This is a genomic window from Streptomyces cyaneofuscatus (assembly GCF_033109485.1).
In the GTDB taxonomy this organism is placed as follows: Bacteria; Actinomycetota; Actinomycetes; order Streptomycetales; family Streptomycetaceae; genus Streptomyces; species Streptomyces cyaneofuscatus.
In genome coordinates, this window is record NZ_CP137002.1 from 1,201,360 (window position 1) to 1,315,538 (window position 114,179).

General features: G+C 71.9%; 97 protein-coding genes (2 of these 97 only partly in view). 37 read left to right on the plus strand and 60 right to left on the minus strand.

Features of this window, described 5'->3' with window-relative positions:
* Window positions 1-637, minus strand: partial view of a hypothetical protein gene (locus R2B67_RS04995; RefSeq protein WP_317816615.1) — the 5' portion only. The gene continues 131 nt to the left of window position 1, outside the view; only the first 637 of its 768 coding nucleotides appear in the window; its start codon is at window positions 635-637; its stop codon lies off the left edge, out of view.
* Between the two features lie 194 nt (window positions 638-831).
* Here R2B67_RS04995 and R2B67_RS05000 point away from each other — a divergent pair, with 194 nt between their 5' ends.
* Both R2B67_RS05000 and R2B67_RS05005 read left to right on the plus strand, forming a co-directional pair.
* The gene (locus tag R2B67_RS05000; protein WP_317816616.1) at window positions 832-1,599 is read left to right on the plus strand and encodes an SDR family NAD(P)-dependent oxidoreductase; all 768 of its coding nucleotides are present in this window, start codon (window positions 832-834) and stop codon (window positions 1,597-1,599) included.
* Window positions 1,600-1,734: 135 nt separating this feature from the next.
* Window positions 1,735-2,565, plus strand: a complete 831-nt coding sequence (locus R2B67_RS05005; protein ID WP_109980191.1) for an aldo/keto reductase — start codon at window positions 1,735-1,737, stop codon at window positions 2,563-2,565.
* A gap of 133 nt (window positions 2,566-2,698) precedes the next feature.
* Here R2B67_RS05005 and alc read toward each other — a convergent pair whose 3' ends face one another.
* On the minus strand, window positions 2,699-3,820 hold the full coding sequence (gene alc, locus R2B67_RS05010; protein WP_317816618.1) for an allantoicase: 1,122 nt from the start codon (window positions 3,818-3,820) through the stop codon (window positions 2,699-2,701).
* Window positions 3,821-4,006: 186 nt separating this feature from the next.
* Complete coding sequence (allB, locus tag R2B67_RS05015) at window positions 4,007-5,350, minus strand: allantoinase AllB (RefSeq protein WP_109980189.1); 1,344 nt, start codon at window positions 5,348-5,350, stop codon at window positions 4,007-4,009.
* Between the two features lie 372 nt (window positions 5,351-5,722).
* On the opposite strand from allB, the gene R2B67_RS05020 reads away from it, so the two are divergent.
* Window positions 5,723-6,523: an IclR family transcriptional regulator gene (locus tag R2B67_RS05020; RefSeq protein WP_317816619.1), complete on the plus strand. Its 801-nt coding sequence runs from the start codon at window positions 5,723-5,725 to the stop codon at window positions 6,521-6,523.
* Window positions 6,524-6,548: 25 nt separating this feature from the next.
* On the opposite strand, the gene R2B67_RS05025 is transcribed toward R2B67_RS05020, so the two are convergent.
* Both R2B67_RS05025 and R2B67_RS05030 read right to left on the minus strand, forming a co-directional pair.
* Window positions 6,549-7,229, minus strand: a complete 681-nt coding sequence (locus R2B67_RS05025; protein WP_317816620.1) for an ABC transporter ATP-binding protein — start codon at window positions 7,227-7,229, stop codon at window positions 6,549-6,551.
* Window positions 7,226-8,317 (minus strand): ABC transporter permease, encoded by a 1,092-nt coding sequence (locus tag R2B67_RS05030; RefSeq protein WP_317816621.1) that lies wholly within the window; start codon window positions 8,315-8,317, stop codon window positions 7,226-7,228. The genes R2B67_RS05025 and R2B67_RS05030 overlap by 4 nt, the downstream gene beginning before the upstream one ends.
* A gap of 110 nt (window positions 8,318-8,427) precedes the next feature.
* Between R2B67_RS05030 and R2B67_RS05035 the strand changes: the two genes are divergently transcribed.
* Both R2B67_RS05035 and R2B67_RS05040 read left to right on the plus strand, forming a co-directional pair.
* Window positions 8,428-9,735: a sensor histidine kinase gene (locus tag R2B67_RS05035; protein ID WP_317816622.1), complete on the plus strand. Its 1,308-nt coding sequence runs from the start codon at window positions 8,428-8,430 to the stop codon at window positions 9,733-9,735.
* Window positions 9,732-10,376, plus strand: coding sequence for a response regulator (locus R2B67_RS05040; protein WP_317816623.1), 645 nt, complete (start codon window positions 9,732-9,734; stop codon window positions 10,374-10,376). Before R2B67_RS05035 ends, R2B67_RS05040 begins: the two co-directional genes overlap by 4 nt.
* Before the next feature lie 33 nt (window positions 10,377-10,409).
* Here the strand turns inward: R2B67_RS05040 and R2B67_RS05045 are convergent, their stop codons facing one another.
* The gene (locus tag R2B67_RS05045; protein WP_030562541.1) at window positions 10,410-10,724 is read right to left on the minus strand and encodes a DUF5955 family protein; all 315 of its coding nucleotides are present in this window, start codon (window positions 10,722-10,724) and stop codon (window positions 10,410-10,412) included.
* A gap of 191 nt (window positions 10,725-10,915) precedes the next feature.
* Here R2B67_RS05045 and R2B67_RS05050 point away from each other — a divergent pair, with 191 nt between their 5' ends.
* Together R2B67_RS05050 and aceB are read left to right on the plus strand one after the other, a co-directional pair.
* A complete protein-coding gene (locus R2B67_RS05050; protein ID WP_317816624.1) occupies window positions 10,916-11,521 on the plus strand; it encodes a nucleotidyltransferase family protein in 606 nt (201 codons plus the stop codon).
* 249 nt (window positions 11,522-11,770) lie between these two features.
* Entirely contained in the window at window positions 11,771-13,390 is a 1,620-nt protein-coding gene (gene aceB, locus R2B67_RS05055; RefSeq protein ID WP_317816625.1) for a malate synthase A, read from the plus strand.
* A 151-nt stretch (window positions 13,391-13,541) separates the two neighbouring features.
* Here aceB and R2B67_RS05060 read toward each other — a convergent pair whose 3' ends face one another.
* The 6 genes from R2B67_RS05060 to R2B67_RS05085 form a co-directional block, all read right to left on the minus strand.
* Window positions 13,542-13,922 (minus strand): hypothetical protein, encoded by a 381-nt coding sequence (locus tag R2B67_RS05060; RefSeq protein WP_317816626.1) that lies wholly within the window; start codon window positions 13,920-13,922, stop codon window positions 13,542-13,544.
* 80 nt (window positions 13,923-14,002) lie between these two features.
* Complete coding sequence (locus tag R2B67_RS05065) at window positions 14,003-14,302, minus strand: sigma factor-like helix-turn-helix DNA-binding protein (RefSeq protein ID WP_317816627.1); 300 nt, start codon at window positions 14,300-14,302, stop codon at window positions 14,003-14,005.
* Between the two features lie 203 nt (window positions 14,303-14,505).
* A complete protein-coding gene (locus R2B67_RS05070) occupies window positions 14,506-15,111 on the minus strand; it encodes an SMI1/KNR4 family protein (RefSeq protein ID WP_317816628.1) in 606 nt (201 codons plus the stop codon).
* Window positions 15,112-16,214: 1,103 nt separating this feature from the next.
* Window positions 16,215-21,203, minus strand: a complete 4,989-nt coding sequence (locus R2B67_RS05075; RefSeq protein WP_317816629.1) for a DUF3320 domain-containing protein — start codon at window positions 21,201-21,203, stop codon at window positions 16,215-16,217.
* A gap of 226 nt (window positions 21,204-21,429) precedes the next feature.
* Window positions 21,430-22,968 carry a YfcC family protein gene (locus R2B67_RS05080; protein ID WP_317816630.1) on the minus strand — a complete coding sequence of 513 codons (1,539 nt, stop codon included), beginning with the start codon at window positions 22,966-22,968 and terminating at the stop codon, window positions 21,430-21,432.
* Between the two features lie 111 nt (window positions 22,969-23,079).
* Window positions 23,080-24,072, minus strand: a complete 993-nt coding sequence (locus tag R2B67_RS05085) for a fibronectin type III domain-containing protein (RefSeq protein WP_317816631.1) — start codon at window positions 24,070-24,072, stop codon at window positions 23,080-23,082.
* A 164-nt stretch (window positions 24,073-24,236) separates the two neighbouring features.
* On the opposite strand from R2B67_RS05085, the gene R2B67_RS05090 reads away from it, so the two are divergent.
* Both R2B67_RS05090 and R2B67_RS05095 read left to right on the plus strand, forming a co-directional pair.
* Window positions 24,237-24,839 carry a TIGR03086 family metal-binding protein gene (locus R2B67_RS05090; protein ID WP_317816632.1) on the plus strand — a complete coding sequence of 201 codons (603 nt, stop codon included), beginning with the start codon at window positions 24,237-24,239 and terminating at the stop codon, window positions 24,837-24,839.
* Window positions 24,840-24,964: 125 nt separating this feature from the next.
* The gene (locus R2B67_RS05095) at window positions 24,965-25,342 is read left to right on the plus strand and encodes a VOC family protein (RefSeq protein WP_018514701.1); all 378 of its coding nucleotides are present in this window, start codon (window positions 24,965-24,967) and stop codon (window positions 25,340-25,342) included.
* A gap of 25 nt (window positions 25,343-25,367) precedes the next feature.
* On the opposite strand, the gene R2B67_RS05100 is transcribed toward R2B67_RS05095, so the two are convergent.
* The 11 genes from R2B67_RS05100 to R2B67_RS05150 all read right to left on the minus strand — a co-directional run bounded on the left by R2B67_RS05100 (window position 25,368) and on the right by R2B67_RS05150 (window position 35,809).
* Window positions 25,368-26,051, minus strand: coding sequence for an alpha/beta fold hydrolase (locus R2B67_RS05100; protein ID WP_109980178.1), 684 nt, complete (start codon window positions 26,049-26,051; stop codon window positions 25,368-25,370).
* Between the two features lie 138 nt (window positions 26,052-26,189).
* Window positions 26,190-27,608, minus strand: coding sequence for a nucleobase:cation symporter-2 family protein (locus R2B67_RS05105; RefSeq protein ID WP_317816633.1), 1,419 nt, complete (start codon window positions 27,606-27,608; stop codon window positions 26,190-26,192).
* A 365-nt stretch (window positions 27,609-27,973) separates the two neighbouring features.
* Window positions 27,974-29,362 (minus strand): 8-oxoguanine deaminase, encoded by a 1,389-nt coding sequence (locus R2B67_RS05110; RefSeq protein ID WP_317816634.1) that lies wholly within the window; start codon window positions 29,360-29,362, stop codon window positions 27,974-27,976.
* A 45-nt stretch (window positions 29,363-29,407) separates the two neighbouring features.
* The gene (locus tag R2B67_RS05115; RefSeq protein ID WP_317816635.1) at window positions 29,408-30,796 is read right to left on the minus strand and encodes a nucleobase:cation symporter-2 family protein; all 1,389 of its coding nucleotides are present in this window, start codon (window positions 30,794-30,796) and stop codon (window positions 29,408-29,410) included.
* 68 nt (window positions 30,797-30,864) lie between these two features.
* On the minus strand, window positions 30,865-31,788 hold the full coding sequence (pucL, locus tag R2B67_RS05120; protein ID WP_317816636.1) for a factor-independent urate hydroxylase: 924 nt from the start codon (window positions 31,786-31,788) through the stop codon (window positions 30,865-30,867).
* Window positions 31,789-31,795: 7 nt separating this feature from the next.
* Complete coding sequence (uraH, locus tag R2B67_RS05125) at window positions 31,796-32,185, minus strand: hydroxyisourate hydrolase (protein ID WP_109980177.1); 390 nt, start codon at window positions 32,183-32,185, stop codon at window positions 31,796-31,798.
* Window positions 32,186-32,205: 20 nt separating this feature from the next.
* Entirely contained in the window at window positions 32,206-32,742 is a 537-nt protein-coding gene (gene uraD, locus R2B67_RS05130; protein WP_317816637.1) for a 2-oxo-4-hydroxy-4-carboxy-5-ureidoimidazoline decarboxylase, read from the minus strand.
* A 164-nt stretch (window positions 32,743-32,906) separates the two neighbouring features.
* Window positions 32,907-33,305 carry a helix-turn-helix domain-containing protein gene (locus tag R2B67_RS05135; RefSeq protein WP_317816638.1) on the minus strand — a complete coding sequence of 133 codons (399 nt, stop codon included), beginning with the start codon at window positions 33,303-33,305 and terminating at the stop codon, window positions 32,907-32,909.
* Window positions 33,302-33,553 (minus strand): YkoF family thiamine-binding protein, encoded by a 252-nt coding sequence (locus R2B67_RS05140; protein WP_078533243.1) that lies wholly within the window; start codon window positions 33,551-33,553, stop codon window positions 33,302-33,304. Before R2B67_RS05140 ends, R2B67_RS05135 begins: the two co-directional genes overlap by 4 nt.
* A gap of 130 nt (window positions 33,554-33,683) precedes the next feature.
* Window positions 33,684-34,844 (minus strand): lactonase family protein, encoded by a 1,161-nt coding sequence (locus R2B67_RS05145; RefSeq protein ID WP_317816639.1) that lies wholly within the window; start codon window positions 34,842-34,844, stop codon window positions 33,684-33,686.
* Window positions 34,845-34,969: 125 nt separating this feature from the next.
* Window positions 34,970-35,809, minus strand: a complete 840-nt coding sequence (locus tag R2B67_RS05150; RefSeq protein WP_317816640.1) for a GntR family transcriptional regulator — start codon at window positions 35,807-35,809, stop codon at window positions 34,970-34,972.
* 288 nt (window positions 35,810-36,097) lie between these two features.
* Between R2B67_RS05150 and R2B67_RS05155 the strand changes: the two genes are divergently transcribed.
* From R2B67_RS05155 to R2B67_RS05190, 8 genes are all read left to right on the plus strand, one after another.
* A complete protein-coding gene (locus R2B67_RS05155; protein WP_317816641.1) occupies window positions 36,098-37,360 on the plus strand; it encodes an extracellular solute-binding protein in 1,263 nt (420 codons plus the stop codon).
* Between the two features lie 42 nt (window positions 37,361-37,402).
* Window positions 37,403-38,383 (plus strand): carbohydrate ABC transporter permease, encoded by a 981-nt coding sequence (locus R2B67_RS05160; protein ID WP_317816642.1) that lies wholly within the window; start codon window positions 37,403-37,405, stop codon window positions 38,381-38,383.
* Window positions 38,380-39,225, plus strand: coding sequence for a carbohydrate ABC transporter permease (locus tag R2B67_RS05165; protein ID WP_317816643.1), 846 nt, complete (start codon window positions 38,380-38,382; stop codon window positions 39,223-39,225). Before R2B67_RS05160 ends, R2B67_RS05165 begins: the two co-directional genes overlap by 4 nt.
* Window positions 39,226-39,283: 58 nt before the next feature.
* Window positions 39,284-40,933, plus strand: coding sequence for a beta-N-acetylhexosaminidase (locus R2B67_RS05170; protein WP_317816644.1), 1,650 nt, complete (start codon window positions 39,284-39,286; stop codon window positions 40,931-40,933).
* Window positions 40,930-42,378, plus strand: coding sequence for a cellulose binding domain-containing protein (locus R2B67_RS05175; protein ID WP_317816645.1), 1,449 nt, complete (start codon window positions 40,930-40,932; stop codon window positions 42,376-42,378). The genes R2B67_RS05170 and R2B67_RS05175 overlap by 4 nt, the downstream gene beginning before the upstream one ends.
* A 239-nt stretch (window positions 42,379-42,617) precedes the next feature.
* On the plus strand, window positions 42,618-43,457 hold the full coding sequence (locus tag R2B67_RS05180; protein WP_317816646.1) for a TIM barrel protein: 840 nt from the start codon (window positions 42,618-42,620) through the stop codon (window positions 43,455-43,457).
* Window positions 43,458-43,525: 68 nt separating this feature from the next.
* Complete coding sequence (locus R2B67_RS05185; protein WP_317816647.1) at window positions 43,526-44,419, plus strand: 2-hydroxy-3-oxopropionate reductase; 894 nt, start codon at window positions 43,526-43,528, stop codon at window positions 44,417-44,419.
* Between the two features lie 207 nt (window positions 44,420-44,626).
* A complete protein-coding gene (locus R2B67_RS05190) occupies window positions 44,627-46,084 on the plus strand; it encodes a catalase (protein WP_317816649.1) in 1,458 nt (485 codons plus the stop codon).
* Between the two features lie 302 nt (window positions 46,085-46,386).
* Here the strand turns inward: R2B67_RS05190 and R2B67_RS05195 are convergent, their stop codons facing one another.
* Together R2B67_RS05195 and gcl are read right to left on the minus strand one after the other, a co-directional pair.
* Entirely contained in the window at window positions 46,387-47,304 is a 918-nt protein-coding gene (locus R2B67_RS05195; protein WP_317816650.1) for a pyridoxamine 5'-phosphate oxidase family protein, read from the minus strand.
* Between the two features lie 149 nt (window positions 47,305-47,453).
* Complete coding sequence (gene gcl, locus R2B67_RS05200) at window positions 47,454-49,238, minus strand: glyoxylate carboligase (RefSeq protein WP_026241960.1); 1,785 nt, start codon at window positions 49,236-49,238, stop codon at window positions 47,454-47,456.
* 283 nt (window positions 49,239-49,521) lie between these two features.
* On the opposite strand from gcl, the gene R2B67_RS05205 reads away from it, so the two are divergent.
* The 3 genes from R2B67_RS05205 to R2B67_RS05215 all read left to right on the plus strand — a co-directional run bounded on the left by R2B67_RS05205 (window position 49,522) and on the right by R2B67_RS05215 (window position 51,158).
* Window positions 49,522-50,244, plus strand: coding sequence for a hypothetical protein (locus R2B67_RS05205; RefSeq protein WP_317816651.1), 723 nt, complete (start codon window positions 49,522-49,524; stop codon window positions 50,242-50,244).
* Between the two features lie 77 nt (window positions 50,245-50,321).
* Window positions 50,322-50,951, plus strand: coding sequence for a GNAT family N-acetyltransferase (locus R2B67_RS05210; RefSeq protein ID WP_317816652.1), 630 nt, complete (start codon window positions 50,322-50,324; stop codon window positions 50,949-50,951).
* Between the two features lie 9 nt (window positions 50,952-50,960).
* A complete protein-coding gene (locus tag R2B67_RS05215) occupies window positions 50,961-51,158 on the plus strand; it encodes a hypothetical protein (RefSeq protein ID WP_317816653.1) in 198 nt (65 codons plus the stop codon).
* Between the two features lie 34 nt (window positions 51,159-51,192).
* On the opposite strand, the gene R2B67_RS05220 is transcribed toward R2B67_RS05215, so the two are convergent.
* Together R2B67_RS05220 and R2B67_RS05225 are read right to left on the minus strand one after the other, a co-directional pair.
* Window positions 51,193-52,836, minus strand: a complete 1,644-nt coding sequence (locus tag R2B67_RS05220) for an AMP-binding protein (protein ID WP_317816654.1) — start codon at window positions 52,834-52,836, stop codon at window positions 51,193-51,195.
* The gene (locus R2B67_RS05225) at window positions 52,833-54,509 is read right to left on the minus strand and encodes an AMP-binding protein (protein ID WP_317816655.1); all 1,677 of its coding nucleotides are present in this window, start codon (window positions 54,507-54,509) and stop codon (window positions 52,833-52,835) included. The genes R2B67_RS05220 and R2B67_RS05225 overlap by 4 nt, the downstream gene beginning before the upstream one ends.
* 135 nt (window positions 54,510-54,644) lie before the next feature.
* Here R2B67_RS05225 and R2B67_RS05230 point away from each other — a divergent pair, with 135 nt between their 5' ends.
* Window positions 54,645-55,496 carry a response regulator transcription factor gene (locus tag R2B67_RS05230; RefSeq protein WP_317816656.1) on the plus strand — a complete coding sequence of 284 codons (852 nt, stop codon included), beginning with the start codon at window positions 54,645-54,647 and terminating at the stop codon, window positions 55,494-55,496.
* 64 nt (window positions 55,497-55,560) lie between these two features.
* On the opposite strand, the gene R2B67_RS05235 is transcribed toward R2B67_RS05230, so the two are convergent.
* Window positions 55,561-56,712 (minus strand): winged helix DNA-binding domain-containing protein, encoded by a 1,152-nt coding sequence (locus tag R2B67_RS05235; protein ID WP_317816657.1) that lies wholly within the window; start codon window positions 56,710-56,712, stop codon window positions 55,561-55,563.
* Window positions 56,713-56,837: 125 nt separating this feature from the next.
* On the opposite strand from R2B67_RS05235, the gene R2B67_RS05240 reads away from it, so the two are divergent.
* Window positions 56,838-57,719, plus strand: coding sequence for a DMT family transporter (locus tag R2B67_RS05240; protein WP_317816658.1), 882 nt, complete (start codon window positions 56,838-56,840; stop codon window positions 57,717-57,719).
* A 7-nt stretch (window positions 57,720-57,726) separates the two neighbouring features.
* Here R2B67_RS05240 and R2B67_RS05245 read toward each other — a convergent pair whose 3' ends face one another.
* Together R2B67_RS05245 and R2B67_RS05250 are read right to left on the minus strand one after the other, a co-directional pair.
* Window positions 57,727-58,746 carry a glutathione S-transferase family protein gene (locus R2B67_RS05245; protein ID WP_317816659.1) on the minus strand — a complete coding sequence of 340 codons (1,020 nt, stop codon included), beginning with the start codon at window positions 58,744-58,746 and terminating at the stop codon, window positions 57,727-57,729.
* Window positions 58,743-60,239, minus strand: coding sequence for an MFS transporter (locus R2B67_RS05250; RefSeq protein WP_317816660.1), 1,497 nt, complete (start codon window positions 60,237-60,239; stop codon window positions 58,743-58,745). The genes R2B67_RS05245 and R2B67_RS05250 overlap by 4 nt, the downstream gene beginning before the upstream one ends.
* Before the next feature lie 89 nt (window positions 60,240-60,328).
* On the opposite strand from R2B67_RS05250, the gene R2B67_RS05255 reads away from it, so the two are divergent.
* Window positions 60,329-60,724 (plus strand): VOC family protein, encoded by a 396-nt coding sequence (locus tag R2B67_RS05255; RefSeq protein ID WP_317816661.1) that lies wholly within the window; start codon window positions 60,329-60,331, stop codon window positions 60,722-60,724.
* A 159-nt stretch (window positions 60,725-60,883) separates the two neighbouring features.
* The gene (locus R2B67_RS05260; protein ID WP_018514667.1) at window positions 60,884-61,963 is read left to right on the plus strand and encodes a glycoside hydrolase family 5 protein; all 1,080 of its coding nucleotides are present in this window, start codon (window positions 60,884-60,886) and stop codon (window positions 61,961-61,963) included.
* Window positions 61,964-61,985: 22 nt separating this feature from the next.
* On the opposite strand, the gene R2B67_RS05265 is transcribed toward R2B67_RS05260, so the two are convergent.
* From R2B67_RS05265 to R2B67_RS05300, 8 genes are all read right to left on the minus strand, one after another.
* Window positions 61,986-63,020: an aldo/keto reductase gene (locus R2B67_RS05265; RefSeq protein WP_317816663.1), complete on the minus strand. Its 1,035-nt coding sequence runs from the start codon at window positions 63,018-63,020 to the stop codon at window positions 61,986-61,988.
* Window positions 63,017-66,865 carry an ABC transporter ATP-binding protein gene (locus R2B67_RS05270; RefSeq protein WP_317816664.1) on the minus strand — a complete coding sequence of 1,283 codons (3,849 nt, stop codon included), beginning with the start codon at window positions 66,863-66,865 and terminating at the stop codon, window positions 63,017-63,019. Before R2B67_RS05270 ends, R2B67_RS05265 begins: the two co-directional genes overlap by 4 nt.
* A complete protein-coding gene (locus R2B67_RS05275; protein WP_317816665.1) occupies window positions 66,862-68,238 on the minus strand; it encodes an LLM class flavin-dependent oxidoreductase in 1,377 nt (458 codons plus the stop codon). The genes R2B67_RS05270 and R2B67_RS05275 overlap by 4 nt, the downstream gene beginning before the upstream one ends.
* Window positions 68,239-68,286: 48 nt before the next feature.
* Window positions 68,287-69,042, minus strand: coding sequence for an ABC transporter ATP-binding protein (locus R2B67_RS05280; protein ID WP_317816666.1), 756 nt, complete (start codon window positions 69,040-69,042; stop codon window positions 68,287-68,289).
* On the minus strand, window positions 69,018-69,908 hold the full coding sequence (locus R2B67_RS05285; RefSeq protein WP_164235254.1) for an ABC transporter permease: 891 nt from the start codon (window positions 69,906-69,908) through the stop codon (window positions 69,018-69,020). The genes R2B67_RS05280 and R2B67_RS05285 overlap by 25 nt, the downstream gene beginning before the upstream one ends.
* Entirely contained in the window at window positions 69,905-70,987 is a 1,083-nt protein-coding gene (locus R2B67_RS05290) for an ABC transporter substrate-binding protein (RefSeq protein WP_317816667.1), read from the minus strand. The genes R2B67_RS05285 and R2B67_RS05290 overlap by 4 nt, the downstream gene beginning before the upstream one ends.
* A 17-nt stretch (window positions 70,988-71,004) precedes the next feature.
* Window positions 71,005-71,508 (minus strand): flavin reductase family protein, encoded by a 504-nt coding sequence (locus R2B67_RS05295; protein ID WP_018514660.1) that lies wholly within the window; start codon window positions 71,506-71,508, stop codon window positions 71,005-71,007.
* A gap of 353 nt (window positions 71,509-71,861) precedes the next feature.
* Entirely contained in the window at window positions 71,862-73,166 is a 1,305-nt protein-coding gene (locus R2B67_RS05300) for an ROK family transcriptional regulator (protein WP_317816668.1), read from the minus strand.
* A gap of 535 nt (window positions 73,167-73,701) precedes the next feature.
* On the opposite strand from R2B67_RS05300, the gene R2B67_RS05305 reads away from it, so the two are divergent.
* Window positions 73,702-76,110 carry a DUF8508 domain-containing protein gene (locus R2B67_RS05305; RefSeq protein WP_317816669.1) on the plus strand — a complete coding sequence of 803 codons (2,409 nt, stop codon included), beginning with the start codon at window positions 73,702-73,704 and terminating at the stop codon, window positions 76,108-76,110.
* Window positions 76,111-76,138: 28 nt separating this feature from the next.
* Here R2B67_RS05305 and R2B67_RS05310 read toward each other — a convergent pair whose 3' ends face one another.
* From R2B67_RS05310 to R2B67_RS05320, 3 genes are read right to left on the minus strand one after another with little or no spacing between them, the layout of a single operon-like run.
* The gene (locus tag R2B67_RS05310) at window positions 76,139-77,056 is read right to left on the minus strand and encodes an alpha/beta fold hydrolase (protein ID WP_317816670.1); all 918 of its coding nucleotides are present in this window, start codon (window positions 77,054-77,056) and stop codon (window positions 76,139-76,141) included.
* 23 nt (window positions 77,057-77,079) lie between these two features.
* Entirely contained in the window at window positions 77,080-78,348 is a 1,269-nt protein-coding gene (locus R2B67_RS05315; protein ID WP_317816671.1) for a beta-ketoacyl-[acyl-carrier-protein] synthase family protein, read from the minus strand.
* Window positions 78,345-78,578: an acyl carrier protein gene (locus tag R2B67_RS05320; protein WP_018514655.1), complete on the minus strand. Its 234-nt coding sequence runs from the start codon at window positions 78,576-78,578 to the stop codon at window positions 78,345-78,347. The genes R2B67_RS05315 and R2B67_RS05320 overlap by 4 nt, the downstream gene beginning before the upstream one ends.
* 240 nt (window positions 78,579-78,818) lie before the next feature.
* Between R2B67_RS05320 and R2B67_RS05325 the strand changes: the two genes are divergently transcribed.
* From R2B67_RS05325 to R2B67_RS05340, 4 genes are all read left to right on the plus strand, one after another.
* The gene (locus tag R2B67_RS05325; protein WP_317816672.1) at window positions 78,819-79,265 is read left to right on the plus strand and encodes a nitroreductase family deazaflavin-dependent oxidoreductase; all 447 of its coding nucleotides are present in this window, start codon (window positions 78,819-78,821) and stop codon (window positions 79,263-79,265) included.
* Window positions 79,266-79,375: 110 nt separating this feature from the next.
* Window positions 79,376-80,023 (plus strand): GOLPH3/VPS74 family protein, encoded by a 648-nt coding sequence (locus R2B67_RS05330; RefSeq protein WP_317816673.1) that lies wholly within the window; start codon window positions 79,376-79,378, stop codon window positions 80,021-80,023.
* A 109-nt stretch (window positions 80,024-80,132) separates the two neighbouring features.
* Window positions 80,133-80,864 (plus strand): nitroreductase family protein, encoded by a 732-nt coding sequence (locus tag R2B67_RS05335; protein ID WP_317816674.1) that lies wholly within the window; start codon window positions 80,133-80,135, stop codon window positions 80,862-80,864.
* A gap of 261 nt (window positions 80,865-81,125) precedes the next feature.
* Window positions 81,126-82,682: a peptidoglycan-binding protein gene (locus R2B67_RS05340; protein WP_317816675.1), complete on the plus strand. Its 1,557-nt coding sequence runs from the start codon at window positions 81,126-81,128 to the stop codon at window positions 82,680-82,682.
* A 76-nt stretch (window positions 82,683-82,758) separates the two neighbouring features.
* Here R2B67_RS05340 and R2B67_RS05345 read toward each other — a convergent pair whose 3' ends face one another.
* From R2B67_RS05345 to R2B67_RS05375, 7 genes are all read right to left on the minus strand, one after another.
* Window positions 82,759-83,433, minus strand: coding sequence for a hypothetical protein (locus R2B67_RS05345; protein WP_317816676.1), 675 nt, complete (start codon window positions 83,431-83,433; stop codon window positions 82,759-82,761).
* 85 nt (window positions 83,434-83,518) lie between these two features.
* Complete coding sequence (locus R2B67_RS05350) at window positions 83,519-87,298, minus strand: S8 family serine peptidase (RefSeq protein WP_317816677.1); 3,780 nt, start codon at window positions 87,296-87,298, stop codon at window positions 83,519-83,521.
* A 95-nt stretch (window positions 87,299-87,393) separates the two neighbouring features.
* Window positions 87,394-88,536 (minus strand): XdhC family protein, encoded by a 1,143-nt coding sequence (locus R2B67_RS05355; RefSeq protein WP_317816678.1) that lies wholly within the window; start codon window positions 88,534-88,536, stop codon window positions 87,394-87,396.
* 41 nt (window positions 88,537-88,577) lie between these two features.
* A complete protein-coding gene (locus R2B67_RS05360) occupies window positions 88,578-90,035 on the minus strand; it encodes an NCS2 family permease (RefSeq protein ID WP_026241954.1) in 1,458 nt (485 codons plus the stop codon).
* Window positions 90,036-90,370: 335 nt separating this feature from the next.
* Window positions 90,371-92,821, minus strand: a complete 2,451-nt coding sequence (locus R2B67_RS05365) for a xanthine dehydrogenase family protein molybdopterin-binding subunit (protein WP_317816679.1) — start codon at window positions 92,819-92,821, stop codon at window positions 90,371-90,373.
* Entirely contained in the window at window positions 92,818-93,417 is a 600-nt protein-coding gene (locus R2B67_RS05370; RefSeq protein WP_030562428.1) for a (2Fe-2S)-binding protein, read from the minus strand. Before R2B67_RS05370 ends, R2B67_RS05365 begins: the two co-directional genes overlap by 4 nt.
* 2 nt (window positions 93,418-93,419) lie before the next feature.
* The gene (locus tag R2B67_RS05375) at window positions 93,420-94,310 is read right to left on the minus strand and encodes an FAD binding domain-containing protein (RefSeq protein ID WP_317816680.1); all 891 of its coding nucleotides are present in this window, start codon (window positions 94,308-94,310) and stop codon (window positions 93,420-93,422) included.
* A 316-nt stretch (window positions 94,311-94,626) separates the two neighbouring features.
* Between R2B67_RS05375 and R2B67_RS05380 the strand changes: the two genes are divergently transcribed.
* Window positions 94,627-96,384: a PucR family transcriptional regulator ligand-binding domain-containing protein gene (locus R2B67_RS05380; protein ID WP_317816681.1), complete on the plus strand. Its 1,758-nt coding sequence runs from the start codon at window positions 94,627-94,629 to the stop codon at window positions 96,382-96,384.
* A 162-nt stretch (window positions 96,385-96,546) separates the two neighbouring features.
* On the plus strand, window positions 96,547-97,329 hold the full coding sequence (locus R2B67_RS05385) for a hypothetical protein (protein WP_317816682.1): 783 nt from the start codon (window positions 96,547-96,549) through the stop codon (window positions 97,327-97,329).
* A 54-nt stretch (window positions 97,330-97,383) separates the two neighbouring features.
* Here the strand turns inward: R2B67_RS05385 and R2B67_RS05390 are convergent, their stop codons facing one another.
* Window positions 97,384-98,190: a GntR family transcriptional regulator gene (locus tag R2B67_RS05390; RefSeq protein ID WP_317816683.1), complete on the minus strand. Its 807-nt coding sequence runs from the start codon at window positions 98,188-98,190 to the stop codon at window positions 97,384-97,386.
* Window positions 98,191-98,346: 156 nt separating this feature from the next.
* On the opposite strand from R2B67_RS05390, the gene R2B67_RS05395 reads away from it, so the two are divergent.
* Together R2B67_RS05395 and R2B67_RS05400 are read left to right on the plus strand one after the other, a co-directional pair.
* The gene (locus R2B67_RS05395; RefSeq protein WP_317816684.1) at window positions 98,347-99,195 is read left to right on the plus strand and encodes a (2Fe-2S)-binding protein; all 849 of its coding nucleotides are present in this window, start codon (window positions 98,347-98,349) and stop codon (window positions 99,193-99,195) included.
* A 203-nt stretch (window positions 99,196-99,398) separates the two neighbouring features.
* Window positions 99,399-100,505, plus strand: a complete 1,107-nt coding sequence (locus R2B67_RS05400; protein ID WP_317816685.1) for a DUF2637 domain-containing protein — start codon at window positions 99,399-99,401, stop codon at window positions 100,503-100,505.
* A 53-nt stretch (window positions 100,506-100,558) separates the two neighbouring features.
* Here the strand turns inward: R2B67_RS05400 and R2B67_RS05405 are convergent, their stop codons facing one another.
* The 3 genes from R2B67_RS05405 to R2B67_RS05415 form a co-directional block, all read right to left on the minus strand.
* Window positions 100,559-100,933 (minus strand): ATP-binding protein, encoded by a 375-nt coding sequence (locus R2B67_RS05405; RefSeq protein ID WP_030562419.1) that lies wholly within the window; start codon window positions 100,931-100,933, stop codon window positions 100,559-100,561.
* A 309-nt stretch (window positions 100,934-101,242) separates the two neighbouring features.
* On the minus strand, window positions 101,243-102,985 hold the full coding sequence (locus tag R2B67_RS05410) for a pyruvate dehydrogenase (RefSeq protein ID WP_317816686.1): 1,743 nt from the start codon (window positions 102,983-102,985) through the stop codon (window positions 101,243-101,245).
* Window positions 102,986-103,103: 118 nt separating this feature from the next.
* Window positions 103,104-104,621: a protein phosphatase 2C domain-containing protein gene (locus R2B67_RS05415; protein ID WP_317816687.1), complete on the minus strand. Its 1,518-nt coding sequence runs from the start codon at window positions 104,619-104,621 to the stop codon at window positions 103,104-103,106.
* Between the two features lie 320 nt (window positions 104,622-104,941).
* Here R2B67_RS05415 and R2B67_RS05420 point away from each other — a divergent pair, with 320 nt between their 5' ends.
* A complete protein-coding gene (locus R2B67_RS05420; protein WP_317816688.1) occupies window positions 104,942-105,970 on the plus strand; it encodes a helix-turn-helix domain-containing protein in 1,029 nt (342 codons plus the stop codon).
* A 36-nt stretch (window positions 105,971-106,006) separates the two neighbouring features.
* Entirely contained in the window at window positions 106,007-106,489 is a 483-nt protein-coding gene (locus tag R2B67_RS05425; RefSeq protein ID WP_317816689.1) for a DUF456 domain-containing protein, read from the plus strand.
* Here R2B67_RS05425 and R2B67_RS05430 read toward each other — a convergent pair.
* Window positions 106,414-107,844 (minus strand): DNA-3-methyladenine glycosylase 2 family protein, encoded by a 1,431-nt coding sequence (locus R2B67_RS05430; protein ID WP_317824783.1) that lies wholly within the window; start codon window positions 107,842-107,844, stop codon window positions 106,414-106,416. The two genes, R2B67_RS05425 and R2B67_RS05430, sit on opposite strands and share 76 nt — an antisense overlap.
* A gap of 74 nt (window positions 107,845-107,918) precedes the next feature.
* Window positions 107,919-109,076 carry a ribosome small subunit-dependent GTPase A gene (gene rsgA / locus R2B67_RS05435; RefSeq protein ID WP_317816690.1) on the minus strand — a complete coding sequence of 386 codons (1,158 nt, stop codon included), beginning with the start codon at window positions 109,074-109,076 and terminating at the stop codon, window positions 107,919-107,921.
* Between the two features lie 340 nt (window positions 109,077-109,416).
* On the opposite strand from rsgA, the gene R2B67_RS05440 reads away from it, so the two are divergent.
* Entirely contained in the window at window positions 109,417-109,917 is a 501-nt protein-coding gene (locus R2B67_RS05440) for a DUF5949 family protein (RefSeq protein ID WP_018514631.1), read from the plus strand.
* Window positions 109,918-110,039: 122 nt separating this feature from the next.
* Here the strand turns inward: R2B67_RS05440 and R2B67_RS05445 are convergent, their stop codons facing one another.
* From R2B67_RS05445 to R2B67_RS05470, 6 genes are all read right to left on the minus strand, one after another.
* Entirely contained in the window at window positions 110,040-110,447 is a 408-nt protein-coding gene (locus R2B67_RS05445) for a rodlin (protein WP_018514630.1), read from the minus strand.
* 134 nt (window positions 110,448-110,581) lie between these two features.
* Entirely contained in the window at window positions 110,582-110,788 is a 207-nt protein-coding gene (locus tag R2B67_RS05450) for a hypothetical protein (RefSeq protein ID WP_317816691.1), read from the minus strand.
* A 188-nt stretch (window positions 110,789-110,976) separates the two neighbouring features.
* Window positions 110,977-111,387 (minus strand): rodlin, encoded by a 411-nt coding sequence (locus R2B67_RS05455; RefSeq protein ID WP_018514628.1) that lies wholly within the window; start codon window positions 111,385-111,387, stop codon window positions 110,977-110,979.
* A 68-nt stretch (window positions 111,388-111,455) separates the two neighbouring features.
* The gene (locus R2B67_RS05460) at window positions 111,456-111,746 is read right to left on the minus strand and encodes a hypothetical protein (RefSeq protein ID WP_018514627.1); all 291 of its coding nucleotides are present in this window, start codon (window positions 111,744-111,746) and stop codon (window positions 111,456-111,458) included.
* Window positions 111,747-111,965: 219 nt separating this feature from the next.
* Window positions 111,966-112,199, minus strand: a complete 234-nt coding sequence (locus R2B67_RS05465; RefSeq protein ID WP_018514626.1) for a chaplin — start codon at window positions 112,197-112,199, stop codon at window positions 111,966-111,968.
* Window positions 112,200-112,500: 301 nt separating this feature from the next.
* Window positions 112,501-112,902 (minus strand): rodlin, encoded by a 402-nt coding sequence (locus tag R2B67_RS05470; RefSeq protein ID WP_018514625.1) that lies wholly within the window; start codon window positions 112,900-112,902, stop codon window positions 112,501-112,503.
* 581 nt (window positions 112,903-113,483) lie between these two features.
* On the opposite strand from R2B67_RS05470, the gene R2B67_RS05475 reads away from it, so the two are divergent.
* Window positions 113,484-114,179, plus strand: the 5' portion of a protein-coding gene (locus tag R2B67_RS05475) for a chaplin (RefSeq protein WP_109980138.1). The gene runs 234 nt beyond the window's last position; only the first 696 of its 930 coding nucleotides appear in the window; it begins with the start codon at window positions 113,484-113,486; its stop codon lies beyond the right edge, outside the window.

Consider the following 114,179-nt stretch of genomic DNA (forward strand, 5'->3'; position numbering starts at 1 on the left):
GGCCCCAGGCGAGCCGTTCTTGGCCATCCCGTACGGCCGACTCGTACAACATCCTCCCGGTGCCGATCAGCTCGTGGGGGACGGCCGGCCGGAGCTCAACCTGGTGGACATCCCCAAGATTCCAGTCGCGTATCGAGGAGTAGCAACCGTAGTCGCCCACCGCGATCGTCACCGGTGCGTCGCAGTGCGGGCAGACGACAGGGACGAAGGAATCGGTGAAGTCGTCCAGGGCCTCGAACCACAAGATCTGGCCATCGAACGCGAGCATGGCCCGCAGCCGGCTCAGGTAGGTCTTTCCGTCCAGGCCGGACCGCAGCCGGGCGGCGGCCATGGCGCGAAGCTCGGCCAAGGTCGCCGCACAGCGGGCGACTTCTTCGTCGGCGCCGTGATGCTGAAGGAGGCCACTCGCTATGACTCCGGCCAGATCGAGCGCCCGGTCCCCGACGTCCTCGGTCTTCGCTATGTCTGCCAGCTGCGGCAGTGCGGCGATACTCGCCGGGGTGATCGTTCCCTGGTGGCACAAGCGCCCCCAAAGCCGGTCGACGGCCTCCTGGTCACCACCGATGGCCCGGTCCAGCAGCCCGGGGATCGCGTGTGCCGGACCGTAGGCGTCGTGGAGTGTGGACCAGTCGATCATCCGGTGATTCAAGCACGCAGCTGAGCGATCTCCAGGGGCGGTGAGTCGTGAGCGGGTTACCGAGTGCTGACGGCGGCTGGGGCGGGCCGTGGGCACACCCCGTCCGATTCCCGCCGGTCTCCGGGCCGCCGGGGGACTTTGCTGGTTGTTGTCGCCGGATCGGCGGCGCTCCCCCGAAGGCAAGGAATCTCGCCATGTCCAGCTCCAGCACCACCTCCACCATCACCGCCTCCGCGCCCCGGGCCGCCCTGGTGAGCGGAGGCAGCCGTGGGATCGGGGCGGCCATCGCCCTGCGGCTTGCCGAGGCGGGGGCGGACGTCGCCATCACCTACGTACGGGACGAGGAGGCGGCCCGGGCGGTCGTGGCGAAGATCGAGGGAGTGGGGCGGCGTGCGGTCGCCCTGCGGTGTGACGCGGCCGACGCCGGGGCTGCCGCCGAGGCCGTGCACCGTGCGGCGGACGCGCTCGGGCGGCTCGACGTGCTGGTCAACAACGCGGGCATCGGGGTCCTCGGGCCGATAGCGGAGCTGCCCGATGCAGAGGTCGACCGGGTCCTGGCCGTGAACGTGCGGGCGGTCTTCCTCGCCTGCCGGGCGGCGGCGGACCGGCTGGCCGACGGCGGGCGCGTCATCTCGGTCGGCACCGCGCTGAGCCGGTATGTGGGCGGGCCCGGATCGACGCTGTACGGGATGAGCAAGTCCGCCCTGATCGGGCTGACCAAGCCGCTCGCCCGGGAGCTGGGGCCGCGTGGGATCACGGTGAACCTGGTCCAGCCCGGGCCGGTGGACACCGATCTCAACCCGGCCGGCGGGCCGCTCGCCGAGGGGCAGCGAGCGGCCACGGCGCTGGGCCGGTTCGGTACGGCTGACGAGGTGGCGTCCCTGGTGGCGTACCTCGCGAGCGCGGACGCGGGCTTCATCACCGGTACGGAGATCGTCGTGGACGGCGGTCACGCGGCCTGAGGCACGGACCCGACTGCCGGAGGCCCGGGTTCCGTCGAGCTGCCCAGCCCCCGCCGCCCGCCTACGCTGGCCGGAGCGGGGCAGGACGTGACATGACGTGACGCGACAAGGGCTACGGAAAGGTCAGGACCGGCCATGGGCGACGTACCCGTTCATACGCTCAACGACTCCACCACCCTCCCGGCGGTGGGCCTCGGCACCTATCCGCTGGACGACGCGGAGGCGGAGGAGGCCGTCGCGGGGGCCCTGGGACTCGGCTACCGGCTCATCGACACGGCCCTGAACTACGGCAACGAGACCGGCACCGGCCGGGGCATCGCCCGCAGCGGCGTCCCGCGCGAGGAGATCAGGCTGACGACGAAGGTGCCGGGGAGGCATCAGGGGTACGAGCAGACGCTGGCCTCGTTCGAGGAGTCGCGGGCCCGGCTGGGCGTCGAGTACGTCGATCTGTATCTGATCCACTGGCCGCTGCCTCATGTCGACAAGTACGTCGAGACGTGGAAGGCGATGATCCGGCTCCGTGAGGACGGTCTCGTCCGCTCCATCGGCGTCTCCAACTTCACCGCCGCCCATCTGGAGCGGCTGGAGCGCGAGACGGGCGTGCTGCCGTCGGTGAACCAGATCGAGATGCACCCGCTGCTTCCCCAGGAGGAGTTGCGGGCCGTGCATGCGGCGAAGGGCATCGTGACAGAGAGCTGGAGTCCGCTGGCCCGGGGCCGTGAGGTGCTGGAGGACCCCTCCACGGTGGCGATCGCCGAGGATCACGGGGTGACCCCGGGGCAGGTGGTGCTGCGGTGGCACACGCAGGTCGGCGCGGTGCCGATCCCGAAGTCGGCGGATCCGGGGCGGCAGCGGGAGAACCTGGACCTGTTCGGGTTCGAACTGACCGCGCGGGAGCTGACCACGATCGCGTCGGGGCGGCAGCGGCGGTTCGGCGGGGACCCGGACACGCACGAGGAGTTCTGAGGGGAGGAGTTCCGAGGGGCGGTGAGCAGAGGGGCGGTGAGCAGAGGGGCGGTGAGCAGAGGGGCGGTGAGCAGAGCCGTGCGTCACCGCGATCCCCCTGCGATCGCGGTGACGCCGGCCCGTTCGCGTACGGTCAGCCGCCCAGCTCGCGGTGGCGCGCGGCCAGCCCTGCGGCGCCCTCGTCGGTGAGGGATCCGTACAGCCTCAGCCGGGAGATTCCGCCGTCCGGGAAGATGTCGATCCGTACGTGGGTGGCGCGCGCCGGGCCGTCCAGGACGAAGCGGTGGTTGGTGTCGGGCTGGAGCCGGGTCCGGGGCAGGACCTCCGACCAGTCGCCGTCCTCGCCGTCCCGGACCGAAAGGGCGGCCCAGCCCGCCGAGTTGCCCTTGAGGTAGGCGGTATCGATCTCGACGGCCCGGATCTCGGACTGCGCAGCGAGGCGGTAGCGGATCCAGTCGTTGCCCCGGTCGCGCCGGCGGCGGGTCTCCCAGCCGTCGTCCATCTTGCGCGAGCGGCCGGGCTGGATGGTGTTGGTGGCCGGGGAGTAGAAGCGGTCGGAGGCGTCCTCGACCTGGCCGCCGTTCTCCAGGGCGGCGAGGTCGAAGGTGCCGAGGGCGGTGAGCCAGGCGGGGTCGGGGGCGACCTCTCCGTACACGCGCAGCCGGGCGATCCCGCCGTCCGGGTGCTGGTTGATCCGCAGGTGGGTGAAGCGCTGTTCGGCGTCGACGGCGAAGCCGTTGGCCGCGTGGCCGCCGACCGGGGTGCGCGGGACGAGCGTCGTCCACTTCACGTCGGGGGCGAGGAGGTCCTCGGGCGACGGGGAGCCGGGGAGGGACGCGCCCTCGACGGAGACGGCCTGGGGGTAGTTGCCCCGGAAGTGGGCGGTGTCCAGGACGATGCCCCGGATGACACCGGGGGCGCCGAGGCGGACGAGGGCCCAGTCGTGGTCGTCGGGGGTGGGGTGCGGTTCGGCGGCGCTCACCCCGCGTCGGCGGCGGGTCTCCCAGCCGTCCATGATCTTGCCCTTGTGGCCGAAGTGCTCCGGGTCGAAGACGGCGGGCCCGGGCTTCAGCAGGTTCTCGCGCTCGGCGAAGAACTCGTCGTTGGCGGCGATGACCCCGGCGCCGAGGCGGCGGTCGGCCAGGTCGACGAGGTGGGTGAAGGGGAAGTCGGCGGTGCGGTGGTCGGCGTACGGGTCGCCGCCCGCGTACGGGCTGGCGTCGCCGGTGAAGCGCGGTATCGCGGCGTCCGTCATGGTCGGGGGTCCTTTCGGGCACGGGGCACGGGGCGCGGGGCATGGTCGGTGGTCGCGTACCGGTGGAGACGGCCGGTGGTCGCGAACGAGAGCGCTGCTCGCAGGTGCGGTCAGTGATCGGGTACGAGAGTGCTGCTCACAGGTGCGGTCAGCGATCTGGTACGAGAGCGCTGCTCGGAGGTGCCGTCAGTGGTCGCGTTCGAGGAGGCGGCCGGTGGGCTCGGCGAGGACGCCGTCTGCGGCGATCCGGACCCCGCGCAGCCAGCTGGAGCGGACCACGCCGTGCAGGGTCTTTCCCGCGTAGGCGGTGACCTGGTTGCGGTGGAAGAGCTCGGCCGGGTCGACGGTGAAGGTCGCCTCAGGGGCGAGGACCGCGAAGTCGGCGTCGCGACCCGCCTCGATGGCGCCCTTGCGGCTCAGCCCTGCCAGCTCGGCCGGGGCGGCGGACATCCAGCGCACGACGTCGTCCAGGGAGTGGCCGCGCCGCCGGGCCTCGGTCCAGATGGCGGGCAGGCCGAGCTGGAGGGAGGAGATGCCGCCCCAGGCGGAGGCGAAGTCCGGGGTCTTCAGGTCCGTGGTGCACGGGGAGTGGTCACTGACGATGCAGTCGATCGTGCCGTCGGCGAGCCCGGCCCACAGGGCGTCCTGGTTGGCGGCCTCGCGGATCGGCGGGCAGCACTTGAACTCGGTGGCCCCGTCCGGGACTTCCTCGGCGGTGAGGGTGAGGAAGTGCGGACAGGACTCGACGGTGACCCGGACGCCCTCCCGCTTGGCCGCGGCGATCAGCGGCAGGGCGTCGCTGGAGGAGAGGTGCAGCACGTGGACCCGGGCGTTCAGCCGCTTGGCGTGGGCGATGAGCCCCTCGATCGCGGTGTTCTCGGCGTCGCGCGGGCGGGAGGCGAGGAAGTCGGCGTAGGCGGGGCCGGGGCGCTGGGGAGCCTCGGCCAGGTGGTGCGGGTCCTCGGCGTGGACGATGAGCAGCCCGCCGAATCCGGCGATCTCCGCCAGGGAGCGGGCCAGCTGCTCCTGGTCCAGCTCGGGGAACTCCTCCACCCCGGAGGGCGACAGGAAGCACTTGAAGCCGAAGACCCCGGCCTCGTACAGCGGGCGCAGGTCCTTCACGTTGGAGGGGAGCGCGCCGCCCCAGAAGCCGGTGTCCACGTGTGCCTTGGGGGCCGCGACCTGCTGCTTGATCCGCAGGTTCTCCACGGTGGTGGTCGGCGGGAGGGAATTGAGCGGCATGTCCAGGAGCGTGGTGATGCCGCCGGCCGCCGCGGCGCGGGTGGCGGTCCAGAAGCCCTCCCACTCGGTGCGGCCGGGGTCGTTCACATGGACGTGGGTGTCGACCAGGCCGGGGAGCAGGACGTCGTCGCCGAAGTCCTCCAGGCGGGCGCCCGCGGGCACCTCGGTGTCGTACGGCAGGACCGCGTCGATGGTGCCGCCCGCGACGGCGACCGTCGCCGGGCGGGTGCCCTCGGGGGTGACGACGCGCGTCGAGCGCAGTACCAGGTTCACGTCCGGACCGGACACCCGTGCTCCTTCACTCCAGGAATGATCACGACAGGAATTCAACGAACTGTTGAAGCTCCGATGGAGTCTTCACTCGGGAATCGCCCTCGTCAAGACCCCACCTTCCGCCACCGGGACCCGGCGGGCCAGCCCTGCCGCCCGACTGGAGATTTCCACAAAGTAAAAGTCACATTTCGGAATGCGGAACGTAGCATGGGCCAGGAGAGGCGGCACCGAGCCGCCGCGCCAACCGCCGCCACACCGTCAGCACACCGTCGGCACCCGGACAAAACCGCCCCTGACCGGCACGGACGCCCGCCGGACAGCTGTGGGCCGATCGGGAAGTGCCCGGTAGGCTGCTGCCTTGCCTTCCGCTTCGAAAGGACCGTTGACGTGCCGCCGTCCCACGCCAGCACAGCCGACTCCAAGCCCTCCGGTGCCAGCGGTGGGGTGCAGTCGCTCGAGCGCGCCTTCGACCTGCTGGAGCGGATGGCCGACGCCGGGGGCGAGGTCGGGCTGAGCGAGCTGTCCGCGAGCAGCGGTCTGCCCCTGCCGACCATCCACCGGCTGATGCGCACGCTCGTCGTCTGCGGTTACGTACGCCAGCAGCCCAACCGCCGCTACGCGCTGGGCCCCCGCCTGATCCGCCTGGGCGAGTCCGCCTCCCGGCTGCTCGGCACCTGGGCCCGCCCCTACCTCCAGCGGCTGGTGGAGGAGACCGGCGAGACGGCCAACATGGCGCTGCTGGACGGCGACGAGATCGTGTACGTCGCCCAGGTGCCCTCCAAGCACTCCATGCGGATGTTCACCGAGGTGGGCCGCCGGGTCCTCCCGCACTCCACTGGGGTGGGCAAGGCGCTCCTCGCCGACACCCCGGCCGACGAGGTCCGCGCGCTGCTCGCCCGTACCGGCATGCCGGCCGCGACCGAGAAGACGATCACCACGCCGGAGGGCTTCCTCGACGCGCTGGAGCAGGTGCGCCGGGCGGGATACGCGGTGGACGACAACGAGCAGGAGATCGGGGTCCGCTGCCTGGCGGTCTCCGTCCCCAACTCCCCCACCTCGGCCGCCATCTCCATCTCGGGCCCGGCGGGCCGGGTGACGGAGAGCGCGACGGAGCGGATCGTGCCGATCCTCCAGCAGGTCGCGGGCGAGCTGTCGGACGCGCTGGCGAGCAACGGGACGGCCGGCTGAACTCGGAGGTCAGGACCTCGGGGGTTCAGACCCGCGCCGGTACGGTCAGCCGCCCGTCGTCCATCGTCACCGTACGGTCCATCCGGTCCAGGTGCGCCCGGTCGTGCGTGACCAGCACCGTCGCGGTGGCGCGCTCCCGGGTCAGGGCGACCAGCAGGTCCAGGACCGCCGCCCCTCGCTCGTGGTCGAGGGCGCTGGTCGGCTCGTCGACGAGGAGCACCTCGGGCTCGTTCATCAGGGCGCGGGCGATGTTGATCCGCTGGCGCTGACCGCCTGAGAGCTGGTGCGGCCGCCGGTCCGCCTTCTCCGCCAGGCCCACCGCCTCCAGCAGCTCCAGCGCCCGGCGGCGGGCCTCCCGCGCCCGGCCGCCCGACAGGTGGGCCATCACCTGGAGCTGCTCGGCGGCGGTGAGCGAGGGCAGCAGGTTCGGCTGCTGGAACACGATCCCTATGTGCTCCCGGCGCAGGGCCGCCCGCGCCGCCGGAGTGAGCGGGCCCGTCCGCGTACCGGCCACGACGACCTCGCCGGAGTCCGGGGTCACCAGGGTCGCGGCGGCGGCCAGCAGGCTGGACTTGCCGGAACCCGACGGCCCGACGACGGCGGTGAGCGTGCCCGCCGGGACCTCCAGCGAGACCCGGTCCAGGGCGGTGAGCCGCCCGTCGCCGTCCGGGTAGGTGAGGGTCACATCGGTGAGGGTGAGCGTCATCGGGCACTCCCGAGTGCGGTGAGGGGGTCGACGGCGGTGATCCGCCGGATGGAGAGGGCGGCCCCGAGGGCGCCGAGGGCGATCATGATCGCGGCGGGGACCAGGACGGTCGCCGCGTCCAGCACGAACGGCACCGGCCCCCCGCCGATCAGGACCCCGGCCCCGGCGGCGAGCGCGGTCCCGAGCCCCGTACCGATGACAAGCATCACCACGGCCTGCCCGAGGGCGTCGCGCAGGAGGTACGGGGTGGAGGCGCCGAGCGCCTTCAGTACGGCGACGTCGCCGCTGCGCTGGATGGTCCAGACGGTGAAGAAGGCGCCGATGACGAGGGCGGAGATGGCGAAGAGGAAGCCGCGCATCAGTTGCAGCGAGCCGTTCTCGGCCTGGTAGGAGCCGATCGCGGTGAGGGAGTCGTCGAGGGAGAGCGTGCGGGTCTCGGCCGCCCCGTCCCCGGCCGCCAGGTCGGCGCCGGCGGTGGTGGTCAGGGCGATGACGGTCGCCTGTTCGGCGGGGCCCGCACCGTCGTGGCCGATCTGCTGCCAGTCGTCGAGCGTCGTCCAGACGACAGGTGTGTGGCTGTACGAGGCGTCGCCCGCGACGGCGGCGACCTCCCGCTCCGCCCGGCCGAGCGCGATCCTGTCGCCGGGGGCGGCGCCGAGCTCCTCGGCGGCCTTCTCGGAGAGCACGACGCGCCCCGGACCGATCCCTTCCGGCGCTTCGGGTGCGAGCGTCCCGTCCGGTTCGACGCCGAACGCCGAGACCGGGGCCGTACGGTCACCGGGGGCGGTGGCGTTCAGGGTCCGGATGCCCAGCGGCTGGGCGGCCTCGACGCCGGGGCGCTCCGCCCAGGCCCGCCAGTCGTCCTCGCGGACGGTCGAGTTGGTGAAGGAGACCGACTGGTCCCCGCGCGGGGCGGCGAACGCGAGGTGGTCGGCGTCCAGACCGGTGACGGCCGAGACGTTCTCCCGGGCCAGGCCGGCCGTGAGGCCGGACAGCAGGCCCACGAGCAGCGTGATCAGGACCACGACCGACCCCATGAGCGCGAACCGGCCCTTGGCGAACCGGAGGTCTCTCCATGCGACGAACATGGGTCCATCGTCGGTGGTGCGGGGCGGGGGAACATCGCGCGGGGGGCGGTTCACAGATCAACCTTTCGATTGACCGGCCACGCGGGGGCCGCCGCTACGCTGGACGGACCATGGATTCGCGTTCGCACACCCCCGTCACCGCTGCCCTGCGGCTCTGTCTGCACGCGCTGCTGACGGGCCTGCTGGCGCTGGTGGCGGTGCGCGCGGTGGGCGAGGGCGCGCCGCACGCGGGGGCGGTGGTGGCGCTGACGCTGGTGACGGCGGGGGTGTACGGGGCGGGGGCGCTGGCGGGGAGGCCGGGGCCGGCAGGGGCAGGGGTGCGCGCAGGGGCGGGGGCCCGCGCGGGAGCGGAGGCCCGCGCGGGAGCGGAGGCCCGCGCCACCTCCGTACGACAGCGGGCGTCCATGCGTCCCGGGACCAGGGCGGCGGCCCTCTGGCTGGCCGCGCTCTGCGCCCTCTGGCTCGGACTGCTCGTCCTCTCCCCCGACGCCCTGTGGGTCGCCTTCCCGCTCTACTTCCTCCAGCTGCACCTGTTGCCGACGCGCTGGGGCGTACCCGCCGTCGTCGTCACCGCCGCCGCCGCGATCACCAGCTTCGTCGTGCACCGGCAGGAGATCGCCCCGGGCGCGTTCATCGGCCCGCTGCTCGGGGCGGCCGTCGCCGTCGCCACGGTCCTCGGGTACGACGCGTTGTTCCGCGAGAGCGAGCGGCGGCGGGAGCTGATCGTGGAGCTGGTCGCCACCCGGGCGGAGCTGGCCGAGGCGGAACGTACGGCGGGCACCCTCGCCGAGCGGGAGCGGCTCGCCCGGGAGATCCACGACACGCTCGCCCAGGGCCTGTCCAGCATCCAGCTCCTGCTGCGCGCCGCCGAGCGCACGCTGCCCGGGGACGCGCCCGCCGCCGCGCATGTCCGCGCCGCCCGGGAGGCCGCGCAGGCCAACCTGGCCGAGGCGCGTTCCTTCGTACGGGCGCTGACGCCGCCGGACCTGGAGCACGGTTCGCTGGCGGCCGCGCTGGAGCGGCTCTGCGCCCGGACGACCGGGCCGGACCTCACCGTACGGTTCGCGGTCAGCGGTACGCCGGTGGAGCTGCCGACGCCGTACGAGGTGGCGCTGCTGCGGACCGCGCAGTCGGCGCTGGCCAACACGGTGCGCCATGCGCGGGCGGGCCGGGCGGAGATCACTCTGAGCTTCATGGACACCTCCGTGGCGCTGGACGTGGTGGACGACGGGCGGGGCTTCGACCCGTCGCGTGCACCGGTGGCCGAGCGCGGCGACGGCGGTTTCGGGCTGCCCGCGATGCGGTCACGGGCAGCCACGCTGGGCGGCACGCTGAGCGTGGAGTCGGCGCCGGGCCAGGGCACGGCGCTGGCGGTCACGCTGCCGGTCGCGACCCCGGCCGAGGAGCGTGCCGCGTGAGCGAGGAGAGCGCCATCCGGCTGCTGCTCGCCGACGACCACCCCGTCGTACGGGCGGGTCTGCGCGCGGTCCTGGACACCGAGCCGGACTTCCGGGTCACGGGCGAGGCGGCCACCGCCGAGGAGGCCGTGGCGCTGGCGGCGGCGGGCGGCTTCGACGTCGTACTGATGGACCTCCAGTTCGGCCCGGGCCCCGGAATGCACGGCTCCGAGGCCACGGCGGCGATCACCGCCGTCCCCGAGGGCCCCCGCGTCCTGGTCCTCACCACGTATGACTCCGACGCCGACATCCTGGCGGCGGTCGAGGCGGGCGCGAGCGGCTATCTGCTGAAGGACGCGCCTCCGCAGGAGCTGGCGGCCGCCGTGCGCACGGCGGCGGCGGGCCGCTCCGCGCTCGCCCCTTCGGTGGCGCACCGGCTGATGGACCGGATGCGTACGCCTGCCGAAGCCCTGACGCGGCGGGAGCTGGAGGTGCTGCAACTGGTCGGGGAGGGCCTGTCCAACCTCCAGATCAGCAAGAAGCTGTTCCTGAGCCAGGCCACGGTCAAGTCCCACCTGGTGCACATCTACGCGAAGCTGGGCGTCGACTCCCGTACGTCGGCGGTCGCGGCGGCGACGGCCCGCAGGCTGATCCGCCGCTGAGCCGCCGAGGCTACGAATCGACGCCGCCCGGCCTCACCCGCGCGGCGGCTCCCCGAAGAGGTCCACCGCGTTGCGTACGTCGCGCAGGGCGGCGGCGAGGGCGCTGACCGAGCCGATGGACCCCGCGAGCAGCAGCAGCGAGCTGCGCATGCGCGGGATCTCCGGGACCCCGCCGACCGCCATGGCATCGAGTGCCGCGAGCTCCTCCTCGGCGATGGGCCGGTCGGGGAATTCCAGGGAGAGTGAGGCCAGTTCTCGGCGGAGCCGGGAGACGGCTATGCGCAGCTCTGCCACCCTCGGGTCCTCGCCGCTGCCGGTGACCCGCTTCTGCCCCACGCTTCGCAACACAGCACTCCCCCTCGCACATCCTTGTGCCGGTGTGACCCCCGAACCCCGGGGCGGTGGCCAAGTACCGGGGCTCGCCCGCAAGTTAACGCCATGACAGGCTGTGCGCGCCAGCCCACGGAAAGAAATCAGGGTTACCCCTGAGAGTGACATGCGTGTCGCGTGTGCGAACGGCTCGGTGGTATCCAGGGCTCATGGCTTCTCATGCGAAGAATCCCAAGGTGGCGGGGGTGCTGCTCGCCGCGGGCGGCGGGCGGCGGCTCGGCGGCCGCCCCAAGGCCCTGCTGGAGCACCGCGGCCGCCCCTTGGTGGAGCACGCCCTGCGGGCCCTGCGCAACGGCGGCTGCGGCCCGCTCCATGTGGTGCTGGGCGCGGCGGCCGACGAGGTGCGGGCCCGGGCCGATCTGACGGGTTCGGCGGTGACCGTGAACCCGGGGTGGGAGGAGGGCATGGGCTCCTCGCTCCGGCTGGGCCTGGCCGCCCTGAGCGGTACGGGGGCGGACGCGGCGCTCGTCCTGCTGGTGGACCAGCCGGGGATCGGCGCGGAGGCGGTGGCGCGGGTGCGGGGGGCGTACCGGTCGCGGTCGAGCCTGGTGGCCGCCGCGTACGACGGGGAGCGCGGCCATCCGGTGCTGTTCGGGGCGGACCGGTGGGCGGACATCGCGGCGGGGGCGGTGGGCGACCAGGGGGCCCGGGCGTATCTGCGGGAGCACCGCGATGCGATCACGCTGGTGGAGTGTTCGGATGTGGCGCAGGCGTACGACATCGACACGGCGGAGGACCTCGGCCATCTGGAGTGACAGCGGCCAACCCTCCGTACCCGCCCTGGCACGCTGCGCCGCCGACATCCCGTTTCTGTCGACCCGGAGAATCTCGACATCAACAAACCATTGAACTTCCACCATGAGGAAACTACTATCCACTGGTCAGAAGCCCTCTGAACCTCAGACGGCACCCACGGCCGTATCTCGGAGCCCATGGCACGCCGTGCCGTCTCAGGCGACCCGGCGGCCATGAGACGCCGCCGCCCGCTGAAGGAGTGACAGCTCATGTCCGCACCAGCGCCGTCCACGCTGGCCATCGTCGATGCCGAGCCCCTGCCCCGGCAGGAAGAGGTCCTGACCGACGCGGCCCTCGCGTTCGTGGCCGAGCTGCACCGGCAGTTCACGCCGCGCCGCAATGAGCTGCTCGCCCGGCGCACCGAGCGCCGCGCCGAGATCGCCCGCACCTCCACGCTGGACTTCCTGCCCGAGACGGCGGCGGTCCGCGCGGACGACTCCTGGAAGGTCGCGCCCGCCCCGGCGGCGCTGAACGACCGCCGGGTGGAGATCACCGGTCCGACCGACCGCAAGATGACGATCAACGCGCTCAACTCGGGCGCGAAGGTCTGGCTCGCCGACTTCGAGGACGCCTCCGCCCCCACCTGGGAGAACGTGATCCTCGGCCAGCTCAACCTGACCGACGCCTACGAGCGCCGCATCGACTTCACCGACCCGAAGTCCGGCAAGTCGTACGCGCTGAAGCCCGCCGACGAGCTCGCCACCGTCGTCACCCGCCCGCGCGGCTGGCACCTGGACGAGCGCCACCTCCAGCTGGACGGCACCCCCGTGCCCGGCGCGCTGGTCGACTTCGGCCTCTACTTCTTCCACAACGCCCAGCGCCTGATCGACCTCGGCAAGGGCCCGTACTTCTACCTCCCGAAGACGGAGTCGCACCTGGAGGCGCGCCTCTGGAACGACATCTTCGTCTTCGCCCAGGATTACGTCGGCATCCCGCAGGGCACCGTCCGCGCGACGGTGCTGATCGAGACGATCACCGCCGCGTACGAGATGGAGGAGATCCTCTACGAGCTGCGCGACCACGCCTCCGGGCTGAACGCCGGCCGCTGGGACTACCTCTTCTCCATCGTCAAGAACTTCCGTGACGGCGGCGCCAAGTTCGTCCTGCCGGACCGCAACGCGGTGACGATGACCGCCCCGTTCATGCGGGCGTACACCGAACTCCTGGTCCGCACCTGCCACAAGCGCGGCGCGCACGCGATCGGCGGCATGGCGGCCTTCATCCCCTCGCGCCGCGACGCCGAGGTCAACAAGGTGGCCTTCGAGAAGGTCAAGGCCGACAAGGACCGCGAGGCGGGCGACGGCTTCGACGGCTCCTGGGTCGCCCACCCCGACCTGGTCCCGATCGCCCTGGCCTCCTTCGACGCGGTCCTCGGCGAGAAGCCGAACCAGAAGGACCGCCTCCGCGAGGACGTCTCGGTGGCGGCGGGCGACCTGATCGCCATCGACACGCTCGACGCCAAGCCCACGTACGAGGGCCTGCGCAACGCCGTCGCGGTCGGCATCCGCTACATCGAGGCCTGGCTGCGCGGCCTGGGCGCGGTCGCCATCTTCAACCTGATGGAGGACGCGGCCACCGCCGAGATCTCCCGCTCCCAGATCTGGCAGTGGATCAACGCGGACGTGGTCTTCGAGAACGGCGAGCACGCCACCGCGGAGCTGGCCCGCAAGGTCGCGGCCGAGGAACTGGCCGCGATCCGCGCGGAGATCGGCGAGGAGACCTTCGCCGCCGGCAAGTGGCAGCAGGCCCACGACCTGCTGCTCCAGGTCTCCCTGGACCAGGACTACGCGGACTTCCTGACGCTGCCCGCGTACGAACAGCTGCGCTGACCCGAACCGCGTGAACCGAGCGGTGCGCTGACCCGAACCGCGTGAACGAAGCGCCGCCCCGCCCCGCCCCCGGTACCGCACAGCACCGGGGGCGGGGCGGTCGTCTCACCCCGGGCCCCCCTTGGCGCCGACCGACCGGGCAGGGGCTCGCTCACACGTCCCCCCGCCCACCGTCCGTACATTCCCGCCCGGCCGCGCCGGGGAGCGCCCGCTCGATGCTGCGGCGCGCCTCCGCGATGTCGTCGCCGCGGTAGGAGGTGACGTACGCGGTCGGGTCACGGTCGATCACGAGCAGCAGGTGCTCCCCCGGCTTCCACCGCGGGTACGCCCCGTCCTTGGCGGGGTCGACCACGTCGAACCGGGCCTCCTTCTTGCCCGTCGCGGGCTTGAACCAGTCGGTGACCGCGACGGTGAGCAGGACCCGCCCTGCCTCGGGGGCCTCCTCGACGGACACCACCTCGCCCTCGGCCATCACCTGCGAACAGGCGACCCACCCCTCGGCGCTCGCGCGGCGCAGGCACGACCCGCTCACCTTGCTGCCCCGCCTCGTCCCCGATCAGGTGGAGCGCCCTCCGCAGACGCTCCTCGTCGAATTCGGTCACCGGTGTCACCTCAGATCACCTCTTTCTCCTGGAGTCGTCTGCGTAACGCGGCGACCATGCTGTGAAGGCGGCTCTTGACCGTTCCCTCGGGTATCTCCAGCAGCTCCGCGATGGTGCTCACCGGAAGGTCGGCGTAGAACCGGAGCGAGACCATCTGCCGCTGGAGAAGGGACAGGGAGTCCAGTTCTCCGGCCACCGCGATGGCGAGCACCCGGTGCTCCTCGGAGACGTCCGGCGGGCGACGCGCCCACCGGCTCACCAGCCGTTCACGCAGTGCATCGTCATGGGCCCGGCCCGGTGCCAGTCGCACGCGACCCGCGACGCGACCACCGCCAGCCATGCCCGCGGATCACGGATGTCCTGCGCCCCGGGGCGGCAGCATCAACAGCGCCGCAGATGCGCGCTGCTGCCCCGGTCCGGCAACCGATGCTCCAGCACGCGCAGATGGCTCACAAGGGCATTGACGTAAGAAGCAGTTAGGGTTCCAGTTACGGAAAAGGGGAGTAAGGCCCCTCACCCGAACCCGTAGCGCCGGTTCATCTCCCGCATGTCCCAGGCCACGACGAGGTCCGCGTCCGGCTCGCGCCACTCCAGGAAACCGTCCTCGTCGACGTACGACTCGTACGCACCCCAGAGGCCGTCCTGGAGCCCCCGGGCCGTCGACTCCAGGAAAGCGCCGAGCGACGTCGGCGTCCCTTCCTCGGGGAACGATCCGCCGCCGTCCTTCGCGTGGTCCCCGATCCGGCCGAAGGAAGGCCCGGGCGTCTGGCTGAGGAAGAGGCTGTTCCCGCATCCGTCGTCGGCGAGGGGAATCCAGCGCGCATCCCACCAGGTGGGCCCTTCCGGGCTCCGCGCCTGATCCGCTCGCCGGTACGCGCGGTACTCCGCCACGATCAGGCGGGTGCCATGGAGCCGGTGAAGGGGCGGGAGGACGAACCCTCCTGACCCGTCGTGCCGCGCCAGCGAGGCCGTCAGCTCGGGCGGGAACGCGCAGCCGACCGCGTCCTGTGCCGCCCGGATCTCGTCGGCGCCGGCCGGAGGCGGGAGCTCCGCGTGGGTGGCGGGGGCGTTGGCGCGGAGCCAGTCCTCGATGTGGTCCCATGCCTCGTCGACGGTCATGGCGACAGCCTCGCGGAGGGCGTACGGGCGCCGCAAGAACCCCACCGGGACAACGGCCCTTTTTCCCGGCCCCCACGTGATACGAGAGGGTTTCCTCGCCGGCGGAGACGGCCGCGCCGCCCTGCCGGTCGAGCCGTTCAACCGCCGGATCGAGGTGCTCATCGCGGTCATGGACCGTCAGGACGAGAAGGAGCTCGCGGCACAACTCCTGGAGAACCGGGGCTGGTCGGTGCGGCCATGGCACCCGGAAGCCGAGCACGGTAGCCCTGAGGGACGGCGGGGAGCGGCGGCTCCTCTCGGCCCCGGCAGGACGGGGCTTCTTGTCGAGGTACGTCCGCACGGGGCGCGATTCGGCGCGGTACAGACGGCTGTGATGGAGGGCCGGGCCGCCGACGCACCGCCACCGGACCCCGTGTCCGCCTGGCGGCTGGCGGCTCGCCGGACCGCTGCTCGCGGGGCTGGGCGTTGCCACCGCGTGCGGTTTCGCGACCGCCGTGCTGCGCGGCTTCCAGATGCTCGTGCCCCTGATCATCGTGTGCGGGCTGATCCGCCCTGTGGGCCGTCAGCTCACCGATCGGCGGCAGGACCAGCCGCCGATCGTCGGCGTCGCCTGGGGCACGGCATCCGTCGTCGGCTGCGCGGCTCTCGGTCTGGTGCTCGCTCTGACAGCGCCAAGGCCTCCCGGGCAAGCCCCACGCATCCTCGCGTACGCGGTAGGCGGCGGGAGTGCTCTCGCTTTCGTCCTGTACGGACTCGGGTACGCCCTCGTCCACTCCTGGTTCAGCAGGAACGCGAACTGGGCCGTGCCGGGCCTCGTTCCCGCGCTCGCCCTGACCCTGCCCTGGTTCGGCGACTGCTGCACACGATGTACCTCCAGGCCCGCTTCGGCGTTCCCCCCGATGCCATCCATGTCTCGGTGTACTCGAGCTACGCAGCCGCCCTCAAGCCGGTCGGCCTCGCGCTCGGGCTCGCGGCCGTGGTGCTGGCCCTGGCCGCTCACGGAGGCCCGAGCGAGCACCTGTGGATGAGGGGCCCCTGGACGGGCTGGGGCGGGACGGGCCGCCCCGGGCATCGCCACCGCCGGCGGCGCCCGTCCGTCTCCCTCACCCGCTCGGGGTGTCTCCGCGCACAGCGCTGATGCGGTCAGGCCCGCCCTGGAAACGGCCCTGTCGGTACAGCTCCGTGATGTCGCTCTCCAGGGCGGTGCGGATGTCGGCTCCCGTCCTGCGCCATCCGAAGAACTCGCAGGCCTGCCTGATCAGTTCGTCCTGTGACATTCCGGGGCATTCGACTGCCAGCTCGGTCAGGGCGAGCCGACGCTCGGCGGGGGCGATGAGCGTGACCTTGCGCGCGGTCTCCCCGGCTTGCGGCGTGCGTGCCGTGGCAGGGGTGTGCCCGGCGGCCCGGTAGAAGCCGTCGTCACAGGCAAGGCTTCGCGAGCGGACGAGTTCCTGTGCTGCCGTGCGCACGTTGTCGCGAATGCGGTTCCCGGCCCGTGCGACGCCCCATGCCTCACGGGCCCGCTGCACCAGCAGGTCCTCGTGGACAGGCCCCTCGACGGCGACGATCCGGGTGAGGGCGCTCCTCAGCTCCCCTCTGGCCTCCGGCGTGTGCAGTTCATGAGGGGAATCGACCGTGATCCGGCAGACCTGGTAGGGGGTGCTCCACTCGCGGCGCGGTGCCGTGTCGACCGGCACCCTTTCGTAGGTGATCTCGGCGGGTGCCGTTGCCCGTACCGGCACCCGCACGGGGGCCGGGTCTCCGGGGGCCGGGCCGGAGCGTTCCACGTGGCTGAACGGTTCGGTGGGGCCGACGGGTGACGCGGCGACGGAGGACGGCTCGGCGACCGGGCCGACGGGAGCCGGAGGCGGGGTGGCCGCCGCGGTCAACGGGCCCTGGGCGATGGCCTGCTCGACCGCTTCCCTCAGCCGCAGTTCGGCTGCCGCGCGCCCCCGGTACCAGTCGGTGCCCCAGATCCGGTAGAGGCGCCACCCGAGCCCGTTCAGCACTTGCTCCCGCAGCCGGTCACGGTCCCGAGCCGCCTTGGAGGAGTGGTACATCGCACCGTCGCACTCGATCCCCAGTGCGTACGCGCCCGGGTGCTGCGGGTGGCGCAGCCCCAGGTCGATGCGGTATCCCGCGACGCCGACCTGAGTCTGGACCGTGTAGCCCCACCCGTCCAGGACCGCGAGCACCGACTCCTCGAAGGGGCTGTCCGGCTCAGCGTCCGACTGGACGACGTCGCGGGCCAGAACCGCCGGGCCGTTCTCCGCGTACTCCAGGTAGCGCTTCAGGTGCTGGACGCTCTCGTTGGGGCTGTCGGGCAGGCTCGTGCCCCGGAACGAGGCGACGACCTCCATCCGGTACCGGGCCCGGGTGACCGCCACGTTCAGTCGCCGCCAGCCGCCGTTCTTGTTGATGGGGCCGAAGTTGAGCCCGAGCTTGCCGTGCTCGTCGGGGCCGTACCCGACGGACATGATCATGACGTCGCGTTCGTCGCCCTGCACCGATTCGAGGTTCTTGACGAAGAAGCCGTCGAGGCGGTCCTCGGTGAAGCAGTGGTCGAGGTCGGGCCGGGCCAGCCGGGCCTGCTGCACGGCGAGGTCGATGGCCGAGGCCTGTGCCTGGGAGAGAGCCACCACGCCGAGGGACCGGCCGGGGCGGGTGTCGAAGTGGTGGAGCACCCGGGCGGCGACGTACTCCGCCTCCACCCGGTTGTCCCGGCGGCCGCCGCGGTCGTAGGCGCCGTCGGTCTGCAGGAAGGCGACGCCCACGTCGTTGCCCTCGTCGAGCGCCCCGGGGAAGGTCACCATCGAGTTCCGGTAGAACGACCGGTTGCTGAAGGTGATCAGGTCCTCGTGCCGGCTCCGGTAGTGCCAGCGCAGTGGCAGCTCCCGCATGGCGCCCGCCTTGCAGGCGTGCAGCAGCGACTCGAACGAGTCGGGGACGTCCGCCTCGTACTCGTCGGACTCCTCCTCCCCCGCGGAGTCGAAGAACGAGGTGGGCGGCAGCTGCTTGTCGTCGCCCGCGACGATCAGTGTCTGCCCCCGGTAGATGCAGTTGATCGCGTCACCGGGCCGGACCTGTGAGGCCTCATCGAACACGACGACGTCGAAGTGGTAGTCCGCAGGCAGCATCTGACTGACCGTCAAGGGGCTCATCATGAAGCACGGTTTGACGGACTGGACGACTTCACGGGTGCGGCCGAGCAATTCCCTGACGGGCATGTGCCGGGTCTTCTTCTCCGCCTCCCGGGTGATCACCGCGGCGCCTCCACCGCCGAAGCTCCTGGGCCGCCGCTTGTTGCATGCCTCGATCACGGCACCGCCCGCGGCGGCGATGAGGCGGCGGTCGGCTTCCCGGTAGTCGGCCACCCTGGCATCGAGGTCGTCCGAACGGGTCGTGCGCAGCCGTGCGTCCGTGGCGAGGATTCCGTCCGCCCAGGAGGCGAGCACAGCCCTTTCTACGATCTCCGGCAACCGCTGCGGCTCGATGCCGCGCTCGGCCGCGCCCGCCACGAGTGCGTCGGCGCCCTGGCCGGCGAGGACAGCGATGCCGTCCCGGTACGCGTGCCACTCCTCCGGCCCGTGCGGGTCGGCGAGCAGCGCTTCGACGGCCTGGCCCGCCTGGTCGAGGGGGCCCAGCAGCAGCGGGGAGAGCTGCACCCGGCGGTCCGCGCCGAAGAGGCCGAGCAGCGCCGTCACGGATGCCGACCAACGTTCGGCCCGGCGCTCGGCGACGGCACACCAGTCGCCGAGGGCCCGTCGCGCGTTCTCCGCCAGCAGGGCGGGGAGGCGGTCGGTGTCGACACCGTCGGCGAGCTGGTCGGCCAGCAGATCGCTCCGACCCGCGTCTCCGGCCAGTTCGGTGACGCGGTCGGCGGTCGCGAGGGCGTCGGTGAGGGCGGGCACGTCATCCGGGGTGCGGGGCGTGTACCGGCCGAGCAGTACGGCGTGCTCTCCGGAGAGGCGACGCACCTCGGTTGCGGCCCGTTGCCACTGAAGGGCGTGGTTCAGACGCCCGACGAGGGACTTGGTCCAGGCACCGTCATGAGTGAGGTCCGCGACGGTCGTACGGTCGGCCTTGTACTGGGCCGAGAAGCGGGCCATCAGCTTGGCGTGCTGCCCCTCGAATCGGGCGACGAGGCCGGGCAGGTCCGCCAGGTCGACAACCTGCTCGCCGAACACGTCCTCGGCCGCCGCACGCGCTTCGGCCTCCGCGGTCAGGGATTCCCGCAGCGCCTGCGCGGCCCGATGCGCCGCACCGAGCTTCTCGTCGTCGAACCAGTGGGCGGGCGGGCGATTCTCGGCCGTCGTGAGGTCGGCGAGTGCGCACAGGGCGGCGGCCGCCTCACCGTCGTCCGGCTTGGGCATCCCGAACAGGTCGGCGAGCTGCGCCAGTTGACCGGAGGCGTCCTCCTGGAGCGGTGCGTCGCCCGAGCCGATGCCGTCGGGCAGCCCGGCGCGCAGGGAGCGTACGGTCTGCTGGAGCTCACGGACGGACCGGGGCTCGCCCTGGGTACCGGCGAACGGGCGGCGGGCGGTCGCCGTGCGCAGGGCACCGAGGGCGTCGGACGCCTCGGTGGCGGCCTGGTGTGCGGAGGCTCCCTCAAGCCCACGCCAGGGAAAGGCGTCTCCCTCCGCGACGGGACGCCACGCCCGGCTGACGGCTTTGGCCGCCGCGGAAAGATCCTGAAGGGCTCCGGCGCTCAGGGTCCGGACGGTCTTCGCGTTCTCCGCGGACAGGGCGAGGGGCGGTGTCCCCGCCTGCTCCAGCTGGACCAGGCGTCCGAGCACGTCGTGCAGGGTCCGTCCGAGGGGCTCCCTGACCTGGTTCATGCCCGCCGCGTAGGCGGAGAGTTCCTCCCGCAGGAGCCGGGCTCGTTCCCGTTCGTGTTCGGCGGCTCCGTTGACCCGGACCTCGGTGGTGAGGACCCGGGCCAGCTCGGTGGCGACCGCCTTCTTGCTCGTATCACCGCTGTGCAGGGCCAGCACGAAGTCGCCGAGCCCCACACCGCGCAGCCGGTTGCGCACGACGTCGAGCGCCGCCGCCTTCTCACTGACGAACAGCACACTGCGGCCGGCGTGCATCAGGGCCGCGATCAGGTTGGTGATGGTCTGGCTCTTGCCGGTGCCGGGCGGACCGCTCATCACGAAGGACCGGTGTTCCAGAGCCGCCGCGATGCACTGGCGTTGGGAGGCGTCCGCATCCAGCACCAGGGGTGTCCGCTCGGGCAGCTGGACCTCGTCGATCCGGTCCAGCTCCGGGGGCTCGAACCCGATGAGATCGTCCGGCAGACCCGCGTCCGGCCCCAGGGCGACCGCGCGCACCAGGGGGTGGGCGAGGATCCGTTCCTCGTTCTGCTCCAGGTCCTTGTACATGGCCTCCCGGTGCGAGGCGAACAGACCCAGCACGACCCGGTCGTCCACCGTCCAGCCCCGCTGTCCGGCCGCGACGGTGCGGGCGGCCGCCATCAACGCCGGCAGGTCACCGGCGTCGGTGCCGGTGACCTGGGCCCAGTCGGCTCCCAGACGTTCCGCCTTCACGGCGAGAGCCGGGTTGTGAACGCGGTCCTGACTGTCCGCCAGGTGGAGGCGGTAGCGGCGGCCGCCCTCCCTCCGCAGCTCCACCGGGACGAGGAGCAGCGGCGCCGAACTGGTCTCGTGCGCCCCTTCCTCACGCCAGTCGAGCATGCCGACGCCCAGCCAGAGCACCCACAGACCGTAGTCGTTGAACATCTGCCCGGACTTCTGGCGGAGCTGGTAGAGGGCGCGGTCCAGTCCCGCTTGGGTGGCCTTCTGGGTCTCCAGTCCCGGGCGTCCGCGAGGCGCGGGCACCGCCCTGCCCTCCTCGCCTTCCAGGGCCTCCACCACCGGGGCGAAGTCCCAGCCCTTGGAGAGCTCGGCCAGCAGGGGCCCGGCTCCGGGAGAGCTGATCTCCAGCGTCGACGTACGGGTGTGGCGGAAGTTCAGCAGGCGGTTGCGACCGCCCATGTCCAGCAGTGAGGCCCGCCAGCCGTCCAGTACGGCTTTCAGCCTGTCGAGACCGGGGTCGTGGGCGGCCGAAGGCACGGAACGGGGCGGACGGGGCATGGGGCGAGTACCTCCTGAGCACGGCGCACAGGGGTATCCACGCTCACAGGTCCCCCCTGGAGGTATGTACTTATCAGTCCGCAACTACCGACACACCATGGATCAACCACGCGATATGTATTTGTTGTGAAGAACCAGGTGAATGGCGGGAAACAGTCAGTTCATGGCCTGAGACAGTCATCGCCGGGCCCTGCGCCGGCCCGCCGCTCCGGCCGCCCGAGCCCCCTCACGTCCACACCGCCCCCAGCGCCACGAACCCGCAGATGAGCACCGCCAGGATCGCCAGCAGCGGCCAGACGAACCGCAGGTACTTGTCGTAGCCGACCTTCGCCAGCGCCACCCCGCCGATGGTCACCGCGGTCGTCGGGACCCAGAGGTTCATCCAGCCGCTCGCCGACTGCCAGGCCGTGACGACCACCGCGCGGGAGACGCCCGCGAAGTCCGCCAGCGGCGCCAGGATCGGCATCGCGAGCGTCGCGTGGCCGGAGGTGGAGGGGATGAGGAAGGCGAGGGGGAGGTTGACGAGGAAGACGATGACGGCGAACAGCGCCGACGACGTACCCGAGACCACGCCCTCGATGGAGTGCAGCACGGTGTCCGTGATCTGTGAGTTGTTCATGATGACGGTGACGCCGCGCGCGAGCACGATGACCAGCGCGGGCGAGATGAAGTCGGCCGCGCCCTGGATGATCGTGGCGCTGAGCCGCTGCTCACCGAAGCGGGCGACGACGCCGACCAGGACCGCCGCGACCAGGAAGAGGGCGGCCAGTTGCGGAAAGGACCAGCCGAGTTCGAAGCCGTACGGGGTGGCGTCGGCGTTGCCGGTGAGGGCGCCGGCCCAGGGGACGACCGAGAAGATCATGAAGGCGAAGACCAGGGCGACCAGGATGAGGACGGCCTGGTGGAGGCGGGTCAGCTCCGGGGGTTCCGGCGCGTCCGCCGCGTTGTGGTCGCGGTCGCCGGGGAGGAAGCCGGAGAGGGAGCGTTCGGGGCTCCGGCGGACCCGGTTCGCGTAGCGGATGACGTAGGCGATCGTCACCGCCGTGAGGACCACCCACATGATCCCGCGCAGCACGATGCCGTCGCCGAGCGAGATGTCGGCCGCGGAGGAGGCGACTCCGGTGGCGAAGGGGTTGACCGTGGAGCAGAGCACGCCGATGCCCGCGCCGAGGATGATCGTGCCGGTGGCCACCATCCGGTCGTAGCCGAGGGCCAGCATCAGCGGGATGATCAGGCCGTAGAAGCCGAGCGTCTCCTCCGCGAAGCCCTCGACCGTACCGAGGAGGGAGAAGACCAGCATCACGCCCGCGATGAGCAGCGCGCCCCGGTCGCGCAGGCGGTGGGCCAGGCGGCCGATGCCCCGGTCCAGGGCGCCGGTGGCGAACACCACGGTGATGAACGCGCCGATGGCGAGCACGAAGAGGAACACGCCCGCGCTGCCGTACAGTTCGCCGGCCAGATCCGGGCCGACCTCGCCCGTCTCCGCATCCTGGACGCCGTAGAGGCCGTTGACCGGGGAGAGGAAGAGGTCGTTCAGCCGGTCGACGAAGCTCTGGTCGGAGTCGACGCGGTGGTACGTGCCCTGGACCGGGGCGCCGTCCTCGTCGCGCTCGTAGGCGCCGGGCGGTACGAGGAAGGCCAGCGCCCAGACCGCGAGCGTGACGGCCGCGAGGATGGTGAGGGCGCTGGGGAAGGTGAACTTCTTCCGGTCCGGGGGCCGCTCCTCCACGTCGGCGCGCGTGCTCAGGTCGTCTCCCGGATCCATGGTGCAGCCCCTTCGGTCCCTCGCCCCCCTCGACCCCCTCGGCCCATTTCGGGATCAATGGATCATAAGGGGCGAGGGGCCGCACGCACGGGAGGCGCATGCCGAGGGGCGTCAGTCCGCCAGGACGATCGTGGGCTGGGCCGAGAAGTCACCCCACTTGCCGTCCGGGAGCTTGGCCCTGAGCTTGACCGAGTAGCGGGTGCCGGGCGGGTCGGCGAGGTTCAGCCGGTAGGTGGCCCGGCCCTTCGGGGGCGTACCGCCCCAGACGATCGTGGTGGTCAGCTTGCCGTTCAGGTAGAGCTGGTAGGCGGGGATCACCCCGCCGGTGTCCGGCTGGTCCCAGGAGAGGTCGACGGTGAACTCCGCGCCCTCCTTGCCGATCTCGGAGCGCAGCCCGGTGGGGGCGGTGCTCGCGGGGGCGCCGGGGGCGGAGGCGGTGGTGAGGTCGAGCGCGTTGCTGTCCGGCGAGGACTTGTCGGAGGCGTCCCGGGCCCGGACGGTGAAGGTGTAGACAGTGCCGGGGCGCAGGCCCGTGAGCTTCGCCTTCGTCTCGGAGGCCGGGACGCTGTGGATCCGGGAGCCCTCCTGGTAGATGTCGTACGAGGTGACCCCGACGTCGTCCTTGGACACGCCCCAGGCGAGGGTGGCGGCCCGGCTTCCCTCGGCGCTGCCGGTCAGCTTCGCCGGCGCGGTGGGGGGCGTGTCGTCCTTGGGCGGGGTGGCCTGGGTGGTGACGGGGATGGCCTTGCTGGGCGCGGAGAGGTTCCCGGCGGCGTCCTTGGACCGGACGGTGAAGGTGTAGTCCGTGGAGGCCGTCAGCCCGTTGACGTCGATCATGGTCTTGGTCGCCGGGACGCTCTTGACCTTGGCCTTTCCGCGGTAGACCTCGTAACCCGCGATCGCCTTGTTGTCGGAGGCGGCCTCCCACATGACGTGCACCGAGGTGGAGCTGCTGGCCTGCGCGGTCACCCCGGCGGGGACGGCGGGCGGCTGCGTGTCGGCTTCGGCGCTGCCGCCGCAGGCAGAGAGGAGGGGGGCGAGGAGCAGGGCGGAACAGGCCAACACGGCAGATATGTGGGGGCGTTGCACGGTGGTGCCTTCCATCCGGACAGCAATGGTCCAGACCTGTATGACATGGCGCGGGGGTTGCCGACAAGAGGACGGCGAGGAACCTTCCGCTATGTGGCGGTGTGCGCCGCGCCCGGACCGGGCGGAGCCGGTGTCGTGTCCGGCCGATGAGTTCTCGGCCGTCGTACGGTCTGCCCTGTATGAACTCCGACACCAGTACCCCCGCCCTCGACCTGGAGCCGGCCGCGCGGCGTATCACCGGTCTGCTCGACGCGATCGGCGACGACCGGCTGGGCGGCCCCACCCCCTGCCCGGACTACTCCGTACGGGAGCTGCTGGCCCACCTGAGCGGGCTGGCCGCCGCCTTCCGAGACGCGGCCCGCAAGGATCTCGGGGCGCGCACGTCCGTCGCGCCGGACGCCGCCCTGCCCGTGCTCGACGACGCGTGGCGCGAGGTGCTGCCCCGGCGGCTGGAGCAGGTGGCGGCGGCCTGGCGCTCCCCCGCCGCTTGGACGGGCATGACCCGGGCGGGCGGGGTGGAGCTGCCCGGCGAGGTGGCGGGGGCCGTCGCGCTGGACGAACTCCTCGTCCACGGCTGGGACCTGGCCCGGGCCACGGGGCAGCCGTACGAGGCCGGGGAGGCCGAGCTGCGTGCCTGCGCGGCCCTGCTGGCTCCGGTCGACGACGACCCGGACCGCGGGGGCATCTTCGGCCCGCCGGTCCCGGTGCCGGACGACGCCCCGCTGCTGGACCGGGTGATCGGCCTCAGCGGCCGCCGGCCGGACTGGCGGCCGGGGCTCTGAGACCACCACCGCGCGGTTCCCTTTCGGTGCCTCGCGCACCAAAAAGTGCGTTCTTCCACGTCAGAGCCTGCTCGCCTACGGTCTCCGGTATCCGCACGCGACCACGGAAGCACGGGAGCGCAGCCATGACCATCCTCAGGACCTACGCACGTCTCTGGACCGACGACCTCGACCAGGCGCTCCCCCTGCTGGAGGAGCTCACCGGCGAGCAGCCCCACCTCCGACTGGCGTTCCACGAGATCGCCCTCGCCGCCATCGGGAACTTCCTGGTCATCGCGGGACCGGCCGACGACCGCGCGCGGTACGCCCACGCCTCGGCCACCGTCGTCGTCGACGACCTCGACGCCCTCCAGGCCACGCTGGCGTCCGCCGGAGCCACCATCACCACCCCCGCGACCGGCGGCCCGACGGGGCGGTTCCTCTACGCCCGCCACGCGGACGGGGCGGAGGTCGAGTACGTCGAGTGGACGCCCGAACTGGTCCGCGACATCCTCCACGCCTGACCGCCGCGCGCGGCCGGGGCACCCCTCAGCTGGTGAAGAACTCCGTGATGTGCGCGGTCACCTGGTCGGCCCGGGTCTCGTGCATGCGGTGGCCGCCGGGCACCGTGATCAGCCGGCAGTCCGGGATCAGGGAGGCCATGTCGGCCTGGCGGTCCTGCGGCATCCGGCTCTCCGGGCCGCCGGTGACGATCAGCGTGGGGGCGACGATCTCGCCGAGCCCCTCGGCCGCGTCCGGGCCCGGATCGGCGAGCTGATCGCGTACGGCGGGCACCGCGTTCTCGTCGTAGTCCACCGGGCCCTCGGGGCGTCCGGCCGGGCCCGGGTCGCCGGGGAACGGGGCCGGGGTCTCGATCAGCACCAGCCGCTCCACCCGGTCCGAGTGCTCCTGCGCCACCAGCCGGGCGACCGCGCCGCCCATGCCGTGGCCGACCAGGCCGACCCGGTCCAGCTCCAGTTCGTCGAGGAAGCCGACGACGTCCTCGGCCATCAGCTCCAGGTCGTACTCGTCGGGCCAGTCGCTCTCGCCGTGGCCGCGCAGGTCCAGGGCGAAGACCCGCCACTCCTGCCCCAGCAGGGGGCCGGCCGCCTCCCAGTCCGCGGCGGAACCGCCGAGGCCGTGCAGCAGCACGACGGGCGAGCCGAACGGATCGCCCCAGGTCCGGTACGCGAGGCGCACATCGCCGACATCCACAACTGACTGATCTTCCATACCCCTGACGCTACAGCCGCCGGGCGCCCGTCCGCTCCACGGCCCTGGTCCCGAGCCCAGGGCCCCGGCCCCCGACAGGGACGGCCGAAGCCCCGTGCGGGCGCACGGGGCTTCACCGGGCTGCGTACGGCGGACGCGTCAGTGGACGCCCACCCCGGCCGCCGCCGGGACCACGTGTTCGCCGTTCTCGGCCTCCTCGTCCATCCCGTCCGGCTTGCGGCCGAAGTGGTTGAAGGCGAGGTTCAGCACGATGGCCACGACGCAGCCGGTGGAGATGCCCGAGTCGAGGACGACCAGCAGGCTCTCCGGGAAGGCGTGGTAGAACTGCGGCGCCGCGATCGGGATCAGGCCGATGCCGAGGGCCGCCGCCACGATCAGCGCGTTCTCGCCCTTCTCCATGGCGGCCGTGGCCAGGGTCTGGATGCCACTGGCCGCGACCGTGCCGAAGAGGACGATGCCCGCGCCGCCGAGTACCGGCAGCGGTACGAGGGCGATGACGGAGGCGGCGACCGGGACCAGGCCGAGCACGATGAGGATGCCGCCGCCCGCCGCGACGACGAAGCGGCTGCGGATCTTCGTCATGGCGACGAGGCCGACGTTCTGGGCGAAGGCGCTGCACATGAACCCGTTGAAGATCGGGCTGATGGCGCTGCCCAGGGTGTCGGCGCGCAGACCGCCCTCGATGATCTTCTCGTCGGCCGGGCGGCCGACGATCTTGCCGAGGGCCAGCATGTCGGCCGTGGACTCGGTCATGCAGACCAGCATCACGATGCACATGGAGATGATGGCGGCGATCTCGAACTGCGGGCCGCCGAAGGCGAACGGCGTCGGGAAGCCGACCACGTCGGCGTTCTTGATGGCGCTGAAGTCGGTGATGCCGGCGGGGATGGCGATCAGGGTGCCGATGACCAGGCCGAGCAGAATCGCGATCTGCTGGAGGAAGCCCCGCAGCAGCTTGCGCAGGGCCAGCACGATGACCAGGGTCACGGCGGCCATGGTGATGTTGGTCATCGAACCGTAGTCGTCCGCCGTGGCGTTGCCGCCCTGGGACCAGTTGAAGGCGACCGGCAGGAGCGAGACGCCGATGAGGGTGATGACGGTGCCGGTGACGACCGGTGGGAAGAACCGGACCAGTTTGCAGAAGTACGGGGCCAGGAGGAAGCCCAGCACGCTCGCGACGATGATCGCGCCGAAGATCACGGCTATGCCGTCGTGGCCCCGGTCCTTGCCTATCGCGATCATCGGGGCCACACCGGCGAACGAGACGCCGTTGACGAAGGGCAGCCGGGCGCCGACCTTCCAGAAGCCGATGGTCTGGAGCAGGGTGGCGATGCCCGCGGTGAAGAGGCTCGCCCCCATCAGGAAGGCAGTCTCCTTGGCGGTGAGGCCGACGGCCGGCCCCACGATCAGGGGCGGTGCCACCACCCCGGCGTACATGGCGGCCACATGCTGGAGGCCGCTGGTGAACATCTTCAATGGCGGGAGGGTCTCGTCAACCGGATGTTTCCGGCCGTCCTCACCTGCTGCTTCTGCTTCTGTGACGGCATGGTCCGTCACGTCGGGGACGGCTGCATCTGCGTCTTTGCGAAACCTGGGCTTAGCGGCCACGGCGGTTCCTCCGGTCGGTTACACGTCGTCGGCGACGTGGGGTTCAGGGAGGTGGAGCGTCGAGTGGTGCGGTGGTGCGTGCGGCTCTCTCAGGTGGTGCAGGTCGTGCAGAGGGGGGTGCGGAGGCGTGCGTGCGGGCAGCGTTGATCACCGGTCCGGCGGGCGCCCACCATCGGGTGCGCGTCCGCCGGACCGGCTGCCGTGGACCCCGCTCGGGCCCACGGCGGCCGGTCTCGGGCCGTCCCCCTCGACCGGCCGGTCGGGGATTCCGCCGGGATCAGTGGCTCTCCGGCGGTTCGGGGGTGTCGCCGGGGTCAGGCTCCGGCGGCGATCTGCGCGAGGCGGCGGGCCTCGTCGCGGGTGGTGCGGGCGATGGCGTCCTCGTCCACCGTGGTGAGGTGGTTGCCCTCGACGACCGGCTTGCCGTCGACGAGGGAGAGGGTCACCGGGGCGGCCGCGCCGAAGATGAGCGCGGTCACCGGGTCGGCGATCGAGGAGTGGGCCAGGGTGTCCAGCTTCCAGAGCACGAGGTCGGCGAGCTTGCCGGCCTCCAGGGAGCCGATCTGGTCGGCGCGGCCCAGGACCTGGGCTCCGCCGAAGGTCCCGAGGCGCAGGGCCTGGCGGGCGTTGAGGGCGGCCTCGCGGTGGGCGCCGAGGCGGTTGATGAGGAGCGCGTTGCGCAGCTCGGTGTGGAGCTCGCCGGACTCGTTGGAGGCGGTGCCGTCCACGCCGAGGCCGACCGGGACACCGGCGGCGAGCATGTCGGGGACCCGGGCGATGCCTGCCGCGAGGCGGGCGTTGGAGGACGGGCAGTGGGCGACGCCGGTTCCCGTACGGGCGAAGGCGGCGATGTCGGAGTCGTTCATGTGGACGCAGTGCGCCATCCACACATCGCTGCCGAGCCAGCCGGTCGACTCGAAGTAGTCGGTCGGGCCCATCCCGAACAGCTCCTTGCAGAACTGCTCCTCCTCGACGGTCTCCGAGCCGTGCGTGTGCAGCCGTACGCCTCGGCGGCGGGCCAACTCAGCACCCTGGCGCATGAGTTCGGTGGACACCGAGAACGGCGAGCAGGGCGCGACGGCGACCTGGGTCATGGCGTCGAAGGAGGCGTCGTGGTGGGCGTCGATGGTGGCCTCGGTGGCGGCGAGCGCGCCTTCGAGGGTCTCGACCGCGAAGTCCGGGGGCAGGCCGCCGTCCTTCTCGCTGCGGTCCATGGACCCGCGGGCCAGGGTGAACCGTACGCCCATCTCGCGGGCGGCCCCGATGATGGCGCCGGACAGGTCGCCGGAGTCCTTCGGGAAGACGTAGTGGTGGTCCATCGCCGTGGTGACGCCGCCCCGGGCCATCATGGCGAGCGAGCCCTGCGCGGCCGCGCGGGCCATCGGCTCGTCGATGCGCGCCCAGGTCGGGTAGAGGGCGACCAGCCAGTTGAAGAGGTTGTGGTCGGTGGCCAGGCCCCGGGTGATCCACTGGTAGAAGTGGTGGTGGGTGTTGACCAGACCGGGGGTGGCGAGGTGCCCGGTGGCGTCGATCCGCCGGACGACCCCGGTGAGCCCTTCGGGTGCCTTGCCGGCGCCGACGGACTCGATGCGGTTGTCCGCCACGACGATGTACCCGGAGGCGTACTCCGTGTCGTGGGCGTCGACGGTGGCGATCGAACAGTTCTCGATGACGATGCGCTGAGGGTCTGCCGAAGCTGCCATGGCGCTTCCTTCTTCTCTCTGTGGCGATGTGGGCACGGCAGGACCCTAGGAGGATTTGAGTGCCACAGCGGTGCGGCTGTGGGTGCCGAGATGGTGGAAGAACAGGTTGAGCACGACCGCGACCAGTGCTCCCGCACTGATCCCGGAGCCGAGGACGGTCTGCGCCCAGGCCGGGAATCCGGCGTAGAAGGTGGGCGCGGCGAGCGGGATGATGCCCGCGCCGAGGGCCACCGCGACCAGGATGATGTTGGAGCTGTCGTCGAGTCCGGCCTCGGAGAGCGTACGGATGCCGCTGACCGCGATGGAGCCGAAGAGGACGATGCCGGCGCCGCCGAGGACGGGCATCGGGACGAGCGAGACGACCGCCCCGAGCACCGGGAAGGCTCCGAGGACCAGCAGGGCGCCGCCCGCCGCCGCGACGACGTACCGGCTGCGCACCCGGGTCAGCGAGACGACGCCGACGTTCTGCGCGAAGGCACTCGTGGGGAAACCCCCGAAGACCGGGCCGACGAGCGTGGCGATGCCGTCCGTGCGCAGGCCCCGGGTGATCGTACGGCCGTCGGTGCGGCGGTCGCAGATCTCGCCGAGGGCCAGCATGCCGGCCGAGGACTCCGTCATCAGGACGAGCATGACGATGCAGAGGGAGAGGATCGCGGCGGGCTGGAACTCCGGTGCGCCGAAGGCGAAGGGGGTCGGCAGGGCGGCTAGCGGGGCGGACTTCAGGGCGGAGAAGTCGGCGAGCCCGAACGGGATCGCGGCCAGCGTACCGACGAACATACCGACCAGCAGGGCCACTTGCTTGAGGAAGCCACGGCCGAAGCGCTGGACGAGCAGGATGACGACGAGGGTGAAGGCGGCCAGCGCCAGGTACTTCATCGCGCCGAAGTCGGCGGCGGTGGCGTCGCCGCCCTGCGCCCAGGCGACCGGAACGGGCATGAGCGTGACGCCGATGAGGGTGATGACCACCCCGGTGACGAGCGGCGGGAAGAAGCGCAGCAGCCTGCCGAAGAACGGCCCGACCGTCAGGCAGAAGACTCCGGCGACGAGCACCGCCCCGTAGATCGCGGGGAGTTGGTGTCCGGGCGCGCTGGTCTCGGCGATGGCGAGCATGGGGGCGATACCGGCGGAGGAGGCCGCGTTGACGAACGGCAGCCGGTTCCCGGCGAACGCGCCGAGGCCGATGGTCTGCACGATGGTGGCGAGTCCGGCGATCAGCAGGCTCGCGGCGATGAGCCGGGTCATGCCGGCGGTGTCCAGGCCGACGGCCTGGCCGATGATCAGCGGAGGGGTGACGACGCCCGCGTACATGGCGGCGATGTGCTGGAGCGCGGCCGGAACGAGCCGGGAGGGAGGGAGCTTCTCGTCGCACGGGTGAACTGCCGTGCCGATCAGGGGTTTCGGGCCTTCGGCCGGCCCCGTTGCAGGCTGTGCCATGGGTGTTTCCTCCGGGATGACCGGCCCCCGCCCGACTGCGGGCAGGCGGGGGCGGGTTCAGTGCCGCGTCAGAGGTTGGTCATGTCGACCGGGATCTTCGGCTCGACGCCGTCCCGGAGCACGGTGGCCTCGATCAGACCGTAGGGACGGTCCGCCGCGAAGTAGACCTCGTTGTCGTTCTTGAGGCCGAACGGTTCGAGGTCCACCAGGAAGTGGTGGTTGTTCGGCAGCGAGAAGCGGATCTCGTCGATCTCGCTGCGGCTGTTGATGATCCGCGAACCCATCTGGTACAGGGTCTGCTGGAGCGAGAGGGAGTACGTCTCGGCGAAGGCCTCGAGCATGTGCTTGCGCGCCTGCTCGTAGGACTTCTCCCAGTTCGGCATGCGCTGCTCGTCGCTGGTCCAGTTGTACCGCCAGCGGGCGGAGACGTCGGTCGCCAGGATGCGGTCGTACGCCTCCTTCAGCGTCGTGTACTTGTCCTTGACGTAGCCCCAGAACTCGGAGTTGGTCGAGTTCATCACCGTCAGGTCCTTGAGGCCCGAGATGACCTCCCAGTTCTCACCGTCGTAGGTGATCTGGGAGACGCGGGTCTCCATGCCCTTGCGGGCGAAGGAGTGCTTGACCTCGTCGGCGCCGATGAACTTGGAGTTGCCGTCGGAGGTCGCGATGCGCTCCCAGGCGTACTCCTCGATCCGGATCCGGGCCCGGTGGATCGGCTCCTGCGAGGAGACGAAGTGCCGGGCGAGGTGGATGCCGAACTGCTCGGCGGACTCGATCCCGTGCTCCTTGGCGAACGCGTACACCGTGTTCTTGGTGGTGTCGGTCGGAAGGACGTTGGCGTTGGAGCCGGAGTAGTGCACATCGTCCATGTCGCCGGAGAGGGCGACCGAGACGTTGAGGTCCTTGATGTGGTGGGTGTCGCCGTCCCGCGTGATCTTTACGACGCGGTTCTCTGCTTTGCCGTACTGGTTCTGGCCGAGAATCGTGGGCATGTCGGTGCTAGCTCCCTCGGTAAACGGAGTAGCCGAACGGGTTGAGCAGCAGCGGTACGTGATAGTGCTCGCCCGGCACGACCGCGAAGGCGATCGTCACTTCCGGGAAGAACGCGCCGCTGTCCCTTACGCGGGGGGCGTCCTGCTGCGCCTCGGCTTGCTTCTTGGAAAAGTACGTCTCGGTGTCGAAGTCGAGACGTACGTGGGTCGTGCCCTCCGGCAGCGCCGGCAGGTCCTTGCAGCGCCCGTCCGCATCGGTCGCGGAGGCTCCGAGCGTCACGTACGGCGAGCCGCTGCCGCTGCGGGCGGCGAGCGAGACGGCGACGGACGCGGCGGGGCGGCCGATGGAGGTGTCCAGGATGTGCGTGGACACCGATGCGGTCGTGTCGGTACTCAAGACCGTCACACTCCTTGATCTCAAGAGTCCTGTGCGGGAGCTTCCTCTGCGAGGGTCTCCCGTACGAGACGGGTCAGCCGGATGCGGTTGATCTTGCCCAGTTCCGTGCGCACGATCTCCTGCTCCTGCTCCGGCGAGTTCCCGATCCGGGACTTCACCGCGTCGCGCATCTGCTCACCGGTGGCGCCGGTGGCACAGATCAGGAAGACATGTCCGAACCGCTCCTGGTAGGCCAGGTTCAGTTCGAGCATCTCGGTCTTGAGCTCCTCGGAGGCGCCGGCCATCCCCCGCTGCTCGCGGGAGGAGGTCGGGTCGCCGGGGATCGGACGCCCGATCGGCGGGTGGCCCGCCATCGCCTCGGCCAGGTCCTCCGCGGTGAGCTCGGCCATGGCGGCGTCGCTCGCGGAGAGCAGGGCTTCCTCGGTGGCGTACGGACGGCCGGCGAGGACGGTCTCTCCCCAGGCCGCACTGGCACAGACCTCGTGCAGTGCGGGGGTGGCCTCGCCGTCCGCCAGGGTGTTGAACCGGGTGAGGCCCGGCGTGGAGCTCGAAGTCACGGGAGCCTCCGTGGCTGTTTTTCGCTGTGCGTTGTTCGGGCTGCGGATAGCTAACGCCCTCCGCAACACGACGTCAACACTTTGTTGAAATCTCGCGAACGAAGAAAGCCGCCGTCCCGGCATGCGGACAGCGGCTTTCCTGTGCGTTCGGCGGGTTCGGCCAACTACTCACCCTTGGCCGAATGTTCCCGGTTCAGATAGTTGTACACGGTGAATCGGGAGACGCCCAGGGCGCCGGCCACGGTCTCGACCCCGTGCCGTACGGAGAAGGCACCGCGTGCCTCCAGGGTCCGGACGACGGACTGCTTGGCCTTACGGTCCAGGTCGGCGAGCGGCATCCCGTGCCGTCTCTCCAGCGCGGCGAGGATGTGGTCCAGCGAGTCGGAGAGCTGGGGCAGGCGTACGGCTATGACGTCCTGGCCCTCCCACGCGAGCACGACGTCGTCCGGCTGGGCCTGCTCGGGGCCGAGCAGCTCGGCGCCCATCGCGTCGACGAGCGGCTTGACCGCCGATACGAAGGGGTGGTCGACGGTGAGCGGAACGTGATCGGCGGATTCGGTCACCGGCCCTCCTCCCCGATCACGTTGACCTGGAGCGAGACCCGGGTGGCGCCCGAGGCCAGGGCCCGGCGCAGCAGGGAGTCCACGGCGGTGAGCACCTCGTCCGCGCCCCCTTCCGCCGTGTTGCCGAACGGCCCGACGTCCACGGCGTCGAGTTCGGCGCTCTGGATGACCTCACGGGCCACCACCGCGTGGGCGGGCGCCTCGTCGAGATCGAAGGGCTCGGTGGTGAATTCCACCCTCAAGCGCACTGTGCCTCCCTGATGTCCTCGCCGCGGGTGCGGGCGCGCGGCTCGGCCACGACTGTAACCGCTGGAACGGGCCCCGCTCCGGGCGTCACGGCAGCGGCAGGACGGCGCCACGCCAGGGGGCAGGACGGCGTCACTCCAGCGGCAGGACGCAGACCGCGACCGGCGCCGGGAGCGGCTCGCCCGCCGGGGCCAGGGAGCCGTCGGAGCCGACCCGGAAGGCGGTGACGGTGGAGGAGCGCTGGTTGGCGGCGAAGAGCAGCGAGCTGTCCGGGGAGAGGGCGAGCTGGCGCGGCCAGTCACCGCCGGCGGGCACGGTGTCAAGGAGGCGCAGGGCCGCCCCGCCGTCCTCCACCGCGTAACGGGTGAGGCTGTTGGGGCCCCGGTTGGCGAGGTACGCGTACGACCCGTCGCCGGTCACCACCAGCTGGGCCGGGTAGCCGGTCTCCGACCCGGTGGACTGGCCCGCGCCCGGGGTGAGGGTGCCGGATTCGGGGTCGTACGCGCAGACGACCGTGGTGTTGTCCAGCTCGCAGGCCAGGTAGGCGGAGCGCCCGCCGGGGTGGAAGGTGAGGTGACGGGGGCCGGAGCCGGGCGCCAGGGCGGCGCGGGAGACCTCGGTGAGCGTTCCGGCGGACTCGTCGAGGCGGTACGTGTACACCGTGTCGGTGCCGAGGTCGACGGCGAGGACGTGGCCGCCGTCGGGCGAGGTCACGATCTGGTGGGCGTGCGGGCCGTTCTGGCCGGGGCCGGGCGGTGGGGAGCTGTGGGTGACCAGGTCGGTGCGCTCGCCGAGCGAGCCGTCCGCCGCGATGGGGTGCACGGCGACGCTGCCGGAGGTGTAGTTCGCGCTGAGCAGCCAGCGCCCGGACGGGTGGACGGAGAGGTGGGTGGGGCCGGAGCCGCCGGTGGGGCGGGTGCCGAGGACGTCGTACGTCCCATCCGGCGCGAGCGCCACGGCGGTGACGGCGCCCGCGTCCTGCTCCGCGACCGCGTAGACGGTGGCGCCGGAGGGGTGGAGGGCCAGGTAGGAGGGGTTCTCGACACCGGCGATCACGGGTCCGGAGGTGATCGCTCCGGTGGCGGTGTCGTACGCGGCGGTGCCGATGCCGGTGCCGCCGCCCTCGGCGGAGGTGTAGGTGCCGAGGAGGAGGGGGCGGGTGGCGGTGGGGGTCCGGCGAGTGCTGGCGAGGGCCGTGGGGGCGGCGAGTGCGGTGGGAACCGCCACCAGGGCGGCCGCCAGGAGGCTCCGACGGCTCAGGCGCCCAAGGGCAGGGCTGGGTACGGCGTTCATGCGAGGCACCTCGTGGGGGGAGTTGGGCTGCTTCGGATGTGCCCGCCACCCTGACCCCTCGCGACCCCAACGGCAAGAGGCGCAACCGCAGTTGCATCCTGCGCAACGTCGTACGGGGCCCCCGCTCAGGCCCCCGTCTGGATGTCCCCCCTGGTCGAGGACGTGATCGCGTCGCCGTGCGCGAAGTCGCCCGGCGGGATGCCCGGGTGGTGGCCCTCCCGGTCCGGGGCGACCTCGGCGGCCGGGCCGAGGGCGAGGCGGGAGACGATCCGGTAGCGGTCGCCCCGGTAGAGCGAGTGGACGTACTCCACCGGGCGGCCGGACGTGTCGGAGGTCAGCCGTTCGAAGAGCAGGGCCGGGGAGAGCTCGGGCACGTCGAGCAGCTTCGCCTCGGCGCGGGTGACGACGGTGGGCTCGATCGCCTGGACCGCCTCGTGGACGTGCACGCCGTGCGTGGCGCGCAGATGCTCGTACAGGTCGCCGTTCTCCAGCTCCTGCGCGCTGAGCCCGGGCACCAGCTCGGCCCGGATGTGCAGGTGCTCGATGGCCATCGGCGCCCCGTCGACCAGCCGCAGCCGGGCCACGTAGACGATCTCGGCGGCGGGTGACATCCGCAGCTTGCGGCCGACCCGGGCCCCCGCCTGGAGGGTGGTGAACTCCAGCAGCCGGCTCGACCAGGCGCCCGCCGCCTGCGGCACGGTCAGCGACCGGTCCCCCGCCACCAGCTCCTGGGTGATCTTGGCGGGCGCGACGAACATGCCCCGGCCGTGCTCCCGCACCAGGAGCCCGGCGGCGACCAGCTCGTCGACGGCCGCGCGCACGGTGGGCCGCGATACGCCGAGCAGGGAGCACAGGGCCCGCTCCGAGGGGATCGCGTCGCCGGGGCTGCGCGACTCGATCAGCTCCAGCACGGCATCGCGCGTCCGCTCCCGTTTGAGCACCGTTCCCGGCACATCCGCGTCCATGCGCTCCCCTTCCCGACGGGCCTGTCTCTCTTACCAGTTGATCTGGCCGTGAACCCAACTGGCCTGCTGGTCAGGCGAAGTGTAGCGCTTACCTAGGGCCGTCAGGGTGCACGTGTTACGCACAGGTCACCAAATCGCCTTTGTACGCAGGGGGTTGACGGCCTCATTGGTCTATGCCACCTTCAACCCCCATCGAGAGGTGAGCTGTCCAGTGGACATCACTGGTCAGGTGGTCAGGTGGTCGGGCCGGACTCAGGTCGGACTCATTTCTGCTTTCCGAGGTGAACCGTGAAGTACCGCTTGCTTGCCGGTGGGTCCGTGCTCGTTCTGGCCGCCGCGCTCAGTGCCTGTAGTTCCCCGTCCGACTCCGCGAGCGGGGACGGACGGACGACGGTGGACGTGTGGCTGATGCGCGACAGCGTCTCGGACGCGTTCCAGAAAGAGTTCACCGCGGACTTCGAGAAGCGTCACCCGAAGATCGACGTGAAGATCCAGATCCAGGAGTGGGACGGCATCGGCCAGAAGATTACCGCCGCCCTGGCCAGCAACGACGCACCCGACGTCATCGAGGCGGGCAACACGCAGGTGGCGCAGTTCGCCGAGAGCGGCGGGCTGCTCGACCTCAGCGACCGCAAGGACGAGCTGAACGGCGCGGACTGGCTGAGCGGCCTGGCGGAGCCGGGGGCGTACGAGGGGAAGCAGTACGGCATCCCGTACTACGCGGCCAACCGGGTGGTCATCTACCGCACCGACCTCTTCGAGAAGGCGGGCATCGACGCGAAGGCGATCAAGACCCGCGACCAGTGGATCGACGCCACCACCCAGCTCAACAAGGGCGGTACGCAGGGCATCTACCTGCCCGGCCAGATGTGGTATGCGCTCGCCGGCTTCATCTGGGACGAGGGCGGCGACCTCGCCACCGAGTCCGGGGGGAAGTGGTCCGGCGCGCTGGACACCCCCGAGGCGCTGCGCGGCATGGCGTTCCACGAGAAGCTCCAGGCGCTCGGCAAGGGGCCCAAGGACTCCGACGAGGACGACCCGCCGCAGGCCGAGCTGATGGCGCAGGGGAAGGTGGCCCAGCTCATCTCCACCCCGGGCGGGGCCAACGTGATCGTGGAGAAGAACCCGGAGCTCAAGGGCAAGCTCGCCTTCTTCCCCATCCCGGGCAAGGCCGCGGACACGCCCGGCTCCGTCTTCACCGGCGGCTCCGACCTCGTCGTCCCGGCAGCGGCGGCCCACCCCGACGAGGCGGTCACCTTCATCAAGGAGCTGACCGGGGACACCTGGCAGAAGAAGCTCGCCGTCGCCATGAGCTACGTACCGAATCGCACCTCGCTCGCCTCCGCCGTGGCCGGTGACCCGGGTGCGGCGGCGATGGCGGTCGGCGCCGCCGAGGGCCATGCCACGCCCAACACCCCGGGATGGGCGGCGGTCGAGGCGGAGAACCCGATCAAGGACTACATGACGGCCGTGCTCACCGGGGGTGATCCGGCCAAGGAGGCGGCGAAGGCCTCGCAGGACATCACCCGGGCGATGAACGCCGGTTCCTGACCCGCACCCATCCGACCACCAGCCACAGGAAGGAGGCGTGCCGTGCCGGTCGCCGTCGAACCGACCTCAGCACCCCGCACACCCCGGCAGCGGCCGGCCCCGCGCCCCGCCGCCCGCAGAAAGCCGGCGGGCCGCGCGCACGGCCTCTGGCCGTACGCGCTGATCGCCCCCGCCATCGGCGGCATGCTCTATCTGCTGGTCTACCCGCTGGTGCGGGCCGTCCTGATCTCCTTCCAGGACTTCCGGCTCCGCCAACTGATCAGCGGGAACGCCGAGTTCGTCGGGCTGCGGAACTACCGCACGCTGCTGGCGGACCCGCGGTTCTGGGAGGTGGTCCGCCGCACCTTCCTGTTCATGGCGGTCAACGTCGTCCTGATCATGGTCATCGCCACGCTGGTCGCCCTGATGGTGGAGCGGCTGCGGCGGGTCGGGCGGACCGTGGTGCTCTGCTCGCTGGTGCTGGCCTGGGCGATGCCGGTGGTGGCGGCGACCACGGTGTTCCAGTGGCTGTTCCACTCGGAGTTCGGCATCGTCAACTGGGCGCTGACCTCGCTCGGCCTCGACTCCTTCGAGCGCTATCCGTGGTTCGCCAACGGGACGGCCGCCTTCGCCATCCTGGTGACGCTGATCGTCTGGCAGTCGGTGCCGTTCGCCGCGATCACCCTGTACTCCGCGCTGACCACCGTGCCGCTGGAGCTGTACGAGTCGGCGCGGCTGGACGGTGCGGGGGCGGGGCGGATCTTCCGCTCGGTGACCTTCCCGATGCTCCGGCCGATCTTCCTGCTGGTCTTCTCGCTGGAGGTGATCTGGACGTTCAAGGCGTTCGTCCAGATCTGGGTGATGACCCGCGGCGGGCCGGGCGACGCCACCACCATCCTGCCGGTCTACGCGATGCAGACGGCCCTCTCCAGCCAGCGGTACGACCTGGGCTCGGCCGCCTCGATGGTCACCGTGGTCCTGATGTCCGGGGTGCTGGTCCTCTACTTCCGCCAGATGTTCCGCCAGGAGGACGAGACCCGATGAACGCCCGTACCGTACGCCCCCGACTGCGGCGCCTGCCCCTGAACATCGCCGCCGCCGTGACGGTCGTGGTCTGCCTCTTCCCCGTGTACTGGATGATCTCCACGGCCTTCAAGCCGTCCAAGGACATCCAGTCGGCCGACCCGCAGCTCTTCCCGCACACCTGGACCCTCACCCACTTCCAACGGGCCGTGGACGCCGACGGGTTCGCGCTGTTCTGGCGCAACAGCATCCTCGTCACCCTGGGCGCGGTCCTGCTCGCGCTGCTGGTGGCGCTGGGCGCGGCGTTCGCCGTGGCGCGGATGCGGTGGAAGGGCCGGCGGCAGTTCATGCTGATGGTCTTCATCGCGCAGATGGCGCCCTGGGAGTCGCTGATCATCCCCATCTACATCATCTCCCGGGACACCGACATGCTGGACCGGCTGCCGACGCTCACGCTGATCTACTTCATGATCACGCTGCCGTTCACCATCGTGGTGCTGCGCGGCTTCATCGGGACCATCCCGCCGGAGCTGGAGGAAGCGGCCCAGGTCGACGGCTGCACGCGGACCGGGGCGTTCTGGCGGGTGGCGATGCCGCTGCTGGCGCCGGGGCTGATGGCGACCTCGCTGTTCGGCTTCATCACGGCGTGGAACGAGTTCGCCTACGCCAACTTCCTGATCATCAAGCAGCAGGACAACCGGACCCTGCCGGTCTGGCTGTCGTCCTTCCAGAACACCTTCGGCACCGACTGGGGCGCCACGATGGCCGCCTCCACGCTCTTCGCGCTGCCCGCCCTGGTGATCTTCCTGCTGCTCCAGCGCCATGTCACCTCCGGCTTCGCCGCCGGTGCCGTCAAGGGCTGAGAGGCCGGGACCCCCCGCACCCGCCCCCGTAAGCCCGCGAACCGAACCCGGAGACCCCGTGCCCGCATCGCGCCCCGACCTCGCCCTCCTCCCCCGGCCCAGCAGGATGTCCTCACTCGGCGGCCGGCTCACACTCGACCGCGACACCACCGTCCGCGCCCTCCCGGGCGCCGAACCGGCCGCCGCCCTGCTGCGCTCCCTGGTCGGCCCGGCCGCCGGGCTGCCGCTGGAGCCGTCACCGGAGGGCCGGGTCGTGCTGGCGCTGGACGAGCAGCTCGGTGGCCTCGGCGAGGAGGGGTACGGACTCACCGTCGGCCCGCAGGCGCTCCTCCTGCGGGCCGCCCATCCGACCGGGCTGCTCCGGGGCGTCCAGACCGTACGCCAACTCCTGCCCGCCGAGGCCCTGTCGGGCGTTTCTGCAACCGGCTCCTGGGAGCTGCCGTGCGTCGAGATCACCGACGTACCGGACCGGCCCTGGCGCGGGGCGATGCTGGACGTGGCGCGGCACTTCCGGCCGATCGGCTATCTGCGCCGGTACGTCGACCTGTTGGCGCTGCACAAGCTGAACACCCTGCACCTCCACCTCACCGACGACCAGGGCTGGCGGATGCCGGTCGACGCCTACCCCCGGCTGATCTCGGTCGGGGCCCGGCGGGCCCGGTCGCAGCGGGGGCCGAGCGGCCCGGACGGGGTGCACCTCGACGCCGTACCGCACGAAGGGGCGTACACCAAGGCGGAGTTGCGGGGGCTCGTGCGGTACGCGGCGGAGCGCGGGGTGACCGTCGTGCCGGAGATCGAGATGCCCGGCCATGTCCGGGCCGCGCTCGCCGCCTATCCGGAGCTGGGCAACCACCCGGAGCGCCGGCTGGACGTGTGGGACCGGTGGGGCGTCTGCGACACGGTGCTCGGGGTGCACGAGGAGGTGTTCACCTTCTGCCGGGCCGTGCTGGAGGAGGTCATGGACGTCTTCCCGTCGCCGTACATCCACATCGGGGGTGAGGAGTGCCCGACCACCGAGTGGGAGAACAGCCCGGCCGCCCGGGAGCGCGCGGCAGCCGAGGGGCTCGCGGACCCGGCGGCGCTGCACGGCTGGTTCATGGGCCGGATCGGAGCGTTCCTCGTGGAGCGGGGCCGGATCCCGCTCGGCTGGGCCGAGACCGGCACCGAACTCCCCCTGGAATTCACGGTGATGACCTGGCGCGACCCCTCCCACGCGCTGGCCGCCGCCCGCCGCGGCCACCAGGTCATCGCCGCCCACCACCGGGCCACCTACCTGGACTACGCCCAGTCCGGCGACCCGTCCGAACCGGTCGCGCAGCCCGGCGCCCCGGTCACCCTGCACACGGTCCACGGCTACGAACCCGCCCCGCAGGAGTGGGCGGAGGCCGAGCGGGCCCGGGTGCTCGGGACGCAGGCCCAGCTGTGGACCGAGTACGTCCGCACGCCCGAGGAGATCGAATACCTCAGCTACCCGCGGCTCTGCGCGCTCGCCGACCGTTCCTGGTCCGGCGGGCACGGCGACTGGCCGGGGTTCGTCGAGCGGCTGCGCCACCACACCGCCCGGCTGGACGCCCTGGGCGTCCCCTACCGCCCGCTGGACGCACGGTCGCTCGAAGAGGCCGCGTACGCGTCCCCGCCCTCAGGAACAGCGCGACCCCGCTCGTCACCACTCCCCCACCACCGTTCCGGAGAGGAACTGAACCCGTGAACACATCACGCAGGAAGCCCCAGAGGTCCAGGCTGCGCACCGCCGCCGCCTCGGCCGCCGCGGTGGCCCTGGCCGCCACCGGGCTCGCCGCCCTGCCGTCCTCGGCGAGCGCCGCGGCGGACGGGATCGTCGTCCAGTACCGTACGAGCGCGTCCGGCGCGAGCGCCGACCAGAGCGAGCCGTGGCTGAAGGTGCGGAACGCCGGCTCCACCTCCGTACCGCTGAGCAGTGTCAAGGTGCGGTACTACTTCAAGGCCGACTCGGCCTCCGCCGCCTACCGGTTCGCCTGCTCCTGGGCGGTGAAGGGGTGCGCGAACATCACCGGCACCTTCGGCACGCTCGCCAGCCCGACGGCCACCGCCGACCGTTACCTGGAGATCGGCTTCACCCCGGGCGCGGGCTCGCTGGCGCCGGGCGCGGACACCGGGGACATGCAGCTCCGCTTCCACCAGGCATCCTGGGCCTCGCTGATCCAGTCCGACGACTACTCCTTCGGTCCGGAGCGGACCACGTACGGCGACTGGTCCAAGGTGACGGCCCAGGTGAACGGCTCGCTCGTCTGGGGCCAGGCGCCCGCCGGCAACGGGCCGACCGACCCGCCGGACCCGACGGACCCGCCGACCGACCCGCCGGGTGACGGGGCGCGGCTGTTCGACGACTTCAACTACAGCTCGCACACCGACCCGAAGATCGGCGCGAACGGCTGGTCGGTGCGGTCCAACTCCGGCGGTCCGGGGGTGCCGGGCGCGACCTGGGCGCCGGAGAACGTCACCTTCGCCTCGCAGAGCGGGAACTCGGTGATGAACCTGGAGACCTCCACCGCCGGGACGGGGGCCTCGACCAAGCACACCGAGATCCTGACGAAGTCGATGAAGTTCAAGAACGGGACGTACGCGTCCCGGGTGAAGTTCAGTGACGGGCCGCGCTCGGGTCCGGACGGCGACCGGATCGTGCAGACGTTCTTCACGATCAACGACCTCAAGGCGCCGATGGCGGACGACTACGCGGAGTACGACTTCGAGTACCTCCCCAACGGCGGCTGGGGCGAGCCGGCCAACATCCTCTACACCACCTCGTGGGAGACCTACCGGCCCGACCCGTGGGAGGCGGTCAACGCGCACAGCGAGGTCCGGGCGTCGTACGCGGGCTGGCACGACCTGGTGCTGACCATCGACAACAACCAGATCACGTACTACGTCGACGGCCAGCACTTCGGGACGCACGGCGCGGCCTTCCTGCCGGAGCGGCCGATGTCGATCAACTTCAACCAGTGGTTGATCGACCTCCAGGGGCAGCCGAGCACCACACCCCGGTCCTACGACCAGCAGGTGGACTACGTCCTGCATGTGAAGGACCAGGTGCTCACCCCGGCTCAGGTGAACGCGCTGGTCGGGTCGTACCGCAGTGCGGGGAAGACGTTCGAGGACACGGTGCCGGGCAGCTAGAAGCGGCATCTAGGGCCTGAGAGCCGGGCGGGGCGGGGGTCGACGGCGGCCCCCGCCCCGCTTTCGCATGCCCAGGAGTGCTGCCGGGAGGGGTTCGAAGGCGCCCGGGCCACCGATCCCGTACGCCGCCGACCGGGGCGAATTTCGCCGTACCCCCTTGACAGCCCCGCCACCCCCCAGGCAATCTTCCGTTAAGCAGAAACTAACTTCCGCAATACGGAAGGAGCGCCGAAACCCTCATGGGATACCCGGACCAGCGCTTCGATGTGAACCTTTCGATCCTCTTCACGGAACTCCCGCTCCTGGAGCGTCCCGCGGCAGCCGCCGCGGCGGGCTTCACGGCGGTCGAGCTGTGGTGGCCCTGGATCGAGACCCCGACCCCCATCCGGGCTGAGCTCGACGCCCTCAAGAAGGCGCTCGACGACGCCGGCACCCAACTGGTGGGGCTGAACTTCTACGCCGGACAGCTGCCCGGCCCCGACCGCGGCGCGCTCTCCGTGCCCGGCACGGAGTCGGACCGCTTCCGGGAGAACATCGAGGTGGCGGCCGACTTCGCCGCCTCGGTCGGCTGCACGGCGCTCAACGCGCTGTACGGCAACCGCGTCGAGGGCGTGGACCCGCAGGTGCAGGACGCGCTCGCCCTGGAGAACCTGGTGCTGGCCGCCCGCGCGGCGGACCGCGTCGGGGCGATCCTCCTCGTCGAGACCCTCAACAAGCCGGAGTCGCCGCTCTATCCGCTGGTGAGCGCACCGGCCGCGATCGAGGTCGTCGACAAGGTCAACGCGGCGACGGGCCTCGGGAACGCCAAGTTCCTGCTGGACCTGTACCACCTGTCGATGAACGGCGAGGACCTGAGCCAGGTCATCAAGGCGTACGCCGCGAAGACCGGCCACGTCCAGATCGCCGACAACCCGGGCCGTGGCGCGCCGGGCACCGGCACCCTCCCCCTGGAGCGGCTCCTCGACGAGCTGAAGGACGCCGGTTACGCGGGCTGGGTCGGCCTGGAGTACAAGCCGGGCGACCGGCCGAGCGCGGAGGCCTTCGGCTGGCTCCCGGCATCGGCCCGAGCCGCCGGCTGACCGGCCGGGTTCACCGCGGGGTGAGTCCAGCCCCCTTACGTACACACGTTTTTCAGGAAGGCACCCTCATGAGCAACAACCTCCCCAAGGTCGCCTGGATCGGTCTCGGCATCATGGGCTCCCCCATGTCGGAGAACCTGATCAAGGCCGGTTACGCCGTCACCGGATACACCCTGGAGCAGGACAAGATCGACCGGCTGGTCGCGGCCGGCGGCACCGGCGCCTCCTCGATCGCGGAGGCGGTCAAGGACGCGGATGTCGTCATCACGATGGTGCCCGCCTCCCCGCAGGTCGAGGCCATCGCCTACGGCCCCGAGGGCATTCTGGAGAACGCGAAGCGCGGCGCGCTGCTGGTGGACATGTCCTCCATCACCCCGCAGACCTCCGTGGACCTCGCCAAGACCGCGGCCGACAAGGGCATCCGGGTCCTGGACGCGCCGGTCTCCGGCGGCGAGGCCGGGGCCATCGAGGCCGTGCTCTCCATCATGGTCGGCGGTGAGCAGGCGGACTTCGACGCCGCGAAGCCGCTCCTGGAGGCTCTCGGCAAGACCATCGTGCTCTGCGGCCCGCACGGCTCCGGCCAGACGGTGAAGGCGGCCAACCAGCTGATCGTCGCGGTCAACATCCAGGCCTGCGCCGAGGCCGTGGTCTTCCTGGAGAAGTCCGGGGTGGACCTGGCCGCCGCGCTGGACGTCCTCAACGGCGGTCTGGCCGGCTCGACCGTGCTGACCCGCAAGAAGGACAACTTCCTGAAGCGGGACTTCGCCCCCGGCTTCCGGATCGACCTGCACCACAAGGACATGGGCATCGTGACCGACGCCGCCCGCAACGTCGGCGCCGCTCTGCCCGTCGGCGGTGTGGTCGCCCAGCTGGTCGCCTCGCTGCGCGCCCAGGGCGACGGCGGCCTCGACCACTCGGCGCTGCTGCGCTCGGTCGAGCGGCTCTCCGGCTCCCAGGTCTGACCTCCAGGCTCCCCAGCCTGACCCCCGCTCCGTAAGGAGCCCCTGATCTCCGGGCCGCGGTGGCGCTGACACCTGTCCTGTCGCGCCCAGGCGCTGCCGCGGCCCGGAACCACACACTTCGTTTTCAACAAACTGTTGACGTTCTCTCTGTGGCGAACCTACGCTCCTCAAGCCGTCAGCAGCTCGTACGAAAGGTCATCCCGCCACATGGCTAAGCGTGTGCTCACGACCGAGTCAGGCGCCCCGGTCGCCGACAACCAGAACTCCGCCACCGCCGGTGTCGGTGGACCGATCCTCCTCCAGGACCAGCACCTCCTGGAGAAGCTCGCCCGCTTCAACCGTGAGCGCATCCCGGAGCGCGTGGTGCACGCCCGTGGCTCCGGCGCGTACGGCTACTTCGAGGTGACCGACGACGTCACCGGCTTCACCCGCGCCGACTTCCTCTCCGAGGTGGGCAAGCGCACCGAGACGTTCATCCGCTTCTCCACCGTCGCCGACTCGCTCGGTGGCGCGGACGCGGTCCGTGACCCGCGCGGCTTCGCCCTCAAGTTCTATACGAACGAGGGCAATTACGACCTGGTCGGGAACAACACCCCGGTGTTCTTCATCAAGGACCCGATCAAGTTCCCCGACTTCATCCACTCGCAGAAGCGCGACCCGTTCACGGGCAAGCAGGAGCCGGACAACGTCTGGGACTTCTGGGGCCACTCCCCCGAGGCCACCCACCAGGTCACCTGGCTGATGGGCGACCGCGGCATCCCCGCCTCGTACCGTCACATGAACGGCTTCGGCTCGCACACCTACCAGTGGACGAACGCGGAAGGCGAGGCCTTCTTCGTCAAGTACCACTTCAAGACCAACCAGGGTGTGCGCTCCCTCTCCAGCGAGCAGGCCGCCGAGCTCGTCGGCAAGGACGCCAACTCGCACCAGACGGACCTGCTCCAGGCCATCGAGCGGGGCGTCAACCCGTCCTGGACGCTGCACGTCCAGGTGATGCCGGCCGCTGACGCCGCCGACTACCGGTTCAACCCGTTCGACCTCACCAAGGTGTGGCCGCACGCCGACTACCCGCTCCAGCGGGTGGGCCGGCTGGTGCTGGACCGGAACCCGGACAACGTCTTCGCCGAGGTCGAGCAGGCCGCGTTCTCGCCGAACAACTTCGTGCCCGGCATCGGCCCGTCCCCGGACAAGATGCTCCAGGGCCGGCTGTTCGCCTACGCGGACGCGCACCGCTACCGCCTGGGCGTCAACCACACCCAACTGCCGGTCAACGCCCCCAAGGCGGCCGAGGCCGACAACTACGGCCGCGACGGGGTGCACGCCACCCGCTACGGCTCGCGCCACGACAAGAACTACGAGCCCAACTCGTACGCCGGTCCGGCCCAGACCGACGCGGCGCTCGCCGCCCCGCTCGCCATCCACGGCTGGACGGGCACCTACGAGACGGCTGCCCACGCCAAGGACGACCACTTCTTCCAGGCGGGCGAGCTGTACCGGCTGATGTCCGAGGAGGAGAAGGGCCGCCTGGTCGCCAACATCGCCGGAGGCCTCTCGCAGGTCACCCGTGACGACGTGATCGAGAAGAACCTCGCCCACTTCCACGCCGCCGACACCGACTACGGCAAGCGCGTCGAGGAGGCCGTCCGCGCCCTGCGCGAGGACTGAGCCTCCCCACAGACCCTGCCCGCACCGCGCACCCGGATGAGGGGTGCCGCGCGGGGCGGGCAGGACGACGAGGCCGCGGCGGCTGTGCGATGCCAGTGCGGTGGTGAAGGATCCGGGGACCGTCTTCTGACCTGAAGGAGACGCCCTCACCCGGCTCCGATCGCCGCCGCCGCGGTCCCTGTCATACCCGAGTACCACTTCTCCACCACCCCCGATCGAGGGCGCGGAGTACGGATACGGTCCCGTACTGCGCGCCCTCTTCGGCATGTCTACATCCAGGCCGGGGCCCCGCCGGACACCCCCTACCCCTGCGCCACCGGCGGGTTGAACCGGGAGAAGTCCGGATCGCTCCAGCGCAGCCGTACCGCGTCCTGGGTCTCCTGGACGGCCTCGATCCGGAACTCCACGATGCGCTGCGCGCCCGGTACGGCGGCCGCCTCCGCTCCGTCCCAGACGGTGTGGGCGATGCCGGAGAGCTGGAGGAGGTCGCCGGTCTCCCAGTCGGGAACCAACAGCCCTGCCTGCGGGTGGAGTTCGAGGTTGCCGAGGGTGAGGAACATGGCATTGCCCGCGTAGTCGGGCCAGCGCAGCCGGGTGGGCGAGAGGACCTGGAGGAAGCCGGGGTTGCCGCCCCGGTGCGAGGCGTCCGCGTCGCCGTCCGGGGAGGCGGTGGCGATGAAGAAGCTGTCGGAGGTGGCGAGGGTGAGCTGCTGGACGGTGGTCAGCGCCTCTCCCCGGCGGACCAGCGTGCGGCGGCCGCCCCGGTCCGGCGGGAGCAGGGCGTACGCCCGCTTCTGGAGGTACTTGGGGCAGTTGCCGATGACCTGGTCGAGAGCGACCCGTACGCCGTCGGCCTCGGGGACCGAGGTCCCGTTGAGGCGGATACGGCGCCGGGTGGCCGGTTCGATGGCGATCATGCCGACCCGGGTGCCGGGCTCCCGGAGCGCCGCGCCGAGCGGGTCGTCGGGCGCGGGCAGGGCGCCGATCGTCAGGGTCTTCGGGTCCGGCACCCCGAGGAGGCCGGGCTCGCCGGTGAGCAGGGTGGACCAGAGCCGCCCGGAGGCGTCGGCCGCGCCGATGACGATCATCGGCAGGCGGGCCAGGAAGACCGCCGCAGCGTCGGGCACGGCGTCGCGGATGGCCCGGAGCGAGCCGGCCGCCGGGTCGCGCAGTCCGGCCCGGTGCTGGACGGCGAGTTCGCCGTGGTGGTAGTCGGCCATGGTCCGCTCCCCCGCCCTTCGGCCGCCGGTGGGCACGCGTCCCGGACCGGGCGGGCCTCCGGGGTGAGCGTACCTCCGTACAGGGGAAGGCCCCCGCCCCGGAGAGGAATCCGGGACGGGGGCCTGACTCAGGGGCAGTTGACGCGCAATCAGGACACGGTCAGCGGGCGGATCGCGGTCGGGGCGTGGGACGGGTCCGTGGCGATGTCCTCGAACTCGTTGACCGAGGCGATGTCGGTGCCGCTCATCGCGATGTTGGTGACCCGCTCCAGGATCGCCTCGACGACGACCGGGACCCGGAACTCGGCGGCGAGCTTCTTCGCCTCCTCGAAGGCGGGCAGCAGCTGGTCCGGCTCGGTGACCCGGATGGCCTTGCAGCCGAGGCCCTCGACGACCTTGACGTGGTCGACGCCGTAGACGCCCAGCTCCGGGGAGTTGAGGTTCTCGAACTCCAGGTTGACCTGGAAGTCGATGTCGAAGTTGCGCTGCGCCTGGCGGATGAGGCCCAGGTAGGAGTTGTTCACCAGGACGTGGACGTACGGGATGCGGTGCTGCGCGCCGACGGCCAGCTCCTCCAGCATGAACTGGAAGTCGTAGTCGCCGGAGAGGGCGACGACGGTGCCCTCGGGGTCGGCGGTTGCGACGCCGAGCGCGGCCGGGATGGTCCAGCCGAGGGGGCCCGCCTGGCCGCAGTTGATCCAGTGGCGCGGCTTGTAGACGTGGAGCATCTGCGCGCCGGCGATCTGGGAGAGCCCGATGGTGGTGACGTAACGGGTCTCGGGGCCGAACGCCCGGTTCATCTCCTCGTAGACGCGCTGCGGCTTGAGCGGCACGTTGTCGAAGTGGGTGCGGCGCTGGAGGGTGGCCTTGCGCTCCTGGGTGGAGGCGGCCCAGGCCGAGCGGTCCGTGAGCTTGCCCGCGGCCTTGAGCTCGCGCGCCACCTCGACGAAGAGTTCCAGCGCGGCCTTGGCGTCGGAGGCGATGCCGAGGTCGGGGGCGAAGATCTTGCCGAGCTGGGTGGGCTCGATGTCGACATGGACGAAGGTGCGGCCCTGGGTGTAGACGTCCAGCTTGCCGGTGTGGCGGTTGGCCCAGCGGTTGCCGATGCCGAGGACGAAGTCGGACTCCAGGAAGTTCGCGTTGCCGTAGCGGTGCGAGGTCTGCAGGCCGACCATGCCGGCGTTCAGCTCGTGGTCGTCGGGGAGGATGCCCCAGCCCATCAGGGTCGGGATGACGGGGACGCCGGTCAGCTCGGCGAACTCCACCAGCAGCTCGGAGGCGTCGGCGTTGATGATGCCGCCGCCCGCGACGAGCAGCGGGCGCTCCGAGGCGTTCAGCAGCTCCACGGCCCGCTCGATCTGCTTGCGGGAGGCGGCGGGCTTGTGCACCGGGAGGGGCTCGTACAGCTCGGGGTCGAACTCGATCTCGGTGAGCTGGACGTCGATCGGCAGGTCGATGAGGACCGGGCCGGGACGGCCGGTGCGCATCAGGTGGAAGGCCTGCTGGAAGACGCCGGGGACCTGGGCGGCCTCCAGGACGGTGGTCGCCGCCTTGGTGACCGGCTTGGCGATCGACGCGATGTCGACGGCCTGGAAGTCCTCCTTGTGCAGGACGGCGGTCGGGGCCTGGCCGGTGATGCAGAGGATCGGGATGGAGTCGGCGATGGCGGAGTACAGACCGGTGATCATGTCGGTGCCCGCCGGGCCCGACGTACCGATGCAGACGCCGATGTTGCCGGCCTTGGCCCGGGTGTAGCCCTCCGCCATGTGGGAGGCGCCCTCGACGTGCCGGGCCAGCGTGTGCTGCACCCCGCCGGAGGCCTTGAGGGCCGCGTAGAAGGGGTTGATCGCCGCACCCGGCACACCGAACGCGTTGCTGACGCCTTCGCGCTTGAGGATCTCGACTGCCGCACGGGCAGCGGTCATACGAGGCATTGAGTGCTCCTGCTCGGGATTGGTGGAGTCGGGCTCTGTCGCGCCACCTGAGAGCACCAATTCCGTATCGCGGAAATTCAGTTCTGCTATACGGAAGCAATCTAAAACGCGGCGGGGTCGCCGTCAAGAGCGGGCACGGTCGCCGTGAGGAGCGGGCACGTTCGACCGGTGGCGGAAAGTGCGCGCATTCCCTCCCCAGAACCTCGCTCCTGGTGGACGATGGGGTGACGAGGGAGGCACGGAGCGCAGTCGTCCTGCGGGGCCGTGCCGGAGGGAGACGAACGTGACGTCCGTGCCGGTACGGTGCCCGGTCTGCAGCCGGGACCATGCCTATGTCGCACCGGCCTACCCGTGCCCGTGCGGAGCGCCCACCGCCCCACCGCTGCTGCCCGGCGCCCCGGCGCTCCAGGTCACGCGGCGCACCTGGGACGAGGACTGGGTCACCGTGCGCTGCACGGCCTGCGACCGGCGGGACCAGTGGCCCCAGCCGGAGCTGTGCTGCCCGTGCGGGGCCCTGCTGCGGATACCGGTGCGCCCGGTGGACGAACCCGCGCCCGAGCCCGCGCCGCCGCCCGGCCACGACGCCCCGGCGCACATCCCGCTGCCGCGCACCGCCGCCCACCCGCGCCCCTCGTTCCGGCCGCGGACGATCCGTACCGGCCACGACGCGGTGAGCGCGGCCGCCCTCTACCTCACCTGGCTCGGCTACCGCGAGGTGGCCCGGCCACGGGTGCGCACCGCCGGCGGGATCGATCTGCGGGCCACGGGGCTCGTCGCCCAGGTCGACGCCACGACCCGGCCGGTGGAGCTGCGCGCGGTGGAGTGCCTGTGGCTGAACGCCCTGGGCGCGTCGGCGGCCGGGGTGTTCTTCTCGCTCGCGGGGTACGGGGCCGAGGCGCGGGCCCGGGCGGACGGTGTCGGCCTCCCGCTCTTCGTCATGGACCTCACGGGGGCGCCGCAGCCGGTGAACAGCCCGGCGGACGAGCTGGTCAGCACGGGAGCCTGAGCGCCGGGCTCTTCCTCCGGGGGTCGTTTTCGGGCCACCCCGTACCGGTGCCCCGCCCGGCGCGGCACACTGAGTACATGCGTATCCGCTCCGCCAGACGCTCCGATCTCCGCCTTCTCCAGGACATCGAGCGCGCCGCAGGGGAACCCTTCCGCACCCTCGGCATGCATTCCGTGGCCGACGACGATCCGCCCCCGCTCGACCTGCTGGAGAGCTACCGGCGGGCCGGACGGTGCTGGGTGGCCACCGATCCCCTCTCCGCCACCGGTGACCGGCCGCTCGGCTATGTGATCGCCGACCCCGTCGACGGGGCCCTGCACATCGAGCAGATCTCGGTGGACCCGTTGGCGGCCCGCCGGGGGATCGGCCGCACGCTGATCGACCGGCTCGCCGCACTCGCCCCCGGGCAGGGCCTCACCGCGCTCACCCTGACCACCTTCAGCGATGTGCCGTGGAACGCCCCGTACTACGCGCGCATCGGCTTCCGGGTGCTGCACGACCGCGAGCTCACCGACGGGCTGCGCACGATCCGCGGCGAGGAGGCGCAGCACGGCCTGGACCGCTGGCCCCGGGTCTGCATGCGCCGCGACCTGCTGCCGGCGCAGCCTTCGGCACCGACACCGATGCCGACACCGGCAACGGCACCGAACCCGGCGTCCGCACCGGCGCCTGAGTCGGCGTCGGTCGCTGTCAGTGGTGCCCCGTAAGCTAAGGGCATGGATTTAACTCCACGTCATACCGCACAGCCCGCCGCCGCGTCCGCCGCCCAGGCGAACGAAGCCATCCGCGCGCTCGTCGACTCACGCGCGGGCCAGGACTGGTCCGCCACCGAGTCCGCGACGTACGAGGTGCTGCTCATCGAGTGGGCGGCGGCGACCCGGTCGGACGGCTCGGACATCATCGAGGCCGCCTGACCGGGTCACCGGCGCCGCTCATCCGGTCATGCGGTCATCCGGCGTACGTCTCCCGCAGCTCGATCTTGCGGACCTTCCCGCTCACCGTCATCGGGAAGGCGTCCAGAATCCGCAGCCTGCGCGGGACCTTGTAGTGGGCGAGCCGCTCCCGGCAGTACGCCGTGACCTCCTCCAGGCTCGGCGGGTCGGCCGGGTCCCGGGGGATGACACAGGCCAGGATCTCCTCCCCGTACCGCTCGTCCGGCACACCGACCACCTGGACATCGGCGATCTTCGGGTGGCCGTGCAGGAACTCCTCGATCTCCCTCGGGTACACGTTCTCGCCGCCCCGGATGATCATGTCCTTGATCCGGCCGACCACTTGGACGTAACCGTCCTCGCGCATCACCGCGAGGTCCCCGGTGTGCATCCAGCAGCCCGCGTCGATCACCTCGGCGGTGCGGTCGGGCTGGTCCCAGTAGCCGAGCATCACGCTGTAGCCCCGGGTGCACAGTTCGCCCGCGCTGCCGCGCGGCAGAGTCGCGCCGGTGGCCGGGTCGACGACCTTGACCTCGATGTGCGGCAGCACCCGGCCCACGGTGCCGGTGCGGCGCTCCAGGTCGTCGTCACGGCGGGTCTGGGTGGAGACGGGCGAGGTCTCCGTCATGCCGTAACAGATGGAGACCTCCTCCATGTGCATCTCGGCGACCACCCGCTTCATCACCTCGACCGGGCAGGGTGATCCGGCCATGATCCCGGTGCGCAGCGAGGAGAGGTCGTAACGGGAGAAGTCCGGGAGGTTCAGCTCGGCGATGAACATGGTGGGGACGCCGTAGAGCGAGGTGCAGCGCTCCTGCTGGACGGCGGCCAGCACGGCGGCGGGCTCGAAGGACGGCCCCGGGATCACGATGCAGGCGCCGTGCGAGGTGGCGGCGAGATTGCCCATCACCATGCCGAAGCAGTGGTAGAAGGGGACCGGCAGACAGATCCGGTCGGCCTCCGTGTAGGCGATCATCTCCCCGACGAAATAGCCGTTGTTGAGGATGTTGTGGTGGGAGAGGGTGGCGCCCTTGGGGAAGCCGGTGGTGCCCGAGGTGTACTGGATGTTGACGGGGTCGTCGCAGGACAGCTCGGCCTCGCGCGCCGCCAGTTGCTCGGAGGTGACGGCCGGGGCGGTCGCGGTCAGTTCGGTCCAGGACGGGTCACCGATGTAGTGGACGGCGTGCAGAGAGGGGCAGTTGGCGCGGACCTGGCCGACGAGGGCGCGATAGTCGCTGGTGCGGTGGGCGAGGGAGGCGACCAGCAGGCGGACACCGGCCTGGTTCAGGACGAACTCCAGCTCGTGCGCCCGGTAGGCGGGGTTGATGGTGACCATGACGGCACCGATGCGGGCCGTGGCGTACTGGAGCAGCACCCACTCGGGGCAGTTGACCGCCCAGATCCCGACCCGGTCGCCCTTCTCCACCCCCGACGCCATCAGGGCGCGGGCCAGCTCGTCGATGTCGGCACCGAGCTCCGTGTACGTCCAGCGGCGGCCGGAGACCACGTCGACCAGCGCCTCGCGGTCCCCATGGGCGGCGACCGCCCGGTCCAGGTTGCGGCCGATGGTGTCGCCGAGCAGGGCGGTGGTGCCGGTGCCGTGCGCGTAGGAGAGGCCGGTCCCCTCCGCCGGGCCGCTCCCGGAGGTCTGCTCGCTCACTTCAGGTCCCCCTCGTCGAACTCGGTGCCGGTGCCCAGGGCGGTGCGTTCGCGCAGCTCGATGCGGCGGATCTTGCCGGAGACGGTCTTGGGCAGTTCGGCGAACTCCAGCCTGCGGAGGCGTTTGTACGGGGCGAGGACCGCCCGCGAGTGTGCGAAGAGGACCTTCGCGGTCTCCGGCCCCGGCTCCCAGCCCTCCGCCAGGACGACGTACGCCTTCGGGACGGAGAGCCGCAGCGGGTCGGGGGCGGGCACGACGGCGGCCTCGACGACCGCCTCGTGCTCCAGGAGGGCGCTCTCCAGCTCGAAGGGCGAGATCTTGTAGTCGGAGGACTTGAAGACGTCGTCACTCCGTCCCACGTACGTGAGGTAACCGTCCTCGTCGCGCGCCCCGATGTCCCCCGTGCGGTAGTAGCCGCCGGCCATCGCCTCGGCCGTGCGCTCCAGATCGCCGTGGTAACCGGTCATCAGGCCCACGGGACGGTCGGAGAGGTCAAGGGCGATCTCCCCCTCGCTCACCCCCGGCCGGCCCGTGACCGGGTCGAGCAGCTCCACGGTGAAGCCGGGGCTGGGGCGGCCCATGGAGCCGGTCTTGAGGAGCTGGCCCGGGGTGTTGGCGACCTGGACGGCGGTCTCCGTCTGGCCGAAGCCGTCCCGGATGGTGACACCCCACTCCCGCCGGACCGTCTCGATGACCTCCGGGTTCAGCGGCTCCCCCGCCGCGACGACCTCGCGCGGCGGGACCTTCAGCTGCGACAGGTCCGCCTGGATGAGCATCCGCCAGACCGTGGGCGGGGCGCAGAAGCTGGTGATGCCCGAGCGGTCCATCTCGGCCATCAGCCGGGAGGCGTCGAAGCGGGTGTAGTTGAAGATGAAGACGGTGGCCTCGGCGGTCCACGGGGCGAAGAGGTTGGACCAGGCGTGCTTGGCCCAGCCGGGCGAGGAGATGTTGAGGTGGACGTCGCCGGGGCGCAGCCCGATCCAGTACATCGTCGACAAGTGGCCCACGGGATAGGACACATGGGTGTGCTCGACCAGCTTCGGCCGGGCGGTGGTGCCGGAGGTGAAGTACAGCATCAGCGGCTCGTCGGCGTCCGTCTCCCGGCCGGGCGTGAAGTCGGCCGGGGCGTCAGCCACTTCGGCGTACGCCCGCCAGCCCGCCACCTCCTCGCCCACCGCGATCCGGGTGTACTCCCCCGGCACCTCGTCGAACTTCCCGGTGTCCGCGTCCCGCACCAGCGCATGGCGCACCCGCCCGCGCTCCACCCGGTCGCGGAGGTCGGCGGGGCCGAGCAGCGGGGTGGCGGGGATGATCACGGCGCGCAGCTTCATCGCGGCGAGTGCGGTCTCCCACAGCTCCACCTGGTTGCCGAGCATCACGAGGATGCGGTCGCCCTCCCGGACCCCTTGCTCCTTCAGCCAGTTGGCGGCCCGGTCGGAGCGCTCGGACATGGCCGCGAAGGAGACCTCGGTACGCCGGCCGTCCTCCTCCACGATGTGCAGGGCTGTGCGGTCGTTGCCCTCGGCGATGACGTCGAACCAGTCCAGCGCCCAGTTGAAGTGGTCGGTCCGGGGCCAGCGGAATCCGGCGTAGGCACGCTCGTAGTCCTCGCGGTGCTCCAGCAGGAAGTCCCGGGCGGCCCGGAACGTCTCCGTCGCACTCGTTGCCGGCATGTGCCCTCCTCATTGCGGACCGGACGGGTCACTTAACATCATGTAAACAGTGACCCAGGTCTCACCACCCCCGGATGGGGGTGGTCCGCTCCCTCGGACGGGGGATCGTCGCGGGCCGGGTGGGAAGGCGTCGGAGTGCCGGAACCGGTCGATGCGGTCGAGATGCGGACGGCGCTGGCGGGACTGCGCCGCACGAGCGGGCTGCCGGTCGCGTTCGGCGGCCTGCTGTCCGATGCCCGCCACGCGCGGATCGCCGAGCTGGACGGGGCACGGACCGGCGCGCTGCGCGGTCTGGTCATCTCGGCCGGGAGCGGCCTCGGCGGCAAGGCCATCGCGCTCGCCCGGCCCTGCGCGGTGACGGACTACCCCGTCTCGCGCCACATCAGCCACGAGTACGACACGGCGGTGGCGGCGGAGGGGCTGCGCTCGGTGGTCGCGGTCCCCGTCGTCGTACGGCGGAGGGTGCGGGGCGTGCTGTACGGGGCGTTGCGTACGCCGGTGAGCCTCGGGGACCGGACCTTCGACGCGGCGGTGGCGGCGGCCCGCGATGTGGAACAGGCGCTCGCGGTCCGCGACGAGGTCCGGGAGCTGCTGGCCCTGACCCAGGAGCAGGCGGCGGCCGGTCCGGGCGCGGCTCCGGGGGCGTGGGAGGACGTACGCGAGGCCCATCGGGAACTGCGCGCGCTGGCGCCGAGAGTGGCCGACCCGGCGCTCCGCGACGCGCTGCTGGCCGTCTGCGGGCGCCTCGCCTCGGCGTCCGGGGCGCGGGCCACCCCGGCGGCGGCCATGGAGGTGCGGCTCGCGCCGCGCGAGGTGGACGTCGTGGCGTGCGTGGCGGCGGGCGCGACGAACGCGGCGGCCGCCCGTCAACTGGGGCTGCGCCCCGAGACGGTGAAGGGGTATCTGCGCTCGGCGATGCGCAAGCTGGGGGCGCACACCCGACTGGAGGCGGTGGTGGCGGCGCGCCGGGCCGGGCTGCTGCCGTAGCACCGCAGGCCGTCACTCGCCTGAGTCCAGGAACGTGCAGGTAAGTCCAGGAACGTGCAGGCCGTCACTCCCCGAAGTCCAGGAACGTGCCGAACCGTACGTCGTACGAGATCGCGTCCGTCATCACCGACAGCATCCCCACCGCCTCCTCGGTGATCCCGTCCCGCTCGTCCCGCCGCAGGGTCCGCAGCGGCTGCACGGTCAGGATCGCCGCGTCCCCGTCCCTATCGACCCGCCAGATCGCCTCGAAGAACCCGTCGACCAGCACGGTCCCGTACGACTGGTTGCCCACCCCGTTGCGGCCCTTGTTCACCTCGGCGATCACCCGAGCGCGGTCGTCGTGGCCGAGGAGCACGTTGTCGAACTCGGGCAGGAAGCGCGGCGGGGCCGGGGTGTCCGGGTCGGGGCGCGGGGCGTCGGGGAGGTCGAAGAGCTCGGTGCCGTTCTCGTCGCGGAAGGTGCGCAGCCGTGGCCGCAGCCGGTCGAAGACCTCCCGCAGCCGGGTCAGCCCCGCCCAGCGCTGCATGTCCTTGACCGAGGCGGGGCCGAAGGCGTTCAGGTAGCGCAGGACGGTGGCGTCCGGTGCCGGGACCGGCTCCGAGGGCCTGCCGAGCCAGTGCTCCGCCGTCGTCAGGGCGACCTGCCCGCTCCGCTCCCACAACCCGCGCGGCGTGACCTGGACCAGCGGCAGCAGGCACCGGGCGGCCACCGTGAGCGCGAGCGGGTCGGCCTCCGGCCAGCGGGCCAGCAGCTCTTCGCGCAGCTCCTTGACCGGGCGGGGGCGCTCCTCGACCAACTCCCTGCTCACCGCGGCGAGCCGCGCCAGGTCCACCCCGGCCAGACCGTGCCGGAACGCCTTCAGCTCGCGGTCGCGCGCCGCCTGCACCAGCGGACGCAGGGTCAGGGCGTCGTCGGCCGTATGGGTGTGGAGCGTGGAGCGGAGGGTGACGATCCGGACCACCTCACGGGACTCCATCAGGGCGGACAGCTCGCGCGGGTCGAACTCCGCCAGCCGTGCGTGGAGCTGGAAGTACGGCGGCTTGGTGTTCTGCGCCTGGAGCCCGACGAGATGGGCCACCGCGTCCTTCGCGGACATCGTGGACCGGCGCAGCAGGAGCTGGCGGTCCAGGGTCGCCCGGTTCAGCGCCCGGGGGGAGAGAACGGCGGGGTGCTCAGTGGCGGCCATGGTCCGTGCGGGGTGCTTCTTCGCAGCCATGGTCCGTACGGTAGCGGCGCATGCGGACAGGTACGGTCCCCAAGGCCAGGACGAAGGTGTACGGCGTTAGGCCCACCGGCCCTCCGCCCCGCGCGCTCCTGACCCGCCCGCCCCATGATGAACCGGTGATCAGTGTCCTCTTCGCCGTCCTGACCGCCCTGAGCAACGGCTCCGCCTCGGTGCTCCAGCGCCGGGCGGCGATGCGGGTGCCCGACAGCGAGGCGCTGCACCTCTCCCTGATCGGCCATCTGATCCGCCAGAAGGTGTGGCTGGCCGGGATCGCCCTGGTGATCGTGGCCGCCGTCTGCCAGGCGGTGGCCCTGGCGACCGGGCCGATCTCGGTGGTGCAGCCGATCTTCGTCATCGAGCTGCCCGCGACCCTGCTGCTGGCCGGCTGGATGATGCGGGTCCGGGCGCCGCGCACGGTCTGGTACGGCGTCGCCGCGGTGACCGTCGGCCTCGCCGTCGGGCTCGCGTCGGCCGCGCCGGTCGACGGCACCGACTCCGTACGGGGCGCCGACTGGGTCCCGACGCTACTGCTGACCGGGGGGTTCGAGGCGGTGCTGATCGTCACCGCGCTGCGGGTGCGCGGCAATGCCCGGGCGGCGCTGCTGGGGCTGGCCGCCGCCTGCGGCTACGCGCTGACGGCGGCGCTGATGAAGGACGCGATGTCTCACCTGGGCCCGGACGGCGGGGCCGTCGCGCTGCTGACGTCCTGGCAGCTCTACGCGACGGCCGCGGCCGGGGTGGGGGCCCTCTTCCTGCTCCAGAACGCCCTGCACGCGGGCAGCCTGGTGGCCGTGCAGCCGATGCTGACGCTCGGGGACGCGCTGATCAGCATCCTGTACGGGGTGACGCTCTTCGAGGAGGAGCTGCGCACCGGCTGGTGGCTGCTGCCCGAGCTGGCCGGGCTGGGGCTGATCGCCACGGGCTGTGTGGTGCTGGCCCGCTCCCCGCTCGCCGCCGACACCCTCGCCCCGCCGCCGCCCCCGCCCCGGGTGAGCTGAGGCGGCCTCAGACCCGCTCGTCGTCCCGTACGGGTCCCGGCGGCGTGCCGTCACCGAACGGGCGGCCGCCGAGCTGTTCGCGGTGGTGCGGGGTGGTCCAGCCGGAGAGGTCTGGGCCGAGGGGGACGATGCCGGTCGGGTTGATGCCCGTGTGCACCTGGTAGTAGTGGCGCTTGATGTGGTCGAAGTCGACCGTGTCCCCGAAACCGGGAGTCTGGTAGAGGTCGCGGACGTACGCCCACAGGACGGGGTCCTCGGTGATCTTCGTACGGTTGCACTTGAAGTGGCCGTGGTAGACCGCGTCGAAGCGGACCAGGGTGGTGAAGAGCCGGATGTCGGCCTCGGTGATGGTGTCGCCGACCAGGTAGCGGCGGTCGGCGAGGCGGGCGGAGACCTGGTCGAGGCGGGCGAAGAGGGCCTCGTACGCCTCGTCGTAATCCTGCTGGCTGCTGGCGAACCCCGCCTTGTAGACCCCGTTGTTGATGTCCCGGTAGATGCCCTCCATGACCTCGTCGATCTCCGCGCGCAGCGGCTCGGGGTAGAGGTCGGGGGCGCCGGGGCGGTGCAGGGCGGTCCACTCGGTGGCGAGGTCCAGGGTGAGCTGCTGGTAGTCGTTGGTGACCAGCTGCCCGCTCGGTACGTCGACGATCGCGGGCACACTGACGCCGCCGGGGTAGTCGCGCTCCCGGGCGTCGTACGCCTCGCTCAGGTAGTGGATACCGAGCACCGGGTCCTGGTCACCGGGGTCCAGGGTGAAGCGCCAGCTGCGGTCGTCCTGGATGGGGTCGGTGACGGCGAGGGAGAGGGCGTCCTCCAGGCCGAGGAGGCGCCGGGAGACCAGGGCGCGGCTGGCCCAGGGGCAGGCCCGGCTGACGACGAGCCGGTAGCGGCCCGGCTCGACGGGCCAGCCGTCGCGGCCGTCGGCGGTGATGCGGTCGGCGAAGTGGCTGCGGGACCGCTTGAACGGCTTGTGGCCGTAGGAGGTGTTGCCGTCGCTCCCGGCGCTCTTGCCGGATGTGTCGCTCATGCCGCGCTCCTCGATGGGTCGGTGCTGTCCTTGCGTTCACGTCGTCTGCCCCGCCGGTCGGCTCCGACATCGGCCAGCGCCACGATCAGTGCGGCCAGGACGAAGGCGACCGAGACGATCAGGCCGTGGTCGTACGCGTCGGCCCAGCCCGCCGTGCCGACCTGGGCGAAGAACACCGCGCCCACGGCCGCGATCCCCACCGCGGAGCCGACCCGCTGCCCGGTCTGGAGGGTACCTCCGGCGCTTCCGGCCCGGGGTACGGGGACCTCGGCCAGGGTCAGCGTCTGGTTCGGGGCGATCACCAGGCCGCTGCCGAGTCCGGCGAGGAGCAGGGGTGCGGCCATCGCCCAGCCCGCGCCGCTGCCCGGGACCCAGTGGACGGCGAGCGCGGTGCCCGCGAGGCCGAGGGCGACCATCGCGAGTCCGGCCACCACCAGCGGGCGGCCGAACCGCCCGACGAGCCGGCCGCCGATCGACGCCGCGACCCCGGAACCGAGGGCGAAGGGGGTGATGGCGAGTCCGGCCTGGAGCGCGGAGTAATTCAGGCCGGACTGGAGGTAGAGGGTCGTGACGAAGAAGATCGAGGTGAACCCGGCGAAGTAGAGCAGGATCAGCAGGCACCCCAGCCAGTAGGAGCGCAGCCGGAACAGCGAGAGGTCCAGCACCGGGTGGGTGGGCCCGCCCGTGCACCGCGCCTCCCAGGCGACGAAGGCGCCGAGCAGGGCGGCGGCGAGCACGACCAGGAGCCACTTGCCGTTGCCGGGCCACTGCTGGGCCTGGACGAAGGGCAGCAGCAGGGCGAGGACCCCGGCGCCCAGGAGCAGGACGCCGACCGGGTCCAGGTCGCGCGGGCGGACCCGGCCGGCGGAGGGGGTGTCGGGGAGGAGGCGGTGGGCCAGCACGAGGCAGACGGCACCGAGCGGGAGGTTGACGTAGAAGACCCAGCGCCAGCCGTGCTCGGGGCCCGCCGCCTGGATGAGCAGCCCGCCGAGCAGCGGGCCGACGGCGGTCGAGATCCCGACGACCGTGCCGAACATGCCGAAGGCGCGCCCGCGCTCGCGCCCGGAGAACATCTGCTGGATCAGCGCGGAGATCTGCGGCGAGATCAGGCCGCCCGCGATGCCCTGGACCAGTCGGGCGATGACCAGCCACATGCTGGACTGGGCGGCTCCGCAGGCGGCGGAAGCCAGGGTGAACAGGGCGAGTCCGGCCATGAAGACGGCCCGGCGGCCGCGCGCGTCGCCGAGGCGGCCGGCGGGGATCAGGAAGAGGCCGAAGGCGAGGGCGTAGCCGGAGAGCACCCATTGGAGGTCGGACTCGGGGGTGTTCAGCCCTTCCCTGATGGACGGGAGGGCCACGTTGACGATGGAGACGTCCAGCAGGGTCATGAACCCCGCCACCAGGCAGACCGCCAGCGCCTTCCAGCGCCGGGGGTCGGGGGCGGGGGCGGCGTCCCGTCCGCCCGGGCCGGGTCGCGCCGCGCTCTGAGCCATGGTTCGCACCTTAGGCCGGGCCGGGGGGTTCCTCATCCGGACCGCCGGTGCACGGCGTGTCCGGGGTGGCCGGGGGTACCTGTTCCCGCATGACTGTGGAGAAGACGAGCGTCCTCGTCCTTGACTGTGCCGAACCCATGGAGCTGGCCGAGTTCTACGCCGGTCTGCTCGCCGCCGAGATACGGATCGGCTCCGACCCCGACTTCGTGGAGATCGTCGGCAACGACGGCGTCCGGCTGGCGATCCGCCGGGACCACGGCTACGCACCGCCGAGCTGGCCCCGCCCGGAGGATTCCCAGCAGGCCCATCTGCGGATCCTGGTGAGCAGCGACGACATCGACGAGGCCGAGCGCGAGGCGATCTCGCTCGGGGCCCGGCCCGTCGACACCGGTGACAGCAACAGCGGTCCGCGCGATGTCCGGGTGTACGGGGATCCGGCGGGCCACTCGTTCTCGCTGGCGGTGTACCCGCTGCCGCAGGACTGAGCAACAGCACGAGACCCAGGGGCTCTTCGGGGCCCCTTCACTCGCGTACGGCAATAGACAGGAAAGTTTCCCAACACTGTTGACGGCAATTGGAAGGAAGCTTTACTTTCAGTGCTGCCGCCATGGCGTCTCCCACCCCCACCCGAAGGGAGCACCACCATGTACCAGCGCACCACCTCCCCCACCGAGCCCGTCCCCACGGACGGCCGGCGCAGATTCACCCGCAAGGCCCTGCTCGCCGCGTCCGCACTCGGCGTGGTCACCGCACTCCTGGCCCCCGTCCGGGCGGGGGCCGCACCGGCCCCCGCCGCCCCCACCGCCGCCACCCCGCTCGCGGCCAACGGCCAGCTCTCCGTCTGCGGCCGACAGCTCTGTAACGCCTCCGGCCAGGCGGTCGCCCTCAACGGCATGAGCACCCACGGCACCCAGTGGTACGCCCAGTGCGTCACCGACGGGTCGCTCAACGCCCTGGCCACCGACTGGCGCGCCGACGTGCTGCGCGTCTCCACCTACGTACAGGAGGGCGGGTACGAGACCGACCCGGCCGGATTCACCGCCCGGGCGCAGAAGTTCATCGACGCGGCGCACGCGCGCGGCATGTACGCGGTCATCGACTGGCACATGCTCACACCGGGCGACCCGAACGCGAACCTCGCGCGGGCCAAGACCTTCTTCACGGCGATGGCCAAGAAGTACAAGGACCACCCGGGCGTGCTCTACGAGATCGCCAACGAGCCCTCGGGGGTGAGCTGGTCGGCCATCAAGTCCTACTCCGAGCAGATCATCCCGGTGATCCGGGCACAGGACCCGGACGCGGTGGTCCTGGTCGGGACCCGCGCCTGGTCCTCGTTCGGGGTCTCGGAGGGCTCGAACGAGTCGGAGGTCGTGAACAACCCGGTCCGCGCCTCGAACATCATGTACACCTTCCACTTCTACGCGGCGTCGCACCGCGAGGCGTACCTCAGCGCCCTGGACCGGGCCTCCGACAAACTGCCCGTCTTCGTCACGGAGTTCGGTACGCAGAACTACGCGGGCGAGGGCGCCAATGACTTCGCGATGTCGCAGCGCTACCTCGACCTGATGAAGCGCAAGAAGATCTCCTGGACCAACTGGAACTACTCCGACGACCACCGCTCCGGTGCCGTCTTCAAGACCGGCACCTGCAACGGCTCCAACTGGACCGGGACCGGGGTCCTGAAGGAGGCCGGGGTCTGGATCCGCGAGCGCATCCGCCAGTGACCCCGGCCGTCCTCCCCGGCGGTCAGGCCGAACGGCGGCGCAGGGAAGCGTCGTTGATGGCCGGAGGGACGTAACCTGCGTCGCGCGCCGACAGGTTGGTGCCGGGCGGGACGATCTCGTCGATCCGGTCGAGGACGTCCCGGCTCAGCCTCACCTTGTCGGCGCCGAGCTGGCTCTCCAACTGCTCGAAGGTGCGCGGCCCGATGATCGCCGAGGTGACGGCCGGGTGCTCCAGCACGAAGGCCAGGGCGAGCTGGACGAGGGTGAGGCCGGCCTCCTCGGCCAGGACCGCGAGCGCGTCGGCGGCCTCCAGCTTGGCCGCGTTCTCGGGCGCGGTGATGTCGAAGCGGGCCGCCTGCCGCTCGGCACGGCTGGAGGCCGGCTGCTCGGCGCCCTTGCGGTAGCGGCCGGTCAGCCAGCCGCCGGCCAGCGGGCTCCAGGACAGCACGCCGAGCCCGTACCGCTGCGCCACCGGCAGCACCTCGCGCTCGATGCCCCGGGCGAGCAGCGAGTACGGGGGCTGCTCGGCGACGACGCGTTCGCGGCCCCGGCGTTCGGCGATCCACTGGCCCTCCACGATGGTGGAGGGTTCGAAGGTGGAGGTGCCGATGTAGCGGATCTTGCCCTGGCGGACCAGGTCGGTCAGGGCGCCGAGCGTCTCGTCGAAGTCGGTGTCGGGCTCGGGGCGGTGGACCTGGTAGAGGTCGATCCAGTCGGTGGAGAGCCGGCGCAGGCTGTTCTCCACCTCGCGGATGATCCAACGGCGGCTGTTGCCGGACTCGTTGGGGTCGTCGCCCAGCCGGCCGTGGAACTTGGTGGCCAGCACCACGTTGTCGCGCCGGCCGCCCGCGAGCGCCTTGCCGACGATGGTCTCCGACTCGCCCTGCGAGTAGACGTCGGCGGTGTCGACGAAGTTGATGCCGGAGTCCAGGGCGTGGTGGATGATCCGGACGCTGTCACCGTGATCGGTGTTGCCCCGGGCGCCGAACATCATGGTGCCCAGCGCGAGGGGGCTGACCTGGACGCCGGTGCGGCCGAGGTTGCGGTATTCGGTCATCGGGCACTCTCCTTGACGAGTTCACTGGTGGGGGTGGAAGCGAGGTCCTGCGGCGTCTGCCGGAAGGCCTCCCAGAGGCGGTGGTACGGGCCCCGCGCCGCGAGGAGTTCGGTGTGACTTCCGCTCTCGACGACAGCTCCGGCGTCGAGGACGACGACCCGGTCCGCACGGGCGGCGGTGGTCAGCCGGTGGGCGACGACCACGGTCGTACGGCGGCGGCACAGGGTCTCCGTCGCTGCGGCGACCCGGCGTTCCGTGGCCAGGTCGAGCGAGGCGGTGGCCTCGTCGAGCAACAGCACGTCCGGGTCGACGAGTTCGGCCCGGGCCAGGGCGAGGAGCTGGCGCTGTCCGGCGGACAGGTTGCGGCCCCGCTCCCCCACCTGCTGGAGGTAGCCGAGCCGGAGCCCGGCGATCATCTCGTGCGCGCCGACGGCCCGGGCAGCGCTCTCCACTTCGGCGTCGGTGGCGTCGGGGCGTCCGTAGGCGATGGCGTCCCGGACGGTGCCGCTGAAGAGGTGAGGCTCCTGGGGGACGAGGCCGAGGCGGCGCCGGTAGCCGGCCAGGTCGAGGTCGCGCAGGTCGTGGCCGTCGACGCGGACGACACCGGCGGTCGGGTCGTAGAAGCGGGCCAGCAGTTTGACGACGGTGGATTTGCCCGCGCCGGTCGCGCCGACCAGGGCCACGGTCTCGCCGGGGGCGATGCGGAGCCGGAGCCCGTGCAGGACCTCCTGGCCGCCGCCGCCCGCGTAACCGAAGGAGACCCCGTCGAACTCGACCTCGCCCCGCAACTTGTCCATGATGAGCGGCTGTTCGGCCGGGGGTGTTCCCGCCGGGGTGCGCATCAGGGAGCGGAGGCGGCCGAGGCCGATCACCGCCTGCTGGTAGCCGTCGAAGACCTGCGAGAGCTGCTGGATCGGGGAGAAGAACAGCTCCACGTAGAGGAGGAAGGCGATCAGCGTGCCCGCGCTCAGCTCGCCGGAGTGCACCTGGCCCGCGCCGACGACCAGGACGGCGGCGGTCGAGAGGGTGCCGAGGAACTCCACGAACGGGAAGAACGTGCCCATGTACCGCTGGGCGCGCAGCCGTGAGTCCCGGAATCCCCAGGCCAGTTGGGCGAAGTCGCGGGCGTTGTGCTGCTCGCGGCGGAACGCCTGGGTGACCCGGATCGCGGTGACGTTCTCCTGGAGGCAGGCGTTGACCGCGCTGACGCGCTCCCTGGCCTCCCGGTAGGCGGGGACCGAGTAGTGGCGGAAGAGGGCGGTCGCGGCGATCAGGACGGGGAGGGCGACGAGCAGGACGACGGCGAGGCCCGCGTCGATGACCAGCAGCGCGACCAGGACGCCGAGAACGGTCAGCAGGCTGACGACGGCGGTGATCAGGCCGGTCTGGAGGAAGGTGGAGAGGGCGTCCACGTCCGTGGTCATCCGGGTCATGATCCGGCCGCCGAGCTCCCGCTCGTAGTAGTCCAGGCCGAGCCGCTGGAGCTGGGCGAAGGTCTTCACCCGGAGGGTGTAGAGGAGCCGTTCGCCGGTGCGTCCGGTGGTGCGGACCTGGGCCACCCCGATCAGCCAGTTCAGGGCGGTGACCAGCCCGGCGACGGCGGCCGCCGCCAGGAGGACTCCCCCGGCCTGCCGGGCGACGCCGTGGTCCACCCCGTGGCGGACGAGGACGGGGACGGCGATCTGCGCGGCCGCGTCCAGGGCGACGAGCAGCAGCCCGAGGAGGAGCGGGACACGGAAGGGCCGCAGCAGGGTGCCGAGGTGGAACTCCCGGTCGGCGGCGACCGCTTGGGCGGTGGTCACCTTCGGGTCGGCGGCGGGCAGCGGGAGGCGGGCGAGGCCGGCGATCAGCTCCGCGCTGGGCGGGGCGGAGCCGAGCACCCCGCCGCCGGGTCCGCCGCGGCCGGGCCCGGCGGTGGCGGCGGCCTCGGCCAGGGCCTGGGCGGCGCGGACCGCGGTGCCCTCCTCGGTGTCCGCCCCCGCCGCCTCGTCCCGCAGCCACAGCGCCTCGGTGACCCCGCCCGCCGGGGCCTCCGGCACGGGTTCGGACGCCGTGGGCTCGGCCGTCGACAGCAGCGTACGGAACAGGGCTGAGCGGGAACGGAGTTCGTCCAGGGTTCCGGTGTCGGTGATCCGGCCACCGTCCAACACTGCTATACGGTCGGCCAGTTCCAGGGTGGAGCGGCGGTGCGCGACGATCAGCGTCGTACGGCGGCGGGTCGCCTCGTGCAGCCGGGCGTGGATCTGGGCCTCCACCCGGGCGTCGATGGCGGACGTGGCGTCGTCCAGGACGAGGACGGCCGGGTCCGCGGCCAGGGCCCGAGCGAGGGCGATGCGCTGGCGCTGGCCGCCGGAGAGGGTGAGGCCCTGTTCGCCGACGACGGTGTCGTACCCCCTCGGGAGGCGTTCGATGAACTCGTCGGCGCGGGCGGTCCTGGCGGCCTCGCGGATCTGCTCGTCGGTGGCGTCCGGTGCCCCGTAGGCGATGTTGGCGCGCACGGTGTCGGAGAGCAGCAGGCTCTCCTCGAAGACGTAACCGATCCGGGAGCGGAGCGAGGCGAGGGAGAGCGCGCGCACGTCGGTGCCGTCGACGGTGACCGACCCGGACGGTACGTCGTAGAACCGGGGCAGCAGGGCGGCGGCGGTGGACTTGCCCGAGCCGGCGGAGCCGATCAGGGCGACGGTCTCGCCGGGGCGGACGTCGAGCGTGAAGCCGTCCAGGAGCGGTGCCTCGTCCCCGTACGCGAAGGTGACGTCCCGCCAGGCGAGGGCGGGCGGGTGCCCGGGGTCGTCGGGCAGCTCGCGGGCGTCGGGCGCGTCGGTGATGACGGGGGCCTCGTCGACGACCTCCAGGACGCGTTCGGCGCCGGCCCTGGCCTGCTGCCAGACGGTCAGGAGGGTGGCGACCTGGCGTACGGGGGTGACGAAGGAGCCCAGGTAGGTGGTGAAGGCGAGGAACGTGCCGAGCGAGATCCGGCCGTTCAGGGCCATCCAGCCGCCCAGCGCCAGGACGGCGACCTGGCCGAGGGCGGGGACAGCCTGGAGCGCCGGGTTGTAGCGGCTGGTGAAGCGGACGACGCGCATCCGGGAGGCGAACAGCGTACGGGCGCGCTCCTCCAGCCCCGTCAGCTCCCGGCTCTCCTGGCCGAAGCCCTTGACGACCCGGACCCCGGTGACGGTCGCCTCGACGGTGGAGGCGACCTCGGCGGCCTCCTGCTGGGCGTGCCAGTTGGCGGGGAAGAGGTCGCGGCGGCTGCGCAGGGCGATGGCGTAGAGCAGCGGTCCGACGACCAGCGCGACGACGGTGAGCAGGGGGGAGAGCCAGGCCATGAGGACCAGCGAGATGACGAACATCAGGACGTTGCCCGTGAGGTTCGGCAGGAACTGGAGCAGGGTCTGGATGAGGGTGATGTCGGAGATGGACCGGCTCACCACCTGCCCGGTGCGCAGCCCGTCCTGCTGGGCGCCGCCGAGCCGCAGGAGGGCGGCGAAGGCGTCGTTGCGCAGGTCGTACTGGACGCCGAGGGAGAGCCGCCCGGAGCGGTAGCGGCGGGTGAAGCTGGCGGCGAAGCGTACGGCGCCGAGCGCGGCGAGCAGGCCGATCCAGGGGGTGAGGGAGGCGGTGGTGGAGCCCGCCACCCCGTCCACGATGTGGCGCAGGACCAGGGGCAGGGTGGCGGTGGCGAGGGCGGCGACGAGTGCGGCGCCGAAGGCGAGAAGCAGGTCGGTGCGGTGGCGCAGGCAGTAGGCGAAGAGGCGCCGGGCCCAGCCGGGGGCGGGGGTCCGGGCGGTGCCGCCCTCCTGCGGCGGAGGGGCGGCACCGCCGCGCGTCGTACAGTCGGTCACCGGGCTCCCGCCGTGGCCAGGCCGGCGTGCGGGGCGACCGTGTCGAAGAGCTGGTTGGCGGGGCGCGGCAGGCCGTAGTGCTCGCGCAGGGTGGAGCCGGTGTACTCGGTGCGGAAGAGGCCACGCTCCTGGAGGATCGGGACGACGCGGTCGACGAAGACCTCAAGGCCGGAGGGGAGCACGGCGGGCATGATGTTGAACCCGTCGGCGGCCCCGCTGTCGTACCAGTGCTCGATGGTGTCGGCGACCTGCTCGGCGGTGCCGGCGAAGGTGCGGTGGCCGCGTCCGCCGCCGAGCCGCCCGATGAGCTGGCGTACGGTCAGGTGCTCGCGGCGGGCCAGCTCCACGATGAGGGTGTAGCGGCTCTTGGCACCCTCGATCTCGTCCTCGGTCGGGATGTCCTCGGGGAGCTCGGCGTCCAGGTCCAGGTCGTCCGGGGCGATCTTGAGGCGCAGGGCGAGCTGGCGCTTGGCGTACTCGGGGACGATGAGGCGGTCCAGCTCGGCGTCCAGCTCGTGGGCCTCGGCCTCGGTGTCGCCGATGACGGGGACGATGCCGGGCAGGATCTTGATGGTGCCGGGGTCGCGGCCGAGCGCCACGGCCCGCGCCTTGACGTCCTTGTAGAAGGCGATGCCCTCCTGAAGGGTCTGCTGGGCGGTGAAGACGGCCTCGGCGTACCGGGCGGCGAAGTCCTTGCCGTCCTCGCTGGACCCGGCCTGCACGAGGAGGGGGTAACCCTGGGGCGGACGCTGGACGTTGAGGGGTCCGTCGACGCGGAAGAACTCGCCGCGGTGGTCGATGGCCCGGACCCGTTCGGCGAGCGCGTGGACGCCGCCCTCCTTGTCGGCGATGACGGCGTCATCCGCCCAGCTGTCCCAGAGCTTGGTGGAGACCTCGACGAACTCGGCGGCCCGGCGGTAGCGCTCGTGGTGCAGCGGGGTGTCGTCCAGGCCGAAGTTGCGGGCGGCGTCGGCCCCGGCGGTGGTGACGATGTTCCAGCCGGCCCGGCCGCCGGAGACGTGGTCCAGGGAGGCGAACCGGCGGGCCAGGTTGTAGGGCTCGTTGTAGCTGGTGGAGGCGGTGGCGATGAGCCCGATGTGCTCGGTGGCCCCGGCCAGCGCGGTGAGCAGGACGGTGGGCTCCAGCTTGGCGGCCGGGCGGCGGCCGGGGTCGCCCATGAGGACGGGGCTGTCGGCGAGGAAGAGGGAGTCCAGGCGGCCGCGCTCGGCGATCCGGGCGAGGTTCTTGTAGTGCTCGATGTCGGAGCCCGCCTCGGCGGGGCTCTCGGGGAGCCGCCAGGACGCCTCGTGGTGGCCGGTGGACATGAGGAAGGCGTTGAGGTGGAGCGGCTTGCGGGGCTCGGCGGAGGGCATGGGTGTCTCCAGGCAGGTGCGGGCGGAGGCGGGGTGGGCTGGGGTGGTTCAGGCCGTCGGCGTCGTCGTCGGCTGAGTGACGCCGAGGGCCGTGAGCAGGGTGTCCCGGTACTCCTGGAAGCGGGCGTCGCGCCGGGAGCGCGGCGTCGGCAGGTCGATGGCGAGGTCGACGGAGATCAGCCCCTCCTCCAGGACCAGGACCCGGTCGGCGAGTTCGACGGCCTCGTCGACGTCGTGGGTGACCAGGAGCACCGCGGGGCGGTGGCGTTCGTACAGTTCGCGCAGCAGGCCGTGCGTCTTGATCCGGGTCAGCGCGTCGAGGGCGCCGAACGGTTCGTCGGCCAGCAGGAGTTCGGGCTCGCGGACCAGGGCGCGGGCGAGCGCGGCGCGCTGCTGTTCGCCGCCGGAGAGCTCGTGCGGCCAGGAGCGGTCGCGGCCGGCGAGGCCGACTTCCTCCAGGGCGGTGAGGCCGCGTTCCCGGGCGCCGGGGCCGCGCAGTCCGAGGATCACGTTGTCCAGGACCCGGAGCCAGGGCAGCAGCCGGGAGTCCTGGAAGGAGAGCGACACCCGTTCGGGGACGGTGAGTTCACCGGAGCCCTCGACCGTGTGGTCGAGGCGGGCGACGGCCCGGAGCAGGGTCGACTTGCCCGAGCCGCTGCGGCCGAGGAGGGCGGTGAACTCCCCCGGGGCGATGGTGAGGTCGAGCTCCTTCAAAATAATCCGGTCGCCGAACTTCCGTACCAGCCGCTTCGTCCGGACCGCGGGCCGGACCTCGGTGATCAGCCCGCCAGGGTGCGTCGCCATGACAGGGCCCTCCTCTCGATGGCGCGTACGGCCGCGTCCGAGGCGAAGCCGAAGATGCCGTAGGCCACCAGGCCCACGATGATCACGTCGGACTGGGCGTACTGCTGGGCCTGGAACATCATGTAGCCGATGCCGCTGGTGGCGTTGATCTGCTCGACGACGATCAGTCCGACCCAGGACGAGGTGACGCCCAGGCGGAGGCCGACGAAGAAGCCGGGCAGCGAGCCGGGGACGACGACCTTGCGGATGAACTGGGCCCGGCTCAGGTCGAGTCCCTCGGCGAGCTCGACGTACCGGCTGTCGATGGAGGTCAGGAAGGCGAAGGTGTTGATGTACATGCTGACCGCGACGCCGAGGGCGATGACGGTCACCTTCATCTCCTCGCCGATGCCGAGCCAGAGGATCAGCAGCGGGAGCATGGCGAGCGAGGGGATGGCCCGCTTGATCTGGAGCGGGCCGTCGATCAGGTACTCGCCGCTGCGGCTCAGTCCGGCCGCGACGGCGAGGACGACCCCGCTGACGACGCCGAAGAAGAGGCCGAGCCCCGCTCGCTGGAGGGAGATGAGGACGTTGTCCTGGAGGCGGCCGGTGGCGACCAGGTCGGAGGCGGTGGAGATGACGCTGCCGGGCCCGGACAGGATGCGCGGGTCGAGGTAGCCGGAGGCGGAGGCCGCCCACCACGCGGCGATGAGGAGGACGGGGCCGATGAGCCGGCCGAAGGGCAGCGACCGGCCGGGGCCGAGCCGCCGCCGGGTTCCCCGGGCGACGGGCGGGCCGGGCTCCTGGGGCGGGGCCGCCGGGGGTGCGGCGCCCTTGGTGAGGACGGCGGGCCCTCCGGTGCGGGCCGTGGGCAGCAGGTCGGTCATGAGGTCTCCCGGTACTCGGCCGGAACGGACGTGGCCGCCAGGCCCTCGAAGCGGCGGTCGAACAGGTCGGTGACGTCCTGCTTCGGTACGAAGCCGCCCTCGGCCATCAGGTCGGCGGTCTCCTGCTCCCACGCGATCGCCTTATCCCAGTCCACGGGGAACTGCGGCTTGTTGAGGGAGGAGACGATGCGCTTGCCGTCGGCGACGGAGACGCCCTCGCTCTTCACGTAGTAGGTGTCGATCCACTCGTCGGTGTTCTCCCACGCCCAGACCAGGCCCTTGGCCCACAGCGGGATGAAGTTGGCGACGGCGGCGGCCTTCGCCGGGTCGTCGAGCACCTCCACCGGTGCCCACAGGACGGTGAGCAGGTCCACGACGTCGGTCTTGAGACCGACGGCGCCGTCCTTGGCGTACTGGCCGAGATACTTGGTGAGGGCCGGTTCGCCCAGCGGTGCCACGTCGACCTGCTTGGACTGCAGGGCGGTGAGGAACTGGGTGCTGGGCAGGGCGACCAGTTCGACGTCGCTGTTCTTCAGCCCGGCGGCCTTCAGGGCGCGCAGGACGACGACGCCCTGGGCCTGCCCCTGGGAGAAGCCGATCTTCTTGCCCCGGAAGTCCTCCACGGAGGTGATGCGGGAGCCCGGGGCGGTGGCGAAGGTGTAGAGGGGCAGCGGGCGCACCTGGACCGCGACGATCTTCGTCTTGACGCCGATGGCCTTGGCCTGGATCGGCGGAATTCCCGCATTGGAGGCGAGGTCGATGGATTTGGCCCGGAATCCCTGGATGATATCGGGGCCCGCGCTCAGGTTCGGCCATTCGGAGACGGTGAAGGCGAGGTCCTTCTTCAGCCCGGCGGGTTCGAGCTGGAGCCGGGTCTGGCGTACCGCGACGGTCAGTTTCGTTCCCGGCGGCGGATCCCCCGAGGGGAGCTTTCCGGTGGGCTCGGAACTGGCGGCCGTCTTCACCTGCGGGGAGCAGGCGGCGAGGCTCAGAACCGTTCCGGTGGCGAGGGCGAGAAAGGACCTGCGGCCCAGGGCTCGCGTGGCGGCGGACCGGTCGTCGGTCAGGTGACGAGGCATGAGAGGTATTCCTGTGCTCAGAGGGAGTGGTAGGTGCCGTTGTGGAAGAGCAGCGGGCTGCGGCCCTCGTCGAGCCAGGAGTCGGTGACCCGGGCGATGACGATCCGGTGGTCACCGGCGGGCACGATCTGTTCGGTCTCCAGCCGCAGCCAGCCGGCCGCCCCGTCGAGCACCGGCTCGCCCTCGGGCAGCCGCCGCCAGGAGGTCGGCGCGGCGAACCGGTCGATGCCGCTGGTGGCGAAGGTGCGGGCGAGGGCTTCCTGGTCGGCGCCGAGGAAGTTGACGACGGTGGAGGCGGCCCGTTCGACATGGGGCCAGGAGGAGGTGGTGGTGCCGATCCCGTAGGAGACGAGCGGCGGGTCGAGGGAGAGCGAGGTGAGCGAGGTGGCGGTGAATCCGACGGGGCCGTGGCCGGAGTCGGCGGTCACGACGACCACGCCTGCCGGATAGCGGCGGAACACCTGCTTGAAACGGTCCGGGGCGTACCCGGCGGCATACGAGGAAACGGTGACGGTCAACATCTCTCCCGGAGTGGAAAGGCGGAAAAGGGCGCGCGGCGGTGGAGCGGCGGCACGGAAAAGGGAAACGGGCGGCGAAAGACACGCGACCGGTGGCAGCAGATCGCGGGGAACGCCCGTGAATCAGCGGAGTGTTATCGGGAACCCGGACAGGGGCGACAACGGAAGGGCCGGGAGAATTCCCTCACCGGCGCAGCCGTGCGACAGCGGCATGCCGTGCGGGGCATGCTCTGCTGAATACGCTGGCGGCTGGTCATGGATCCATCTTCCCGTTCGGCCGGCGGGCCGGTCAACAATGCAACTTTCTGAATTAAGTCGATTCTCCGCCGGCCGTACGCGGCTGCTCGGCCTCCCGGTCAGGAGACCGCGGGCAGCGCGGGCCACGGGCCCAGCGGGTCGGTGTAGAGCGCGCCGAGCGCGACCGCGCCGCCCGCCGTGGCCAGCACCGATCCGGTGAAGCTGCTCGGCACCACGGCCCGTTCGGGGTCCTCGCAGACCCAGGACCGCTCGGCCACCTCCGCCCGCAGCTCGGCCAGACACTCCGGGATCCGGCCGGCCCCCGGCTCGACCACGACGAGGACCTCCGGGTCGAACATGTCCAGCAGCAGCGCCGCTCCCCGGCCCACCAGTCGGGCCCGCCGCCGGAACAGCGCGAGGGCCCGTGCGTCACCGGTCAGCGCCCGGTCGAGGAGTTCGGTGAACGAGCCGACGATCAGGCCCTGTTCGGCGGCCCGGCGCACCATGGCCCGCTCGGACACCTCGGACTGGAGGCACCCGGTCCGGCCGCACGAGCACGGTTCGGCGCCGCCCGATCCGCCCGAGCCCAGGGGCAGATGGGCCACGCTGCCCGCCCCGGAGCGGGGGCCCAGGTGCATGGCCCCGGAGCTGGCGAACGCCGCGTCCACCACCGCGCCGACGAAGAGCAGGACCGTGCTGGCCCGGGTCGACGCCTCGCCGAACAGCTGCTCGGCGCGGGCCAGCGCGCGGGAGTGGCTGTCCACATGGACGGGCAGCCCGGTGGCGGATTCGAGGATCGCGCGCACCGGGACGTCCCGCCACCCCAGGTGCGGGTGGTCGACGACGACGCCGGCGGCGGGGTCCACCCGGTGCCCGGTGGCGAAGCCGAGGGCGAGGACGGTCCGCCCCGCCGCGTGGGCGTCGATCAGCCGGGGCAGCCGGTCGGCGAGGTCGCGCAGGAGGGCGGGTCCGGTGGAGAGCCCGCGCGGGGAGCGGCCGGGGACGGTGGCGTACGGGCCGCTCGCGCCGACCGCGTGCGGCTGCCGGTCCTCGGCGACGATCCGGCCGCGCAGGTCCATGAGCGAGACGGTGGAGTGTGCGACGGCGACGTGGGCCCCGGCGACGAGGTAGCGGCCCGTGTCGATCTCGACGGGTATGTGGGGGCGGCCGAGCCCCTTGGGCCCGACGGTCTCCGCGCTCTCCCGGACCAGCCCGCGGGCCAGCAGGTGGCCGACGTGGCCGGTGACCGCCGCCGGGGAGAGCCCGGTGAGGCGGGCGACGGTGGAGCGGGCGACCGGCCCGTGGTCGAGGATCGCGCTCAGCACGGAGCCGGTGCCGGAGGTCCGGCGGGCGGGCCCGGCCGCCGGGATGTCGGAGCGGCGCAGCGGGGCGGGGCGGCGGGCGGGCGCGGACAGACGCTTCACGGTGTCTTCCAGGTCCTCGGTGGCAGCGGGCCGTGCGGGGCGGCTCCTGGACGGAGCTCCGGACCTCGACCCGTACGGGCGGCAAGGGCGTTGCGGCCGGAGGGTTGAGGCATCTCCCGTGGAACGGTCGCCCCGGGTGCGCACGCCGGAGGGGCTCCGGCTGCGGTCGCTCAGGGGCTCGGCGCGTTCAGACCCGGTGACACGCCGCGGAGCACACGCGCTTCAGGTCGACATGACCTCGCGTCGTCAGGTGTGCGGATCGCTGCATGGCGCGCAACGTAGCCGGAACGGCGTAACCCGGTCAAACCGTTGACCGCATGGTGGACGGCCGTCTCACGGAGGCGTGTTGCCCGGACATTGCCGCACGTGGCAGGCGTGTGGCGGGCGCGCGACGAGCCTGCGGCGGGGTCCGGGCGAGACGCGGCAGCCTGTTCTCCATACGGGCGACGCCGGGAATTAACCGGTGATGCCTTGTCATGCCCCGTTCTACGCGCATAGTTTTTGGCTCTTACCACCAAGCTTGAGGGGCACCTCCGTGCAGATATCCAGATCAGGTTCCGTCCTGCTGACCGGCGCCGTCGCCGTCGCGCTCGCGGTGACCGCCCTGCCCGCCGCCCAGGCGGCCCCGTCCGCCACCACGGTGATCTCCGAGGTGTACGGCGGCGGGGGCAACTCCGGCGCCACGCTGACCCGGGACTTCGTGGAGCTGGCCAACGCCGGCTCCACCCCGTTCGAGGTCGGCGGCTTCAGCGTCCAGTACCTGCCGGGCGCCCCGTCGGCCGGTTCGCAGTGGCAGGTCTCCGCGCTCACCGGGGCGATCGCCCCCGGCGGCCGCTACCTGGTTGCCCAGGCCGCGGGCACCGGCGGCACCGTCGCCCTGCCCACCCCGGACGCCACCGGCACCATCGCCCTGGCCGCCGGAAGCGGCACCGTCGCGCTGGTCTCCGGCACCACGCCGCTCACCTGCAAGACGGCCGCGGACTGCGCCGCCGAGCCCCGCATCGTGGACCTGGTCGGCTACGGCTCCGCCGTCGTCCGGGAGGGCAGCGGCCCGGCCCCCACCGCCTCGGCCACCGCATCCGTCCACCGGGCCGCTTCGCTCGCCGACACCGACGACAACGCCGCCGACTTCTCCGCCTCCGCCCCGACCCCCGTCAACGCGGCCGGCGAGACGTCCGGCGGCGGCCAGGAGCCGGAGGAGCCCGGCCCGACCGAGCCCGGCCCCGTCCGGATCCACGACATCCAGGGCACCACCCGTATCTCCCCGCTCGACGGCACGGCGGTCACCGGCGTGCCGGGTACCGTCATCGGCGTACGGGCCACGGGCTCGCGCGGCTTCTGGATCCAGGACACCGCGCCCGACGGCGACGCCCGCACCAGCGAGGGCCTGTTCGTCTACACCGGCTCCGCCGCACCGGCCGTCAAGGTCGGCGACGCGGTCCTGGTGAGCGGCAAGGTGGCCGAGTACTACCCGGGCACCGGCACCCAGTCGATCACGCAGCTGACCGCGCCGCGCACCACCGTCCTCTCCTCCGGCAACGCACTGCCCGCGCCGGTCGTCCTCGACGCCCGCTCGGTGCCCGGCCGTTACGTGCCCTCGGCGGGCGGCGGCGCCATCGACGCGCTGCCCCTGGAGCCGAAGCGCTACGCCCTGGACCTGTACGAGGCCCTGGAGGGCGCCCGGGTCCAGATCGCCGACACCCGGGTGACCGGGGCGACGACGGCGTACGACGAGATCTGGGTGACGGTCAAGCCGAAGGAGAAGCCGACCCGGCGCGGCGGCACGCTCTACGCCTCGTACACGGACCAGAACACCGGCCGGCTCAAGGTGATGTCGCTGGACCCGGCGCAGCCGGTCCCCACGGCCAACGTGGGTGACGTGCTGAAGGGCCGCACCACGGGCGTGCTCGACTACGCCTCGTACGGCGGCTACAACGTGCAGGCCACCGGGCTGGGCACGCACGTCGACAAGAAGCTGCGGCGCGAGGTGACCCGCAAGCAGAAGAAGGACGAGCTGGCGGTCGCCACGTACAACGTGGAGAACCTGGACGCGGCCGACCCGCAGGCCAAGTTCGACACGCTGGCCGAGGGCATCGCGGTCAACCTCTCCTCCCCCGACATCGTCTCGCTGGAGGAGATCCAGGACGACAACGGTCCGGTCAACGACGGCACGGTGGGCTCCGAGGCGACGCTGAAGCGGTTCACGGACGCGATCGTCGCCAAGGGCGGCCCGCGCTACGCCTGGCGCTACATCGCCCCCGAGAACAACAAGGACGGCGGCGAGCCCGGCGGCAACATCCGCAACGTCCTGCTCCACAACGCCCAGCGGGTCTCCTTCGCCGACCGGCCGGGCGGCGACGCCACCACGCCGGTCCAGGCGGTCAAGACCCGCAAGGGTGTCCAGCTCTCCGTCTCCCCCGGCCGGATCAACCCGGCGAGCCCGGCGTGGGAGGCCAGCCGCAAGCCGCTGGTGGGCGAGTTCACCTTCCGGGGCAAGCCGGTCTTCGTCATCGGCAACCACTTCGGCTCCAAGGGCGGCGACCAGCCGCTGCACGGCCGCTACCAGGAGCCGAACCGCTCCTCGGAGGCCAAGCGGATCCAGCAGGCCGCCGAGGTGAACGCCTTCGTCACGTCGCTGCTGAAGGCGGACAAGTCGGCGCGGGTGGTGGCGCTCGGGGACTTCAACGACTTCGAGTTCTCCCCGACGTTCACGGCACTGACCCAGGGCAAGGTGCTCAAGCCCCTGATCAAGACGCTGCCCTCCTCGGAGCGGTACAGCTACGTCTTCGACGGCAACTCGCAGACGCTGGACCACATCCTGACGAGCCCGGCGGTCCGGCGCTTCGACTACGACGTGGTGCACATCAACGCCGAGTTCGCCGACCAGGCGAGCGACCACGACCCGCAGGTGGTGCGGATCAAGGCCGGCGGCTTCCGGCACTGAGCCGGAGGCACCCGGGCGGGCCGGACCCTCAGGTCCGGCCCGCCGGGGCACCCGCCTGTCGCGGCAGACTGACGGGGGCACCCACGCGCGCACCCTTCGTCTCCGCCTCCGTCTCCGTGAAGAACCGGGCCACCAGCTCCGCGACCTCGAAGGCCCGTTCCAGGACCACCCAGTGGTCGGACTCCGGAACCGTCAGGAACCGGCTGCCCTCGATGGTCGCCGCGAACTCCCGCTGCCGCTCCGGCGAGGTCACCGTGTCGTGCTCCCCGGCGAAGACCAGGGCCGGTACACCGCTCAGCCCGCCGGAGAAGTCCGGCCGGTCGGCCAGCGCCCGGTAGAGCGAGTTGGTCGCGTGCGGGGAGTGGGTGAGCGCGTGCAGGAACGAACGGCGTACATAGCGGCGGGCCAACTCCCGTCGGTGCACGTTACGTTCAGGGTCCAGGCACATCAGCGCGTCGGCGGCCGTCGCCGCGAACCCCTCGCGGTCCCCGCCCGCGAGCAGCTCCCGCGCCCGCTCCCAGCACTCCACCTGGTCCTCGTCGATATGGACCGGTACGCCGCCGAGGGCGAGCCGGGCGACCCGCTCGGGATGGCGTTGCGCGAAGCCGAAGGCGATGGCGGTGCCGTAGGAGAAGCCGAAGAGGTTCAGCCGGGGGGCGCCGAGGTCGTCGGCGATCCGGAGCACGGCCCGCCGCAGGATGTCGGCGCTGGGCCCGGGCGGCAGGGGGTCGGCGGAGCCCATGCCGGGCAGGTCGGCGGTGACCACGTCGGTCGCCGGGCCCAGGTGGTCGTCCATCTGCGGCCAGCCGTACATGCCCTGGAGGGCGCCGCCGAGGACGAGCGCGGGTTCGGTGGCGGGGGCGCCGCCGTCGGAGGCGTGCGGCAGGACGCGGTAGCTGTACCGCACTCCGTCCACCGACAGCGTCCGGATGATCTCCTCTGGCATCGTTCTCCCCAACTCCCTTCCGCTCAGGCCCTGGTGAGGACGAGCGCCGCGTTGTGTCCGCCGAAGCCGAGCGAGGTCTTCACCGCGCAGTCGAAGGAGGCGCCGCGGGCCTCCTTGGCGACGACGTCCATCTCGATCTGCGGGTCGGGGGCGTCCAAGTTGACGGTGGGCGGGACCAGTTGGTGCTGGAGGGCCAGCACGGTCAGCGCGGCCTCGATGCCGCCGGCCGCGCCGAGGGTGTGCCCGGTCATCGCCTTGGTGGAGGTGACGAGGGGGCTTTCGCCGAGGACGCGGCGGAGCATGGTGGCCTCGATGAGGTCGTTGGAGAGCGTCGAGGTGCCGTGCGCGTTGACGTGTCCGACGTCGGCCGGGGAGATCCCGGCGTCCGCGAGGGCGGTGCGCAGGGCGCGTTCGATGCCGAGCCCGTCGGGGTCCGGGGCGACGGCGGAGTGGGCGTCGCTGGAGGCCCCGTAACCGTTCACATGGGCGCGGACGGTGGCGCCGCGGGCGCGGGCGTGCTCGGGGTGCTCCAGGACGAGGAGGCCCGCGCCCTCGCCGACGACGAAGCCGTCGCGGTGGGTGTCGAAGGGGCGGCAGGCGGCCGTGGGGTCCTCGCGGCGGGTGGAGACGGCCTTGAGGCTGCACGCGCTGGCGATCAGCAGCCGGGTGCAGGTGGATTCGGCGCCGCCCGCGATGACGATGTCGCAGGCCCCGGAGCGGAGCATCTGGTGGGCGGTGCCGATGGCGACGGTCCCGGAGGAGCAGGCGGTGGAGACGGCCTGGCTGGGGCCCTGCACCCCGAGGTCCAGACTGACGCTGCTGGCCGCGCCGTTGACGACGCTGAGGGGGGCGAGCTTCGGGGAGACCCGGCGGGCGCCGCGCTCGGCGAGGGTGGCGTGCTGCTCGTCGTAGAAGGGCAGCCCGCCGTGGGCCGAGCCGATGACGATGCCGACGCGGCCGCTGTCCCAGAGGGCCGGGTCGAGCCCGGCGTCCGCGACCGCCTCGCGGGCGGCGATGACGGCGAGCTGGGCGAAGCGGTCCATCAGCCGCTGGGCGGCCACCCCGAGCAGCTCGCGCGGGTCGCAGTCGGTGACGGAGTAGAAGAAGTCGCAGGGCAGGCCGTCCAGTTCGGGCCGGGGGCCGACGGACGGGGCGAGCCCTTCGGTGACGCCGTGCCAGGCGGCCCGGGCGCCCGTACCGGCCGCGGTGACCAGGCCGACCCCGGTCACGGCGGCGGCGAACGGGGCGAGCGGCGTACGCCGGTAGGGCGCGGGGGCCGCCGGGGCGCTCATGCGGTGGCCTTCACGTGGACGACCTCGATCAGCCGGCCGAGAGTGTCGCGCGAGGTGAGCGCGACATCCTCCAGGTCGACGTCCAGCCGGTCCTCGATGAGCAGCCGCAGCTCCTCCAGGGCGAGGGAGTCCAGCCGCAGCCGGTGCAGCGGAACGTCGGGGCCGAGAGCCTCGGGGTCGGTTCCGAACTTCGCTACCAGCAGGGCGCTGATCTCTTCCGAGGTGCTCATTGGCGCTCCTGGGCTCAGTGACGCGGTGACGCCGGCCGCGCGGGTTGGGGGTGGGGTGGGGAGGGGCCATCGGGGGACGCCGGCTGCTCCGGAAGGACCCTTTATACGCCTTCACCGAGGGGTTCCCGGCCCGCGTTCCCCCGTGCGGTGGCAGCCCTGTCCAGGTGTACGAATCCCCCGGTGCGGCCGGACGGGGGTGCAGGATGGAGGGAGGGACCGTACGAGCGGAAGGAGAGGCGCATGGCGGAGGAAGCGGACGGAGCGACGGAGGTCGAGGTCAGCCCCACCGGCTGGGTGGCCCGGCAGGCCGAGCTGTACGAGTCGTCCGGCGGCACGAAGGGCACGACCCAGCTCGGGGTCCCGTGTCTGCTGATGGACTACGTGGGGCGGCGCAGCGGGATCGTCCGGCGGACGGTGCTGATGTACGGGCGGGACGGCGAGGACTACCTGATCGTGGCCTCCAACGGCGGCTCGGACCGCCCGCCGCTCTGGTACCTGAACCTGCGGGCGGACCCCGAGGTGGAGCTCCGGGTGGGCACCGAGCGCTTCCCGGCCGTCGCGGCGACCCTCCCGGCCGAGGAGAAGGCCCGGGTCTGGCCGGGGCTGGTGGAGCTGTTCCCGCGCTACGCGCAGTACCAGGCGGGCACCGAGCGCGACATCCCGGTGGTCCGGCTGACCAGGCGCTGACGGGGCGCCGCCGGGGCCGGGCGGCGTGATACTGATCGCCCCACCATGGTGGGGATTCCCTGTCGATGTTCAGATGCTCAGATGTTCAGATGCTTTGAGAGGAGCCGTTCATGACCACGGCGAAAGACCTGTTCATCATCGCCATGGACCCGAGGCCGGACCGCTCCGTGGGGCAGGGCGACCTGTCGCTCGCCCTCGCGGGAGCCGAGCTGATCGATCTGATCGACGCGGGTGCCGTCACCGTGGACGAGGACCGCATCGTGCCGGACGAGGCGTCGGCGCCGCAGGACGGGCTCCTCGGCGAAGCCGCGGCCCTGCTCATCCGGGAGTCGCCCCACGAGCGGATCGAGGACTGGCTCTGGCGCCGGGGCCGGGACCTCGCGGCCGCCTACCAGGCGGCGCTGGAGGAGGACGGTGAGCTGACCCGGAAGCGGAGCGGCCGGCTCTCCTTCGGCTCGGAGCGCGTGGAGCCGGTCGACACGCCTGCCCGCCGCGCGGCGGTCGAGCGCTGGGAGGAGCGGGAACCCGTCCTGGCCGCGCTCGCCTCGGCGATCGGCGTCGAGGGCGGACCGTCCGGCGTCGAGGGCGGACCGTCGGGTGTCGAGGGCGGAGCGTCGGATGAGGAACCCGGCCTCGACGACGAGGCGGTGACGGTCGTGGTGACCGCCGTCCACGACGCGGTGATGGAGCTGGAAGCCGTACGCCAGCGGCGGACGATCGAGAACTCGGCGTTCGCCAACCTCTGGCGCGGCCCCTGAGGCGGAGGAGCGCACCGGGCCCTGTGCCGAACCGGCTAACCGGCTAACCGGCTAACCGAGGAGCGCACCCCCTGCCCTGAGCCGGGAGTTCTGCCTAGACTCCGCGATCATGACCATGAAAACGGTTCAGGCCGACCCGTCCGCCCTCGGCGGCCCCGCTCTCTTCGACACCATGTCCACCATGCGCGCCATGCGCCGCCTCAAGCCGGACGCCGTACCGGACGAGACGATCGATCAGCTCATACAGGCCGCCGTCTGGGGACCCAGCGGCGGCAACATGCAGTGTTACGAGTACGTCGTGGTGACCGACCGTGAGGTGATGGCCCGGCTCGCGCCGCTGTGGAAGCGGTGCGTGGACTCCTACCTCGCGACGACCGGGAAGTACGCGCCCGAGGGCATGGACGAGGCGGCGTACGGGCGGATGGTCGCGGCGATCGAGTACCAGCGCGACCACTTCGCCGACACCCCCGCGCTGATCATTCCGTGCTACCGCTTCCCGGCGCCGCGGCTCGACGAGGAGGGCCTGATCGCCTCCGCGCAGGCGCTCGGCCCGGAGGCGAGTGAGCGGATGATGACCTCTCAGACACGCTTCCAGGCGCTGGCGGAGGGTTCCTGCGTCTACCCCGGCGTCCAGAACCTGCTGCTCGCGGCCCGGGGTCTCGGCCTCGCGGCGAACATCACCATCTGGCACCTGTTCCTGGAGCAGGAGTGGAAGCAGGAGCTCGGCATCCCGGAGGACATGGCGACGTTCGCCGCCGTTCCGGTGGGGTGGCCGCAGGGCAACTTCGGACCGGTCCGGCGCCGCCCGGTGGCGGACGTCATCCACCGGAACCGCTGGTAGCGAGGGCGGGGCCGATCGGCCCATCGCACCCCCTGTCGGGTGATACCCCCCGTCACCCGACAGGCCCTAATAGCCCGTCAACTTCCTTACTTTGCAGGCCAGTTGCACGACACGCCGCGACTCGGCCGCCATTGTCATGCCCTTCTCACCTCGCTAGCCTGGGTGCGCTCGCAGCCCCTTGCGTCCTGCACCCCGGACCGGGGCTGCTCTCTTCTCCTCCCGCGGATTTCCCCACAGATTCCCCACAGAGCAGGAGCACCCATGCCCAGAAGTCCCGTCGTCGCCCGCACCCGGGCCGGCGCGTCCGTCCTGGCGGCCCTCACGGTCACCGCGCTGGTCGCCACCGGCCAGCCGGCGACCGCCGCCCCCGCCCCGCCCGCCGCCGAACCGCTGAACCGGGCCTTCGACCGGGCGGCGCGGGAGTACGGCGTCCCGCGCGATCTGCTGGCCGCCGTCGGCTACGGCGAGAGCCGCCTCGACGGCCACGCGGGCAAGCCCAGCCAGGCGAACGGCTACGGGGTGATGCACCTGGCGAGCAACCCCGACAACCGCTCGCTGGAGAAGGCCGCGGCGCTGACCGGGGAGCCGGCCGACCGGCTGCGCCGGGACACCGCGGCGAACATCCTCGGCGGCGCCGCCGTCCTGCGCGACCACGCCGACCGCCTCGGCCTGAACCGTACGGAGCGGCGGGACGTGAACGCCTGGTACCCGGCGGTCGCCCGGTACAGCGAGGCCGAGGGCCCGGCGGCGGCGCTCTACGCGGACACGGTGTTCACCTTCCTCGCCCAGGGCCTGACCACGACGGCCCCCGGCGGCGAGACGGTACGGGTGCCCTCCCGCCCGGTCGCCCCGGACAAGGACGAGGTCTCCGCCGCCGGGGTCTACGCGCAGAGCCCCGACTACCCCTCGGCGCTCTGGGTCCCCGCCTCCTCCCAGAACTACGCCACCGGGCGGACCGCGACCATCAACAAGGTGGTCGTCCATGTCACGCAGGGCTCGTACGCCGGTTCCATCAGCTGGTTCCAGAACCCGGCGTCCCAGGTCAGCGCCCACTACGTGATCCGCTCCTCGGACGGCGAGATCACCCAGACGGTCCGCGACGCCAACACCGCCTGGCACGCCCGCAGCGCCAACTCCTCCTCCATCGGCCTGGAGCACGAGGGGTGGGTCGACAACCCGGCCTGGTTCACCGACGCGATGTACCGCTCCTCCGCCGCGCTCACCAAGCACCTCGCCGCGCGGTACAGCATCCCGAAGGACCGGTCGCACATCATCGGCCACAGCGAGGCGCCGGGGGCCACCCACACCGACCCCGGGCCCAACTGGGACTGGAACCACTACATGCAGCTGGTCGGGGGCAGCCCCGGCACCCCCGGTGACAGCCTGACCTTCCCCTCGTACGCGGTCCAGCAGTCGGGCTCGTCGGGCCCGCAGGTGAAGGCCGTCCAGCAGCTGCTCAACGCCCAGGGGTACGCGGCGGGCTCGGCGGACGGCATCTTCGGCCCGGCCACCAAGAGCGCCACCCAGGCGTTCCAGCGGGCCCGCTCCCTCACCGCGGACGGCGCGGTCGGCCCGAAGACCTGGACGGCCCTGCTCTCCGCCGGCACCACCCCCGCCCTCGCCCGGGGCAGCTCCGGCGACGCGGTGAAGCGCCTCCAGCGCTCCCTGACGGCGGCGCTCGGCACCACGGTGAACGCCGACGGCAGCTTCGGCCCGACGACGGAGACGGCAGTCCGCACCTACCAGTCCAGCCGCGGCCTGAGCGTCGACGGCAAGGTGGGCCCGGCCACGTGGGGGGCGCTGCAGGCGGGGCGCTGAGCGACCGGAACATGACCGTGTGCCGGTGCGCCCCGGGGGCAGTCCCCCACGCACCGGCACCGACCCCGGCCCCTGATCACTCCGTGCCGCTGCCGACCGGGTACCCGATCTCCTTGATGTCCTCGGCCAGCTCAGCAGGCGCCCGCCGCGGGTTGAGCGCGGCGACGAGCTCGTCGGTCAGCGGCCGGAGCGCGTAGACATGGCGTACGGCTTCGGGGTCGAGCCGGACCTCGAAGTAGTCCTCGGCCCAATCCTGGTAGGACTCCGGGGTCCCCGTGGTGAGGAGCTGGAAGAGCCAGTCCGCGCCGTCGGAGTCCTCGCCCTCCTCCGGGAACTCGATGCTCCCCGCCCGCCAGCGGTCGTCGGTGTTCTCGCGCCAGAGGCAGGCGGTGACCACCGGGAGGCCGGACTCGTCGGTGAACGAGGGCTCGTCGACGTACTCCCGGAAGACGGCCGGGACCTCGTCGAGGACGCCGGGCCAGGGGCCGTCGTCCACGTAGGGGCTCATCGGGGACTCGTGGTCGAAGCCGCGCACGTAGACCCCGGCGGCGGAGAAGACCAGGGAGTACTCACCGCCCGCGCCGTCCCGCATCGAGGCCATCGCCTCTGTCGGCGACCAGTACGCGTCGAAGCTGTGCCAGCGGCGGTCCCATTCCGGGCAGAGGATCGCGTCCAGCATCGCCAGGGAGCGGCAGAGGTCGCGGAGGGGGGATATGCCCGGCAGCCTGCGGGCGACGTCATGAACGCTCATGCGCTCATCCAACCGCACGGGCCGGCGCCCCTCGCACGTGGTCCCGCGCCCCCTCGGTGGGGAGGCGCGGGACCGCGTCAGCGGGTCACTTCAGGCCGAAGGCCCTGATGATCTCCTGGTCCACGACCAGCCCGCCGGGGCCCTCCGCGTGTGCCTTGAGCGAGACCGAGGTCGCGCCCTTGGCGGGGGTGCGGAACGTGGCGGTCCACTCGCCCGAGGCCTCTCTGCGCAGGTCGGCCTTGGTCCAGTGCTTGCCGTCGTCGTAACTCACCGACAGCGACGCCTTGTTCGCCTTCACCGCACCCGGCAGCCACTCCTGGGTGCCGGAGGAGAGGCCGATCTCGGTCCGGCGGCCGGAGCGGACGTCGCCGGCCAGGTCGGTGTCGACGGCGTAGTCCAGCTGGAGCAGCGGGATGTCGGCCTGGTAGGGACCGTCCGGGTCGAGCGCGCCCGAGACGAAGCCCCACTCGGTGTGCGTACGTGTGGAGGTCTTCCAGGTCTTCGCGTCCCGGACCGAGTCGATGACCAGGCGGTACGGGAGCTTCTGCGGCGACAGGTCCCAGGCGTGGCCCGCCCTGCCCGCGCCCTTCTTGATCAACGTGTCGCCCTGGTGGAAGGCGTACGACGTGGTGTCGTACTCGTCCTCGGGCATCGAGCCGGAGTGGCCCGCGCCCGCGTCCGTCCACGGGGTGATGTTGAACTGCACGTCGTTCGTGGCCGTCCGGAACGGGCCCCAGTAGCCGGTGCCCAGGCGCGGGCGGGCGACCGGGGCGAACCACTCGGCCCGGTAGTCCCTGCCCGGCCGGTAGTCCAGCTGCGCGCTGCGCATCTCGTGGGCCCGGTCGGACTGTTCGGCGTTGAGGACCGAGTGGTTCTCGTACCAGAAGGAGTCGCCGGGGAGCGGGTTGACCCACTCGGTGCGGGTCCCGGGGAACTTCTCGTACTCCTCGAAGCCGAGACCGGGGCCGTAGTCCGGGATGTCGTAGCGGTAGCCCGCGCCGAGCGCCGCCTGGTGGCCGTAGAAGGTGTTGGTCACCTTCGCCAGGTCACGGGTGGACGGGGCGAAGGCCAGCGAGCGGTCCGGGATGGTGCCGTCGTGGCGGTCCACCAGGTCGTAGACGTACGAGGCGTGCTTCTTCTGGTCGACGCTCACCTTCTTGCCGCGCTGCGCGGCCCGGATCAGGGTGTCGCCCGCGAGCCTCTGGACCGAGGCGACGGGGATCGTGGACTGCTCGCCCCAGGGGACGTAGGACTCCATCGCTCGGCCCCGGCCGTCGTGGACGACGAACAGCGCCTCGGCTCCGGCGGCCACGGCGGCGGCCAGCCGGTCGGCGGGGGCGACCGTGTCGCTGCGGGTGACCACCACGGCCTTGCCGCGCGCGTTCAGGCCCTGGTAGTCGGCGGCCGCGCCCTTGCCCGCGTACACGGCGGTCAGCTTCTGCTCGCTGTCCTCGGCGACGAGCGAGCCGTTCTGGACGGTGACCGGGACGTCCTGGCCGTCGGCGGTGACGTCGATCAGCTCCTCGCCCTGGCGCCAGCGGGTCAGGAAGCTGAAGTCGCCCTCCTTGACCCTCTTGGTGGGGCTCGCCCACAACTGGTCGTAGGTGAGAGGGATTTGGTACGCGTCGCGCTGGACCGTGCCGTCCGGAGCCGTGCGCGCCATGTCGTAGCGGAGCTGGCGGGTCTCGGTCTCCTTCGGGGTGCGCACGCTCACCTTGCGGGCCTTGGAGGCGTCGAGGGTGACGGTGGTGGAGCCGGTGAGGATCGTCTCGGGGGCCGCGAGGAAGGCGACGGCCTTCGCGTCGGGGCGGTCGCCGTCGATGTCGACGGAGGCCCAGGCGGTGTAGTTGCCGGGCGGGAGGCGCAGCGTGGTGTCCCCGGTGACCTGGACGAGGCCCAGCTGCGGGTCGCCCAGTTCGGCGAGGACGACCAGGCCGTCCATCGGCTTGCCCGCGCGGTCGCGGAGCTTCAGCGTCAGGTCGTGGAGCTCCTTCTCCTTGGTGAGCGCGAAGCCGGTGTGCGCGACGGTGGTGCCCGCCGCGTCGGTGGCGGTGACCTGGCCGGAGAACGTGGTGTCGTTGGGCACCTTCGCCGGGTCCAGGGAGAGCACTGCCTCGGCCGTGGCGCCTGCCGGGACGGTCAGCGTGGAGGTGGAGAGCGTGTAGGCCGCCTCGTCGGTGTCCGTGGCCAGGTCGAGGGTGATGTCCTCATCACCCGTGTTGCGGTAGGTGATCGTGCGTTCGGCGACCGGGTCGGACGGGCTGTGCGGCCAGTCGTACGAGGCGACCTGGACCGAGCCCGTGGCCTCGATCGTCGTGTCGATCGCCGCCTTCACATCGAGCCGGCCGACCCCTTGCTCGTACGGGGTGTACGCGTCGAGCTTCTTGGACGAGGCCATCAGCGCGTCCTTGATGCGCTGACCGCTCCAGTCGGGGTGACGCTGCTTCAGAATCGCTGCCGCGCCCGCGACATGGGGCGTCGCCATCGACGTACCGGACATCGATCGGTACATCCCCTCGACGCCCGGGACCGACTGGGAGGCCGCGGCGCTGATGTCGACGCCGGGGGCCGACAGGTCCGGCTTCAGGCCGTGCGAGCGGACCAGCGGGCCCATGGAGGAGAAGTTCGCGCGGGCGTCCTGCTTGTCGACGGCGGCGATGGTGAGCGCCTTCTCCGCCGAGCCGGGCGAGCCGATGGTGCCCGCCCCGTACGCGTTGCCGGCGGCGATCACGAAGAGCGGACCGCCGTCCGCCGAGAGGGAGTTGACCGCCTGGGACATCGGGTCGCCGCCGTCGTCCGGTACCGGGGAGCCCAGGCTCATGGAGACGACGTCGGCCCCTTCGGCCGTCGCCCACTCCATGGCCTCGATGATCCCGGAGTCCGCGCCGGACCCCTCGTCGCTGAGCACCTTGCCGACGAGCAGATCGGCCGCCGGGGCGACCCCCTTGTTGGCACCGTCGGACGCGGCGCCCGAACCGGCGATGGTGGAGGCGACATGCGTGCCGTGGCCGTTGCGGTCCTCCACCTCCTCACCGGGGATGAAGCTGCGGGAGCCGACGATACGGTCCTTGACGTCCGGGTGGCCGGCGTCGATCCCGGTGTCCAGGACGGCGACCTTGGTGCCCTTCCCGTCGAACCCGGCGGCCCACGCCTGCGGGGCGTTCACCTGCGGCACCGAGTCCGCCAGCAGGGCCTCGGATCGGCCGTCCAGCCAGAGCTTCGCGATCCCGCCGTCGAGTGAACGGGCCCCGGGTGTACGGGTGATGGCGTCCCGGGACGTACGGGTGATGGCGTCCCAGAACGTCCGCACGCCGCCCTTGTCGGCCTGGAGCGCCGCGCCCTGGATCGAGGTGAGCGTACGGGTCTTCTTCGCGCCGCGCGGGGCGGCCGGAAGCGCCCGGGCCTTCCCCTTCGCCGCCGGGTAGGTCGCGATCAGCGGGACGGAACCGGTGCCCTCATCGTCGTACCCCATCCGCACCAGGGCCGAGACGTTGAAGAGCCGCCGGTCCAGCCTGCCCGCCGCGAGGAGCGCGGTGGCCTCGTCGGGCAGGACGTGGAGGTCGCCGCCCGCCTGCTGGATACGGACCCCGCCGCTCGCCCCGTCGGGACGGTCCACGGTGACGGTGTCCTGGTCGCCGGGCCCGTCCACGTACCGCACGACGTCCCCGGTGACGAGGGTGACCGTGCGTATCCCGGAGCGCGGGGCCTCGGCGTCGGTGGCGGGTGCGGGGACGGCGGAGGCCGTGCCCGCGAAAGGAACCAACAGGGAGCCCAGGAGCGCTGCCGAGGTGGCCAGGAGGAGGGCTCGGCGTCCTGGGCGCGCGGATCTCGCCCGGCCGGGAACGGAGGAGGGGGAAGAAGTCATGCAGCTGATCTACCGGTTGAGCCGGGGTGTCCGCTGCGTTCGGGGCTGGCAGGAAGCCGCCGTGGCGGTTACCCGCCCGGCGTGGACCAGGGGTTTCAGGCCACCGACGCCAGGGGTTGTCCGCTGCTGTCGTGGTGGATGGGGGTATGGGCCCCGGTGAGCGGTACGCCGCTGCCGCCGCGCCGGACCGCGACGATCTCGGCGGCGATGGACAGGGCCGTCTCCTCCGGCGTACGGGCTCCGAGGTCGAGGCCGATCGGCGAGTGCAGCCGGGCCAGTTCACGGTCGGTGAGGCCGACCTCGCGCAGCCTGTCGTTGCGCTCCAGGTGCGTGCGCCGCGAGCCCATCGCGCCGACGTAGGCGACCGGGAGCCGCAGGGCGGCCTCCAGCAGGGGTACGTCGAACTTGGCGTCGTGGGTGAGGACGCAGAGCACCGTACGGGCGTCGGTGGCGGTCTCCGCGAGGTAGCGGTGGGGCCAGTCGACGACGATCTCGTCGGCGTCGGGGAAGCGGGCGGCGGTGGCGAAGACCGGTCGGGCGTCGCAGACGGTGACCCGGTAGCCGAGGAACTTCCCGGCGCGCACGAGGGCGGCGGCGAAGTCGATGGCGCCGAAGACGATCATGCGGGGCGGGGGCACGCTGGACTCAACCAGGAGCTGGATCGGCCGGCCGCAGCGGGAGCCCTCGGCGCCGATGGCGAGCGGGCCGGTGCGGCCCGCGTCCAGCAGGGCCCGGGTCTCGGCCGCGGCGGTCCGGTCCAGCGCCGGGTGGCCGCCGAGCCCGCCCTCGTAACTCCCGTCGGGCCGGACCAGGAGCGGGGATCCGAGCAGCTCCTCGGGGCCCTCCGTGACGCGGGCCAGGGCGGCCGCCGCCCCCTCGGCGGCGGCCGCGAGCGCCGCGGCGAACACCGGGCGGGCGGGATCGTCCGCCCGTACCGGTGTGACCAGGATGTCGATGATGCCGCCGCAGGTCAGGCCGACCGCGAAGGCGTCCTCGTCGCTGTAGCCGAAGCGCTCGCGGACGGACTTCCCGTCCTCGAGGGCCTGTTGGCACAGTTCGTAGACGGCGCCCTCCACACAGCCGCCGGAGACCGAGCCGATGGCCGTTCCGTCGGCGTCGACGGCGAGGGCGGCACCCGGCTGCCGGGGCGCGCTGCCGCCGACCGCCACCACGGTGGCGACGGCGAACGCGCGTCCCTGCGAGACCCACCGGTGAAGCTCTTCGGCGATGTCCAGCATGGCGACTCTCCTTAGGTGAGGGAGGGGTTGGTCGGCCGGCGTCAGTGGACGCCGAGCCAGCTCTCGATCGGGTTGAGGGCGAAGAAGACGATGAAGATCACCGTCAGCCCCCACATGAAGGCCCCGACCTCGCGGGCCCGGCCCTGGGCGAGCTTGATGGCGGAGTACGCGATGACACCCGCGGCGACACCGGTGGTGATGGTGTACGTGAAGGGCATCAGGACCACGGTCAGGAAGACCGGGATGGCGACGGAGCGGTCGCTCCAGTCCACGTGCCGGGCGTTCTGCATCATCATCGCGCCGATGACGACGAGGGCGGCCGAGGCCACCTCGGTCGGGACGATCGCGGTGAGCGGGGTGAAGAAGAGGCAGGCGGCGAAGAAGAGGCCGGTGACGGCGGAGGCCAGCCCGGTCCGGGCCCCCTCGCCGACTCCGGTGGCCGATTCGACGAAGACCGTCTGGCCGGAGCCCGAGGCGACACCGCCGATGACGCCGCCGGCGCCGTCGATGAACAGCGCCTTGGACAGGCCCGGCATGCGGCCCTTGTCGTCGGCGAGCTTGGCCTCGGTGCCGACGCCGATGATGGTGGCCATCGCGTCGAAGAAGCCGGCCAGCACAAGGGTGAAGACGATCATGCCGACGGTCATCACACCGACATCGCCCCAGCCGCCGAACTCGACGTTGCCGAAGAGCGAGAAGTCGGGGGTGGCGACCGCGCTGCCCTCCAGGGCCGGCGGGCCGCTGCTCCAGGACTTCGCGGGGATGTCGACGATCGCGTTGATGACGATCGCCACCAGCGTGCCGACGATGATGCCGATCAGGATCGCGCCGGGGATGTTGCGCGCCTGGAGCATGAAGATCAGGAGCAGGGTCACGCAGAAGATCAGGACGGGCCAGCCGGCGAGTTCACCAGCCGGGCCGAGGGAGACGGGGGTCGCCGTGCCCTGGTGGACGAAGCCGGCCTTGTAGAGGCCGATGAGGGCGATGAAGAGCCCGATGCCCATGGTGATGCCGTGCTTGAGCGCGAGCGGGATCGCGTTCATGATCATCTCGCGGAGACCGGTGACCACCAGGAGGCAGATCACCACACCGTAGATCACGCACATGCCCATGGCCTGCGGCCAGGTCATGTTCGGCGCGACCTGCGAGGCGAGCACACCGGAGACGCTGAGTCCGGCGGCGAGCGCCAGGGGCACCTTGCCGACGAAGCCCATGAGCAGGGTTGTCGCCGCCGCCGCGAAGGCGGTCGCGGTGATCAGGCCCGGCTGGCTGAGGAGGTTGCCGTTGACGTCCTCCCCGCCGAGGATCAGCGGGTTGAGCAGGAGGATGTACGCCATGGCCATGAAGGTCGTGACGCCGCCGCGCACCTCGCGCGCGACCGTGGAGCCTCGTTCGGATATGTGGAAGTACCGGTCGAGCCATGATCTTCCGGCGGGGACGCGCGAGCCGGGGCCCGCGGATTCCGGACTGGTCTTCGGTTCCACTGACTGCTGGGTCATGATGCCTGACTCCCAAGGTTCACAGGGGCACCCGCTTGGAGATTCCTGAATGCGGGATTTGGGATGACTGCGTCGGCTGCACGACCCGGGGACGGCCGGGACGAACTGTTGAAGCAGATACGGATGTGCCGGCGGCACGGATGATCCGTGAGGCGCTGCCGTGTCCGGCGTGGGCCGGCGTACGGCGAAGAACCGCGAGCGGTGCGGTGCTTGGAGTCTCCGGGCGGTGCGGGATGCGGAAAAGTGTGACGTTCTCGGCTCAGCACACCGCCCGGAGAGTTCGGGGGGGGACCGCTCGGAGGCGGCGGGGCCGGGGATCACCCGGCCCCGGTCTCTCAAGTACCGGTGAGGTGCTCGGGGCGTACCGGGGTCCTGTTGAGCTCAAGTCCCGTCGCGTTCCGGATCGCCGCGAGGACGGCCGGGGTGGACGACAGGGTGGGGGCCTCGCCGATGCCGCGCAGCCCGTACGGGGCGTGCTCGTCGGCGAGTTCGAGCACGTCGACGGGGATGGTCGGCGTGTCGAGGATGGTGGGGAGGAGGTAGTCCGTGAAGGAGGGGTTGCGCACCTTCGCGGTCTGCGGGTCGACGATGATCTCCTCCATCACCGCGACACCCATGCCCTGGAGCGTGCCGCCCTGGATCTGGCCGAGCACGGAGAGCGGGTTGAGCGCCTTGCCGACGTCCTGGGCGCAGGCCAGTTCGATGACCTTGACCAGGCCGAGCTCGGTGTCGACCTCGACGACCGCGCGGTGCGCGGCGAAGGAGTACTGGACGTGACCGTTGCCCTGTCCGGTGCGCAGGTCGAACGCCTCGGTGGGCCGGTGGCGCCACTCCAGCTCGATGTCGATCGCCTCGTCCTCCAGGACGTCGGCCACGTCGGCCAGCACCTCACCGCCGTCGGTGACGACCTTGCCGCCCTCCAGGAGGAGTTCGGCGGTGGCCCAGGCCGGGTGGTAGGTGCCGAACTTGGTGCGGCCGAGCTCCAGGACCTTCTCCCGTACGGCTTCGCAGGAGTTCTTGACCGCGCCGCCGGTGACGTACGTCTGGCGGGAGGCGGAGGTGGATCCGGCGGAGCCGACGCGGGTGTCGGCGGGGTGGATGGTGACCTGGTTGACACCGAGTTCGGTACGGGCGATCTGGGCGTGGACCGTGACGCCGCCCTGGCCGACCTCGGCCATCGCGGTGTGCACGGTGGCGACCGCCTCACCGTTGATGACCTCCATCCGCACGCGGGCGGTGGAGTAGTCGTCGAAGCCCTCGGAGAAGCCGACGTTCTTCAGGCCGACGGCGTAGCCGATGCCCCGGACGACGCCTTCGCCGTGGGTGGTGTTGGAGAGCCCGCCGGGCAGGGCCCGCACGTCGATGGAGGTGCCCTCGCTGCCCGCCGCCAGCCACTGCTGCTCGGGCGGCAGCGGCCGGGACTTGACCCGGCGCAGCAGCTCGGCGACCGGGGCCGGCGAGTCGCAGGGCTGTCCGGTGGGCAGCAGGGTGCCCTGTTCCATGGCGTTGAGCTGCCGGAACTCCACCGGGTCCATGTCCAGCTTCGCGGCGAGCTTGTCCATCTGCGCCTCGTAGGCGAAGCACGCTTGGACCGCGCCGAAGCCGCGCATCGCGCCGCAGGGCGGGTTGTTGGTGTAGAGCGCGACCGCCTCGATGTCGACGTCCTCGATCTTGTACGGACCGACCGAGAGCGAGGAGGCGTTGCCGACGACCGCCGGGGAGGCGGAGGCGTAGGCGCCGCCGTCCAGGACGATGCGGCACTTCATGTGCGTGAGCTTGCCGTCCTTGGTGGCGCCGTGCTCGTAGTGGAGCTTCGCCGGGTGCCGGTGGACGTGGCCGAAGAAGGACTCGAACCGGTTGTAGACGATCTTGACCGGCTTGCCGGTGCGGAGCGCGAGCAGGCAGGCGTGGATCTGCATCGAGATGTCCTCGCGGCCGCCGAAGGCCCCGCCGACGCCGGAGAGCGTCATACGGACCTTGTCCTCGGGCAGGCCGAGGACGGGGGCGATCTGGCCGAGGTCCGAGTGCAGCCACTGGGTGGCGACGTACAGCTCGACGCCGCCGTCCTCGGAGGGCACGGCGAGGCCGGACTCGGGGCCGAGGAAGGCCTGGTCCTGCATGCCGAAGACGTACTCGCCGGTGACGATGACGTCGGCCCGCTTGGCGGCCTCGTCGGCGTCGCCGCGGATGATCGGCTGGCGGTGCACGATGTTGGGGTGCGGGACGTGGCCGATGTGGTGGTCGTCGCGGCCCTCGTGCACGAGTACGGCGTCCGGGGCGGTCGCCGAGGCCTCGTCGGTGATGAGGGGCAGCTCGCGGTACTCGATCTTGATCTTGGCGGCGGCGCGGCGCGCGGTCTCCGGGTGGTCGGCGGCGACGATGGCGACCGGCTCACCGTGGTGGCGGACCTTGCCGTTCGCGAGCACCGGGGTGTCCTGGATCTCCAGACCGTAGTTCTTCATCTCGGCCGGGAGGTCGTCGTAGGTCATCACCGCGTAGACGCCGGAGGTGGCCAGCGCCTCGGAGGTGTCGATGGAGACGATCTCGGCGTGCGCGACGGTGGAGCGCAGCGTCTGGCCCCACAGCATGTCCTCGTGCCACATGTCGGAGGAGTACGCGAACTCGCCGGTGACCTTGAGGGTGCCGTCGGGGCGGAGCGTGGACTCGCCGATGCCGCCCTTGGTGGGCGAACCCTGGGTGATCTTGGTGGGCGTTCCGGCCGGTACGGTCCGGGCCCTGGGCACCGTGACCTCGGGGCGCGTGGTGGCTTCGGGGTGCGTCGTCATGACTGGACCGCCTCTTCCTGGCGGGCCGCCGCGAGGCGCACCGCGTCGAGGATCTTCTCGTAACCCGTGCAGCGGCACAGGTTGCCGGAGAGCGCCTCGCGGATGTCCTGGTCGGACGGGGAGGGGGTGTTCTCCAGCAGTTCGTCGGCGGCGACCAGCAGGCCGGGGGTGCAGAAGCCGCACTGGACGGCTCCGGCGTCGATGAACGCCTGCTGGATCGGGGAGAGCTCGGCGGCCTCGCCGGCCTGCCCGTCGGTGGGCTTGGACTGCCAGCGCTTGGCGGCGTCCAGGGTGGTGCCGCAGGCGCCGGAGGCGCAGCCGCCGCCGGGGTGGGCGTCCTCGCGGTGCTTGGCGTAGTCGGCCAGGCCCTCGACGGTGACGACCTCGCGGCCCTCGACCTGGCCGGCGGCGACCAGACACGAACAGACCGGGACGCCGTCCAGGCGGACCGTGCAGGACCCGCACTCGCCCTGCTCGCAGGCGTTCTTGGAACCGGGCAGCCCCATACGCTCACGCAGCACGTAAAGAAGGGACTCGCCCTCCCACACGTCGTCGGCTTCCTGCGGACGGCCGTTGACCGTGAAATTGACTCGCATGGTTACGCAGCTCCTTCCAGCGTGCGGCCCGCGCCGCGGTACTGCTCCCAGGTCCAGCCGAGCGTGCGGCGGGCCATGATGCCGACCGCGTGCCTGCGGTACTTCGCCGTGCCCCGTACGTCGTCGATCGGGTTGCAGGCGCCCGAGGCGAGGGCGGCGAACTGCTTGGCGATGGCGGGGGTGATGATCTTGCCGCTCTCCCAGAACCCGCCCTCGTCGAGCGCGGCGTTCAGGAAGGCCTCGGCCTCCTTGGCCCGGACGGGCGTAGGGGCGGCGGAGCCGATGCCGGTGCGCACGGTGCGGGTCTCGGGGTGCAGGGCGAGGCCGAAGGCGCAGACGGCGATGACCATCGCGTTGCGGGTGCCGACCTTGGAGTACTGCTGGGGCCCGTCGGCCTTCTTGATGTGCACGGCGCGGATCAGCTCGTCCGGCTCCAGGGTGTTGCGCTTGACCCCTGTGTAGAAAGCGTCGATGGGAATCAGCCGCGTTCCGCGTACGGATTCGGCCTCCACCTCGGCCCCCGCGGCGAGCAGCGCCGGGTGGGCGTCACCGGCGGGTGACGCGGTGCCCAGGTTGCCTCCGACACCGCCGCGGTTGCGGATCTGCGGCGATGCGACGGTGTGCGAGGCCAGCGCCAGGCCCGGCAGCTCGGTGCGCAGGTGATCCATGATGGCGCTGTACGGCACGGAGGCGCCGAGCCGTACGCTCTCCTGGCCGACCTCCCACTCGGTCAGCTCATCGATGCGGTTCAGGTCCAGGAGGTACTCGGGCCGCCGGTGGTCGAAGTTGATCTCGACCATCACATCCGTGCCGCCCGCGATGGGCACAGCCGTGGGGTGCTCGGCCTTGGCGGCGAGCGCCTCCTCCCAGCTGGCGGGGCGAAGGAAGTCCATGAGTGGCTCTCTTCTTCTCAATCGGGTCGTACACCGGGGCTGGGGACGGCCGGCCCTCGTCTGCCTCGTGTGGCTCGTTCATGTGGTGTTCATGTGGTGTGTGGCCCAGTACACAAGCCAGGACCCGGCGGGTGCAGTCACCGAAACACTGAAGGAGTTGGCTGGTCTCCGTCCCCGTCTTGTAGATTCGAACGAATGGCGGGGATCAGTAACCTCGCCGCAATTCACAGGTACCCGTTCACCCCTGTGGTCCCCCACCCCTTCCCGGCTTCACCCACCTGCTCCCACCCCTACGGAAAAGATCGGCGGCGACGAGATGCGGCTGCGCGCACTGCTGGAGACCGATGCGCTGGGCCTGCGGCTGCTCGGCGGCGAGGACGAGCTGGACCGCACGGTCCGGGGCGTCATGACCACCGACCTGCGGGACCCAAGCCGCTACCTCTCCGGCGGCGAGCTGGTGCTGACGGGGCTCGCCTGGCGCCGGGACGCGAGCGACTCCGAGCCGTTCGTCCGGATCCTGGCGGGCGCCGGGGTGGCCGGGCTCGCGGCGGGCGAGGCGGAGCTCGGTGACATCCCCGCCGACCTGGTGGAGGCGTGTGTCCAGCACCGCCTGCCGCTCTTCGCCGTGAACGAGACGGTGGCGTTCGCAACGATCACTGAGCATGTCGTGCGCCAGGTCTCCGGCGAGCGGGCGGGCGACCTGGCGGCCGTGGTGGACCGGCACCGCCGGCTGATGACCTCGGGCCCGGCGGGCGGCGGCCCCGAGGTGGTCCTGGATCTCCTCACCTCCGACCTGGACCTGCGCGCCTGGGTCCTCTCTCCGACCGGCCGCCAGATCGCCGGGGCGGGCGCCCCGCTGCCCGCCCCGCTGGGCGCGGCCCTGGCCGGGCACCACCTGGCGGCGACCCGCACCGGGCGCCGGGGCCCCCACCGGGCGGCCGTCGCCGGTTCGACGTATTCGCTCTTCCCGATCCGCAACGCCGGCCGGGGCGCGGTCCCGGCCGCCCGGGACGTCCGGGAGTCGGTGCTCTCCGACTGGCTGCTCGCCGTCGAGGCGGACGCCTCGGACTGGCCCGCCGCCCGGCTCGACCTGCTCCAGGGCGTCACCCAGCTGATCGCGGTCGAGCGCGACCGCCGTGACGCGGCCCGTACGGTACGCCGACGGCTCGCCCAGGAGGTCCTGGAGCTGGTCCAGGCGGGCGCCGCCCCGGCCGAGATCGCCGCCAGGCTCCGGGTCGCCGCGCCAGTCCTGCTGCCGGGGCTCGGGGTCGCCCCGCAGTGGCAGGTCGTGGTGGCCCGGGTCGACTGGACCGCCGCGGGCACGGCGGGAGGAGCGGGCGTCCCGGGCGACATCGCGGGCGGACCGGTCGCCCAGGCCCTGCTGGAGGAGATCCTCGTCGACCCGGCGGTCAGCGGCCCCGACTCCGCCGACCGCATCGCCGTCGCCCACACGGGCGAGGAGGCCATCGCCCTCGTACCGCTGCCGGCCGTGCCCGCCCCCCTCCCCGAGACGGTAGACGGCCCCACCGACAACGCCGCCGCGCCGGACACCGCGGAAGCCCCGGCGGCGCAGGACCCCGCGCTGCACGCCGACGCGCTGCTCGCCGCCGTACGCGAACCGCTCTCGGCGGGCCTCGCCGACGACGGACGGCTGACACTGGGTGTCAGCGCGGCCGTGCACTCGGCCGAAGGGCTGCGCGGCGCGCTGGAGGAGGCCCGGCACGCCCGCCGGGTGGCGGCGGCCCGGCCCGGCCGGGTCTGCGCGGCCGGCCACCACGAGCTGGCCTCGCACGTGCTGCTGCTGCCGTTCGTCCCCGACGACGTCCGCCGCGCCTTCACCGCCCGGCTGCTGGACCCGCTGCGCGACTACGACCGGCGCCACCGCGCGGAGCTGATCGAGACGCTGGAGGCCTTCCTGGACTGCGACGGCTCCTGGACCCGCTGCGCGGCCCGGCTGCACCTCCACGTCAACACCCTGCGCTACCGCGTCGGGCGGATCGAGCAGTTGACGGGCCGTGACCTTTCGCGCCTGGAGGACAAGCTCGACTTCTTCCTCGCCCTGCGCATGAGCTGACCCGTGCGCCCCACCGGGCGCCGGTGAGCTCCCCCCGTTTGTGAATTCCTTCACCTGACATCAGTCGGACCCCTTGGCCCGGCGTGCCATTCCGTGCTGAGATTCGGCGGTACTCAACAGCACAATGGCGCGCTCGGGGAGGGCAATGTGGCGGATACCGCCATGTCTGGTTCCGGAACGACAGCAGATGACGATCCGCCGCTCCAGACAGCGGTATGGCGGCTGCGGTCCCGCGCCTGCTGGACGGATGCCGCCGCCCTGCTGGAGCCGCACGCGCTGAGCGACGCGGCGGCGGCGATCCAGCGCACCGCCCTGCTGACCGAGCGCTGTCTCTACACCGGCGAGGGCTGGACCGACGCCGAGGACGCGCTGCGCGGCACGGAGGCGCTGGCCCGCACCGACGACGAGCGCGGCGGGGCTGCCTGTGAGCGGGGCCATCTCGCCTACGCCTCGACCCTGCTGGGCGTACGGGACCGGGCGGACGAGGCGAGCGTCGCGCTGAGCCGGGCGGCGGCGCTGCTGGCGCCCGCCGCACCCGGACGGCCGCTGCTGGACTTCCGGCGCGGGCTGATCGCCCAGTACATCGCGGACTCCCCGCAGTCGGCCCGCGCGGCCTACCGCCGGGCGCACGCCGGGGCGGCCGCGCGCGGCGACGAGCTGCTGCTCTCCTTCACCTGGCGCCACCTCGCCTCCCTGGCGCTCCAGGAGGGCGAGCTGGCCGAGGCCCGGCACGGTTTCGCGGAGTCGCTGCGGATCCGCGAGGAGCTGGGCTACCTGGTCGGTACGGCCCCGGCGCTGATCTCCCTGGCCGAGGCGGAGCCCGAGCCGGAGGCGGCCCGGCTGCGCGCGGAGGCGGGGCGGCTGTTCCGGCTGCTCGGCGGGGTGCCGACATGGCTCGCACCGCACATCGTGGTTCCGGGGCCGCGGCCGGCGGCGGCCGGCTGACAGCTTCTCGGCGCGCGGCCGGTCAGCCGTAGGACTTCTCCCCGCGCGGCCGGTTCAGCCGTCCGCGCCGGTGAAGTGCTCCCGTACGAGGGCCTGGACGACGGTCAGGTCCTGGGCGATCAGGGCGTCGAGCAGCGCGGTGTGCTCGGCGGCGTCCGCCAGCAGGTCGGCCCGGCGGGTGGCGGGACCGGCGACCAGCGGCCACTGCGAGCGGCGGTGCAGCTCGTCGGCGATCGCGACCAGCTGCTCGTTGCCCGCCAGGGCGAGGACCGCGCGGTGGAAGGCCCGGTCGCACTCGGCGTAGCTCGCCCGGTCGCCCACCGCCGCCGCCGTCACCGTCGCGTCGGCCAGCGGGCGCAGCGCGCTCCACCGCTCGGCCGGGACGGTGCGGGCCAGCCGGAGCATCACCGGTACCTCGATCAGGGCCCGTACCTCGGCCAGCTCCGCCAGCTCGCGGGGCCCGCGCTCGCTGACCCGGAAGCCGCGGTTCGGCACCACCTCGACGGCGCCCTCGGTGGCCAGCTGCTGCATCGCCTCGCGCACCGGGGTGGCGGAGACCCCGAAGCGGGCGCCGAGCGCGGGGGCGGAGTAGACCTGGCCGGGGGTCAGCTCGCCGTCGACGAGAGCGGCGCGCAGGGCCGCCAGGATCTGGCCCCGGACGGAGTGACGGATCACACGCGGGGCGGGCGGCTCGCTGTGGGTGTGCTCGCCCCGGGCCCGGTCCACGCCGCCGGCCCGGTCCGCGTCCTGCGAACGGCCCACGCGCATCTGTTCGGGAACGCGCCCGGTCACCGGGGTGCCCGCGCACGCGCCGGGGCCGTACGGCGGCCGTACGCCCTCTCGCGCGCTGCCCTGCTCCACCCGGACCTCCTCGGCCTTCCGCGACCTTCCGCGCGGGCCGGCTCGCGTGCGCCCGGTCCCCCGTGCACGATAGAGGCAGGAGGCTGCAGTTCAAACATCGATCGCGTCGGGTAAGGTAAGCCTTACCTCAAACGATCCCGATTCGGCGGTCCCTGAATGACGCTCACCCCGCTGCTCGCCGGCGCCGCGACGTCCCCCATGACGGCCGCGTACGCACGCCTGACCGAGGTCTTCCCCGGGCTGCGCGCCGAGGTGCTCGACGAGGGCGCGTCCGCCCCCTCCGGCGCCGGCTGGGTCGGCGCGGCCGAGCTGGCCGCCGGCGGACCGGCCGTGGACACCTTCCTCGCCTGGGACAACGCTCAGGTGTTGCGCGACTACGGACAGCAGGCCCGCCCCGACGTGGTGGCCAGCTTCGGCCTCCACCGGTACGCCTGGCCCGCCTGCCTGCTGGTGACCGTGCCCTGGTTCCTGCACCGCCGGGTGCCGCGCGTCCCCGTCGAGGACGTCGCCTTCCAGCGGGCGCTGGGACACCTCACCGTGCGGGTCCGCGAGTTCGCCTGCCTGCCGGACGACCCGGCCGCTTCCCTGCCCGGCGCCCGGGTGGTCCCGGACGAGGCGGCGCTGCGGGCCGAGGTGCTGGCGGCCCTCACCGAGCACCTGGAGCCGGTGCTGACGGGGTTCGGGCCGCGCATGCGGCGAGGGAAGCGGGCGCTGTGGGGGATGGCGACCGACGAGATCGTCGAGGGCCTCTGGTACATCGCGCACCTGCTCGGCGAGGAGCGCCGCGCGATGGCCGAGCTGGAGCTGCTGCTCCCCGGCACCACGAAGCCGTACGTCGGCAGCGCGGGCTTCCGCGAGCTGACCGGACCCGAGGGGCAGTCGCTCCCGACCCGGGACCGGGCGAGCTGCTGCCTCTTCTACACCCTGCGCCCCGAGGACACCTGTGTGACCTGCCCGCGGACCTGTGACGCGGACCGGGTGCGGAAGCTCGCCACCGCTTCCTGATCCCGGCACCATCCACACCCCCCGTCCGGATGACGTGGAATCGAACGCAACTCGGTTGACTGGCGCGGCAGTTCGAGAAGATTCCACCCATCGATAGCCTCTCCCACCCCCATGGCGTGCTCTTGTCCCGAAACCCCCGGCGCGGGACGGGAATTCCGTCACGATGGCGCACGAAACGCCCTACGTGACGCAAGGGACCGCGCATGAGACTGACCGACATATCGCTTGACTGGCTGCTTCCGGGCGCCGTGCTGCTCGTGGGAGTCATGGCGGCGGTGACGGTGGTCGCACGCGGCAAGCGTGCCGCCGGCAAGGCCGCGGCCGACGACTCCTGGGAACGCAGCGAGGAGCGGCGCCGGCGCAAGGAAGCGCTGTACGCCACCGCCAGTTACGTCCTGCTGTTCTGCTGCGCGGCCGTCGCCGCCGCGCTCTCCTTCCACGGGCTCGTCGGCTTCGGCCGGCAGAACCTGAACCTGAGCGGGGGCTGGGAGTACCTGGTCCCGTTCGGACTGGACGGCGCCGCGATGTTCTGTTCCGTGCTGGCCGTACGGGAGGCGAGCCACGGAGACGCGGCGCTCGGCTCCCGGCTGCTGGTGTGGACGTTCGCCGGGGCCGCCGCCTGGTTCAACTGGGTGCACGCCCCACGGGGCATGGACCACGCGGGTGCTCCGCACTTCTTCGCGGGGATGTCCCTCTCGGCCGCGGTGCTCTTCGACCGCGCCCTGAAACAGACCCGCCGGGCCGCGCTGCGCGAACAGGGCCTGGTGCCCCGTCCGTTGCCGCAGATCCGCATCGTCCGCTGGCTGCGGGCGCCCCGGGAGACCTTCGGCGCCTGGTCGCTGATGCTCCTCGAAGGCGTACGCACGCTGGACGAGGCGGTGGACGAGGTGCGGGAGGACCGCAAGGAGCAGGAGCAGGACCGGATCCGCCGCAGGGAACAGGCGAAGCTGGACCGGGCCCGCATCAAGGCCCTGAACCGGCAGAACCGGGCCTGGGGACGCGGCCGCCTCGGCCACCAGGTGGACGTCCAGGCCCTCGCCCCGGCTTCGGGAGGCACGGCGCCGCCCGTCGCGGAGCCCGCCATAGCGGAGCCGGGTCAGCTGCCTCTGCGACCCCGGCCATCCCTGCAAGCCGTCGGCCCGAAGCAGTCGGCGGACGGTTCGAGCTCGAAGAGCCTTGGCCCTTCGAACCCGGGAAGTGACGCGCGGACGGTCGACCTCACCGCTGAGGACGACACCCAGACACTCCCCCGGCTCGACTCGCTGGAACAGAAACTGAAGGATCTGGAGCAGCAGTACACGGGGTCATGACCCCATGCACGGCGGTGAGAGGCCTCGACAGCCGTCCTGAGGGCCGGCAAGGTTCAGGCGCTCTCACCGCGCAGCTCGAACCAGACCACCTTGCCCAGGGCCCGCGCCTCGACCCCCCAGGCGTCGGCCAGACTCCGCACCAGGATGAGCCCCCTGCCGTGCGTACCGTCGTCGGCGTTCGGTACGTACGGCGCGGGCAGGTCCGCCTCGAAGTCCTGCACCTCCACCCGGAGCGCCGCGGGCGTCGCCGTCGCGGTGACCACGGCCCCGTGCCGGGTGTGGATCAGCGCGTTGGTCACCAGCTCGCTCAGCAGCAGCTCCGCCGCCTCCACCTGTTCGGGGCCGGAGCGATGTCGCAGGAACTCCCGCAGCTCGCGCCGGACTTCCCCCACCGCCGACCGTTCCGTATGGCCGACCCTGCGGCGCATCCGGGCCGGCTGCTGCGCCGTCCCACCCGGTCTCCGCCCCTGCGGGCCGCGCCCCTCGCCGGCCTGGGACCTCTTCTGCCGCTTCACCGTTTCCCCCGCCCGCACAGCGATCAGACCTCCTTCGTCCCGGCCGTCCGTCGAACGGCCTCACGGGATGCATGCCCCTGTACGCACACGGTCACGCTTGCCGGGTCCGGCGGGAAGGGCACAGGCAGAGGCAGCGGGGGGCGCACGAGGATACGTCGTCCCGTGCACGCCGTCAGGGGCGCTCCGGGCAGCGCCGGGGGCGCACCAGGAGCGGGGAGGGCGTCAAGGGCGGGGCACGTTACGGAGGTTGGAGCGGGCCATCTGGAGCATCCGGCCCACGCCGCCGTCCAGGACGACCTTGCTCGCCGAGAGCGCGAAGCCGGTGACCATGTCGGCCTTGATCTTCGGCGGGATGGAGAGCGCGTTGGGGTCGGTCACCACATCGACGAGCGCGGGACCCTTGTGCTTGAAGGCGTCCTTCAGCGCGCTCTGCAGCTGCTTGGGCTTCTCGACCCGCACCCCGTACGCCCCGCAGGCGCGGGCCACGGCCGCGAAGTCGGGGTTCTTGTTGGTGGTGCCGTAGGCGGGCAGCCCGCCGACCATCATCTCCAACTCCACCATGCCGAGCGAGGAGTTGTTGAAGAGGACCACCTTCACCGGCAGGTCGTACTGGACGAGGGTGAGGAAGTCGCCCATCAGCATGGAGAATCCGCCGTCGCCCGACATCGCCACGACCTGCCGCTCGCGGTCGACGAACTGCGCTCCGATCGCCTGCGGCAACGCGTTGGCCATCGAGCCGTGACTGAACGAACCGATCACCCGCCGCTTGCCGTTGGGCGTCAGATAGCGGGCGGCCCACACGTTGTTCATTCCGGTGTCGACGGTGAACACGGCATCCTCGTCCGCCATGTCATCGAGGACGGAGGCGACGTACTCGGGATGGATCGGGGTGTGCTTCTCCACCTTGCGGGTGTACGCCTTGACGACACCCTCCAGCGCGTCGGCGTGCTTCTTCAACATCCGGTCGAGGAACTTGCGGTCGTTCTTGGGCTTCACCCGGGGTGTCAGACAGCGCAGCGTCTCCCGCACATCGCCCCACACCGCGAGGTCCAGCTTGGAGCGTCGGCCGAGGTGTTCGGGCCGCACATCGACCTGGACGATCTTCACGTCATCCGGGAGGAACGCGTTGTACGGGAAATCCGTGCCGAGCAGGATCAGCAGGTCGCACTCGTGGGTCGCCTCGTAGGCGGCGCCGTAGCCGAGCAGCCCGCTCATGCCGACGTCGTACGGGTTGTCGTACTGGATCCACTCCTTGCCCCGCAGCGCGTGCCCGACCGGGGACTTCACCTTCTCGGCGAACTCCATCACCTCGGCGTGCGCGCCCGCGGTGCCGCTGCCGCAGAACAGCGTCACCCGCTTGGCCTCGTCCACCATCCGGCAGAGCTTGTCGATCTCGTCGTCGCCGGGCCGTACGGTCGGCCGTGAGGTGACGAGGGCGTGCTCGGCGGTCTTCTCGGGCGCGGTCTTGGAGGCGATGTCTCCCGGCATCGTCACGACGCTGACGCCGCCCTGGCCGATGGCGTGCTGGATCGCCGTCTGGAGGAGACGCGGCATCTGCTCCGGGTTGGAGATCATCTCGTTGTAGTGGCTGCACTCCTGGAAGAGCAGCTCGGGATGGGTCTCCTGGAAGTAGCCGAGCCCGATCTCGCTGGAGGGGATGTGCGAGGCGAGGGCGAGGACCGGGGCCATCGAGCGGTGCGCGTCGTACAGGCCGTTGATGAGGTGCAGGTTGCCCGGCCCGCAGGAGCCGGCGCAGGCCGCCAGGTTCCCGGTGACCTGGGCCTCGGCACCGGCCGCGAAGGCGGCGGTCTCCTCGTGCCGGACATGGATCCAGTCGATGGCCGAGTTACGCCGAATGGCGTCCACCACGGGGTTCAGGCTGTCGCCGACGACGCCGTACAGGCGCTTGACGCCCGCCCTGGCGAGGATGTCGACGAACTGCTCCGCCACGTTCTGCTTGGCCATGGGTGCGCGCCCTTCCCTTGCCCCGTGCTCCGTGCACTGTCGGTTGTCCGGACTCCGGAGGCCGAAACGTCGGCCGGACGTGCGGCCTCCGGAATCCATCAACCCATGGCGTGGGCGGTTACGCCTCCCAGACGGCCGCGCACGTGCGGTCGTCGGCGTACCCCTTGATGCGGAGCTGGGTGTCGGCGAGGAAGGCGGGCAGCCCGGGCGGCCCCGGCGGCCCCCAGCGCTCGGCAAGCTCGTCGGGAAGCTCCGGTTCGTCGCGCATCGGCTCGGCGAACCCGTTGCTGCACAGCAGCAGGGTGTCGCCCGGGCGGGCCACGGAGGCCCGGAACCGGAAGAGTTCGGCGGGCGGCGGGGCGGGGCCGTCGCTGTACGGGGACGGGGGCGTGGTGATCTGGAGGTCCATGGTCAGCCGGTCGCCGTCCGGCCCCGCCTCGCTCACCCCGGACGCGGCCTCCTCCGGAATCACGGGCTCCAGGTCCTGCCAGAGCCCCTCCCGGAGCCGGAACAGGCCGCCGCTGCCGACGCCGAAGAAGACCCGGGTACGGCAGTCGGGGTCGGCGGAGAGCAGCAGGCACCGCAGGCTGGTGGTGTACTCCCCCGGTTCCACGCCGAGTTCGGCGGCCCGGGCCCGGAGCTTGCCGTACGTCCGGTCGGTGAGCCGGTGCAGCCCGGACTTCAGGTCGGCCCGGCGGCCCGCCCTTATGTCCTCGGAGAGCCGGGCGTGGCTGCGGGCCACCGCGCCGCCGATCCACCGGCAGGCGTCGGCCGCCGCGAGATGCGCCCCCTCGCCGCCCCGTACGCCCCCGGCCACGGCGACGAGCACAAGCGCGCTCTCGGCGGCCCCGAACCGGGCGGTGAGCAGCGCGTCGCGCCGGGGCTCGCCGCGGAACCGGGCGGAGTCGCCCCGCACGGAGGCGGCCCGCAGGGTGTACGTCCCGTACCGGGCGCCGTCCAGCACGGTGTCGGGGACCAGGGCGTCCAGGTTCTCCGAGGTGGCGGCGGGCAGGGCGGCGGGCTCGGCGTCATAGGTGGGCGGCCGGTCCCCCAGATGGTCGATGAGGGGCCGGGCCCCGCCGCCGCCATCGGCCGGTGCGTCGCTCGCGGCCCAGTCCGGGGGGAGTTCGTGCAGGGCGACGGGGTCGGGCGCGGTGGCGGGTCCGGCGGCGGGCGGGGTGAGCGGCGCGGGCGGCGGCTCGGGCTGGGGCGGCTTCGGCACGGCGAAGGTGCGGGGGCCGGGCGGACCGGCGGGGGCTTCCCAGGGAGCGGGAAAGACGGTGTTACGGGGACCGGGGACGGCCGCCTGAGTGACGACCGGCTCCGGCTCCCGCTCCGGCTCCGGCTCCCGCTCCGGCTCCAACTTTCGCTCCGGCTCTTCGGACGGTGGCGCCTGCTCGCGGTAGGGGTCCCAGGCTGTGCGGGGATCCGGTCTCACCTCCGGCAACGGCAACGGCTCCGGCTCCCGCTCCGACTCCGGCTCCACCGCCTCACTCACCGTGTCCGACACGGAGTCGAAGCGGTCGTCGAGGCTGTCGGGCGCACTGCTCGGACCGGTGTCCGGCGCGGTCTCGTCGTACAGCTTCCGCCACCAGTCGTCCTCATGGGCGGCGGGCTTCTCCCCCTGCTGACTCATGCCCTTATTGTCCACCGCGAAGGCCGCCCGAAAACGGGACATCAGGAAAAAGTGGCTCGCACATGAGGTCCGCCGGGCGGCCCCACCCCCCACGGGAAGGACGCCCGGCGGACCGGTCGGTGTGATCATCGGATGTGCAGGTCGCCGGTAACTTCGCTGGTACTTCGCCGGTACTGGAGTGGCGCAAGACTGGCAGAGGGACCAGGGGTACAGGGGATGATGTGCGCGGCGGGTTTACGCCGTGGCCCTTTTCCGCCACGACGAACCGGCCGGAACGGGCGCTGCGACGCGCGATCACCACACCGGGGAGGGTCGGGGAGATGCTGGGGGCACTAGGTCTCGACGAGAGGCAGGAAGCCGCGTACCGGGCGCTGGTGGCGGCGGGAGCGGCGGAACTCTCCGATCTCGCGCACCGGCTGTCCCTCGCGGAGGCGGACGCCGAGCGGGTGCTGCGGCGGCTGGAGCAGCAGGGTCTGGCCGCGCAGTCCTCGGCCCGCCCGGGCCGCTGGGTGGCGGCCCCGCCGGGCGTGGCGCTGGGGGCCCTGCTGATCCAGCAGCGCCACGAGCTGGAGCAGGCGGAGCTGGCGTCCGCGCTGCTGGCCGCGGAGTACCGGGCGGAGGCGAGCGAGCCCGAGGTGCACGATCTGGTGGAGGTGGTGACCGGCTCGGCGGCGGTCGCCCAGCGCTTCCACCAGTTGCAGCTGGGCGCGGCGACCGAGGTGTGCGCCCTGGTCACCGGCAAGCCGATCGCGGTGACCGGCATGGAGAACGAGTCCGAGGAGCGGGCCGCCTCGCGCGGGGTGGTCTACCGGGTGGTCGTCGAGCGCGAGGTGCTGTCGCTGCCCTCGGGGATCCTGGAGCTGTCGGCCGCGCTGAGCCGGGACGAGCAGTGCCGGGTGGTCGACCGGGTGCCGACGAAGCTGGTGATCGCCGACGGGACCACGGCGATGGTGCCGCTGACCGGGCGGGGCGCCGAGCCAGCCGCACTGGTCGTGCACGCCAGCGGGCTGCTGGAGTCGCTCATGGGCCTGTTCGAGGCGGTGTGGCGGGAGGCCATGCCGCTGCGGCTGGGTGAGGGCGACATCGGTGTACGTGAGGACGGCGTCGGACCCGACCCGACCGATCTGGAGATCCTGTCGCTGCTGCTGGCCGGGCTGACCGACGCCAGCGTGGCCAAGCAGCTGGAGCTGGGGCTGCGGACCGTGCAGCGCCGGGTCAAGGGGCTGATGGAGCTGACCGGGGTCTCCACCCGGCTCCAGCTGGGCTGGCACGCGTACGAGCGGGGCTGGGTCGCCCGTTCCGCTCCGCCCGGGCCGCCCTCGTCGGCGCAGGTCGCGGGCGTGCGCTGACGCGCGGAGCCGTGCGCTCTCCGGCAGGCTGGGCGAATGGGTGTGTGGCAGCTCGTCGGCGTGGGCCTGGTCATGCTGCTGGGCCTGGTCGGGGTCCTGGTACCGGGCGTGCCGGGCCAGGCGATCGTCTGGGCGGCGGTGCTGTGGTGGGCGCTGACGGACATGACCCCGACGGCCTGGGGCGTCCTGATCGGCGCAACGGCCCTCATGCTGTTGAACCAGGCGCTGAAGCCGCTGCTGCCGCCGCGCCGCCCGGGTGAGTCGGGCGCGCCCCGCCGGACGCTGATGATCGGCGGGGTCGCCGGGATCGTGGGCTTCTTCGTGGTGCCCGTGGTCGGCGGCATCGCCGGGTTCGTGGGGGCGATCTACGGGGCGGAGCGGCTGCGGCTGGGCAGCCGTGGCGCGGGCTGGACGTCGGTGCGCTCGGTGATGCGGGCGACGGGCTACGCGGTGCTGGTGGAGCTCTTCGCGTGCCTGCTGGTGGCGGGCGCCTGGCTGGGCGCGCTGATCTGGGGCTGACGGGCGGCCGTCTCCAGATGGCGTACGGCGTACGAACGCCACGGCCGCCACCGCTCGGCCCCCGCTGTCCCGTACGGGTCGACATCCGGATCCCCGAGCGCCCGCATCCGGATCAGCGCGGCGGTCCGCCGGTCCACCCCGGGCAGCGTGCCGAGCGCCCGCTCCGCCTCCTCCCGGTCGGCCCCCGCGTCCAGCCGCAGCTCCCCGTCGGCGAGCGCGGCGGCCAGGGTCCGCAGGGCGGGATCGGTGACGGCCGCGGCCAGCACGCCCGGCTCCGGGAACACATGGGTGAGCGCGCCGCACGGCACGTCCAGCACCTTCCCGTACCGCTCGACCAGCTCGGCCGCCCGCTCCCGCCCCACCAGCGCCCGTACGGCCTCCTCCTCCGGGTCCGCCGCGCCCGGCGAACGCAGCCCGGGGCGGGCGGCGACCAGCGGGGCGAGCCGAGGGTCGGTGGCCAGGGCCTCGTCGACGGCGTACGGATCGGCGTCCAGGTCGAACAGGCGCCGCAACCGCTGTACGGCGGTGGTCAGGTCGCGCAGGTCGGTGAGGTGGATCCGGGCCTCCAGCCACGGTCCGGGCGATCCCTCGTCGAGGGCGGCGATCCCCGTCCCGTACGGCAGCCGCAGCGTACGCCGGTAGGTGCGGCGCCCCGGCTCCCCGGCCATCTCCTCGACCCGGTCCACGGCCCCCTCCCCCAGCAGGTCGAAGACGGCACCGGCGGCGTACGGGCCCCGATGAGCGAGCCGCAGCGGGATCCCGGCCCGCAGCCCGGTGGCCCGGCCCCCGCCGAGCCCGGTCCCGGCCTCCGCGCGCAGGGCGCTGGGGGTGCGGGCGTAGATCCGGCGGATGGTGTCGTTGAACTGCCGCACGCTGGCGAACCCGGCCGCGAAGGCGATCTCGGTGACCGGCAGGCCGGTGGTCTGGAGGAGCACCCGGGCGGTGTGGGAGCGCTGGGCGCGGGCGAGCGCGACGGGCCCGGCGCCCAGCTCGGCGTTGAGCTGGCGCTGGACCTGCCGGGCGCTGTAGCCGAGCCGCCCGGCGAGGCCGGGGACGCCTTCGCGGTCCACCACCCCGTCGCCGATCATCCGCATGGCGCGGCCGACGACATCGGCGCGGACGTTCCACTCGGCCGAGCCGGGCACGGCGTCGGGGCGGCACCGCCGGCAGGCCCGGAAGCCACCCGCCTGGGCGGCCGCCGCCGTCGGGTAGAAGCGCACGTTGGCGCGTTTGGGGGTGACGGCGGGGCAGCTCGGCCGGCAGTAGATGCCGGTGGTCACGACGGCGAAGAAGAACGCGCCGTCGAACCGTGCGTCGCGGCTGCTCACCGCCTCGTACCTGGTCCGTTCGTCCATCACACCGTCCAGTGTGCGGCAGCCGCCGCTGCCGCACTCGCGGTTTTCGGACGTCGAACCTACGGCCCGGCAGGCTACCGGACCCGGCCCCCGCGCTTGGCCAGCCCGGCCGCGCGCCCCTCGGCGCCCTTGCGCTTCCAGTCCTTGCGGATCTCCGAGCGGACCCGGGCGTCGGTCTTGGCGACGATCCGCTGGTTCTCCCGCAGCAGCTTGCGGTAGCTCTCCAGCCGCCGGTCGGGCAGGGTGCCGTCCTCCAGCGCGCCGAGGACCGCGCACCCGGGCTCGCTCACGTGGCCGCAGTCGTGGAACCGGCAGCGGGCCGCCAGCTCCTCGATCTCGGCGAAGAGCTCGCCGACCCCGGTCCCGGCGTCGAAGAGGCCGACCCCGCGCAGCCCGGGGGTGTCGATGAGGACGCCCCCCTGCGGCAGGACGAGGAGGTTGCGGGTGGTCGTGGTGTGCCGGCCCTTGCCGTCGACGTCCCGGGCCGCCCGCACCTCCATCTCGTCCCGGCCGAGCAGGGTGTTGGCCAGGGTGGACTTGCCGGCGCCGGAGATGCCGAGGAGCACGCTCGTACCGCCGGAGACGACGGCGCCGAGCACGTCGAGCCCCTCACCGGTGGTGGAGCTGACGGGGTACACCTGGACGCCGGGCGCGATGGCCTCGATGTCCTGGACGAGGTGGGACAGGGTGACCGCGTCGGGCACCAGGTCGGCCTTGGTGAGCAGCACGATCGGCTCCGGCCGGTGCTCCCCGGGGCCGTATCCGCCGCCCAGCAGTGCGGCGCCCTCGGAGCTGGACAGGGCGAGCGCGAGGAAGCGCTCGATCCGCCCGAGGTCCAGCTCGACGGCGAGCGAGACGCAGATGACGATGTGGTCGATGTTGGTGGCGAGCACCTGGCCCTCGGACCGTTCCGAGGAGGTCGAGCGGACGAAGGCGGTCCGGCGCGGCAGCAGCTTACGGACGAACCGCGGATCGCCGTCCGCGTCGAGCGCCACCCAGTCACCGGTGCAGACGATCCGCATCGGGTCGCGCGGCACCACGAACGCGGTGTCGGCCCGGACCGGGCCGTCGGGGGTGATCACGTCGCACTGACCGCGGTCCACCCGCACGACACGCCCCGGGACGAGACCCTGCTCGGCACAGGGGGAGAAGGCGGCCGCCCAGTCGTGGTCCCAGCCGTAAGGAGCCAGCGGGTGCGAGGAGGACGGAACCGGAAGAAACGAGAAAGACAAGGGAAACCCTTCACAGGGTGGCCCCGGCACCGCGCTCTCGGCGCGGGAGATGTGTGAAGTGGGTCAGCCGGTGGCCACGGGGGTGAGAACGATGCTCTTCTGGTTGTGGGCAGTGCCCACCACAACGACAGTCATCAATGTCCTCACCTCCTGATTCCTCGGGTCCCGATTACCTGGGTTCTTACGCGGCAGAGCTTAGCCCCGCCGCTCCCGGCGGCGTCAACGGATTTTCCGGCGCCCGCACCGAAGTCGCCCGGCGATCTGCCTGATACCCGCGATCTCCCACGATCGGGTGATACGCATGCATACCGACCGGTCCGTGGCCGTTAGGGTGCCGGTCATGACGACACCTCAGACCTCCTCCGGCACGTTCACACCGGCCCAGTTGGGCACCCAGATCCTGATCGGCTGGAGCAGCCGGCAGCCCGACGCCGACCAGGACACCGCCTACCTCCTCGCCTACTCGCTGGGCGACGGGCAGGACGGACCGGAGGCCGGCAGCAACGCGCTGCGCATCGCACTGGGGCGGGCGGGCCTCCAGGTCGGCGGCCCGATCCAGGACGCGGCCGAGGCCCCGGGCATCCAGGCGAAGCTCCTCGTCCAGGCGGGCCAGGCCGTGCTGACGATGCCTCACCTCAAGGCGCAGTACCCGGCCCCCGCGGAGTGGCTCGCGGCCGCGCTGGGCCAGGGCCAGGTGTACGGCATGTTCGCCACGACCCCGTGGCCACAGGCCGTTCCGGGGCAGCCGGTCAGCGAGGACCAGCTGCGGGCCTTCGCGGCCAACGAGGAGGTCGTCCGCTCCGCCGCCCACTGCCTGCTCCCGGTCCGCTCCCTCGGCTGATCCTCCGGCCGGCCCTCCCCCGTGTCCCGGTGCCGCGCCGGGCGGTGCCGTGACAACGAGGGCGGGCGGCCCCGGGAGTGACCCCCGGACCGCCCGCGCTCGGAACGTCAGGCTGCGTCGCGTCAGTTGTTGCCGACGCCGTTGCCCGAGAGGACCGGGATGTCGTCCAGGATGTGCGACAGCGGCTCGTCGCCCTTCGCCTGGGTGGAGTTGTCGGTGCACTGCTGGTTCTGCGGGTTGGACAGGACGTTGATGTCCTGGACCGTGATCGGCACGAGGCCGATGAGCGAACCGACGTTGACCTTGGCGGGCAGGCCGACGCAGAGCTTGTTCAGGGTGCCCTGGACGAGCTGGTTCTGCGGGCTCCAGTCGCCCTCGGTCTCGGCGTTGCCGATCTCCGACTCGGCACCGTTGCCGTTGACGGTGGTGGTGCCACCGTCGTTGCCGATCGCCATGGCCGTGGGAGCCGCGACTGCGGACAGGCCGAGCAGGGACACGGCCACTGCGGCGCCGGCCATCATCTTCTTCATCAACTTCACCTTTCGGAGCGTCCCGTTGTGGAACGTACTGATCAACTGCCGGGGGTCCCGATCGGTTGCGCAGTACCACTCAAATGGGTTCGATCCGGCGCAAGGTCGACGCCACTGCCCAGTCCCCCCAAGCCTCAGCCGCCGGAGGCGTCGTCCGGGGTGCGGGCCGCCGGTACGAATCCGCCACTGCGGCGGGGGCCGGGCTCCTGACGGGGTCCGGCCGGCGGGTGGTCATGCCCGGCCGCCCGCCACTCGGCGACTAGCCGGTCGTAGATCGGGGTGGAGCCCGGGGCGGGCCACGGCTCTGCGCTCTGCGAGGTCTGACTGTCGTACGGATCCATGCAGAGGCCCTACCCGGCCCGGCCCGGATCGTCAGCCGGGGCTACGGCATCCGGCCCAACCGGGTGCCCCGTCCGGAGGCGCCGGCACACGACGAAGGGCCGGTCCGTCCGGTCCGGCGAAGAACGGTCGCCGTACGGATGGACCGGCCCCACGCGGGTCACGCGGTGCGGGCCGGAGCTACCCGGTCTCAGTTGTTGCCGGCACCGTTGCCCGAGAGGATCGGGATGTCGTTCAGCAGGTGCGACAGGGCCTCGTCACCCTTGGCCTGGGTGGAGTTCTCGGTGCACTGCTGGTTCTGCGGCGAGGACAGGACGTTGATGTCCTGGACCGAGATCGGCACCAGGCCGATGAGCGAACCGAGGTTGGCCTTGGCCGGCAGGGCGATGCAGGGCTTGTTGAGCGAACCCTGGATCAGCGCGAACTGCGGGCTCCAGTCACCGTGGGTCTCGGAGTTGCCGTAGGCCTGCGAGGCACCGTTGCCGTTGACCGTGGTGGTGCCGCCGTCGTTGGCGATCGCCATGGCGGACGGGGCGGCCGCAGCGGAGACACCGACGACCGAGACGGCAACCGCCGCCGAAGCCATGATCTTCTTGAACATGAAAGAGCCCTTCTGAGGAGTGATACGGGTCGAGGAAGGAACCAGGGGGGACGGTCGTGCCACAGCGGTCAGCCGCCGAGGGGAACTCCACCGAGCAGCGGAGCGGCGCCCTCGGCCACACCCGTCGCCTGGCCCGCCAGCTTGCCGACCGTGCCGTCCTCGGAGACCGTCTCGGCGGTCTCGGCGACCGCGCCGACGACCGGGTCGACGACCTGCGGGGCACTGGCCATCACCTGGTTGAGGCCGCTGTCGAGGCTGAAGCTGGGGGCCGTGGGGGTAGTAACGGCGAAGGCGGGAGCGGCCGTTCCCAGGGCAGCCACGGAACCGACAACGAGTGCGGCGGTCTTCGCGTACTTCACTTTTCTGGTTCCCTTCTGCGCGGCGTCTGCTTCGGTCACGTCTCCGTGCCGCACACAAGCTTTCTTTACCTGTGACTTCTGCCGCTTTCCCCCGGGATAACGATCAGGCCGCGTACGGGAAACTGCGCCCGTGCGACTTTCTTCGACGCAAAAGGCCCCGGGCGGCCGATGCCGTCCGGGGCCTGGCCGGTCCGGGCATCGAAAGCCCGGACCGGTTGTTCACGCGTTGATGCAGGTGTTGCCGAAGGCCGGGTTCAGCAGGCCGATCACGTTGACGGTGTTACCGCAGACGTTGACCGGGATGTGCACCGGGACCTGCACGATGTTGCCGGACAGCACGCCCGGGGAGCCCGCGGCGATGGCCTCGGCACCCGAGTCGGCCATGGCCGGCGCAGCGGCACCCATCGCCATGAGCGTTCCGGCGGCGACTGCGGCAACCTTGGTGTACTTCACTTTTTGTCCCTTTCCTCGGCGGAGTCCGGTGCGGTCACGACTGTCGTGCCCGCCCGAGCAGATCCTGATCGCTCGGGACTCCGGCGCTGTCCTACGTAACGATGAACATCCGGGTTCGAAACTGTTCCACGGGCAGATTTCCAGATATCCGCCCGAATGCCGCAACGGCCATGGAGGCGTACGGCAGGGAATGCGGCGAAAAAGGCTGAAGAAACGATGCCGCATTCCCGGGAGAGCGACGGGCCCGGGCCGCTCGGTGGAGGAACGCCGATGGCCCGGGCCCGAGTAGAGCGGCTGCTGATCAGCCGTTGCCGGTGCCGTTGCCGGAGAGGATCGGGATGTCCTCCAGGATGTGCGACAGGGCCTCGTCACCCTTGGCCTGGGTGGAGTTCTCGGTGCACTGCTGGTTCTGCGGCGAGGACAGGACGTTGATGTCCTGGACCGTGATCGGCACCAGGCCGATGAGCGAACCGAGGTTGGCCTTGGCCGGCAGGGCGATGCAGGGCTTGTTGAGCGAGCCCTGGATCAGCGCGAACTGCGGGCTCCAGTCACCGTGGGTCTCCGAGTTGCCGTACGACTGCGAAGCGCCGTTGCCGTTGACCGTCGTGGTACCGCCATCGTTGGCGATCGCCATGGCCTGCGTCGAGCCGAGCCCGAGGATGGAGGCAGCGACAGCGCCCGTAGCCAGAACCTTCTTGATCACGATTAACCCTTCTCGTACCGGTCGCCCCGTGGCGGAGCGCTCTGATCAACTCGGTGCCGGGTGTTTGGTTCCGTGCATTCACCCGAATGCCGGGCACGGGGGCGCACTGCGCGGGAGTGCGACCGGCCCACGCTCGCGCGCGCCTCTAACACTGCCTCTGTTCGCACGACCATGTGTTCGTGAAGAAATTGCGTCCGCGGCACCGCGCGCGTTCGCCCGAACGGGTCGACCTGCGCCCGCCACCCGCTCACCCCGCACCCATCGCCGCACCACCCCGGGCGAGGTCAACACCGCTCACCGAACGGAAAGTTGGGGCTGAATCGTTTCCCTTCAACAGCGGCGGGGCCAGGGGACGGTTCATCCAATCCATCCGTTCGGGTGATTACACAATTTCCACGGCGACCCAAGTTTCCCGCCCGGCCTTCGATCGTTAGGGCAATCGTCCAGCGCGCGTGTATCGACTTTCTCCATGGCTTCCCGCGGGGATCCGGGGGTCCGTCACGACAGCGGCACCACCCGACGGCTCCGCGCGCGAAGCACCCACGCGAATGTTTCGCGAATGTCCTAAGGAAGGGCAAGTAATGCGACAGGCCTTGAATAAGAGCATGATCGTCATGGCGGCCGCGTCGGGCCTCCTGGCCGCGGCCGGCGGCGCGGCGCACGCCGACTCCTCGGCCGAGGGCGCTGCCGTCGGTTCGCCGGGGGTCGGTTCGGGCAATGCCGTGCAGGCGCCGGTGCACATCCCGGTCAACGCGTGCGGCAACACCGTCAATGTGATCGCCCTGTTGAACCCCGCGTTCGGCAACTCCTGCGCGAACGTGAGCTCCAGCGGCCACGACGACGGTTACGGGAACGGTCAGGGCGGTAACCGCACGGGCGGTGCCAGTGCCGAGGGCGCGGCGGTCGGCTCCCCCGGGGTGCTCTCGGGCAACCTCGTGCAGGCCCCGGTCCACGTGCCGCTGAACGTGTGCGGCAACACCGTGAACGTGGTCGGCGCGCTCAACCCGGTCTTCGGCAACAAGTGCGCGAACGTGAGCGGCCCGAAGGACGAGTACCCGCCCACCGAGCCGCCGGGCGAGGAGCCGCCCACCGAGGAGCCCCCGACCGAGGAGCCCCCCACGGAGGAGCCGCCCACCGAGGAGCCGCCCACGGAGGAGCCCCCGACCGAGGAGCCGCCCACCGAGGAGCCTCCGGTCGACGAGCCCCCGACCGAGGAGCCGCCGGTGGACGAGCCGCCCACGGAGGAGCCCCCGGTCGACGAGCCGCCGACCCAGGAG

Excerpts from the sequence above, each read along its gene's own strand:
- R2B67_RS05115 (WP_317816635.1), bottom strand. The coding sequence starts at position 30,796 with ATGGCACAGCCTGCAACGGGGCCGGCCGAAGGCCCGAAACCCCTGATC.
- R2B67_RS05340 (WP_317816675.1), top strand. The coding sequence starts at position 81,126 with ATGCCCAGAAGTCCCGTCGTCGCCCGCACCCGGGCCGGCGCGTCCGTC.
- R2B67_RS05235 (WP_317816657.1), bottom strand. The coding sequence starts at position 56,712 with ATGGCTGCGAAGAAGCACCCCGCACGGACCATGGCCGCCACTGAGCAC.
- R2B67_RS05005 (WP_109980191.1), top strand. The coding sequence starts at position 1,735 with ATGGGCGACGTACCCGTTCATACGCTCAACGACTCCACCACCCTCCCG.
- R2B67_RS05365 (WP_317816679.1), bottom strand. The coding sequence starts at position 92,821 with ATGACGACGCACCCCGAAGCCACCACGCGCCCCGAGGTCACGGTGCCC.
- pucL (WP_317816636.1), bottom strand. The coding sequence starts at position 31,788 with ATGCCCACGATTCTCGGCCAGAACCAGTACGGCAAAGCAGAGAACCGC.
- R2B67_RS05195 (WP_317816650.1), bottom strand. The coding sequence starts at position 47,304 with ATGGCCGACTACCACCACGGCGAACTCGCCGTCCAGCACCGGGCCGGA.
- R2B67_RS05165 (WP_317816643.1), top strand. The coding sequence starts at position 38,380 with ATGAACGCCCGTACCGTACGCCCCCGACTGCGGCGCCTGCCCCTGAAC.
- R2B67_RS05360 (WP_026241954.1), bottom strand. The coding sequence starts at position 90,035 with ATGACCCAGCAGTCAGTGGAACCGAAGACCAGTCCGGAATCCGCGGGC.
- R2B67_RS05250 (WP_317816660.1), bottom strand. The coding sequence starts at position 60,239 with ATGGCTCAGAGCGCGGCGCGACCCGGCCCGGGCGGACGGGACGCCGCC.
- R2B67_RS05190 (WP_317816649.1), top strand. The coding sequence starts at position 44,627 with ATGGCTAAGCGTGTGCTCACGACCGAGTCAGGCGCCCCGGTCGCCGAC.
- R2B67_RS05415 (WP_317816687.1), bottom strand. The coding sequence starts at position 104,621 with ATGAGTCAGCAGGGGGAGAAGCCCGCCGCCCATGAGGACGACTGGTGG.
- R2B67_RS05025 (WP_317816620.1), bottom strand. The coding sequence starts at position 7,229 with ATGACGCTCACCCTCACCGATGTGACCCTCACCTACCCGGACGGCGAC.
- R2B67_RS05345 (WP_317816676.1), bottom strand. The coding sequence starts at position 83,433 with ATGAGCGTTCATGACGTCGCCCGCAGGCTGCCGGGCATATCCCCCCTC.
- R2B67_RS05320 (WP_018514655.1), bottom strand. The coding sequence starts at position 78,578 with ATGAGCACCTCGGAAGAGATCAGCGCCCTGCTGGTAGCGAAGTTCGGA.
- R2B67_RS05275 (WP_317816665.1), bottom strand. The coding sequence starts at position 68,238 with ATGCCCTCCGCCGAGCCCCGCAAGCCGCTCCACCTCAACGCCTTCCTC.
- R2B67_RS05425 (WP_317816689.1), top strand. The coding sequence starts at position 106,007 with ATGGGTGTGTGGCAGCTCGTCGGCGTGGGCCTGGTCATGCTGCTGGGC.
- R2B67_RS05100 (WP_109980178.1), bottom strand. The coding sequence starts at position 26,051 with ATGGAAGATCAGTCAGTTGTGGATGTCGGCGATGTGCGCCTCGCGTAC.
- R2B67_RS05225 (WP_317816655.1), bottom strand. The coding sequence starts at position 54,509 with ATGCCGGCAACGAGTGCGACGGAGACGTTCCGGGCCGCCCGGGACTTC.
- R2B67_RS05295 (WP_018514660.1), bottom strand. The coding sequence starts at position 71,508 with ATGTTGACCGTCACCGTTTCCTCGTATGCCGCCGGGTACGCCCCGGAC.
- R2B67_RS05215 (WP_317816653.1), top strand. The coding sequence starts at position 50,961 with ATGGATTTAACTCCACGTCATACCGCACAGCCCGCCGCCGCGTCCGCC.
- R2B67_RS05035 (WP_317816622.1), top strand. The coding sequence starts at position 8,428 with ATGGATTCGCGTTCGCACACCCCCGTCACCGCTGCCCTGCGGCTCTGT.
- R2B67_RS05315 (WP_317816671.1), bottom strand. The coding sequence starts at position 78,348 with ATGAGCGCCCCGGCGGCCCCCGCGCCCTACCGGCGTACGCCGCTCGCC.
- R2B67_RS05075 (WP_317816629.1), bottom strand. The coding sequence starts at position 21,203 with ATGCCCCGTCCGCCCCGTTCCGTGCCTTCGGCCGCCCACGACCCCGGT.
- R2B67_RS05080 (WP_317816630.1), bottom strand. The coding sequence starts at position 22,968 with ATGGATCCGGGAGACGACCTGAGCACGCGCGCCGACGTGGAGGAGCGG.
- R2B67_RS05450 (WP_317816691.1), bottom strand. The coding sequence starts at position 110,788 with ATGGATCCGTACGACAGTCAGACCTCGCAGAGCGCAGAGCCGTGGCCC.
- R2B67_RS05210 (WP_317816652.1), top strand. The coding sequence starts at position 50,322 with ATGCGTATCCGCTCCGCCAGACGCTCCGATCTCCGCCTTCTCCAGGAC.
- R2B67_RS05090 (WP_317816632.1), top strand. The coding sequence starts at position 24,237 with ATGAACTCCGACACCAGTACCCCCGCCCTCGACCTGGAGCCGGCCGCG.
- R2B67_RS05290 (WP_317816667.1), bottom strand. The coding sequence starts at position 70,987 with ATGCCTCGTCACCTGACCGACGACCGGTCCGCCGCCACGCGAGCCCTG.
- R2B67_RS05370 (WP_030562428.1), bottom strand. The coding sequence starts at position 93,417 with ATGCGAGTCAATTTCACGGTCAACGGCCGTCCGCAGGAAGCCGACGAC.
- R2B67_RS05150 (WP_317816640.1), bottom strand. The coding sequence starts at position 35,809 with ATGGACGCGGATGTGCCGGGAACGGTGCTCAAACGGGAGCGGACGCGC.
- R2B67_RS05050 (WP_317816624.1), top strand. The coding sequence starts at position 10,916 with ATGGCTTCTCATGCGAAGAATCCCAAGGTGGCGGGGGTGCTGCTCGCC.
- R2B67_RS05455 (WP_018514628.1), bottom strand. The coding sequence starts at position 111,387 with ATGTTCAAGAAGATCATGGCTTCGGCGGCGGTTGCCGTCTCGGTCGTC.
- R2B67_RS05325 (WP_317816672.1), top strand. The coding sequence starts at position 78,819 with ATGGCGGAGGAAGCGGACGGAGCGACGGAGGTCGAGGTCAGCCCCACC.
- R2B67_RS05350 (WP_317816677.1), bottom strand. The coding sequence starts at position 87,298 with ATGACTTCTTCCCCCTCCTCCGTTCCCGGCCGGGCGAGATCCGCGCGC.
- R2B67_RS05085 (WP_317816631.1), bottom strand. The coding sequence starts at position 24,072 with ATGGAAGGCACCACCGTGCAACGCCCCCACATATCTGCCGTGTTGGCC.
- R2B67_RS05145 (WP_317816639.1), bottom strand. The coding sequence starts at position 34,844 with ATGAACGCCGTACCCAGCCCTGCCCTTGGGCGCCTGAGCCGTCGGAGC.
- R2B67_RS05440 (WP_018514631.1), top strand. The coding sequence starts at position 109,417 with ATGACGACACCTCAGACCTCCTCCGGCACGTTCACACCGGCCCAGTTG.
- R2B67_RS05385 (WP_317816682.1), top strand. The coding sequence starts at position 96,547 with ATGTCTGGTTCCGGAACGACAGCAGATGACGATCCGCCGCTCCAGACA.
- R2B67_RS05030 (WP_317816621.1), bottom strand. The coding sequence starts at position 8,317 with ATGTTCGTCGCATGGAGAGACCTCCGGTTCGCCAAGGGCCGGTTCGCG.
- R2B67_RS05070 (WP_317816628.1), bottom strand. The coding sequence starts at position 15,111 with ATGACCGTCGACGAGGCATGGGACCACATCGAGGACTGGCTCCGCGCC.
- aceB (WP_317816625.1), top strand. The coding sequence starts at position 11,771 with ATGTCCGCACCAGCGCCGTCCACGCTGGCCATCGTCGATGCCGAGCCC.
- R2B67_RS05255 (WP_317816661.1), top strand. The coding sequence starts at position 60,329 with ATGACTGTGGAGAAGACGAGCGTCCTCGTCCTTGACTGTGCCGAACCC.
- R2B67_RS05185 (WP_317816647.1), top strand. The coding sequence starts at position 43,526 with ATGAGCAACAACCTCCCCAAGGTCGCCTGGATCGGTCTCGGCATCATG.
- alc (WP_317816618.1), bottom strand. The coding sequence starts at position 3,820 with ATGACGGACGCCGCGATACCGCGCTTCACCGGCGACGCCAGCCCGTAC.
- R2B67_RS05410 (WP_317816686.1), bottom strand. The coding sequence starts at position 102,985 with ATGGCCAAGCAGAACGTGGCGGAGCAGTTCGTCGACATCCTCGCCAGG.
- R2B67_RS05095 (WP_018514701.1), top strand. The coding sequence starts at position 24,965 with ATGACCATCCTCAGGACCTACGCACGTCTCTGGACCGACGACCTCGAC.
- R2B67_RS05245 (WP_317816659.1), bottom strand. The coding sequence starts at position 58,746 with ATGAGCGACACATCCGGCAAGAGCGCCGGGAGCGACGGCAACACCTCC.
- R2B67_RS05395 (WP_317816684.1), top strand. The coding sequence starts at position 98,347 with ATGACGCTCACCCCGCTGCTCGCCGGCGCCGCGACGTCCCCCATGACG.
- R2B67_RS05375 (WP_317816680.1), bottom strand. The coding sequence starts at position 94,310 with ATGGACTTCCTTCGCCCCGCCAGCTGGGAGGAGGCGCTCGCCGCCAAG.
- R2B67_RS05405 (WP_030562419.1), bottom strand. The coding sequence starts at position 100,933 with ATGCGCCGCAGGGTCGGCCATACGGAACGGTCGGCGGTGGGGGAAGTC.
- R2B67_RS05180 (WP_317816646.1), top strand. The coding sequence starts at position 42,618 with ATGGGATACCCGGACCAGCGCTTCGATGTGAACCTTTCGATCCTCTTC.
- R2B67_RS05445 (WP_018514630.1), bottom strand. The coding sequence starts at position 110,447 with ATGAAGAAGATGATGGCCGGCGCCGCAGTGGCCGTGTCCCTGCTCGGC.
- R2B67_RS05260 (WP_018514667.1), top strand. The coding sequence starts at position 60,884 with ATGTACCAGCGCACCACCTCCCCCACCGAGCCCGTCCCCACGGACGGC.
- R2B67_RS05280 (WP_317816666.1), bottom strand. The coding sequence starts at position 69,042 with ATGGCGACGCACCCTGGCGGGCTGATCACCGAGGTCCGGCCCGCGGTC.
- R2B67_RS05110 (WP_317816634.1), bottom strand. The coding sequence starts at position 29,362 with ATGGCAGCTTCGGCAGACCCTCAGCGCATCGTCATCGAGAACTGTTCG.
- R2B67_RS05400 (WP_317816685.1), top strand. The coding sequence starts at position 99,399 with ATGAGACTGACCGACATATCGCTTGACTGGCTGCTTCCGGGCGCCGTG.
- gcl (WP_026241960.1), bottom strand. The coding sequence starts at position 49,238 with ATGCCTCGTATGACCGCTGCCCGTGCGGCAGTCGAGATCCTCAAGCGC.
- R2B67_RS05420 (WP_317816688.1), top strand. The coding sequence starts at position 104,942 with ATGCTGGGGGCACTAGGTCTCGACGAGAGGCAGGAAGCCGCGTACCGG.
- R2B67_RS05355 (WP_317816678.1), bottom strand. The coding sequence starts at position 88,536 with ATGCTGGACATCGCCGAAGAGCTTCACCGGTGGGTCTCGCAGGGACGC.
- R2B67_RS05430 (WP_317824783.1), bottom strand. The coding sequence starts at position 107,844 with ATGGACGAACGGACCAGGTACGAGGCGGTGAGCAGCCGCGACGCACGG.
- R2B67_RS05265 (WP_317816663.1), bottom strand. The coding sequence starts at position 63,020 with ATGACCGAATACCGCAACCTCGGCCGCACCGGCGTCCAGGTCAGCCCC.
- R2B67_RS05335 (WP_317816674.1), top strand. The coding sequence starts at position 80,133 with ATGACCATGAAAACGGTTCAGGCCGACCCGTCCGCCCTCGGCGGCCCC.
- R2B67_RS05380 (WP_317816681.1), top strand. The coding sequence starts at position 94,627 with ATGCGGCTGCGCGCACTGCTGGAGACCGATGCGCTGGGCCTGCGGCTG.
- R2B67_RS05000 (WP_317816616.1), top strand. The coding sequence starts at position 832 with ATGTCCAGCTCCAGCACCACCTCCACCATCACCGCCTCCGCGCCCCGG.
- R2B67_RS05285 (WP_164235254.1), bottom strand. The coding sequence starts at position 69,908 with ATGACCGACCTGCTGCCCACGGCCCGCACCGGAGGGCCCGCCGTCCTC.
- R2B67_RS05310 (WP_317816670.1), bottom strand. The coding sequence starts at position 77,056 with ATGCCAGAGGAGATCATCCGGACGCTGTCGGTGGACGGAGTGCGGTAC.
- R2B67_RS05330 (WP_317816673.1), top strand. The coding sequence starts at position 79,376 with ATGACCACGGCGAAAGACCTGTTCATCATCGCCATGGACCCGAGGCCG.